Genomic DNA, 110,662 nt, shown 5'->3' with positions numbered 1-110,662 from the left:
GAACGTGCCGGCCGCACAAGCGACAGCTTGTCCAGTACCTCCAGCGCGCTCTGGTGTTCGTTGAACGTGTACAGGTGGAGGCCGGGCGCTCCGGCATCCAGGGCGGCGTTGGCCAGGTCCACGGTGGCGCTGACACCGATGCGGAGCCGGTCGGCGTCGGAGTCCGCCGCCGCCAGCCGCTCGATGAGCTCCGGTGCCGGTTCGACGCCGGTCAGCTCGCCGAGGCGCTTGAGCCTGCGGAGGCTCGTGAGCGGCATGACCCCGGGGATGATCGGAATGGTGACGCCGGCACGGCGTGCCCTGGTGATCAGGTCCGCGTACTGCTCGGTGCGGAAGAACACCTGGGTGATGGCGAAGTCCGCGCCGGAGCGCTGCTTGGCCAGCAGGACCTCGACGTCGTGGGCCTCACTCGGCGACTCCGGGTGCCGTGTGGGGTAGGCGGCCACGCCGACCGCGACCTTGCCGGCGCAGAGCAGTGCCGAACGCCGCTGCTCCACCCGCCGGATGAGCTCGATCAGGTCCTGGGCGTAGCGCAGCGAACCGCTGACGGGCTCTCCGCTGTCCTTGGGCTGGTCTCCGCGGAGGGCCAGGATGCCGCGCACCCCCGCGTCCAAGAGCTCACCGATGATTTCGGCCAGCTCGGTCGGGGTGTTGCCCACGCACGTCAGGTGGGCCAGCGGACGGAGGGTGGTCTCCAGCACCAGGCGGTTGATGAGCTCGACGGCGGTGTCCCGGTTGGAGCCGCTGGCACCATACGTGACGGACACGTAGTCAGGGTCAGTGCTCTCCAGCTCGCGGATCGTGGTCCAGAGCGTCTCGGCGGCCGCAGGCGAACGCGGCGGGAAGAGCTCATAGGACAGCGCCACGGGTGCGGTGTCGGAAAGATTTGGATGGGTGTCAATAAGGCTGGGTGGTGACATTTGCGTCCTTGGCTATGGGCCATTGAAGGCTATGCTGCCGTGGCGGTAGCCCGTGCAGTATGCGGTCAATGAATTGAGTTTGGGGAACACGGAACGAACTTCGGCAGGGCGCAGCCGCGACTGTTACGCCTGAAAAGAAGTTGTCCGTGAGCAAATGTCAGGCCCACATGGGGGCACCCACACCCTCCTTGGCTGCCGCATGACGGCACATCCGCAGCGGAGGATCGCTGACACGTTACCTCGGTAACTTGTATAGAACTCTAGGAGCCGCCCAGGGTGCGTTCAAGTCGGCCATCGAATTAAGACGCATTCTTACGCGTGCCGGATTGCACTTTCTGAATAATATTCGCCCCGCTGCCTCACACGGCTACCCTCTCGCGGCGGTTGCCCTTTTCAAACGGACAAATTTAGTCCATCATTTGTGCACGTCGTATCCGGATTTGGCAACGGTCTCAAATTAAGGAGGCCATCTGGACGTTCCTCGGTGATCCGCCCCGAGAGACCCTATCCCGCGCCTGTCAACCGGGCGGCGTCGCATCGTCCCCTTTGCCAAGGCGCGGTTTCACCAGCGCCGTACTGGGGCTGCTCTCCGCACTGGAGGGCGGCGCCGTGCCGTTGCTGGAAGTCATCTGATTCCAACGGCGAAAGGCCACGGATATGTTCCAGCCCCACAACCGATCAACGGTGATCGGCTCCGTTTTTGTGTTCCTACTGGCGCTGACGACAGTGACGTCGTGTGCGCCGCCGCAAAGCACCACCCCGCCGGCCACAACCAGTGCGACGGCGGGTTCAGCATCACCGACGGAGACGACAGCGACGTCGGGCTCCGCATCGCCGACAGCCACGGGGACGGCTGATGCCGGAGAGCTCTGCGGCCCGGGGTCCGCCATAAATTATGACCCCGCCGAATTCCAAGAGTCACCGAAAGTGGACAATAAGTGGTTTCCCCTGAAACCAGGGTCGCAGTACACAACAACCGGCGACGTCAAGAGTGCCGAAGGGACCACCAAGCGGACGGTCACGCACACTGTGACCGGGCTGACCAAGGTGATAGACGGCGTGAAGACGCTCGTCATGTGGGACCGTGACTACGCTGACGGCGAGCTGGTGGAATCGGAACTGGCCTTCTTTGCCCAGACCGAGAGCGGAATAGTCTGGCTCTTCGGGGAGTACCCGGAAGAGTTCGAAAACGGCAAGTTCACAGGGGCCCCCAGCACGTTCATTAACTCGATTGATGAGGCCCAGGCGGGCATCGCAATGCAGGCTGAGCCGCGGACCGGAACCGCAGAATATGTTCAGGCGCATGCCCCCAAGGTGGACTTCCTGGATTGCGGAAAGGTCTTCCAGGAGAACCAACGGGTCTGCGTTCCCACGGGATGCTACGACGATGTGCTGGTGATTGATGAACACAACCCTCTGGAACCCGCCGTTGGCCACCAGCGTAAGTTCTACTCAGCCGGCACAGGCCTGGTCAAGGTGACGGCCGAAGGCGGCGAGAACCAGGAGACCCTTGACCTCGTCAAGGTGGAACAGCTCTCAGACGCCAAGCTGAAAGAAGCCAACCAGGAGGCCATGAAGCTCGACCAGCACGCGTACACGGTCAGCAAGAACGTCTACGCAAAAACGGCCAAGGCCGAAGTCACAACCGAGACCACGAGCGGCTACTAAGGGGGCAGATCCCAACCCGTCCAGCGGAGCGAAGATCAGCTGCTCCCCGCAAGGACGCGGGTGTACCCCAGCGGTTCTGACCGCTGGGGTACACCTTCCCCCCGGCGAAAGAACGGGTCTATCCTGATGCAATGACCCAGCTACCAGCCAGTTACGAGCAATACCTTGTCGGCAAGGACCCGCGCTTTGTCGACACGGTCCGCCCGGTCCTCCTCCAGTCAGCAGCGGACCAACTGCACGGCGTCCGGGTGCTGTTCATTCCCAAGGGCCACCAGGCACATCTCGACGACACGATTCCCTACGGGACCATCGTCGAAGACATCGACTAACGCCTTAGCCCTCCAGTAGCAACCGCTGGGCGCGCGGCGCGAGAGTGTGCTCCAGGACAAGGCAGGCGGCGCCAATGGCGCCCACGTCCTCCCCCACGCCTGTGCCCACCACTTCGATGGCGTGGATGTTTCCCGCATCGCTGTTCTGCTGGATCAGGTCCGGGACCAGCTCCAGGTAGCGCCGCGACAGGGAGCCCCAGAACGGGCCGCCGAACACGACGCGGTCTACGTCGAGCGTATTGGCCACGACCGAAGCCGCCCTGGCCACCAGCACCGCTGACTTGTCAATGATTGCCATAGCTGCGCTGTTGCCGGCATCCGCGGCCTCGCAAAGCTGGGCGAACCGTTCCTGCACTACGGAGCCGCCGGTCAGGGGACCTTCGTCCGATAGGATTCCTGCCGCCTGGGCCTCAGCCACCAGGACCTGGGGGATGCAGGAGGACTTCACGCAACCGCGCAGGCCACAGTCACAGGGCGGGCCGTCCGGGTCGACGATGATGTGGCCGATTTCGCCGGCATTTCCTGATGTGCCGCGGACCACCTCGTCGTTAAGGACAATGCCGCAGCCGATGCCCGTGCCCATGTACATGAAGACGAAACTGCCGGCGCCGCTGGGGCCGCCCGCCCAGGTTTCCGCCACGGCCGCGCTGGTCACGTCCTTGTCCATGAGTACGGAAAGGCCTGTTGCATCGGCCAGAGCATCACGCAGCAGAACTCGGTCCCAGCCGTCAAGAAGCGGCGGTTCCACCACTGCTCCATTGTCGTGGTCGATCGGACCGGGGGCGGCGATGCCCAGGCCGGCGATCTTCTCCCGGTCCACGCCCGATGCTTCGACGAGCTTTTCGATCTCGGCGGCGATGGCGGCGATGACCGCCTCCGGGTTGCCGCTGTCCGGGGTCTTGACCCGCGAATGCTGCACCACGGCGCCCACTAGGTCCAGGACGACAAATGTTGTCACGGCGGGATCCAAATGCACGCCCACGGCATACATTCCCGCAGGATTCAGCCGGAGGATGGTCCTCGGTTTCCCTGGCCCGCTCCCCTCCTTGCCGGCCTCCACGATGAGGCTCTGGTCCAGGAGCCGGCGGGAGATGTTCGAGATGGTCTGGGGGGACAGCCCGACAATCTGGGCCAGTTCGACACGGCTGAGGCCCCCGGATGACCGCCGGACGGCGTCCAGGATGACAGTCAGGTTGAAGTCACCCATGCGGGGCAGGTTAGTTCCGCGCCGCGGTGTGGGCTGGCGGATCTCAGTCAAGGATTCCCCTAAGCATCTTCGGTTTGCCAGTATCGATGTCTGAATCGTACGTTACGTCCCGGTATACGGGTACGTCCCACGCGCGGGCGGAATCGCGGACGGTCCGGTGAATCCGCTGCCGCTCATCGTCCGTGCCGTTTGACGCTGACGGACACGGTGAACTTGGGGTTCCGTCCCCTCACGGAGGTGGGCCCGACCAGCCTTTCCAGCGCCGGCAGGTAGTGAAGATGGCTGTTGAACACCGTCCAGAGCTCACCGCCGGGGACAAGGACGCGGGCCGCTGCCTCGAACATCTTGATCCCGGCACCGGCATGGACGCTGGCCCCCAGATGAAATGGAGGATTCAGCAGGATGAGCCCGGCGCTTCCGGCAGGAAGGGAGCCCATGGCATCGTCCTGGAGTACCGTGATCTGCCGGTCCAGGCCATTGGCCGTCGCTGTGGCCCGCGCTGAAGCAACGGCCGCCGCCGACTGGTCCGTTGCGATGACCGCCGAATCGGGGTGGCGGCGCGCATACATGGCAGCCAGGATCCCGGTGCCGCAGCCCAGGTCCACCGAGGTGCCTGCTGCGGGGATCTCGGGGAGGAATTCCAGCAGGTAGCGCGTTCCGATGTCCAGTTTGGTGCCGGCAAAAACGGCGCCGTGCGCGCACACCTGCAGATCGAGCTCGGCGTTGTGCTCCGTCACCGGATATGGCGGGACGGGTTCGACGGTTTTTGGCCCCGAGGCCAGGAGAACCCGCGATTTCCTCCGGGCCAGCTGGGGCTGGACCGTTTCGAAGTATCGCCCGAGCACCTCGTTCATGCCCAGGGACATGTGCTTGACGCGTCCGCCGGCAAGCAACACGGCGCCCTTCGGCGCGTGGCGCGCAACGGCGTCGGAAATTTCCTCGAGTTCGGCGAGCGTCTTGGGCAGCTGCAGCAGAACGATGTCCGCGTCCGCCAGCAGTTCCGCCCCCAGCGGCAGCTGCTTAAAGCCGCCGGCCACGCCGAGTGCAGCCGCATTGTGCCGGAGGGCCCGCTCGCCGGTGATGAGGTCCTGGTACACGCGGACCTGCGGCGCCGTTCCCGCGCCTCCGAGGAGTCCCAGCGTCAGCGCCCCGTAGCGGTCTCCGATCACGGCAACCCTGCTCGCCGGCGTGAGGAGGTCCGCTGCGGTGTCCAGCAGAAGTGTGTCGGTGGCGTCCCACGCCTGCAGGTTGGCGGCCTCGACGTCCGGGTACCTCCGCAGTCTGCCCAGAAGATGCCCAAGACTGTTCTCTGCCACGTGTTGCCGCCGCCTCTTCCCTGCTGATTGTTTGTGTAAATTTGCCTGTCGCCGGCCGGGCAGGCTCCTGTGCAAACTTACCGTGAATCCCGTTCAGGCGGGCTGCGCCGCCAGGAGCTTCAGGAGTTCAGCGACGGCGGCCCGGCCCGCGCGGTTGGCGCCGATGGTCGAGGATGACGGCCCGTAGCCCACGAGGTGCACGCGCGGTTCCGCCGCCACCCGGGTGCCGTCCATGGCGATGCCGCCGCCCGGCCCGCGCAGGTGCAGCTGGGCCAGGTGTTCCAGCTCGGCCCGGAAGCCTGTGGCCCAGAGGATCACGTCCGCGGCGAGCAGGCTGCCGTCTGCCAGCCGGACGCCGTCGGGCTCTATGCCGGTGAACATGCGGCGGCGTTCCAGTACGCCGCGCGCGGCTGCTGCCCGGAGCGCCGGGGTCCAGATGAGACCGGTGGCGGCGACGACGCTCTGCGGCGGCAGCCCCCGCCGCACGCGGTCCTCCACGAGGGCGACGGCGTCATGGCCCGCCTGCCGGTCAAACGCCGCCTCCCGCCATACCGGCTCGCGGCGCGTGAACCAGCTGGTGGACGTCACCTTTGAGATCTCGTCCAGCAGCCCGACGGCGGAGATGCCGCCGCCCACCACGATGACGTGCAGTCCGCGGAACTCCTCGGCGGAGACGTAGTCCGCGACGTGGAGCTGGCGCCCCTTGAACGTGAACTGTCCGGGGTAGATCGGCCAGAACGGCCTGGTCCAGGTTCCCGTGGCGTTGATGACAGCGCGCGCCGACCATCCGCCGTCGGACGTGGTGATCCTCAGCCGTCCGGCGGGATCGGCGTCCTCGCGCTCGACCGCGAGCGCCTTGACGGGCCGTTCGACGGCGATGCCGAGTTCACGCTCATAGCCGGCAAAGTACCGGGTCAGGAATGCCGAGCTGGGTTCCGCCGGGTCAACGTCCGGCTGCGGGATGCCGGGGAGGTCGCTGATTCCGTTGACCGTGGCCATCCGCAGGCTCTTCCAGCGGTGCCGCCAGGCGCCGCCCGGGCCGTCCTCGGCGTCCAGCACCGCGTAGGTTCGCCGGGATTGGCTGTCCGGGCCGGCGTAGGTGGCGGGGCGTTGAGCGGCTATGAAGCCGCGGCGGGCAAGGTGGTAGGCGGCGGACAGGCCGGCTTGGCCCGCGCCGATGACCATGACGTCGGCAGCCCTCACGGAATTTTCCACGCCGGTTCCCGCAACCCGTCCCTAGACCTTCTTCACAACGCTTGATTTGAGCTGCATGGGGCCCACGCCGTCCACCTTGCAGTCGATGTCGTGGTCCCCCACGCCGTCCAGGAGGCGGATGCCGCGCACTTTGATGCCCACTTTGATGACGCTGGAGCTTCCCTTGATTTTGAGGTCCTTGACGACGGTGACGGTGTCGCCGTCGGCCAGCACGTTGCCCACCGCGTCCTTGATGACACGTTCTCCCGGTTCGTCTGATTCGACCGGGGCGGACGACCATTCGTGGCCGCATTCGGGACAGACCAGGAGGGCGCCCATCTCGTACGTGTACTCGCTGGAGCATTCGGGGCAGGGAGGAAGCGTATCGTTCACGTCCCCATGTTAGTCGGCGCAGCGTGGCGGCGCCCGTCCCTCCCCGGACAGTCACAGGCGATCTTGATCCGAACATTTGGGAAAGCTTCCTCCGTCTTGAGGTCCCCGCGAGAACGTGTGTCATGGAGCCGCGCAGCAAGGGGCGCGGCGGGCTGATGGATGGGCGCGAAGATGGAGCAGGCAGCAGCAGGCGGTGTGGCGTGACGGGCGGGGACGACGTTCCGGTGCTGGACAGCGGGCCGCTGCAGACTCTCGCTAATGAGGTGGGGCCCGCTTTTGCGCAGGCCTTTATCGACGACTTCCTGCAGATGCTGCCCGGCCGGGCGGCGAAGATCCTTCACGGCCTCGCCGGCGGGGATTTGCGGGCGGCCCGTGATGCCGTGGTGAGCCTGAGGGCTACCTCGGCGATGGCGGGCGCCCTGCGGCTGGAACGCTGCTGCCAGGAACTTGAATTGAGGATCCGGCGCGGGCAGAGGCTGGACCCGCTGGCCGTCAAAGCGGTGCTGTACGCGAACATCCGGCTCCTGGTCCGTGAGGCCGCGCGCCAAGGACACATCCAGCAGTCCCGGGCGCAGGGACGCGCCCCGGAGTGAGAGCCGGGGTCTAGAACCTCACCGTGCTCGCGGGTCCGCAGTCAGGTGCTGATTGTGCTGCTCGATGAGTTTGTGAAGGTAGCGGGTCAGGACCAGCTTCTCCACGAGCCGCCCCGTCGGGCCGAACGGCGCCTCGAACTCGATCCGGTCAACCATCACGGTTCCATCCGAGTCCTCGCTGAACTCATGGGCGTGGCGGAAACGCCGGAACGGACCCTTGGCTTGCTCATCAACGAAGAAGACGGGCGCCTCCATTTCGGTGATCCGGCTGGTCATCCGAAGTGGCACACCGAAGTGCCACGCACGCCAGGTCACTTCCTGGCCCAAGGAGATGAGGCCGGACGTGACCCCGGCAACGGCTTCTTCCCGGGAACGTGCCATCGAGTCTTTGTGGGCATCGACGCTGCGAGCCAGGTCGAACAGCTTTTCCCTGGGCATGCTTGTCCGCGTTATGCATTCGAAGGAGGCAGCCATGAACTACTTGTCTCCACCAGGATGCTGCGTTGCCTTCAGCTCACGGATCCAAAGGCGCAGAAAGACGACGACCAGCACCAAGGCGTACACGGCGAGGACTGCTATGACCGCCGTCACGACGAAGTAGAGAACCCCCAAAAGCTCGAACGAAACCACGACAAACTCCCCCAAACTATCTGTGCAGCAGGCGCATGCACAGGCTTCAGACTACAAGCAAGGAACACCAGGCCGGGAGCCGCGCAGAGGACCGCATCTGGGAGCAGTTTGTGAGCCCTCCTTGTCAGCGGATTCCTGCGGACTACGATGGCCGCATGGTGGCATATGAGGATTCATCGCCGCGGCGATATGTGCGCCCGCACTTGCCTGAGACCACGCATCACTCCCGCGATGGAGTGCTCATCCCCTATACGGCTGCGGGCCGTCCCTGCCGCCTGGCTTCCCTGGCCGCCGCGTGAGGACCGTTGAGGCCAAGGACAACAGAAGGAGAGCAAGCGATGACTCCCGCGGCATCCGGCAGCGGCCACAACTGGCGCAGGAGAATCCGCAACCTGGGTCTCGTGGCTGTCATGGTTGCGGGGCTCGTCCTCTGCTCGACGACGGCCAACCTGGTGATCGAGAACGCCGAGCGCTCCTCAATCGCTCCGTACGGGCAGCGGGTTCAAATCAGCCACGGCGAGCTCAATGTCTACCGCGCCTCGGCGCCACGGGCACACCTGAGACGATCGTGCTGCTGAGCGGACTGGGCACGCCGGCGCCGGCGCTCGATTTTGGGCCGCTCATCCGCGAACTTCCCGACTATCAGGTCGTGGTCGTTGAAGGGTTCGGCTACGGATACAGCGACGTGACACCCGTGGAGCGCACCGTCGAAAACATCACGGCCGAACTTCATGAAGCGCTCACGAAACTGAACGTCGACCGCCCCTACATCCTCGCGGGCCACTCCATAGCGGGCTTTTACACCCTCGACTACGCCAACCGGTACCGCGAGGAAGTGTCGGCCGTCGTCGGAATTGACCCCACGGTGCCAGCAGCCGGGACTGGCCCGACTGACGCGTCCCAGCGCCCGGCAGGAATCAACTGGGGCCGGATGCTTTCGACCACGGGTGTGGTCCGCTGGGTCACGGCGATCGCACCCGGTCTGGCCGAACCGGAAGGCGCAGGGCACACAGCAAGCGAGAGCCGATTACGAAACGTCCGGCATCACGAGATCCAGGTGCTCCCCGGTGGGCACTACCTGCACTGGACACAATCCCCCGCCATGGCCAATAAAATCAACGCCTTCCTCAAGCAGGCCGAAGTTGACTCGCTACCTAGGTAGTGTCACTATCTGCCTATGACGTTCGACTGGAACCAGGAGCTGATCCGCGCGGCGCTCCCGCAGGCAGTGCTCGCCGTGCTCAGCAACGGTGAAAGTCACGGTTACGCCATGGCCGAGGAGCTCAGGGCGCACGGCTTCGAGCGAATCAAAGGCGGGACGCTCTACCCACTGCTCAAGAGGCTGGAGGAGCAGGGCCTGGTTGAGCACAGATGGCAGCATGACCAGGCAGGGCCGGGACGCAAGCAATTCACGCTCACCGAGCACGGCCGCACCGAACTCGAGCGGGCCGTCTCTGCCTGGCAGCAGATGGACAACGCCTTGACCACCCTTCGATCCACCCGACAGGAACAGCCATGAGCTACGAACGAAACCTGACCTTCAACCTCCGAATTCGTGGAGTGTCCGAGGATGAGATCGCAGAAACTCTCGACGAGGTGCGCGCGCATGAGGCCGCTGCGGGGACTCCGGCTGAGGCTGAATTCGGCAAGGCGGAGGAGTACGCGAAGCAGTTTCCCAAAACGAAGATGCGAACGCGGGGAACGGTCATCACGATGATCGGTGTGGCGCTGTCGATCGCTTACGTCCTCGTTGCGGTCCTCCTTTTGTTCCTGTACAAGGTCGACGTCCGGGAGTTCGTGGGCCCGATGACGCTCCTTCCCGCCCTCATCCTTGCCCTGTCCAGCGTCCTCGCTGGATTCCTGACCGACTATTTTCGCCCGGCGCCCCGCTCGCGTGCATCCCGCTGAGGCCTGTGGGCCCGCCCCTTCGCGGCCGGCCCACAGGCAAACGACGACGGCGCCCACCACCGCGAGGCGCCCACCACCGCGAGGTGACGGGCGCCGTCGTTCTTGTCTTTGTCTTAGCTGTCGGTTAACACGTCCCGCAGGTCCTTCAGGATGAGCTGTGCGCCTGTGGGGCCGAGGCCGAGGAACCAAACGTCGTCGTTGACGGCCTTTGCCTGGCCGCCCTTGACGGCGTTGAGCCGCGGCCAGACCGCGCCTTCGACCACCGAGGTCTCGCCCGTGGCGGCGGGATCCCCGTAGCTGCTGTAGAAGATCCAGTCCGAATCGGCCTGTTCGATGTTTTCGGCTGACACTTCCGCTGCCAGCTCATCGATGTCCTGGTTCTCAGGGCGGCTCAGGCCCGCGTCCTTGAGGATGACACCGATCAGCGATTTGTTGGCATAGAGGCGGATCTTGCCAGGGAGGAACCTGACCAGGGAGATCTTCGGATCGCCGGTGACGTCCTTCTTGAGCGCGTCAGCCTGGGCCTGGTAGTCGTTGAGGACCTTGACGGCCTGGGGCTCCTCGCCGAGGGAATCGCCCACCAGAAGGAAGTTCTCCTTCCACGGGAAGCCGGGGCGGATGCTGAAGACGGTCGGCGCAATGGCAGAAAGCTGCGGGTAGAGTTTGTCCGCCCGGAGCTGGCTGCCCAGGATCAGGTCCGGCTTGAGCGCGGCGATCGCTTCCAGGTTAAGGCTCTGGATGGTGCCAACGGTGGCAACGTCCTTGACCTTATCGGCCAGGTAGCTGGGAATGGAGTTCTTGCCGTCCGTCGTCGGGATGCCCACAGGGGTGATGCCGAGCGACAGCACGTCGTCCAGCTCCCCGGTGTCCAGGACCACGACGCGGCTGGGTTTCTTCTCCAGCTTGGTTACGCCGCTTGCGTGTTTGATGACGCGCGGGAATTCGCCGGGTGCAGCGTCTGTACCGAGCTTGGCGGTTTCCTGGTCGGCGGTGGTGAACTTGGACCCTCCGGTGGCAACATCCGTGTTGCCTGCCGAGGAGCCAGCGCCTGCCGCAGTGCCGCAGCCGGCCACCAGACCGAGAACGAGGACGGAACCGGCAAGCCGGGCCATCAGATGCCGCGGGCGGGAGGTGCGCCGCGGTTGAGTTGTTGAATCGTCATTTTTCACCAGGTAAGGCTAACCTAATACAGGTCTGTTTCATCAAATGGTGACTCAACCGCAACCGTTGCCCACCGACCGTTGACTTCCCGATTCCGTTCGACCTTGCCTCTGCCCCCAGCCTTTCGGAGATTTGATCCGTTGTGTCCCAACTGACGCCGCCGGCGTGCCAGCGCGCACCCGTAAACGCCGAGCTCATTGCTGATGGAGCTGTTCTTGCCCGGGGCCCCGCCGGTGGTCTTCGAGGCAGGCTGCCATGGCGGCTCCTTGTCCTGCTGTGCGCCGTCGGCGCATTACTCGCCGCCACACTGTTGAGCCTGGGCGTCGGCGCAAAGTTCATCCCCGCGGGAACCGTCCTGGAAGCCTTCACTGACTTTCAGGACACGGCCGATCACGCGATCATCCTCCAGAACCGGCTGCCCCGAACCCTTTTGGGCATTTGCGTTGGCATGGCGCTCGGGGCGGCAGGGGCATTGATCCAGGGAATCACGCGCAACCCACTGGCCGACCCCGGCATTTTGGGGGTCAATGCAGGAGCATCCTTCGCCATTGTCATTGCCATCGGCGCCTTCGGCGTCACCACACTTAGCGGCTACATCTGGGCCGCGTTCGCCGGTGCCATCCTGACGACGATCGCCGTGTACCTGATCAGCACCTCGGGCCGGAACGTGGTGAACCCTATCCGCCTGACCCTGGCGGGGGTCGCGCTGGGAGCCGTGCTGACCGGCGTCAGCTCAGGGCTGACGCTCCTGAATCCGAAGGCCTTTGACCACCTGCGCTCGTGGAGCGTCGGATCGTTGGACAGCCGCACGATGGACACCGTTTTCGCTGTTGCGCCGTTTATGGCCGCAGGGCTAGTAGTGGCCCTGTTTACGGCGCGCGGTATGAACGCCGTCGCCTTGGGCGACGACCTGGCCACGGCACTTGGCAGCAACGTCAACCGCACCCGGATCTTCGGCGTTGTGGCCATCACGCTGCTTAGTGGCTCGGCCACCGCCGCGGCCGGTGCCATTGGCTTTGTCGGGCTGATGGTCCCGCATGTGGCGCGGTGGATTGCCGGACCGGACCAGCGCTGGATCCTCACCCTGACCCTCGTACTCTCACCCATCCTGTTGCTCGCCTCCGACGTCGTCGGCAGGGTAGCAGTGCCGGGCGAGCTCCAGGTGGGCGTCGTGACGGCGTTTATCGGCGCCCCTGTGCTCATAGCGCTGGTACGCCGCAGGAAAGTGAGCGGACTATGACGACCACGGGCAAGGGGACCCGCCCGCGCATCGACTTCGGACGGCCCACCTTGCTGCTGCGCACTCGCGGACCGGGCATCAGCCTGATGCTGGACGTCCGCACACTCGTAGTCGGCATTTCGCTGATCCTGGCGGGTCTCGCCGTCGGACTTTTTTCGTTGGCCACTGGGGACTTCGCCCTCAGCGTTCCCCAGGTGGTGCGGGCGTTTGAAGGCGACGCCGATGCCCTCACGCGGACCGTCGTCATGGACTGGCGGCTCCCGCGGGTGCTCTCGGCGCTGCTCTTCGGGGCGGCGTTGGGCATGAGCGGCGGCATCTTCCAATCCCTGACGCGCAACCCGCTGGGCAGCCCCGACATCATCGGCTTTAACGCCGGCGCTTACACGGGCGCGCTGCTGGTGATCCTGACCGTTGGAGGAAGCTACCTCCAGATCGCCTCTGGCGCCCTCATCGGCGGAGTGCTGACCGCCCTTGCCGTCTACGTGCTGGCCTTCCGCCGCGGCTCCCAGGGCTTCCGGCTGATCATCGTCGGCATCGGCATCAGTGCGATGCTGGCGTCCCTGAACCATTGGCTGATCCTCCGCGCCGAACTGGAGGTCTCCATGGCGGCGGCCGTGTGGGGTGCAGGCTCCCTCAACGGAATCACCTGGCAGCAGGCAGGGCCGGCTGCCGCCGTCGTGGTTGTTGTGGCCGTGGCGGCGCTCGCCGTGTCCCGCCGGATGCGGATGCTGGAGATGGGCGACGACGCTGCCCGCGCCTTGGGCGTCCGGGCCGAACCCACGCGGGTCCTGCTGATGGTGCTTGGCGTGGCGTTGACGGCCGCCGTCACCGCGGTCGCGGGTCCAATTGCTTTCGTGGCCTTGGCGGCCCCTCAGCTTGCCCGCCGGGTCACCAAGAGTGCGGGGATCGCGCTGCTGCCGTCCGCCCTGATGGGAGCTGTTCTGCTGTCAGCCAGCGACCTGGCCGCCCAGCGCCAGTTCGCCCCGATCCAGCTGCCGGTAGGCGTTGTCACTGTGTGCATCGGCGGGATCTACCTAGTCTGGCTGCTGGCCAGGGAAGCAAGGAAGTCATGATCAGCACTACAACCATCGCGCCCCTGCTGTCCGCCGAAGGCCTTACCGTCGGTTACGAGCAGCGGATCATTTCCGAGAACCTGAACGTGCGCATCCCCGATGGGTCCTTCACTGTGATCGTCGGACCGAATGCCTGCGGCAAGTCCACCCTACTGCGGGCGCTGGCGAGGTTGGTCAGGCCACGATCCGGGCAAGTGCTGCTGGACGGCAAATCCGTGGCGAGCCTGCCCGCGAAGGAGCTGGCTCGCCGGCTGGGTTTACTGCCGCAGTCCTCCATTGCCCCGGATGGGATCACGGTTGCCGACCTGGTTGCCCGGGGCCGCTACCCCCATCAGAAGCTGCTCCGCCAGTGGTCCGCACAGGACGAGGCCGCCGTCGCGGACGCCATGCAGGCCACCGGCATCACCCCGCTCTCGGGACGGCTGGTGGATGAACTGTCCGGCGGCCAGCGTCAACGCGTCTGGGTGGCAATGGTCCTGGCGCAACAGACTCCCTTGCTCCTCCTCGACGAGCCCACGACCTTCCTTGACATCGCACACCAGATCGAACTGCTGGAGCTGTGCCGGGACCTCAACCGGGACAAGGGGCATACGCTCGTTGCGGTCCTCCACGACCTGAACCATGCAAGCCGCTACGCCAACAACATCATCGCCATGACGGATGGGGCGGTAGTGGCCGAGGGCGCGCCATCCGACGTGATTACCGAGGCACTGGTGGAGGATGTCTTCGGCCTTCCCTGCCGGATCATCGAGGACCCGGTGTCAGGCACCCCGCTGGTGGTACCGCTGGGCCGGCCGCACTCCATGGACTCCAGGACCCGATGATTTAGTAGCAGGGGAGCCTTGACCCGCGGTCACCGGCGGAGGATTCTCAGTGCAGGCCCACCGCCAGGCCGGGCCGTCAAGGCCCTGTGATCATCGTGCTCGGCCTTGAACCCCCCACTTTCAGGAGAGCGCCATGAGCCCCACACCATTCAACGAACTGCTGGCCCGCCAGGTAGGCAACGAGTTCGCAGCGTCCCAGCAGTACATCGCCATTGCCGCATGGTTTGACGGGCAGGACTTGCCGCGGCTTGCCAAGCACTTTTACCGCCAGTCCCTGGAGGAACGCAACCACGCCATGATGATGGTCCGGTACATCCTGGACCGCGGGATCAAAATCACCATCCCCGGAATCGAGCCCGTCCGGAACGATTTCACGACGGCGGAGGAACCTCTCGTCCTGGCCCTCGCCCAGGAGATTGAAGTCACCGACCGCATCAAGGAGCTCTTCGCCGCCGCGCGGGAGGAAAACGATCCCCTGGGCGAACAGTTCATGCTCTGGTTCCTGAAGGAGCAGGTGGAAGAGGTCGCTTCCATGTCCACGCTCCTGAACGTCGCGCGCAGGGCGGACAACCTGTTCGACGTCGAAATGTTCCTGGCCCGCGAACGGGTCGGTGACCACGGCGGCGGTCATGGCGGACACCACGGACACCACGGCGGCGGTCACGGCGGCGCTCATGGCGGCGGGCACGGCGGCGGGACACACGATTCCGGCACACCGGAAGCCGCCGGCGGATCACTCTGATCGCAGCCACCACCACGGCTGCCCCAAAGCACTCACCTGTGCCAGGTGGTCGCTGGATGGTGCGGAACCTCGGCTGGGACGCGGGCGGGCATCATCCCGGGATGTGTCCTGCGCCACACCAAATAGAAGTAGGCTGTGCATGTCAGGCCAAGGGGGGTGAGCGACAGCCGCATACGCGCGGAGTCGCACCTGATGAGGATCCCAGAGGCCAGGCGACAAGACACTTCTTCAGCCGATGGGACCAAACAAGCATGCAATCAGTCCAGGACGCCCCTGCGGCGGCCAACGTTTCCGTAGACCTCATTAGCGAAGGAGTCGTCCGGATTGCCCTGAAGCCCGGCGCGCGAATGACAGCTGGCGACGGAGCCCTCGCCAGGGAGAATCTCCTGGCCCTCACTGGAGGCGAACCGTCCGTGGTATTGCTTCAGATCACGGGAGTCGGCTCCGTCAGCAGGGAGGCCATCAGCGTCTACAGTGAGGCCGCCACCGTGAGAGCATTCGCCGTCCTGGGTTCCACTCCGGTGGACCGGGTCATCGCCCATGGACTCCTCAGGCTCCCCCGCCCGCAGTGCCCGACCCAATACTTCACGGACGCGCAAGAAGCCATGCAGTGGCTGTCCGGTTTCCGCAACAGCTGACGGAGCGACACCTACGCGCCGGAACGACTGGATACTGCGCTCGTCGCGTCACTGTCCCGCCGCAGGAAGGTCCTGCTGAACATCAGCACCGGCCATTCCTTGAATCCACAGGAATGCCAGACAGGACTGCCCATGGCGTCGATGCAGGGTTGAAGGTTCCTAGTCGGCCTCAGTGGTCCGGCGGGCGGTTCCGCGATTGAGCGCCAGATGCCCGCCCAGGAATCCGGCACCTGCCAGGATCACGTTTCCTGCGAGGCAGAGCCTCATGCCGAGGGCGTAGCGGCCCCGCCTCCGCGCGATCAGGGAGCCGAGGAGAAGGAAGACGGCGACGTCGGTGCCCAGTGCGTGCACCGCGCCGATCCGGCGTTCGGTGCCGGTCATTTCCGCCCAGTCACCGGCGCCGGCGATAGCGGTGGGTCCAGCCGCGGCCAGCCCGACTCCGACCAAGAGCATTGCGCTGCTACGTGCCTGAGCTCCTCCGACGACATCGAGGATGGATGCTCCAATCCAGCACCCGAGCGTCAAGTCGGTGAGTGGCGGGTGCGCCGAGTGACCGAGGGCGCTGGTATGAAACGGGCTGCGCCGTGCCCAGTCGATAACCGGCCCGTAGACGAACTCCTGGGCGACAGCAACCCGCTCCGAGACGGGGCTCTCACCCACTGCTCGGCCCACACGTTGCGGTAGTGATAGTTCGCTCACGCTCATTTACGGTACGCCGGCGCGGCGCGGCTGTATAGAGAACTCCGCAGTTCCCCTCCCCCATCAGCTGGCGGACGAGCCGGACCTTAGTGTCGATCGTCTCCGGCTTGGGCGGCTGCCGCCCGAACTTCACACCGCGGGCTTTGGCAGCAATCTTCGCGGACGCGCAGCCGACCAGGCCGACCCGGTAGGTGGTGTTCATTCTGACTCCAATGCTCCGGGGTTGTGTCCCAGAACATGCGGAGACGGATACGTGACAGCGGTGAGGACCGGTCAGGCAGGCCCAGTTCAGTCGTAGCGAGAACCGTGTGTCGAGATGGTCAGCGCCGTCCTGCTCCACCGCGGGGCGTCAGGTGACAGAATGCCAGCGGCGTGAACTGGTTCGTTGCAGAGTCGTTCTGGCGGTGACTGTGCCGTGACCCGTAGGATCTGCCTGCGCCGCCCGGGGTTGGCCAAACGCGGTCCGACCGGATTGGGCCCGAAGGAGCCGGAGCCGTCGCCGGAACGGCTCCCCGCGGTGCCCTGAGGACATGTCCCGGATGAGGCCGGTCCCGGCAACCTCCCTAATGAGACCTATGCCGGCCGCCGCCTGACGCTTCGTCGGAAAGGACTCTGACACGGCCAGGAGTTCGCCGGACGGCCCCCGGAGCCGAGCGCGGAATCCTCCATCAGGGGCATCGATAATTTCGAAGTACCCGGACATGTTGCGCCTCCGTTTCTGCTGTTTGGAGAGGACGGGCGGGGGTCTGCTGTCCGCTCTCGGCCATAATAGATCCGGGTTCAGGCAGCAACAATGCGGCCTGGTCGGCAGCCACTCGCCAGGCAATCTCCATTTCCTGACGTTTGCTCGTCCAGTACTCCGGACATACATGAAGGAAGGGCACCATTGCGGCTGCCCTTCCTTCTGTTCTTGGACTAGACCTTCTCACCGGTCCTGTCGGGAGCCTTCTCGGGTTCCTGGACGGTGAACTCCCTGCGGCGCCATGGGAAGGCCCAGAACCTGAAGTCCTTCGCCTCCACCCGGCGCTCCGGGCGCTTGTCAGTTTCCCGCGTGGCGTCTTTCCCGGCGTCGCGACGGAACTCCTTGCCGTACGAACCGCACATCACTGACCTCCTAAAGCAGTGCACTTTAATCGTCCTCCGATCCAGTCGGCGCGTCGAGAGGCGAGAGGGTGGAGTGGACGCATTTTCGAGTTGGTGTCTTCCCTGCGACGCATCGGCGCGGACCAGGCCCCTACGCCGCGCCGGGAGGCTGGTCATGCCCTGGCCCTCGTGCCTCAGGACGGCGCGGAGCCGGGTGGAGCGGAGCCGATCCGGTTGGTCTGGCCGGCCTGGTGCTTGCCTCAGCCGCCAGGCTCAACTCGGAAGCAACCACTCCGCCAGGACGCCGCCCTCAACCAACTCGAGCGCCGTCGCCGAGGCGGGGGCGCTCTATGAGGCCTTCGTCGCCACTGGCCTGTGGCCACCAACGGAACTGAACACGGTGCCGCGAACCATCTTTGACTCGGACCACTACCCGCTGTGGTGGAATTCGGGGTCGCAACGAAGCCGCCTGAGTTAGGTCTAGGAACCATGGGATGAGCCAGTGCCCGCCGTTTGCAGCCGCTTTTCCATCATGACGGCCATGTCCCGTGCAATGTCCTGCGCCTCGGATTGCGGAAGCCCGGAGATGTTGAACGAGATTGTCACTTCTCCTACTGCCACTGCTACCCCCGCCCCGGTCCTGGAATCTTCCGCCCCGGTGATTTTCCTGAAGGTGACACCAAGTCCATGCCGGACCCCTGGGTCAAAGGCGGTGAAGTGGCTGCACTTCCCAAGTCGCGTCACGGTTTCCTGAATCACACGCCGCGCTTCTTCAGAAGACTGGCGCTGCACAAGGTGCCAGGCATAAGGGTAAAGGGGAGAACCCTCCGCCCATCCGGCCATCCTGAAGCCGCGGGACGCAGGTAAGGAGTTGGATTCTGGAGTGCCGAAATACGCTTCATAACAGTCCTGAAATAGCCCGGGATTTGGGGCGGCAGTGGGAGCTCGGCCGAGGTCTATGGGTTCCGGTTCACCGAGAGTCACTTCCTGACCGACGGCAGTGTTGATTTCCGCCGTGGTCGGAAAGAGGTCCTGCAGCTGCTGGTCGCTGTACCCTGCAAACGACACTTCCGGGGTCGAACACGCCGTCGTTGCCATTAAGAAGGCGCCAAGAACTGAGGCGGCAGCGAGGCGGACGGCTGCGCCAAGAGATGTCGTTGTTCCCATGGAGTCCCCCAAGGAATTCGGCGCCAACAATCGGCAAGACCCCTGTGAACAATCCTATTCGCTAGTGCCGTCTGCGGCCGGTCAGTCTTTGCACGATGATGGCGTCCCCAGGGAATACCCTGCTGAAACAGCCCCGAGGGCATCCAAGCGTTGCCCACAGTCCTGCCCGGCAAGGGGCGGTCCCAGTACCTCGTTCGCGTCCATACCGGTGGGACCCCCAGCCAGGTCCAGACCGGTCGGTGCCGACCCGTCGTCGAGCAGGTTGAGACTGCCCGGGCTGCCGGAAACTGTCTCCCAGTGCGGCCTTGACCGGGACAAGCATCGGGGAGGATATGGACACCCACGAAGGGGTCTCCTTCGATATGGTCCCCGAACCTCGGCAGCGGCGGCGGGACAACCGAAGGAGAAACGCATGCGCATCAAGCCTGCCCTGATCGCATTGCCCGCCGCGATGCTGTGCGGCTGCTGCGACGAGTAGGCGGTGAGCTGCCTGTACGTCTCCGTACACACCCCAACGCTGCAAAGGCCACAGCGGTACACGATCTCGACGCTTCCCGCCGCGCCGCACAGGCTCCCTTCTTTTCCGACCCCTTCTGATCCCCAGGCGGCCGCCGGCCGGCGACACACCCACTTGCTCTCCGCCTGATTGTCGGTGCTCAGTGCCACCATCAAGATATGAGCGTTCCAACGGTGGAAGCAGCGATCAACGAGCTCATGGACTGGGAGTGGCACGCAGTCGAGGAGTTGCTCGCGAAACGTGGTCTCTTGGGCGACGGACTCGTCGTTGAGGATTACACGGGCATGATGTCCTGGCTTGAAAGAGCGACCCGGTACACGGTGGTGCACTCCTGCTCGGTGGCCGTTCTGTTCGTCGAAACTACCCCGGTCGACGCCATCCCTTTTCATCGCGACCTTCTCGGTTCGGACGACCCGACGGTGTTCTTCAACCTCGAGCGACGGAATTAATTACTCAATTGCCACTAGGGTGTGAAACCACCGACGAATTCTTTGGGGGAAGAGTCAGCGATGAGCAAAGGCAATGTTGAGACCGTCTACGAAGACCTGATGTGGAAGGCCAGACGCGAAGGATCATTCGCCTCGTTCCTCGTGAGCCAAGAGCCGGGTGAAGCGGTGGACGCCGGCCGGGCCATGGCAATGAAGGATCGGGTCGATCACATCATCCACGACCTCGACGGCGCCATTGTTGAACGCAACAGCTACCAGGACGGCCCCAAGCTCCTCCTCTCACCGGATGACAGATACTTCCAGCAGGCCCGCCGGAGCTAGAAGAGGAAAATGCTGCGTGGAAGTTTCGCGACAGGGCATCTGGTTGAAGGTCACGCACCGCGATGTCCTGGACGTCGTGTGTGCCGCCGTCATCGGCCGGCAGGACCGGCCATCCGCCATTGTCGCCGAGCCTCCCATGCACGGGAGGCTCTGGATCGTTGGTCGGTCCACCCCGCTGGGCGCGACCGCCTCAAAGGCCCTCGCGGCTTATGTGCATGTTCCCCGCGCCGACCACCCCTGGCCGGAGGACAAGGAGCCAATCCACCTGACCATGGTGGAACCGCGCGTCGTGGAAGTCTCCGCGGCAGCTGCCGGAGCATCCGACGCGGGTAGACGCCGAGACGCGTTGTCTCCAGGTCGCGTCATAGTTCTTGCGCCCAGCTTGGTCGTCGCCAAGGCACGAACCTGCCGATACTGCAGGCCAACCATGGCGGATCCGTTTGCGCAATCACATAGTTCCAGTCCTCACCTTTTCAGCCTGCCTGGGACTCACGGCCTGTGGCTCAGCAACAGCGGGGGCCTTCCTTCAAATGTGGGTCGTTAAGCTACTCGCCGTGGGTGAGGGACGTGCGCGCTGCCTCGAGCGCGAGGGGTCTTTCTAAGAGTCAGCAGTTGTTCTACCGTTGCGGCTATGAGGCTGCACGTGACCTACCAAGGTGGAGACAAGGACAGTAAGTCTGAGCTTCGAGAATTATCGGAGTTCCCGATAGAACTTCCTGGGGGCAGGTACGACTTGACCTTCAGACACGCGAGTCAAGAACCCGACCCAACTGAGGCCGCAGCTAAATGGGTGTCGCAAGAGCAGCCGCAGTGACTGGCCGGCTGCTACGGCTTCGATTCGATGAACTCCATCAGCTGTCAATCCCATCGATCTTGTTCGCTACCCGGCCAGTTCCAGGCGGCGGTAGCGCAGTTCCCGTATGGCGCGGTTCAGGGGTGAGCCGGTGAACGGCAAGGATTCCAGGTCTACGGCCGCGGCGGCCTTGAGGGCGAGGGCATTCGCTGATTCAGCCGCCTTCCGAGGCAGGCCGATCTCCGCCGCGAACTCAGCCCAGTGCCGGGCCCGCAAGCCCTTCGCTTTACCGGCAACCTGCAGGGCCATGGTCTCGTCTTCGTACACCAGCGTGCAGGGCACGTCGTAGACGGGCGCGACGACGTACCCGGTGTGCCGGCCGCCTAGGACGGAAAGGTTCTTCGCGTGCAGGTCTCCGTTGCCGGTCAGCCAGGCGAACATGAACTGGAGGTACAGGTTCCGGGCGGCCACGACGGGCGCCTTGGAAACCCCGGCCAGCGCGGCAACAACGTCCTCGGCGCTCACGTTGTACTTTGACGCCGGCGGCAGGCCCCACACCTGCGCCCCGTCCTCCATCGGCAGGTGCCGCCACAAGCCATTGTCGCTGACACGGTCGAAGCGTGTGACGAGCAGGCCGGGCAGCCCGTTCTTGTCATGGACGACAGCGGCGGCCGAGACGGGGATCTTCAGCATCTTGGCGGCGGCAAGGTGCGCCGCCTCGTTGCGAACGAGGTGCGGGTGGTTCGGCGGATCCAGCTTGAGGATGTACCGGCCGCCACCCATGGCCAGCGGCGGAGAGCATGGAGGCGCTGGCCTTGGGCTGGACTCCAGGCAACCCGTGCAGATCGACAGCCTCGGCCAGGACACTGAAGTCCAGAGTCCCTGGATCCGTTGTGTCAGCCAGAGGTTCAGGCTCGGCAGGCGTTTCGCCGGCCGGGACGACCTGCACGTCACCGGGGACATCTGCGCCGACGGCCATGAGGAGTGTCAGTTCGTCGTCAAGGCTCGCCTTGACCGCGTTCTTCAGCACGTTCAGCCGGTGACCTTCCGGCAGCAGGCCTGCGAAGAACGCGGGCAGGCCGCCGCCGGGGGTAAGAATGGAGCCTTCCGCGGGCGGTAGGGTGGTTGCGACGCCGGGTAGCCCTGCGGCCAGGTAGTCCGTGACGTAGGTGAATTCGGTGCCGCCGGTATCGGTCCTGGCCAGGCTGCCGGCCAGGGTTCCCTGTTTGTAGACGTCGGCGGCGGGCAGGAACCTCAGGCGCTGCAGGTCCCCGGCCATCAGGTGGCCGCCACGCGCAGGCCGAGGACGTTCGCGACAGACACGACGGCGGCAAGGGTCGGGTTGCCGCTGCCGGTCTCGATGGCCCGGACTGTCCGCTCTGACACTCCGGCCAGATCGGCCAGGTCGCTCTGCTTTAGGCCGGCCTCTTTGCGCGCAGATCGCAAGGACGCCCCGATGGTGTCCACGTCACTCATAGCCACTCTCCAATCGGCATCATATTGCCGGTTTCTATGTACCTAGCCCACACTCTGCCCCAATTGGGCGGAAACGGCAACATATTGCCGCTCTTGCCTGCGACGGACCCTGAGCCACCCAACGATTGGGTCAACCGGCAGCATCTTGCCGATAGTGCGGACTTGGAGAGCGGGCACCGCAGGTTCGACTAACGGATGACTTCCGGTGTGGCTCCCGGTATTAGGCGGGACCTCATCAGAGGATGAAACCATGGCCCTGTCAGACGAACCCCGCAAGGAAGCCCTTGGAGCGCGAACGGACCTTCATGATCGTTGATTTCATCCTCCTGCTCATCGACGCGCTGCTCACCTTCCTGGAGCACCTCTTCCACAGCGGCGGGTTCAGGAGCAGGCGCCGGGTCCGCAAAAGCCTGGAACGCCGGCGAGCAGGGCGATCCGAAGGCCCGGCCTCATAGCCTTGGGGTCCGCGCCGCACGCAAGAGGGCATGACCGATTCCAGCAACCGTCAGCCCAAAAGGCATCCCGGCCGGCGGCCAGTTCGCCGCTACTGCTGGTGTTCATGCCGTCAAAACACGGGCAAAACACGGAGTTGTGTCGAGTTTGGGCAAAGAAAAACCGCTAGAACCGGGACGTAGCCCTGAGTTCTAGCGGTTTCTTGGTGGAGCTGAGGGGACTCGAACCCCTGACCCCCTGCATGCCATGCAGGTGCGCTACCAGCTGCGCCACAGCCCCAAACCGTTTCCGCCGAGAGTATTTGCGTTTCCCGGAAGCAACCTGACTAGCGTAATCCACAATTGGTCCGGAAGCATAATCGGCGGACTGTGGCGTACGCCACGAGTGTCATGGCGGCAGTGCCGGCACGAGAAATCGACGGTGCTGAGAGAACGCTGGGCCCGTTGCGAGGACTGTTTTTGCTCGGTCTCCTACACGCCCTGGCGCCCGCTGTTGTAGCGCGCAAGTTAGGACGATAATAGGAATTGATGACCGGGGCTGGGCCGGCGGCGGTGCCGCCTGTCTGAGACCCGGGCGGCTCCCCCAGCCGCCGCCGTCCCTTTTTCAGCGGACGGCCTCTCCGGCGATACTCGGCGACTCCCGAGCGCATTTGCCAGACCGTCCATGCAGTGCTAAAACGGCTTTATGGGCAGGCTTTCTCACCACTTGTAGTCCGCCCAGCAGGATGAACAGGAGATCAGGAGAGTCGGCACAGATCGCCTCATGGACCGGAAGGGATACCGGGACACGCTAAGGCTGCCTATTGGGCGGTGGGCTTGTACAGAACGCCAAGGCGCATTGTCGCGCAACTGCAGCAGACAGCGCACGGATTGTCCCTCCCGCAAAAGGTCCCCGGTCGCAGAAACGGCCGGGGACCACTTACGTCACGCCGCTTCACGTCCTCGGCCTGCGGCGCCCTGGACGGGCCTCAAAAGGCATCAGAGTTGCGGTTGATGCTGACGACCCGGATGACGACTGCGGCCAGGACCAGGAGGACACCAACGGCGATGAGGCCCCACGTCGGAATTGAAGCGGATTCGATGTTCCTATAACACTCCGCCGCGGCCTTGGAGCCGCGCCGGAGGGAGTCGAAGATTTCAGCCGGGCGGCTTTGTGGCAGCAGCGGGCTGCCGCAAAGCGGTCCGGTCTTCTGCAGACCGACGATGATCCCGATGACCAGCACGGAGAATCCCGCGACGATCAACCAGATCCAGCCGCGCCGCGTCCTGAGGTCCGGCCGTCCGGCAACGCCCATGTCTCCCCCTTTGAAAACACACCTGATGCAGGGAAATCATATCGGCAGCGGGGCGCTGTGCTAACCGGCCCAGGCATGAGGCAAAAGAAAAACCGCTGGAACAGACCTAAGTCGTGTTCCAGCGGTTTCCTGGTGGAGCTGAGGGGACTCGAACCCCTGACCCCCTGCATGCCATGCAGGTGCGCTACCAGCTGCGCCACAGCCCCTTATTTTCGCCGCTTCGGCGCCTTCGACTTTCTTCGTAGGGCCCGTTCTTTCGTCCGGATCTCTCCGAAGCAACTCAAATATCTTAGAACAGCGATTCCGAAAATTCCAAATCGGGCATATTCACGCCGTTCGCTTTTGTCCTACTCCTGCTCAGACGAGACGGCAGCCTTCGCCGACGTGTCATCGCCGAGTTGCAGGTCCACCACGGGGCAGTCCTTCCAGAGCCGCTCGAGGGCGTAGAAGACGCGGTCTTCCTCGTGCTGGACATGGATGACGACGTCAGAGTAATCAAGCAGGACCCAGCGGCCGGCCGAACGGCCTTCACGGCGTACGGGGCGAAGGTCCTGCTTGATGAGCTCCTCTTCGATGCCGTCAACGATGGCGTTGACCTGGCGTTCGCTCGGTGCGGAGGCAATCAGGAAGACGTCTGCCAAGGCAAGGCGTTCGCTGACATCTAGGGCGACGATGTCCTGGGCGATCTTCTCGGCCGCCGCCTTCGCTGCGTGTCGGGCTGTGGCGATGGATGAATCAGATGCAGTCACGGGACTCCTTGTAGTGATGTAAAAACCTGTGGTGGAACTTTGCTGAAGTCAGCGCGAGAGCCCGCTGATGATCATGATGACGCCGGCGATAAGGGCGATGACCCCCAGGGCCAGCACGCTGACCTGCAGGAGCCTGAGCCGGTGGGCACGGCCGAGGCCGGCCGTGGAAGCATCCAGGGGATCCAGGCCGTATGCGGACTTCGCGGCCACGGGCGGGAGGACGGTGACGTCCTCGCCGGCCTCCGCGTCCCATGGTGCGTTCTCTGGAGCAGTTCCATGGGTTCCGGCTGCGGCCCGCGCGGCGGCCTCGGCACGGGCAATGACCCGTGACCTGCCGGTTGACGGTGCGCTGCCGGCCGAGCGGGCTGCTTTGGACGGTCGTTTGCCACGAATCGGCACACGCGTTCCGGGGTTGGTCGCCACCGGAACGTACGAGGTGGCCGGCCGCTTCATGACCGGACGGTCGACGCCCGGCACCTGGACAAACTCCAGGGGCGTCACCATGGCGAGGTTGCTGGCGGTGGACGGGCCGTTGTGCGGCGACTGTCCCGTGCTGTTTTGTGCCGGGGTGTTCTGTTCGGCCAGTTTCTGCTTGGCCATGGCCCGCTTGTTGAGCACGGCCGCCCGTTCAGCGAGGGCAATCTGCTCGGCCAGGATCTCCGGGTCCACGGCTTCGGGATCCGTGGCCGCGATGTGCTCCATCTTGGCGAGCTGGTTCTTGGCCTGCTCGGCGATGAGCGCACGAGCCACGAGGGCCTGCTCGACAGTCATGCCGTCGGGCAGTTCTCCATCTGCAGGCCCGGCCTGCTCGGCCGCAGGATCGGCGGCGAATGCGGGCTTGGCGGCGGGCGCGGGCTTGCCGGCGGAGGCCTGTTCAGGCTGCTGGACAGCATCGCCACCGGACGCCGGAGCTTTCCTTGGTGCCACGCCAGGCTGGGCAGGCGCCGCATTGGGACCGCCTGCTGCAGGCGGGACCACGGCCATGGCCGAGGTGACTGTCTGTTCCTTGAGCTGCATCAGCCGGAGCTGGCGGCGCGTGGGCGGCCCGCCTCCGGAAAGCTGCTCTTCCTTTTCCGCCAGCTCCTTGATGGTTCGCAGGGCAGCACGGTCACGGGCCCTGATCTGGGAGGAACGCTCGGCAGCGGAGCCGGCCGGTACGGAATCCACGGGGCCGGGAGCCACCCGGCGGACACGCCCGGTGACATTGCCACGGTTGGCGGTGCCAGGGTTGGATGTGCTGCCAGTGCGTGAGGTCTCGCCGGTGCGCGGAGCATCGGCCTTGGCGGTCTTGGCCGGCTGTTTCGAGGCAGGCACTACCCCGCCGGCACCCGGGGTGCCGGCGTCCTGGTTCTTGCCCAGGGCTTCATCTCTGGCCTTCCGTAGTTCACGGCGGCTGCGGACGGGTGGCTGTTCCTGACTCATCTAAAACTCATTCAGTGCTGGCTGGATCGTCTGTCTCGGTAAGCGCGGATTTGCTGTTCTGGGCCGGCGGAGCGGCGTAGAGTCCATATTTCGCGATGTACTGGACCACCCCATCCGGCACGAGGTACCAGACGGGATTGTGGGCGGCCACGCGGGCGCGGCAGTCCGTTGATGAGATCGCCATGGCCGGCACCTCGAGGAGGCTGACGTCCTTCCGGCCCATGCCGTCCAGCTCGTGGCCCGGCCGGGTGACTCCAACGAAATGGGCCAGGGACCAGAGCTCGTCGATGTCTTTCCACGACAGGATCTGCGCCAGCGCGTCCGCGCCGGTGATAAAGAACAGATCGGCATCGGGCCGCTGGGTGCGCAGGTCACGCAGCGTGTCTATCGTGTACGTGGGACCTGGGCGGTCGACGTCGACCCTGCTGACCGTGAACCGCGGGTTCGACGCCGTGGCAATCACCGTCATGAGATAGCGGTGCTCAGGTTCGCTGACCTTCTTGCTCGACTTCTGCCATGGCTGGCCCGTGGGAACGAACACCACCTCGTCCAGTGCGAACTTCGCGGCCACCTCGCTGGCGGCAACGAGGTGACCGTGATGAATGGGGTCGAAGGTCCCACCCATCACGCCCAGCCGCAGCCGGCGCTCCGAACCGTGGTGGCGCAATGCGGCGGGAATGTTAGTGGCCCTGGCCGTGATCGTGCTTGTTGGGGTGCTGGCGGTGCGGGTCCGAATGCTCGTCAACCGGTGAGTGGCGGTTGCCCATGTTCGTGTAGGACAGTGTGATGAACATGAGGACCAGCAGGATGGCAAAGATCGACAGGCCAAAGACCCAAGGCTCGGCCCAGAGCGGAGCCCTTTCTTCGTGTTCGGCAACGGACGCAGCAATCTGCTGGAGCAGCATTTTCTCCCCTAGGATAAAAAAGGATGACGACGGCGGAAATGCCCGCCGTTCAGGACTTCTGTTCTATGTTACCGCGTTGTCAGACGCGGACCTGGCCCTCGCCCTGCACGATCCACTTGGTGGTGGTCAGTTCGGTCAGGCCCATCGGTCCGCGGGCGTGCAGCTTTTGCGTGGAGATGCCGACTTCCGCACCCAGTCCCAATTCGCCGCCGTCGGTAAAGCGCGTGGACGCGTTCACGATGACTGCGGCGGAGTCGATTTCGGCTATGAAGCGCTCAGCGTTCCGGAGGTCGTTGGTCAGGATCGCCTCGGTGTGGCCCGTTGACCAGGTCCGGATGTGCTTCACGGCCTCATCCAGGCTGTCCACCATGGCGACGGCGAGGTCCAGATCCATGTACTCAGTGGCCCAGTCCTCGTCCGTGGCGGGCACGGACTCCACTGATGCGGGAAGGGCCGCGCGGATCCGGTCATCGGCGTGCAGCCGGACGCCGGCCTTGCTGAGGGCAGCGGCCACGGCCGGCAGGACAGTGGAACCGGAGTGGACCAGCAGCGTTTCTACGGTGTTGCAGACGCTGGGCCGCTGGGTCTTGGCGTTGAGGAGGATCTCCACGGCCATGTCTTCGCTGGCGGATTCGTCGATAAAGATGTGGACATTGCCCTCACCCGTTTCGATAACCGGCACCGAAGAGTTGTTCACGACCGTCTGGATCAGCTCCCGGCCGCCACGGGGAATCAGCACGTCCACGCGCCCACGGGCGCGCATGATGACGTTGGCCCCTTCGCGGCCGTACTGGTCCACCGTCTGCACGGCGTCGGCGGGCAGCCCGACAGATTCAAGGGCCTCGCGAAGCACCTCGATCAGCGCCTCGTTGGTGGCAGCCGCGGCCGTGCCGCCGCGGAGGATCACCGCGTTGCCGCTCTTCAGCGCCAGGCCGGCGATGTCCACGGTCACGTTGGGGCGGGCTTCATAAATGGCGGCCACGACTCCCATGGGAACGTTGACCTGCCGCAGGCGCAGGCCGTTGGGCAGGGTCTGGCCGCGGACCACGTTGCCCACGGGATCCGGCAGGCCAGCAAGGTTCTCGAGGGCTCCGGCGAGGGCCACGATCCGGGCGTCATTCAGGGTCAGGCGGTCCAGGAGGGCCGCCGAGGTTCCGTTCGCGCGGCCGGCCTCAACGTCCTTGGCGTTGGCGGCAAGGATCTGATCCCTGCGTTCCAGCAAGGCTGCCCCGATGGCGCGGAGCCCCCGGTCCTTCAAAGCGCGGTTTGCGCGGCCCATGCTGCGGGCAGCGTGGCGGGACCGGTCGGCGATCGCGTAGACGGCTGCCTCGACCTCAGCGGGTGACGGCTGGGTGTTTTCCGGCATGGAAGGTACCTGCGTGGCGTCGTTAGATGTCTCAGCTGCTTGGTTCATCAGTGCCTCAGTCATCATTCAAGTCTAGGCGAGTCAGCCCGCTAGACCAGCACCAGGTCGTCAACGTGAACAACTTCACGGTCGAAGCCCCGCCCCAGCGACTCCCCCAGCTCCACGGTGGAACGGCCCAGCATCTGCGGCAGTTCCGCCGACGAATAGTTCACCAGGCCGCGGGCAATAACGGTTCCCGCCGCGGAAACCATTTCGACGGCGTCGCCGGCTTCAAAGGTGCCCTCAACGGCCGTGATCCCCGCCGGGAGGAGCGAGGTGCGGTTGTCCCGAACAGCCCGCACGGCGCCGTCGTCAAGAATGAGCCGGCCCTGCACGTGCGCGAGGTGGGCGAGCCACATCATGCGCACTGACTTGCGTCCGCTGTTGACGGAGAACCAGGTTCCCACGTCTTCGCCGGCAAGGGCCGCGGCGGCGTTCGACGTGGACGTGACCAGGGCCGGGATGCCGGAATCTGCAGCCATCGTGGCCGCTTCCACCTTTGTCTGCATGCCGCCTGTTCCCACCCCGGCCTTGCCGGGGCTGCCGATGGTCACCCCCTCAAGGTCCTGCGGGCCGTCAACCTGCGGGATCCGTTTGGCGCCCTTCGAAGGCGGCCCGTCATAAAGGGAGTCGACGTCGGACAGCAGCACCAGCGCATCGGCGCGAACCAGGTGGGCAACGAGGGCCGAGAGCCGGTCGTTGTCCCCGAAGCGGATCTTGTGGGTCGCGACGGTGTCGTTCTCATTGACCACGGGCACAACGCCGAGGTTCAGCAGACGGTTCAGTGCGCGGAACGCGTTCTGGTGATGGCTTCGACGCATGAGGTCATCTGCGGTCAGAAGCACCTGGCTCACGGTCACGCCGTGGGCACCGAAGGCCTGGGTGTAGCGGGCCATGAGCAGGCCCTGGCCCACGCTGGCGGCTGCCTGCTGGGTGGCAAGGTCGCGAGGACGCTTTGCCAGGCCCAGGGGCGCCAGTCCTGCCGAGATGGCACCGGAAGAAACCAGGATGATTTCAGTTCCTTCGTTGCACTTGGCGGCCAGCGCGTCCGAGAGTTCGGTCAGCGCTTCCTCTGAGATTCCGCCCTTAATGCTCGTGAGAGACGACGATCCTACCTTGACGACGATGCGGCGCGCCCTGGCGAGCATGCGGCGGTCGTCGGTTCTGGGTTCCTCGATGACAATTGCGGAATTATCGGTCACGTGTGGGGGTTCACTCCTCATTTTCGGTGTTCAGTCCACTCTCCTTGAGCGGCCGTGCGGCGCGGCGCCCGCTGACTGACTCGGTCCAGATCCCGGCCTTGCGTTCGGCCTCCAGCTCGGCGCGTGCCGCGGCCTTGGCGTCGCGGCGTTCCTGCTGTTCGTCGCGCTTCTGTCCACGCGTGGGACGGTCGCCGATGTCTGCGAAGCGGACATCGGTGCCGCGCGGTGAAGCGAGCAGCTCGGCACCTGCCATCATGGTCGGCTCCCAGTCGAACACGACGCCGTCGTCCTCGCCGATCACCACGGTGTCGCCGGGCTTGGCGCCCTGCTTGAACAGCTCGTTTTCCACGCCAAGCTTGGCGAGGCGGTCGGCGAGGTAGCCGATGGCTTCCTCGTTGGTGAAGTCGGTCTGCTTGACCCAGCGCACGGGCTTCTCGCCCAGAACGCGGAACAGCGGCTCCAGGTTCTTTTCCTCGCGGCGGATCCTGAATCCGGCCGCGTTCACCGCACGGGGGCGGAGGATCGGAGCATGGACCTTGGGCGGTGTGGCGGCCACCGTGTCGCGGGCAGCCTTGACGATTTCGGCCATGGCGAAACCAAGCTGGCGGAGGCCCTCATGGCTGGTGGCTGAGACTTCGAAAACGCGGTATCCCCGGGATTCCAGCTCAGGTCGGACAAATTCAGCCATGTCCTTGCCGTCCGGCAGATCGACCTTGTTCAGGGCGACCAGCCGCGGCCGGTGGTTAAGGGGAACAACTTCGCCGTCAGTGCCGGCATAGCTCATGTCAACGGCGTATTTTTCGAGCTCAGCTTCAATAATTGCGAGGTCGGAGAGCGGGTCGCGGTCAGATTCCAGCGTACCGCAGTCCAAAACGTGCACCAACGCGGCGCAGCGCTCCACGTGGCGGAGGAAGTTGTGGCCCAGGCCCTTGCCTTCGCTGGCACCCTCGATGAGTCCGGGAACGTCGGCGATGGTGAACCGGACTTCGCCGGCCTGAACCACGCCGAGGTTGGGGATGAGGGTGGTGAAGGGGTAGTCCGCGATCTTGGGACGGGCGGCGGACATTGCCGCGATGAGGCTCGACTTGCCGGCGGACGGGAACCCGACCAGGGCGATGTCGGCGATGGACTTGAGCTCCAGCACGATGTCGCTGGAGTCGCCCTCGATGCCCAGGAGGGCGAATCCGGGCGCCCGCCGCTTCTGCGAGGACAGCGAGGCGTTGCCCAGACCGCCCTGGCCGCCGGCGGCCGCAATGAATTCGGTGCCTTCGCCCACGAGGTCGGCAAGGACCTGGCCGTCCTTGGTCTTCACGACGGTGCCGTCGGGAACGGGAAGGATGAGCGTCTCGCCGTTCTTGCCGCCCCGCCAGTCACCCATGCCGGGGCCGCCGTTGGTGGCATGCCGGTGGGGGGCGTGGTGGTAGTCCAGCAGCGTGGTGGTCTGGAAGTCAACCCGGAGGATGACGTCGCCGCCGTCGCCGCCGTTGCCGCCGTCGGGGCCGCCCAGCGGCTTGAACTTCTCACGGTGGACGGAGACACAGCCGTGGCCGCCGGTACCGCCGGATACGTGCAGTACTACCCGGTCTACAAAGCTCGCCACGGTAAATCTCCTCTGTGCTTAACCTGGCTGTCTTGGACACCCAAATTGATTGTAATGCGGTTAAAAGAACAGTGGAGCGGGCCATCATGGCCCGCTCCACCGGTTCAGATCTTGTTGTTACTCTGCAGCTGCAGCAGCAACGATGTTCACGACTCGACGGCCGCGGCGGGTGCCGAATTCGACAGCGCCGGCCTGCAGTGCGAACAGGGTGTCGTCGCCGCCACGGCCAACGCCTGCACCGGGGTGGAAGTGGGTGCCGCGCTGGCGGACGATGATCTCGCCTGCGGAAACTACCTGGCCGCCGAAGCGCTTCACGCCGAGGTACTGGGCGTTGGAGTCACGACCGTTGCGAGTGGAGCTCGCGCCTTTTTTATGTGCCATTTGGAATGCCTGCCTTTAAATTCTGGGGAATCTGCTGAAAACCTGAACAGTAACCGGTGGTTACTTGATTCCGGTGATCTTGACCTTGGTCAGTTCCTGACGGTGACCCTGGCGCTTCTTGTAACCGGTCTTGTTCTTGAACTTCTGGATGACGATCTTCGGACCACGAAGGTCCTGAAGGATCTCAGCCGTAACAGTTACCTTGGCCAGGTCCGCAGCTGCGGAGGTGACCTTGTCACCGTCCACCAGGAGCAGTGCGGGCAGCTCAATGGTGCTGCCAGCTCCACCGGCGACGCGGTTCAGGGTAACGAAGTCTCCAACGGAAACCTTCTCTTGGCGGCCGCCTGCGCGGACAATCGCGTACACCACTTGGGAACTCACTTCTCTCGACGTTTATTACTAAATTTGCGTGCGGAACCCGGGTCAAATTGTTTGGCCTGGCTCTCGCTGTGCCTCAACGCCGTGGATTCCCAGAGGGGACCCGTGAGCTATCCCAAGAACTATTCCGATTGGACGGTTCCCGGGGTCATAACCCAAGTGTTGGCGTAAGCACCGAAGATCTAGAATACGCTAATTTTGCCTTCGGCCGCAAACGAGGCTGGTTTCGGCGGGTTGTCCGTGATAGGCGCCACAAGGACTGCCGCACCGACTTGCCGTAACCGTGCGCGACTATCCTACCGGGTCGGGATCCCGTTCGCGGTCAGCTATGGAGGCGCGGCGCGTCGAAGAATTCCACCTCGTAGCGGCAGGACTGCCGGAAGGCGGTCACCATGGCCTCCCGCTCCGCCGGTGACCCGGCGAGGCCGGCCGCGTCGGTGATGCCGATGGCCTTTCTCGTGGCGGCGGCGAACTCCTCGTCGGCGTAGGTCCGCAGCCATTCGGCGTACGGGTGCCCGGCAGGCGCGCCGGCTGCAACGTATTGCGCGTGCAGGGTCTCCCCGACGTCGGCGTAGAGCCAGAAGCAGGGCAGGACCGCGGCCACAAGGACTGCGTAGCTGCCGGACGCCGAGGCAGCCAGCAGATGGTCCACGTAGGCCTTCGTGACGGGGCCCAGTTCCGCCTGCACCGTCCGGGTGCTGAGCCAGCTGCGGTGGAGCTCTGATTCGACTTCGAGGCACTGCTGCGCCGACCGGGCCCAGAACAGCTGTTCGGATTCAGTGGGGGCCAGGGCGCTGGCCCGTGCCAGGACGCGCGAGTAGCCGTTGAGGTAAATGGCGTCCTGGGCAAGGTAGTAGGCGAACTCCTTCTCCGGAAGCGTGCCGTCCGTCAGCCCCTTGATGAAGCCCAGGCGGAAGATTGCTTCGAGCTCGGCAGCCGCTACGGCGCGGAGCAGCTCCGCGAAGTCGCCCTCCCGCCGCAGCGCGGCCGTCGTCGAGCCGCTCGGCGTCAGGCCGCCGGACGTAAGTCCACCGGACGGCAGGTGGTGGAAATGATTCACCGGTCCGTTGCCGCTGCCCACCTCCAGCTGCCCGGACGTGCGGAGGGCCTCGGCAAGCCACGGTTTGACGGCCCGCAGGGAAGCTTCCCAGTCCCCCAGCCGCGCCTGAACCGTTGCCATGGCCGACGACAGCGAACATCCCGTGCCGTGGCTGTTGCGCGTTTGAATGCGCTGGCCGTCGACCACCACGACGTCGGCGGACAGCAGGCCCCCGGTGTTGATCAGGGCATCGGGGCAGTCATCGCCGTCGAGGTGTCCGCCCTTGACCAGGACGGTGGCCCCGGTTCCGGCCGCGAGCCGCTTGCCCTGCTCCAGTGCCTCGGACCAGCTGACGGCTTCAGGCTCGCCGAGCAGCATGCCCAGCTCCGCCAGGTTGGGGGTGATGAGGTCAGCCAGCGGGAGGAGCGCGCGGAGGGCCGCCTCGGCGGACTCCCGCAGCAGGCGGTCGCCGCTCGTGGCCACCATGACCGGATCAAGGACCACGACGCCGGGACGGACCTTCTCCAGCCAGCTGCGGACCGCGGTGATCACCTGCTCGTCACCGAGCATCCCGATTTTCACGGCGTCAACGCTGATGTCGTCGCTGACGGCGTTCAGCTGCGCGGTCAGGAACGGCGCCGGCGGAACATGGACGCCGCTCACCCCCCTGGTGTTCTGGGCGGTCAGGGCCGTGATGGCGGCCATTCCGTATCCGCCGCTGGCTGCGATGCTTTTCAGGTCCGCCTGGATGCCGGCGCCGCCCGACGGATCCGAGCCGGCGATGGCCAGGACGCGGGGAACGTTCCGGGTCGAGGCCGCGGTGGTGCCGACGTCGCTGACGGCAGAAGCGAAGGCGGGCGCGGGCAGGACAGATGCTTTAGACAAAGGAGACATCCCTTCGCCGGTGCTAACCGGACAGGTTCAACGGGTTTGGATCTCAGCCGGCACCTCGCGCGGCACCCCGTGTCAGTCCCCCAGCCTAGCCGCTAACTCCGATGCCGACACTGCGTTTCGGATTACGACAGCCGCCGCATAAAGCGAACCGGGCTTTAACCAACCGGGGCCGGTGCTGCAGCTGCAGCACCGGCCCCCGTCATGACAGGTCAGCTCAGAGCTCTGAGGCGGGTACGCCCACTCCGAGAATGATCGGTTCGCTGGCCGGCTTGGCGGCCGCCACCTTTTCCGCTTCAGGAGCCTTGGCCTCGTGTGAGTGCCCGGCGGCTGTTGCCGGGGCCGTCTCATGGTGCTCCACCGACGTTTCGTTGGCTGCGCCCTGGGCACGGCTGGCGCTACGGTTGCGGCGCGGGCGGCGGGCCCGCGGCTGCAGGGCTGAGTGGTCCTCATAACGGTCACCGTCCGAAGACGAAGCTGCCGTGGCGGGACGTTCCGTTGCCGGAGCAGCGGAGGCCGCAGCACTGGCAGTGGCCGCCTCAGCAGCTGCCGGGGCGTTGTCCCCGGCCGAAGCCGCCGGCTCGCCGAGGTGGGCGAACGCTTCCTCCAGCCGGTCCAGGGTCAGTGCCGGGGATTCCTTGGCGGGCTCGTCGGCGTGCTCAACAAACGGCAGCACCACTTTCTCGCCGCCAAAGGTCAGCACGGCACCCGGGCGGCCGGAAGCGCTCTCCGTCTCGGGGGCACGGTGTACAACGGGGCTTTCCGGGGCGGCCGCGGCGGGCACGTCCCGACGGGCGGCGTCGCCGGCGGCGCTATGGGCGGCATCCTCATGCAGGTGCGCGGCGTGGGCTGCGGCTGCAATGTTGGCGAGGGCCGCCCTGGTGGCCTCGGCCTTGGCGTGGCGCTCCGCCTCGGTGGGCTCCGGGTGGACAGCAGCCGGAGCCGCCGTGGCGCCGTCAGGAGAAACCTGCCCGCCCTTACCGCGGCGGCGCTTCCGGTCGGTCCGTACCGGCGGCTGGGTTTCTGCACGGTGCACGTGGTGTTCGGCTGCCACGATGTTGGCCCGGCGGTGCTCAACGGGCTCGTCGTGGGTGACGACGCCACGGCCGGCGCACGTCTCGCACTGCTCCCCGAAGACCTCCAGCAGCCCGGTACCCATCCGCTTGCGGGTCATCTGGACGAGACCCAGCGAGGTCACTTCGGCAACCTGGTGCTTGGTCCGGTCCCGGCCGAGGCACTCGACCATGCGCCGAAGCACGAGGTCGCGGTTCGATTCCAGCACCATGTCGATGAAGTCGATCACGATGATGCCGCCGATGTCGCGCAGGCGCAGCTGGCGGACCACTTCCTCGGCGGCCTCCAGGTTGTTCTTGGTGACGGTCTCCTCGAGGTTGCCGCCGCTGCCGGTGAACTTTCCCGTGTTGACGTCCACCACGGTCATTGCCTCGGTGCGGTCAATCACCAGCGAGCCGCCCGAGGGCAGGAACACCTTGCGGTCCAGGGCCTTGTGGATCTGCTCGTCGATGCGCCAAGCTGAGAAGATGTCCTCGTCCTTGGTCCACTTCTCGAGCCGGCCAACCAGGTCCGGAGCAACGTAGGTGACGTAGGCCTCGATGGTGTCCCAGGCTTCATCGCCGGAGACGATGAGCTTGGAGAAGTCCTCGTTGAAGACGTCGCGGACCACCTTGATGGTCAGGTCCGGTTCGCCGTAGAGAACCTCGGGGGCGAGCACCTTGGTGGACTTGGCTTGGCTGTCGATGCCCTCCCACTGGGCACGGAGGCGGTTGATGTCGTGCGTGAGTTCTTCCTCGGAGGCACCTTCGGCCGCGGTGCGGACGATGACGCCGGCGTTCTCCGGCAGGCGGTCCTTGAGGATCCGCTTCAGGCGGTTGCGTTCGACGTCGGGAAGCTTGCGGGAGATGCCAGTCATGGAACCGCCGGGCACGTAGACGAGGTAGCGGCCGGGCAGCGAAATCTGGCTGGTGAGGCGGGCGCCCTTGTGGCCAACCGGGTCCTTGGTGACCTGGACCAGGACGGAGTCGCCGGACTTCAGCGCGTTCTCGATCCGGCGCTGCTTGCCCTCGAGATTAACGGCTTCCCAGTTCACTTCGCCGGCGTAGAGGACGGCGTTGCGTCCGCGGCCGATGTCAACGAAGGCCGCTTCCATCGACGGCAGCACGTTCTGGACCTTGCCCAGGTACACGTTGCCGATCAGGGAGTCCTGCTGCGTCTTGGATACAAAGTGCTCGGCCAGCACGCCGTCCTCTAGGACACCGATCTGGATTCTGTCGTCGCGCTGGCGCACGATCATTTGCCGGTCCACGGATTCGCGGCGGGCGAGGAACTCGGCCTCGGTGATGACGGTGCGGCGGCGGCCGGTGTCGCGGGATTCGCGGCGGCGCTGCTTCTTGGCTTCGAGCCTGGTGGAGCCCTTGACGGACGTGACGCGGTTGTTGACCGGTGCCTCGCTGACGGCGCGGGGGGCACGGACGCGGGTCACGGTGTTGGGCGGGTCGTCGTCTCCCCCGCCGGTGAGTTCAAGGTCCTGGTCGCCGCGGCGGCGGCGGCGACGGCGACGGGACGTCACGCCGTCGTCGGCCTGGCCGGCGGTCTCTTCGTCGGCGTCCTCGGCAGCATCGGCGCCTCCCGCGTCGACTTCGGAGTCGTCGCGGTCCGTGATGTCGCGGTCAGCGCGGTTCCGGCCGCGGCGTCCGCGGCTGCGGCGGCGGCGGCGTCCGCCGTCGTCCTCCTGCTCGTCCTCGCCGCCTTCGGCGTCGCTGTCCTCCGCTGCGGCCGGAACGGCAGCCGGGCGGATCACTTTGTTCAGGTCGGGAGCCTGGAAGATGATCGACGTGACTGACGCCGGTTCCAGGAAGAGGGATCCCACGGGCGCCTCTTCTTCAGGCGCCTCTTCCGGGGCTTCCTCCTCGGCGCCTGCGGGCGCGGCGGCAGCCGTTGCCTCGGCCTGGATCTCCGCGACGGTGGTCTCTTCAACCCGCGTCTGTGCTGCCGGGGTTTCGACGGCAGCGGCCGGAGCTTCCTCCGGAGCGGGCGTTTCCGCGGCGGCGGCTTCGGTTGCCGCTACGGTTTTGGGCTTGGCCACGCGGCGGCGGCGCACCGGCTTAGTCTCGGCCTCGGGCTCGGCGGCGGCTTCGACGGCGGACGGGGCTGCTACGGTCTCGACGGCGGCGGGTTCAGCGGGAGCGGCAACGACGTCTTCCGTCGTGACCGCCTCAGCACCGGCTTCGCCGGCGAAAGCGGGCAGCGGCTCCTCCGCCACCTTCTTCCGCGAGCGGGTTCGGCGCACGGGAGCCTTGGGCTCGGCGGCCGGAGCCTCCTGCCCGCTCTCCGCCTGCTCGGCCGGCACGGGCTCGGTGGCGGCGGGCTGCTGGAGTTCCGGAAGCATCGGCGCGGAGTCGGTGTCCGCTGCCTTTGCCTTGGGCGCTGCCTTGCGCCGGGTCCGGGTGGCCCTCCTGGGGGCCTCGGCGGCTGCCGCTTCCTCGTTGGCAGCCTGTTCTTCGTTAACGGCTATTACCTGGTCATTATCCATATGTGGCGACACTCCTGCCCCTGACATGCCGCCACATCCGGCACCCATTGGGGCACATATTGTCAAAACCCGCGGGCGTTGACAGAAGTCAATTGGATACCCTCAGGTTCGCACCGGCAGTGGGGTGCGGCAGCCCTGAAAGGCCGGCGGGGATGTTACTGGAACCCGTTGTTTCTGCAATCCACAACCAGGTGCCGTCCAATGGAATGCGGGAGGCCGGATCTAGGAATCCGGAGCCTTCACTGCTCCTCATTGGCGGTCTTGGGAACAAGCCACCGGACCGGAGTTCGAATGTGGTTCGCGCTCCAGCCACGTTTATTCTCTCACACCGCCGTTCAAAAACGCTGTAAGTGCGTGACAAAGGCGGTCAATGGAGGCGTCCGCTGCCGGGAGCACAAGGATGCTCCCAGTTGGCGGCGATACAATCTCGGCAGGAGCACCCAAGACAAAGGACGCCATCCCCATGCCCAGCACTTCGCCTTCCGCCGGCACGGATTCCGGAACCGCTTACATCGACGAATCCGATCGCACCCCCGCCACGGCGGGGGCCGCCCTCCCTGCCATGACCCGCGACCGGCCCTTCGGCTGGCTGCTGGTCATCACCGGGGTTGTGGGGTGGCTTGCATCGGGCATCCTGGTGCTGGAAAAGCTGGAAGTACTCAAGGATCCCAACCACACCACGGTCTGCGATGTGAATCCGTGGATCTCGTGCGGCCAGGTCATGCAGACACCGCAGAGCTCGGTCTTCGGCTTCCCCAACATGTTCATCGGGATCGTCGCCTTTGCCGTCATTATCACCACCGGAATGGCGCTGCTGTCCGGCGCAAAGTTCGCCCGCTGGTACTGGATGGGGCTGCAGACGGGCGTGACCCTGGGCTTCGCGTTCGTGGTGTGGCTGTGGTTCCAGGCACTCTACGAGATCCGCATCCTGTGCCCGTTCTGCATGGTGGTGTGGGCCGTCATGATTCCCCTGTTCGTCTGGGTGACAGTGCGCAACACCGTCCATGGCGTCATCCCGGCTCCGGCCGGAGTGGTCCGGATCGCGGGAGATTCCGGCTGGATCATCACGGCGCTGCTGTACGTCGCCGTAATCGCCACCATCTTCTTCGCCTTCATCCAGGTGTTCATCGGCACGTCCGGTTTCTAAGCCAAAGAAAAAGCGCGAACTGGCAGTTAACGCCCTCAAAATCAGCTTTTGAGGGCGTTAGCTGCCAGTTCGCGCTTTTACCGGCGGGCGGGACCTAGAACCAGATCTTGATTTCGCGCTCGGCCGAGTCCACGGAGTCCGAGCCGTGGACGAGGTTCTGCTGGACCTTCAGGCCCCAGTCGCGGCCGAAGTCGCCGCGAATGGTTCCCGGCGCCGCCGTCGTGGGGTCGGTGGTGCCGGCCAGGACGCGGAAGCCCTCGATGACGCGGTGGCCCTCGAAGATCGCGGCGACGACCGGGCCGCTGCGCATGAATTCAACCAGCGGCTCATAGAACGGCTTGCCCACGTGCTCTTCATAGTGCTGCTCCAGCAGCTCACGGCTGGCGTGGACCTTCTTGAGTTCGGCCAGGGTGTAGCCCTTGGATTCGATCCTGCTGAGGATCTCGCCGGTCAGGTTGCGGGTGACGCCGTCGGGCTTGATCAGGACGAGGGTGCGCTCAATGCTCACAGCTGCTCCAATGCGGTTGGTTGTGGGTTTCCGGGTAAGTCTACGGGTTCTGGCCGGTGCCTTCATTGCCGGCGCCGGCCGGATGCGCGGCGTCCCATTCGGCCTGTTCGCGCGCCCGCTTGGCAGCCTCAGCATCGATCCGGATGCCGGTCCGGATGCCGTACCACCAGGCGAGGGCGAACAGCGCACCCACGAGGAACATCACGGGCTCGACGAAGCCGAGGAGGATCAGCACCAGCTGGAGGATCCAGCCCAGCCCCACGCCCCACGGCTTCGACAGGACGGCGCACGCCAGGATCAGGACCACACTCAGCCCGATGCCAACCGAAAGAATCAGCACCGGGGAAATCTCGCTGCGGCGCAGTCCGAACACTGCCAAGGTGGCGAAGAAAGCCACGAACGCTTCCAGCAGCAGAACGGTGGACGCGAACATGATCTTGGTGGAACGCCGCTTTTTGGGCATGCCCGGCCGCCACTCGCGCTGGGCCTTGGTGAGCCGCGCCATCAGGCGTCCGACTTTCCGAGCAGTATGCGGGCATCAGCGACGAGGGTGATCGAGCCCGTGACCAGCACACCTCCGGCAAGGTCGTCGTTGGCTTCGGCGCGCTCCACGGCCCACTCCAGGGCGTCGTCGAGCTTCTCGGCGATGTGGATGTTTTCCTCGCCGAAGCCAAGGTCGACGGCGGTCTCCGCAAGTTCCGCGGCGGGTACCGCCCGCGGTGAATTCGACTGGGTGAAGCAGTATTCCTGGGCAAGGTCGCCCAAAGATTCCTTGAGCTGGCGCAGGATCTCCTCGGCGTCCTTTTCCTTGAGGACTCCCACAACCACCACGAGCTTGCTGAAGCTGAAGGCTTCTTTGATGGCCTCGGCCGAAACACGGATGCCGGCCGGGTTGTGGGCGGCATCCACGATGATGGTGGGCGCGGTGCGCACCACCTCAAGCCGTCCGGGCGAGGTGACAGTGGCGAACGCCTCCTGCAGCACCTCGGCGTCGAGCTCCTTGTCGCCGCCGCCCAGGAAGGCCTCGAGCGCGGCGATGGCCACGGCCGCGTTCTCCGCCTGGTGGGCGCCGTGCAGCGGAACCATCAGCTCCGGATAGCGTCCGGCGATGCCCTGGATGGTCACCACCTGCCCGCCGACGGCGACCTGCCGGGACTCGACGCCGAATTCCACCCCTTCGAAGCGGAACGGCGCCTGGACCTCCTTGGCCTTTTCCAGCAGCACCTGGGCGGCGTCAACGGGCTGGGCGGCGCTGATGAGGAAGCCGCCGGGCTTGATGATGCCGGCCTTCTCGTAGGCGATGTCCTCGGTGGTGTCGCCAAGGAGCTCCGTGTGGTCCAGCGAGATAGGCGTCACCACGGCTACCTGGCCGTCGCCCACGTTGGTGGCGTCGGTGATGCCGCCCAGGCCGACCTCCATGACCGCCACGTTGACCGGCTGGTCGGCGAAGACGGCGAACGCGAGGATGGTCAGGCATTCAAAGTACGTCAGCTTTGGCTGTTCCTCGGCGAGCAGTTCGTTGTCCACGATCTCGAGGTACGGGCGGATCTCGTCCCAGATCCGGACGAACGTCTCATCCGAGACCGGCGCACCATCGATGCTGATCCGCTCCGTGACCTTGGACAGGTGCGGGCTCGTGTAGCGGCCGGTGCTGAGGCCGTGGGCCCGGAGGCCCGCCTCGATCATCCGTGCCGTGGATGTTTTGCCGTTGGTGCCGGTCACGTGGATGATCGGAAACGCCTTGTTGGGCTCCCCCAGCACATCCATGGCGCGGAACAGCGGTGCGAGCCGCGGCTCCATCTTGTTTTCCGGCGCCCGGCCCAGCAGCTCGGCGTAGACGCTCTCCACGGAGAATTCGTCGGTCATGTGTTTTAGGCCTCTGCTTTTTCGACGGTGATGCGGGGTTCCCCGGAGTCGGCTGGAACGGTGTCCAGTTCCAGTGTCAGGGTTTCGGTCTTGACCAGTTCGGCGTTCGCCAGGAGCGCGTCCAGCACGTTCTGCGCGGCCGTGACCGTGGTCCGGATCCGGTCGCTGACGTTCAGCCCGGCGTCCTTGCGTGCCTGCTGGATGGCGCGGACCATGTCCCGGGCCAGCCCTTCAGCCTCAAGCTCCGGGGTCACCTCGGTGTTGAGCACCACGAAGCCGCCGCCGGGCAATACTGCGACAGCAGAAGATGCAGTCGCAGAACCGCTCTCGGACCCCGCCACAACCGTTTCCAGCGTGTATTCCTGCGGCTCCAGTTCGAGCCCGCCCGCGGTCACCACGCCGGCATCCGACACGGACCAGTCACCGGACTTGGAGCCCTTGATGGCCAGCTGGACGTTCTTGCCCAGGCGCGGCCCGGCGGCCCGGGCGTTGACCACGAGCTTCTGTTCGATGCCGAATTCCTCCGGGGAGGCGCTGGCGGCGTCCAGCATGCGCACCCTCCGCAGGTTCAGCTCGTCGGCGACGACGGCGGCGAACCCTTCCAGCGCATCCGCACCGGGTGCCACCACAGTGAGTTCCTGCAGCGGCAGGCGGACACGGAGGTTCGCGGCCTTGCGCAGCGAGGAGCCGGTGGAGCAGATCTGCTGGACCCGGTCCATCGCCTCCACGAGGGCGGGGTTGGCCGGGAACAGCCCGGCGTCCGGCCAGTCGGCCAGGTGCACGGAGCGGCCGCCGGTGAGTCCGCGCCAGATCTCCTCCGAAACGAGCGGCAGCAATGAGGCGGACACGCGGCTGACGGCCTCCAGCGCCGTGTACAGCGCATCGAAGGCGTCAACGTTCTCGTCGAAGAAGCGCTGGCGGCTGCGGCGGACGTACCAGTTGGTCAGCATGTCCAGGTAGCTGCGCAGTTCGTCGCAGGCGCCGGAGATGTCGTAGCTGTCCAGCTGCGCGGTCATGTTCCGGACCAGGTCCCCGGTGTTGGCCAGCAGGTACTGGTCGAGGGTGTCGGAGTAGCCGTCGTAGCGCAGCTGCGCGTCGTAGCCGTCACCGCCCTTGGCCGCGTTGGTGTACAGCGTGAAGAAGCTGTACACGTTCCACAGCGGCAGGATGACCTGGCGGACGCCGTCGCGGATTCCCTGTTCGGTGACCACCAGGTTGCCGCCGCGCAGGATGGGGCTGGACATCAGGAACCAGCGCATGGCGTCGGAGCCGTCGCGGTCCAGGACCTCGGAGACGTCCGGGTAGTTGCGCAGGCTCTTGGACATCTTCTGCCCGTCCGAGCCCAGCACGATGCCGTGGCTGATCACGTTGCGGAAGGCCGGCCGGTCGAACAAAGCGGTGGACAGGATGTGCAGCATGTAGAACCAGCCGCGGGTCTGACCGATGTACTCCACGATGAAGTCGGCGGGGTTGTGGGTGTCGAACCACGCCTCGTTCTGGAACGGGTAGTGGACCTGCCCGTAGGGCATGGAGCCGGAGTCGAACCAGACGTCCAGGACGTCCTCGACGCGGCGCATGACGGACTGGCCCTCCTCGGGGGTGCGGGGGTCGTCCGGGTTGGGGCGGGTCAGCTCGTCGATGAACGGACGGTGCAGGTCAACCTGGCCGTCCTTGTTCAGCGGCAGGCGGCCGAAGTCGGCTTCGATCTCGGCCAGGGAACCGTAGACGTCGGTCCGCGGGTATTCGGGGTCGGTGGACTGCCAGACGGGGATGGGACTGCCCCAGTAGCGGTTGCGGCTGATGGACCAGTCGCGGGCGTTGGCGAGCCACTTGCCGAACTGGCCGTCTTTGACGTTCCCGGGGATCCAGTTGATCTCCTGGTTCAGCTCGGACATGCGGTCCCGGAACTTGGTGACCTCCACGTACCAGGAGGACACGGCGCGGTAGATCAGCGGGTTGCGGCAGCGCCAGCAGTGCGGGTAGCTGTGCTCATAGCTGGCCTGGCGGACCAGCCGGCCCTGGGCGCGCAGCACCTGGGTGATGGGCTTGTTGGCCTCGAAAACGTGCAGCCCGGCGATGTCGTGCAGGTCGCCGTGCGCGAACAGGTGCAGGAACTTGGCGCCTTCGTCCACGGACAGGATCACCGGGATGCCGGCTTCCTCGCAGACCTTCTGGTCGTCCTCACCGTAGGCGGGTGCCTGGTGGACGATGCCGGTGCCGTCGGTGGTGGTGACGTAGTCGGCCACGAGGATCCGCCAGGCGTTCTCGGTGCCGAACTTTTCGGTGTCGCTGAAGTCATGCCAGAGCGGCTCGTACCGGAGTCCGTCGAGCTCGGCACCCGTGTGGGTGGAGGTGACCGCGGCGGCCGCGGCAGCGCCGTCGTCGTACCCCAGATCCTTCGCGTACGTGTCCAGCAGGTCGGCCGCGAGCAGGAAGCTGCCGGTCACCGGCGTTTCCGGCGAGGCGGCCTTGATGCCGCTGGGTCCGGCGGGCAGCACGGCGTAGGTGATGTCAGGCCCGACGGCGAGCGCCAGGTTGGTGGGCAGGGTCCACGGGGTGGTGGTCCAGGCGAGCGCCTGGACCCCTGCCAGCTGCCGGGAGAGCCCGGACTCCCCTGCCGCGATGGGGAACGTCACTGTGACGGTCTGGTCCTGGCGGTTCTTGTAGACGTCGTCGTCCATGCGCAGCTCATGGTTGGACAGCGGCGTCTCGTCCTTCCAGCAGTACGGCAGCACGCGGTAGCCGTTGTAGGTCAGGCCCTTCTCATGCAGCTGCTTGAAGGCCCAGAGCACGGACTCCATGTACTCGACGTTGAGCGTCTTGTAGTCGTTGTCGAAGTCCACCCAGCGGGCCTGGCGGGTGACGTACGCCTTCCACTCGTTGGCGTACTTCATGACGGAGGCACGGCAGGCGTCGTTGAACTTGTCGATGCCCATGGCCTCGATCTGGGTCTTGTCCGTCATGCCCAGCTGCTTCATGGCTTCCAGCTCGGCGGGCAGGCCGTGGGTGTCCCAGCCGAAGCGGCGCTCCACGCGTTTGCCGCGCTGGGTCTGGTAGCGGCCCACAAGGTCCTTGGCGTAGCCGGTCAGCAGGTGTCCGTAGTGCGGTAGGCCGTTGGCGAAGGGAGGGCCGTCGTAGAAGACGAATTCGTTGCTGCCGGGGGCGCCGCCGGGAAGGTCGGCAGGGCGTTGGTCGATGCTTGCCTGGAACGTGCCGTCCTGGTCCCAGTATTTGAGGATGCGTTCTTCGATCTCCGGGAACCTCACGGAGGCGGACACGCCTGAGGTTTTGGCGCCTGCACCGGACGGTGCGGCTGAGGCCTTGGGGTAATAGGTCATCTCGACATCCTGGGTTGAGCTGTGAACAAGTGGATTCATTCAGGATGCGAGGACGGCCCGTGCGCTAGTGTCCAACAGCGTTGGACAATGCAACCCGGTACCGCGGTACCACCTCACTTACCGGCACCGGTCCCCCAACAGGAGTTCCGGCGTCGGCCGCTCATTGCTGCTGTGACGGGCTTACCCGTCCGGTTCTACTGGCCTGGTGCGCCTTGCGGCACGCCGGGCGTTCTTCCGGAAGCTCACCGGTGATGGCCGGGTCAAAGCTGATGCCACCAGTCTAACGGCTGTGCTGGCGGACTCCATAACCGGTGAGCCGCCGTAAAACGCCGCATGGCGAACCGCTCGTGCCTAGACTCGATCCCATGACCGACGCCGACAGGAACCCTCCCGAACGCTCTCCGGCTCCTGCGGCCCGCGCCTCTTCAGGTTCGAGACGCGCCGCTTCCGGTTCGAAGCGCCGAAGGTCCGTTGTCTGGCAGTTGCTGGCGTTCGCCGTGCTCCTGCCTGTGGCGTCCCTGTCGATCTTCCGGGCCGTCCCCGCGGAGTGGCCGACGCCCGTGGTCCAGCTGCTGTCCTTCACGCCGTGGATGGTGATTCCGGCCATCGCGGCCCTGGCGCTTGCCCTGCTGAGCCGCCGCGTCCTGGTCATGGCCGCTGCCGCCGTCATGCTGGCGGCACAGCTGTTCTGGCTCTGGCCGCCCGACGCCGGCCGGGCTGACGCCGGGGCCTCTTCCCCGGGCCCTGCCGGCCCGACCGTCCAGCTGACGGCCATGACCATCAATTCCCGGTTCGGCAAGGCGGACGCGGCCGAAATCGTCCGGCTGGTCCGGGAGAACGGCGTGGGCCTGCTGACCGTCCAGGAGCACACCCAGGCCCTTGAGAACCGGCTGGCGGCCGAGGGGCTGGGTGGCCTCCTGCCGCACAAAATCAGCAGCCCCACGGATAACGGCGCCGGCAGCGCGACGTATTCCAAGTACCCGATGCAGGCCGTAGGCCTCGTGCCGGACACTCCCTTCCAGATCCGCACGGTTCGGCTCCAGCTGCAGGACGCCGGACACGCGGCCACCCTCGACGTGACGAACGTTCATGCGCTGCCGCCGGTGGACGTCCGGGTCGGCCAGTGGCGGAGCGACCTTGCGGCGTTGGGCGAGCTCATCGGCCGGACTCGGTCTGATGTTGCCGGGCCCACTGGGCCCGGCAACATGCTGCTGATCGGGGATTTCAACGCCACGTACGACCACGCCGAGTTCCGGAGCGTTCTGGACGGCGGTCCGGGCGGACGGAAGATGGTTGACGTGGGGACGGCGTCCGGCGGCAGGCTCATCCCCACCTGGCCGATGGAACCCACCTGGCCCCTGCAGGGATTCCCGCTGCCCGGCATCGCCATCGACCACCTGGTGACTAGCCCGCATATCGGTAGCTCCGGCTACGCGGTGCACCGCGTTCCCGGAACCGACCATGCCGCCGTGATGGCCACGCTGGGCATCCCGGCAGCCGGCTAGGCCGGGGCGCTCCCGTTAGTGTCCGGGAACAGGCTGGAAGCTCTGCGGGAGCTTCATGCCGGACTCACCCATGACCTCGCGGAGTCGGTCCGGGTAGTCGGTGATGATTCCGTCAACGCCGGTTGCGATCAGGGCGCGCATGGTGGGCTTGTCGTCCACGGTCCAGGGGATGACCTGCATCCCGGCCGCGTGGGCGCGCTTGACCATGTCCGGGGTGACGTACGGAACGTAGCTGGCGTCCAGCACGGTGCCGTTCTGCGGGGTGCCGTGCACCGGTGAGATCGCGTCGAATCCGAGGTGGTGGGCCGAGGCCACGAGGTCCCCGCCGAAGTCGTCGGAGTCGATGCCGCCGAGCCAGGGCGAGCTTCCGGGCTGGCCCGCCTGGAGGAAGTCCTTGTTGGTCAGGGCAACGGTGCGGATCTGCGGATCCTGTTGCTGCACGAGGCGCAGCGCGCCCCAGTCGAAGCTCTGGACGGACACACGGTGCTGCATGTTCGCGGCTTTGATCTCCCGCAGGGCAACGTCCACGAACTGCTGACGGGGTGCTGTCTGTTCCGGCGCGCCGGCCTCGACCTTCGTTTCGATGTTGAACCTCACCTGGCTGGCGCGGTACGAATCCACGAGGGCAAACACCTCCGCCAGGGTGGGCATTTTCTCGCCCGGAGCGGCCTGCTGGCCGGGGAACTGCGGCAGCGTCTGCGTGCCGCAGTCGAGGCTGCGGACCTGGCCGAACGTGAGGTCCTTGACGTACTTGCCGACGTACGGGAACTGCGGATCCGCCGGCGTCACGGGGGCGGTGTCGGCACACTTCTTGTCGCTGATCTTGCGGTCGTGCGTGATGACTTCGCGCCCGTCCCTGGTGATCTGGAGATCAAGCTCAAGCGTGCTGACGCCGGTTTCCAGCGCCTTGGCGAAGGCAGGAAGGGTGGACTCGACCGTGAGCCCCAGCCCGCCCCGGTGGGCCTGGAGGTCGAAGTGGTTGTCGCCGCCCTGGGGGTTGGTGTCCGCAGCCAGTGCGTGGGACGGGACGGCGAGGAGCAGGGCTGCGCTGAGTACGGCAGCGCCAAGCGTCGTCGGGGTGTGCATGTGGTGTTCTCCACTCTGGTGGTGTGCAGGTGCACGTGCCACCGTGGTGGCCGGTTGCCAACAGCCGGCCACCACTTCCCGACATCCGCACGAATCCCGGGTGAACGTCCGGTGCCGTTATGCCTGCTTGCGGATCAGCTTGTAGTTGGACGCCTGCGCCACGGGCCGGATCACGATCTGATCCAGGTTGACATGGTGCGGCGCACACACCGCGTACCGCACCACATCCGCAACGTCCTCGGCCGTCAGCGGTTTTTCCACGCCCTGGTAGACCTTGCTGGCGGCGGCGGGGTCGCCCAGCCTGTTGAGGGCGAACTCCTCGGTATGGACCAGGCCGGGGGCGACCTCGATCACGCGGACGTTGTTTTCGGCCTCCTCCAGCCGGAGGGCTCCGGTCACGGCGTGCTGGGCGAACTTGGCGGCGTTGTAGCCGGCGCCGCCCTCGTAGGCCGCGAGCCCGGCCGTGGACGTCAGGTTCAGCACCGTGCCCTCGCCGTGTTCCCGAAGCATGGGCAGGAACGCTCGGGTGAGTTTCATGGTGCCAATGACGTTGACGCGGTACATCCACTCCCAGTCGTCCGTCTGCGCCTGTCCTACGGGATCGGCCCCGCGGGCGCCGCCGGCGATGTTGATCAGGGTGTCGATCCCGCCGGCCGCGGTCACTTCGGCCAGGAGTTTGGCGACGTCCGCGTCTTCGGCGATGTCGGCCGGAATGCCGACGGCGCCCGTCTCGGCTTCCAGCGCGGCCAGCCGGTCCTGGCGCCGGGCCACCGCATAGACAGTCCACCCTTCGGCCCTCAGCGCCCGGACAGTCGCTTCCCCGATGCCGGTGCTCGCACCGGTAACTACAGCTGCTTTTTTGTTCGAAACCTCAGTCATGGCACCACCCTAACGCCATCCAGCGGCAGGGTTCAGCGACGGTCCACTCCTAGGAACTCCTCAATGTTCATTGGCGGATGCGTCTGAGCGTGGCGTCGTCTGTGGTGCTCCCCCATGAGAGCGCTGTCCGTGGCCTGACGGAGACAACTTCCCAGCCATCCTTGGCCAGCTTTTTTAGCTCCTTGGCTTGCCGCCGGGGGCGGCGGTCCACGACGACTGTCTTGTACTCATATTCGTTATTCATGGCGTTGCCTCTCGGCGGGCGGCACTGAGGTGCGGCGCCCGGTATGGAAAGTTATTGGCCCGGCCGTGGACTTACGCTGGGCCTTGTCTTTGTCATGAGCCCTCCGCGGCTTCGCACGGGAGCGGCCCGCAAGGACCTGGCCTGTGTGTTAGCTGTGCGGACCGGTGGACGGGGTTGCGGGTCGGGTCCGGTTTGGCGTGTTCTGGTGATCGAGGCCTGCCGGGTGGCTCTCCGTTCCCTTGGCCGGTGTGGTCTCCGGAGGTGAACCTGGGGTGACCGTTGGCAGGTTGTCGTGGCCGGAGTTCCCTGCCCCGGTGGCGGGTGAGGCGATTTCCTTCCCGGAGCGCCCCGGCACGTTCGGGGCAGGTGTCGGATGGTCGGGGGCATGGCCTGGTGCCTCCGGTGAAGCGGGGGCGGGTGTCGTCCGTCCGGAGTGGCCGCGGGTGAGGGTGTCGATCACTGTGGTGATGGTTTCCTGGGCTTTCTCCCGGAAGCCGGGGTCGGCTGCAGCCACGGTGGCGGCGCCGATCCCCATGGATGCGGCCACCGCCAGGGCAGTGACGGCCGTACGGCGGTGTCTGCGCTGCCGCTGGGCATCCAGGTCGGCGGCCGGTCCGGTTTCCATGAGCTCGGCCAGCTTCGCAGATGGTTCGACGGGTGGGCCGGCCGCGAAGGAGCGCAGCTCCAGCAGCGCTGCTTTCAGGTCAGTCGTGTCATCCGCTTCTGCTTCAAGCAGGAATAGGTCGACGACGTGCTCGTCGTGAACTGTGTATCCGGTGGTCATGGCGCCACCCCGTCCTTTGCCATCTGTTGATTCCGCAAGCTCTTCAGTGCCCTGTACTGCAGCTGGGCTATGGCCCCTGGGGACTTATGCATGATGTCCGCGACCTCGGTCACGGACAACTCCGCGATGATGCGCAGCCGAAGCACTTCCCGGTGATCCTCGCTCAGGCCTTCGAGCATCGCCAGGGCGTTGGCCTCAGGGCTGCCATCGAGGGCATCATCTTCGGCGGATGTGGCCCGGCGGCGGTCGCGGTCCGGGTCGTATTCGACCAGGGCAGGTCTGCTGTGGCGGCGGCGGTGGTGGTCCACGGAACGGGCATGGGCGATGGAGAAGATCAAAGTCCTCAGGCCCTGGGCCCCGCCGTGGACCGACCTCAGCCTCGGGTACAGCGCCAGGAACACGTCGTGGGTCACCCCTTCCGGATCGTCCACCCCGCCTGCCCTCAGGTAACCGGCGACTACCGGGGAGTAGGTCCGGTAGACGGCGGCGAAGAACGATGCATCGTCCCCGTGGCCGGAGGCCACAAGATCGTCATTGATCGGGTCCGTCCCCCGCCGCCCGGGCATTACCTGGCCGCCGGGCTTAGGGTTTTCCGGCCGTGGCAGGCTTGTGGGACAGCCCGCGCTAGGCGTGGGCCGGCGGATGCGCCTTGGCCTTCCCATCCTCAGCCTTTCCTGAGTTCCCAGGTGTCTCGGGCCGGTGCCCGGCTGATTCACCAGGCGTTGCCACGGTCTTGCAGTACCCGGCGATGCCGGCACCGCCGGCCGCCGCGGCCAAGGATTTGTAAGCGGTTGAGGTTGAATCCAGTCCTCCCTTGGTGAACGCCCTGCACAATCCGAACCCGGCCGGACCGGTGGCGTCGGGGCCGGCCGGCGTTGCGCTGGGGTTCGGCGAGGGGGCGTCAGAAGGCCGGGCGTCCTTCCCATGAGAGTCGGCGCCAGCCGTGTGATCCGCTGCCTGGGAAGGGTGGGCAGCGGCGGGGGCGCCGATGAGCTCATGGGCACTTTGCTGCAGCGGGGCAGGCAGTGTCCCGGTGTAGGCTCCCGCGGCTGTTCCTCCTGCGGCCAGGGTGCCGCCTGCTAGCACCCCTGCCGCGATTTTACTGGTCACCAATGCGGTAAAGAACGACATGAAATCCTCCTTTGTCAGAAAACTTGAAGACAAATCATGGACGTCGGTCCACATCGGAGTAATCGCAGCTCCGCCTCGAATATCACGCCGGAGCCTCAAGATTCACGCGTTTTATCGCAAAGAATTGATCAAGGTGATCTCCGCGCAGGAAAGCGTGACAGTGCCTGCCATGTCGACATGTCACCGAGGAAGCCACCCACGGTCGCTACAACCCGCAGCTGCGTCACCATCCAAGTGCAGCACCCGCCGTCCACTCCTAGGAACTCCTCTGCTGCAGGAACTCCAGCAGCACCCGGGCGTGATTCACTTCCGGATCCTTGGCCGCGTACAGCAGCGTCACCCTCTTGTGCCGCGCCGCCAGGTCCAGCAGCTGCTCCACCGCGGGATTGTCCTCCAGTTCGTCCTCATACTGCGCCCGGAAATCCGCGAAACGCTCCTGCATGTGGGCGAATTCCTGCCGCAGGGGCGGCGACGGCGCGATTTCCTTGAGCCAGAGCTCAAGGCCGGCCCGCTCCTTGGTGACGCCGCGCGGCCAGAGCCTGTCCACCAGAACCCGGCAGCCGTCGTCGTCCGCGGGATCGTCATAGATGCGCTTAATCTGGAATGAACCGCCTGCATTCGCCATAGGCGGCATGCTACTGCAGTACTGTCAGGAGGCCCCGCTGCAGGCTCCCGCTGCGGGGCATGAAACAATTGGCCCATGGCTGAATCAATGCAGGGTACAGACACGCCCGCCACCGCCCCCATCAACGTTCCCGACAAGCCGGCCCTTGAAGGCCTTGAGGCTGCCCTGACGCAGCGCTGGCTGGACGAAGGAACCTACAAATTCAACCCGGACACCACCCGGGAGCAGGTCTACTCGATTGACACTCCCCCGCCGACGGCGTCAGGCTCCCTCCACGTGGGCCACATGTTCTCCTTCACGCACACGGACGTCCAGGCCCGCTACATGCGCATGACCGGCAAGAACGTGTTCTACCCGATGGGCTGGGACGACAACGGCCTGCCCACCGAGCGCCGCGTGCAGAACTACTACGGTGTCCGCTGCGATCCGGCCATCCCCTACGACGCCGCCTACCGGCCGCCGGCACAGCCGGCCAAGAACCAGCGCGACTTCGACGTCGTCTCACGGCAGAACTTCATCGACCTCTGTGAGGAACTCGCCGTTGAGGACGAGAAGGTGTTCGAGAACCTGTTCCAGACCCTCGGGCTGTCCGTCGACTGGGACCTGACCTACCGGACGATCGATGACACCTCCCGTGCGGTGTCCCAGCGCGCCTTCCTCGCGAACCTGGCAGCCGGCGACGCGTACATGGCCGAAGCCCCCACGCTGTGGGATGTCACGTTCCGCACCGCAGTGGCCCAGGCCGAGCTCGAGGACCGCGAAGTGCCGGGCGCGTACTACCGCTACCCGTTCTTCACCGCCAACGGCGAGAAGATCTACGTCGAGACCACCCGTCCCGAACTGCTTGCGGCCTGCGCCGCGCTGGTGGCAAACCCCGACGACGAGCGCTACCAGCCGCTGTTCGGCAAGACCGTGAAGTCCCCCCTCTTCGACGTCGAACTGGAGGTCAAGGCGCACCCGCTGGCCAAGGCGGACAAGGGCTCCGGCATTGCCATGGTCTGCACCTTCGGCGACCTGACGGACGTCACCTGGTGGCGTGAACTGCAGCTTCCCACCCGTGCGATTGTGGGCCGCGACGGCCGCATCCTGGCCGACACCCCGGAGTGGATCACCACCGACGCCGGCCGTGAAGCGTACGCCGCCATCGCCGGCAAGACCGTTTTCTCGGCCAAGGAGGCCGTGGTGGAGCTCCTCACCGAGGCCGGTCTGCTGGACGGCGAGCCCAAGAAGATCACCCACCCGGTGAACTTCTTCGAAAAGGGCGACAAGCCGCTCGAGGTCGTCACGTCCCGCCAGTGGTACATCCGCAACGGCGGCCGCGACGAGGACCGCCGCGAACGCCTGATCGGCCGCGGCCAGGAAATCAACTTCCACCCGTCCTTCATGCGCTCCCGCTACGAGAACTGGATCGCCGGTCTTAACGGCGACTGGCTCGTCTCCCGCCAGCGTTTCTTCGGCGTGCCGATCCCGGTCTGGTACCCGCTGGACGCCCAGGGCAACCCGGACTACGACCACCCGGTACTGCCGTCCGACGAGTCCCTGCCCGTCGATCCCGCCGCGGACGCCGCGCCCGGCTTCGACGAGTCCCAGCGCGACCAGCCCAACGGCTTCACGGGCGACGCCGACGTCCTGGACACCTGGGCCACGTCCTCGCTGACCCCGCAGATCGTCGGCGGCTGGAGCCGGGACGAGGACCTGTTCGGCAAGGTCTACCCGTTCGACCTCCGGCCGCAGGGGCACGACATCATCCGCACGTGGCTGTTCTCCTCCGCCGTCCGCGCGGACGCCCTCCAGAACGGCGCGCCGTGGAAGCACGCCGCCATCTCCGGCTGGATCCTGGACCCGGACCGCAAGAAGATGTCCAAGTCCAAGGGCAACGTGGTGGTGCCGACGGACGTCCTGAACGAATTCGGCTCCGACGCCGTCCGCTACTGGGCCGCCTCCGCCAAGCTCGGCGCCGACACCGCGTACGAGATCGCGCAGATGAAGATTGGCCGCCGCCTGGCCATCAAGCTGCTCAACGCCTCCAAGTTCGTGCTGAACCTGGGTGCGACGGAGAACTCGGTGGTCTCCACGGACCTGTCCGTGCTGACCAACCCCCTGGACCGCGCAGTGCTGGCCCAGCTCTCCGACGTGGTTGCCCAGGCCACCAAGGCGTTCGACAACTACGACTACGCCCGGGCCCTGCAGATCACCGAGTCGTTCTTCTGGCAGTTCACCGACGATTACGTCGAGCTGATCAAGGACCGCGCCTACGGTGCCGCCGGCGAGACCGAGCAGGCCTCCGTGCTGGCCGCGCTGGCCACCACGCTGGACTCGCTGCTGCGGCTCTTCGCCCCGTTCCTGCCCTTCGCCACGGAAGAGGTCTGGAGCTGGTGGCGGACGGGCTCCGTGCACCGCGCCGCATGGCCGGCTGCGCCGGAGATCAGCGGTGGCGACACAACCATGCTCGGCACTGTGGGGATTGCCCTGAGCGGCATCCGGAAGGCGAAGTCCGAGGCCAAGGTCAAGCAGCGCACCGAAGTGCTCGCCGCGACCATTACGGCCAATGCATCTCTCGTTGCCCAGCTCCAGGCCGGGCTCGGCGACCTCAAGGCTGCAGCAAACGCTCAGGAGATCACACTGGAGACCGGCGACGGCGAACTGACGGTAAGCGGCGTGGAACTGGCCCCGGCCGAGGAGCCCGCCCAGGCCTGACGCCTGTCCGGAGGGCTGATGTTGTGAGTCCAACCCCCGGAGCGTGACGAGGGCGCCGTGCCAGGAAACCTGGCCGGCGCCCTTGCTCGTCTCCGGGGTCACCCGCCCGGGTCAGGGGCCGGCCGGATCAGGGGCGTGCCGCCGCCCGGTCCTCGGCTTCGCTGATCGCCCAGGCCGCATTGATGAGGCCGATGTGGCTGAATGCCTGCGGGAAGTTACCCAGGAGCTCGCTGCTGTCCGAAGCGACCTCTTCGGCCATCAGGCCCAGGTCCGTGGCGAACGCGGCCGCCCGCTCGAAGACGGCACGGGCGCGTTGGGTGCGTCCGGCGAGGGCGAGGGCGTGTGCCAGCCAGAAGGTGCACAGCAGGAACGTGCCCTCCTCTCCTGCCATGCCGTCGTCGGCCAGGTAGCGGTACACGAGGCCGCGAGGGTCCGTGAGGCGCTCCTCGATCGCCTCAATCGTGGCGACAATGCCCGGATCATCTGCCGGCAGGAATCCGACGATCGAGAGCATCAGGGCCGAAGCATCAAGGTCATCAGAACCGTAAGCCTGTGTGTAGGCGTTCGCTGCCTCGCTCCACCCCTCGGCGCGGATGGACGCCGCAATCGCGTCCCGCGCTTCCGTCCAGCGCGGGACCCTTTCGGTTGACTGCAGGATTCCGGCGAGGGAGATGGCGCGGTCCACGGCCACCCAGCACATGAGCTTGGAGTGTAGGTAGTGGCGCGGCTCCCCGCGGACTTCCCAGATGCCGTGATCGGCGGACCGCCAGCCCGCGGCGGCCGTGTCCGCGGCGTCGGCAAGGAACTTCCGTGTTTCCGGTGCCAGCTCCGCGAGATACTGCGGCAAGGTGGCGGCGGCGTCCAGAAGCTCGCCATAGACGTCGAGCTGGCGCTGGTTCCAGGCGCCGTTGCCCACCCGGACCGGAGCGCTGGCGCGCCAGCCCGGCAGGTGTGCGAGTTCGCGTTCGGGGAGCTCCCGTTCACCGCCGATGCCGAACATGATCTGCAGTTCCTCGCCGCCGGCCAGTTGGCCGGCGGCCGCTGTCGCCAGGAACTGGAAGAACTTCCCGGCCTCGTCCGGACAGGCCGCCACCCACAGGGCCTGCAGGGTCATGCTGGCGTCCCGGATCCAGCTGTAGCGGTAGTCCCAGTTGCGCGTGCCGCCTACCACCTCCGGCAGCGACGTGGTGGGGGCTGCCACGATGGCGCCGCTTGGGTAGTAGGTCAGCGCCTGCAGAATCCGTCCGCTGCCGGCCACAAGCTCTTGCCACGTGCCGCGGTAGTTCTGGTGCATCCCGGACCAGCTGGTCCAGCCTTCCACGGTGTCCTCGAGCCTGCGTGCGATGTCATCCTGGCTCCAGAACGCCGGGGTCCGGCTCCCGCGGGCCGCTGTTGCGGAGGGCGAAGAGTGGAGGGCAAAGCCGACAACGTCTCCGGCGCGGAGGGCGAGGCGTGCCTGCGCAGTGCCGGTGTCGGGGTCTGTATTGAGCTGGAAGGCCGCCGGGGTCGAGATCGACAACACCGCATCTCCCGCGCGGAGCAGGAGGCCGCCGTCGGCTGGGCTGAGCTGGGGTCGGGCGAGGCCATAGTCGGGTCGAGCGCAAAGGACGACGTCGACGTCAACGGAGCCCTGCGTGCATGACACCTGTCGCAGTAAGCTGCCCGGAGAGTCCGCACCGAGCTCGTGGCCCCGCCGACCGTCACCGAGGGCGAGGGCATCCGTGACGGTCACGCATCCCTCGGCGGTAGTGTGGGTGGTTTCCAGGACCAGCGTGGGTCCGAGGTAGCGCCGGGTTGAGGAGTGGGCACCGGCGGGCCGGATCGACCAGAATCCCGCCTCGGGGCCGAGGATACGGCCGAACACCGAGGGGCTGTCGAAACGGGGGAAGCAGAGCCAGTCCACGGAGCCGGCCGTAGTCACCAGCGCACCGGAGCAGCAGTCGGACAGGAGGGCGTAGTCCGCGATTGGTGCACTGCTCATGGACACACCTGACCGGGCAGTTCGGGCAAGCTCTGGGGGCAACGTGTTTTGGGTCAACGTGTTTTGGACAAAGGGGAAGCCCCATCAGCGTTTTGCGGTTGGTGGGGCTTCGACTTTTCGGCTGTCCGGTGACATCTTTGACAGTCTGGCAAGATCCTCGGAAATTTCAGGTCTTCCTACCTTGTCACTGGTAGCCATCATCTGACTTTGCCGAAGGCTGCGTCGGATGAGTGTCACTGAATCTTTGGTTCTTGCGTCCCTCTTCTTTCGAAGTGGGTAAGAACTATTGTTGTCCCCCTAGATTGGATGCGCAAGAGCCCCGGCAGAACTACTCTGATGTAGTTCTACGGGGCTCTTGGCGCATCAACGCTGGTCGTAGAGGCCGTAGGGCTTAGCCGAAGGCCGGGCTCTCGGTCCTGCTCCGCTTGATCTCGAAGAAGTGCGGGTAGGACGCGAGGGTGACCGTGGCGTCCCACAGCCGGCCGGCCTCCTCGCCGCGGGGAATGCGGGTCAGCACGGGGCCAAAGAACGCGGTGCCGTTGAAGGCCACCACGGGCGTCCCGACATCCTGGCCCACTAGGGAGATGCCCTGCTCGTGGCTGGCTCGCAGCTGGACGTCGAATGCGTCGGACTCTGCGGCCGCGGCCAGTTCCGCCGGCAGACCGCACTCGGCGAGTGCCTTGCTGATGACGATCGAGAAGTCTTTCTGGCCGCCGTCGTGGATCTGCGATCCCATGGCGTCGTAGAGCGCCTTGACCACGTGGTCGCCGTGCTGTTCCTGGGCGGCGATGATCACCCGGACCGGCCCCCAAGCCTTGTCCATGGCTTCGCGGTACTTGGGATCCAGGTCCCGGCCCTCGTTCAGCACGGAAAGGCTCATCACGTGCCACTCGGTGGCGATGTCACGGACGCCTTCCACCTCGCCGATCCAGCGGGAAGTGATCCATGCGAAGGGGCAGAGCGGATCGAACCAGAAGTCGGCCTTGTTGGAAGTGGTTTCAGTCATGGGTGTTTCCTTCTCTGGTCGTGGTGGGCACGCCGCGCAAAGAGAACGGGCGGCGGCGCGCAGATGCATCGCGCAGGTGCATCACGTGGAGGTCAGCGTGGAATGGTGTACCGCAGGCACACCATCAGCGACAGCGACGAACTAGGCGGATTTATTCCGCCGTTTGGCCACGACGTCGTGGGCGATCATGGTGGGCTGCGCCTTCTTGGCTACGACGTCGGCCGTGATCACCACGCTGGCGATGTCGTCCCTGCTGGGCAGGTCGAACATCACCGGCAGGAGGACTTCCTCCATGATGGCGCGGAGCCCGCGGGCGCCGGTTCCCCGCTCCAGGGCCTGGTCGGCGATGAGGTCCAGCGCGGCGTCGTCGAACACGAGTTCAACGCCGTCCAGCTGGAACATCTTCTGGTACTGCTTCACCAGGGCGTTCTTGGGAGTGGAAAGAATCTGGATCAGCGCGGGACGGTCCAGGTTTGACACGGTCGTGATGACCGGCAGGCGGCCGATGAACTCCGGAATGAGTCCGAATTTGAGCAGGTCCTCCGGCATCACTTCGCCGTAGGAGTCGGTGTTGTTCTTGACCTCGTTCAGCGGCGCTCCGAAACCGATGCCCTTGCGTCCGGACCGCGAACCAATGATGTCCTCCAGGCCTGCGAAGGCACCAGCGACGATGAAGAGGACATTGGTGGTGTCGATCTGGATGAATTCCTGGTGCGGGTGCTTGCGCCCGCCCTGCGGCGGAACCGACGCGACGGTGCCCTCGAGGATCTTGAGGAGGGCCTGCTGGACGCCCTCCCCGGAGACATCACGGGTGATCGAGGGGTTCTCGCTCTTCCGTGAGATCTTGTCGATCTCGTCGATGTAAATGATGCCCTGTTCGGCCTTCTTGACGTCGTAGTCCGCGGCCTGGATGAGCTTGAGCAGAATGTTTTCGACGTCCTCGCCAACGTAGCCGGCCTCGGTGAGGGCCGTGGCGTCGGCAACGGCGAACGGCACGTTCAGCCGGCGCGCCAAGGTCTGCGCCAGGTAGGTCTTGCCACAGCCGGTAGGGCCGATCAGGAGGATGTTGGACTTTGCGATTTCGACGTCGTCGTGATGGACGCCGTCCGCAAGGCTGCCGCTCTTGGGGGCGTGGCCGGCCTGGATCCTCTTGTAGTGGTTGTAGACGGCGACGGCGAGGGACCGCTTGGCGGGTTCCTGGCCGATGACGTATTCCTGCAGGAAGTCGAAGATCTCCCGGGGCTTGGGCAGTTCGAAACTGCCCAGATCGGCTACTTCCGCGAGCTCTTCTTCAATGATCTCGTTGCAGAGCTCAATGCACTCGTCGCAGATATAGACGCCGGGCCCGGCAATGAGCTTGCGCACCTGCTTCTGGCTCTTTCCGCAGAAAGAGCACTTGAGCAGATCCGTGCTCTCGCCAATCCGAGCCATATGTGAACCCCTTAGTATCTTGCTGCGAGCTGCAGCTGTGCACCGGTTGCTTGAATCACGGACATCTCCTCCCGGATCGGGCCGTGATTACATCCACTCTAGGTCACATTCGGCCCGAGGGGTGGAAACCGAACGCCGGTGCGGCCCAAAAATCTGAACCTCACCGGCGCCGGGAACAGCCTCTTACCTGACAATCGCCTGCGGCTTGATCTTGCGCGAATCCAGAACCTGGTCAATCAGGCCGTAATTCATGGCCTCGGCAGCGGTAAGGATCTTGTCGCGCTCGATGTCGTTGTTGACCTGCTCCGGCGTCCGGCCGGAGTGCTTGGCCAGGGTGTCCTCGAGCCAAGAGCGCATCCGCATGACCTCGGCTGCTTGGATCTCAAGGTCGGAAGCCTGACCACCCTGGCCGCCGGACAGCGAAGGCTGGTGGATCAGCACGCGGGCGTTGGGCAGGGCAAGCCGCTTGCCGGGTGTTCCCGCAGCGAGCAGGACGGCAGCAGCGCTGGCGGCCTGGCCCAGGCAGACGGTCTGGATTTCCGGGCGGATGTACGTCATCGTGTCGTAGATTGCGGTCATGGCGGTGAACGAGCCGCCCGGCGAGTTGATGTACAGGGTGATATCGCGGTCCGGGTCCGTGGACTCCAGAACCAGCAGCTGTGCCATGACGTCGTCCGCCGAGGCGTCGTCCACCTGCACGCCGAGGAAGATGATGCGGTCTTCGAAGAGTTTGGTGTAGGGGTCCTGGCGCTTGAAGCCGTACGGCGTGCGCTCCTCGAACTGGGGCAGCACGTAACGGCTGGTCGGCAGGTTGCCGGCAGTCGAGCCGAAGTTGTAGTTCATGTTGTTTACTCCTGGATTCAGTTCGCTCTACGTGCCGGTTAGTTCTGCGCGGTTCCGCCGCCGCCGGCTACCGAGCCGGCATGCGCGGAGATCTTGTCAAAGAAGCCGTACTCCAGTGCTTCGGTGGCGGTGAACCACTTGTCACGGTCGTTGTCCTTGAGGATTGTCTCCACCGTCTGACCGGTCTGATCGGCCGTCAGTTCCGCCATGACTTTCTTCATGTGCAGGATGAGCTCGGCCTGGATCTTGATGTCCGAGGCGGTGCCGCCGATGCCGCCGGACGGCTGGTGCATCAGGATGCGGGCGTTCGGAGTGGCGTACCGCTTGCCCTTGGTGCCGGACGACAGCAGGAACTGGCCCATGGAGGCGGCGAGGCCGGTGGCGACGGTGACGACGTCGTTGGAGATGAACTGCATGGTGTCATAGATGGCCATGCCAGCCGTCACGGAGCCGCCGGGAGAGTTGATGTAGAGGTAGATGTCCTTGTTGGGATCCTCTGCGGAAAGGAGCAGCAGCTGCGAGCAGATCGCGTTGGCGTTTTCATCGCGGACCTCGGACCCAAGCCAGATGATGCGCTCTTTCAGCAGGCGGTTGTAGATGTAGTTGTCCTGGGCTGCCGGATCGACAGTTGCCATGCGGGGCGCCCCTGCTTGCTGTGACATGTGTACTTACCTCTCGCTGGTGACGGTGACATCACTGAACTTCTCTACTTGGACACTAACCGCTTTCGCTGCGGTTTTGTTCTCCGGAATCGCGCTGTTCGCTGACGGCGCACGATTGCCGCAGACCGCATCGTCCGCGTAAATTCCGGGTTCCCCCGGTTGCCGGGGCTTAAAGGGACAAGCCCCCGGATCCAGGGATCGGGGGGCTTGTCCGCAGCTGCCAGTTACTGGAACTTCACTGCTGAAATATCTGAGCTACTAGAACTTCGCCGCAGCGGGATCGTCGCTCGGGGCGACCGCGGCTGCAGCCGCTTCTGCCGCCTCGCCTTCGGCGGCAGCAGCCTCTTCGCCGCCGGGGCGGACGAAGTCGCTCAGGTCAACCTTGTTGCCCTCGGAGTCCGTGACCTCAGCCTGGCCGAGAACGACGGCCAGCGCCTTGCGGCGGCGGACCTCGGAGACCATCATGGGGACCTGGCCGCTCTGGTCGATGATCTGAGCGAACTGGTTCGGGTCCATGCCGTACTGGCTGGCGGTGGTGACGATGTAGTCGATCAGCTCGTTCTGGCTGACGCCCACTTCTTCCTTCTCGGCGATGGCGTCGAGGATGATTTCGTTCTGGAAGGCACGCTCGGTGTTGGCCTTGACCTCGGCGCGGTGCTCTTCGGTGTCGTGCTCGCCTTCACCGTGGGAGTTCTCGGCCTTGAAGTGGGTTTCCAGCTGCTCTTCGACAACGGATTCCGGAACGGGCACCGCAACGAGCTCGACGAGCTTGTCCAGGACCTTGTCGCGGGCCTCGACGCCCTGCTCGACGATCTTGGAGTCGGCAGCCTGCTTGGCGAGGTCTTCGCGCAGTTCGGCCAGCGTGTCGAATTCGGAAGCCAACTGGGCGAAGTCGTCGTTGGCCTCAGGCAGCTCGCGCTCCTTGACGGACTTGACTACGACCTTGACCTGCGCGGCTTCGCCGGCGTGGTCGCCGCCCACGAGGGTGGTGGCGAAGATGGCGTCTTCATCGGCGCTCAGGCCGGTGACTGCCTCGTCCATGCCTTCGAGCATGGTGCCGGCGCCCACCTGGTAGGACAGGCCCGAAGCCGAGTCAACCTCGGCGCCGTCGATGGTTGCCGTGATGTCAATGGTGAGGAAGTCACCGTCGGCAGCGGGGCGGTCCACGGACTTCAGCGTGCCGAAACGGCCGCGCAGTTCGTCCAGTGCCTTGTCGACGTCGGCTTCGGAAGACTCCGCAGCGGCAACTTCAACCTTGATGCCGGCGTAGTCGGGAAGTTCGATCTCCGGGCGGACGTCAACCTCGGCGTGGAACTTGAGCTCGCCGTCGGTTGCGGACGGATCCGGAACCTCGGTGATCTCAACCTCGGGACGGCTCAGGGGGCGGATGCCCGATTCCTGAACGGCAGCCTGGTACCAGCCATTGAGGCCCTCGTTGATGGCGGTCTCCAGCACGTAGCCGCGGCCGACGCGCTGGTCGATCAGTTTGGAGGGGACCTTGCCCTTCCGGAAGCCAGGGACCTGGATCTGGGAAGCAACAGTCTTGTATGCCTCTTCGATGCTGGGCTTCAATTCCTCAAAGGGGACCTCAACATTGAGCTTGACCCGCGTGGGGGTGAGGTTCTCGACAGCGCTCTTCACAGTCTAAGTACTCCTGGTTTTGTTGGATGGGGTTCTGCAAACGCGTAATTCTGCCCGGGCCATCGGCCCGGGCCGCAGAGTCGGGGTGACAGGATTTGAACCTGCGACTTCCTGCTCCCAAAGCAGGTGCTCTAGCCAAGCTGAGCTACACCCCGTAATGCACAGGACAGTCTACGTTCATACCTGCCGGCTTTGCACATTTGACACGTGGGGCATGAATTAGGTTTAGTTATATCCGGCTTCAACAGCCAGTCCGAAAGATGAGTGAAGGCCAACCGGCCGGAACGCTTTCTTACGGGGACGTAGCTTAATGGTAAAGCCTCAGTCTTCCAAACTGATTACGCGGGTTCGATTCCCGTCGTCCCCTCCAGCAAAGGGCCCCTCCCAGAGGGGCCCTTTTTCGTTGCCTACTTTGACTTTTTCGTTGCATCGGCTGTGCCTTCCTCGCGTCAGGCGTGGCCGCCTGCGTTGACCGGGCCAAGAGTCAGGCGGGATTCGGACTCGAGAAACGCCCCGATGCGTTCCGCCTGGAATGCCAGCTCGTCGAGCTGCGCCGGCCGCAGCCTGCCGAAGGGCTCGGCCGTGATTTCGACCGCGCGACCCGCGCGACGCAGGTGCCAGACGCCTCCGACCACGCCGTCCGCGAGCAAGACGGGAAAGTTCCCTGCCTGTCCCCTGGCCAGGGCCCGCTTGCTTGCCTCGCCGGGGAACAGCAGGCTGCGGGGGTGGCCGCCCACGACGTAAGCGTCGAAGTACGGGAGCAGCCGAATGCCGGAAGGCTTCGCCGTGGCTTTCCGGGTGTCGCCGCGCGCCACCCACGCGGGCGCCTCCTCGACCCTGGCCGGAGCCAGTTCCCCGGCCAGGGAGTCGAAGACTTCGGCGGCCCATGGACGGGACGCACCCAGCCACTGCGCGAAGTGTGCGGGCGTTGCAGGTCCGTAGGCGCGCAGGTAGCTGCGGACCAGCCAGGCCAAGGCAGTGGCGGCATCGGCGGGCCGGAACCCAGGCACTATGCTGGCCGGGCTACGGTAGGTCACCATGCGGCCCCTGTTAGGCCCGAAGCACAGCACACCGCGGGATCCCGCCGTCGCCAGTGCTGCCCGCCAGCGCGGCCACATCCCCTGGAACGCGGGCATCACAAGTTCACCCGCCCAGGCCCCCGGGCTCGCCCGATGACGGCTTCACCGAGTTCATCAACGCTCAGCTCGCCGTCCCCGAGGCCCTCGGCGATGGCCTCGACCACTTCGTCGGCCTGGGCGGCGGTCAGGAATCCCCCGCTGGGTGCCGCCGCTGGAGGAATGGCTCCGAGCGCCCCCGTCCACAGGGAAAGATCGTCCGCCGGCAGCAGGTGTACCGTGCGGCGCGGTCCAAACGCCTTGACCAGGGTTGCGTCGTCCCACAACGCGCGGCGCACCTCGGCCAGGGACGGGCCGGAAGTGCGTATGCCCACGGACAGCTCGGCGGCGGTGATGACCTGGGCGTGTGCCCCACACATGGCACGGACGATATCGGCCGGCCTGCCGTTTTCGGAGGGTGCAGCGAGCCAGTGCCGCTCAAGCCGCCTGGCACAAACCTGGGCCCAGGAGAATTCCGGCCCGGAGGAGGCATTCACTGCCGAGAGGCCAGGCTCAGGCCGGACGCTGGCATGACGGGCACCAGTAAAGTTTGCGGGCAGCGTGCTCAGCCAGGGCCACGGCAGTGCCGCAGATGCGGCAGGGCTGCCCGTGGCGTCGGTAGACGAAATGCGCGTCGTCGGCCGGCGGCAACGGATCCGATCCGCTCCAGAAAACTGCTGTCGTGGTGATGATCCTGCCGTTGCGGACGCCGTCGGCCATCACCGCGGCCGTGTCATCCCACAGGAGGCCCGCCGCCTCCGCCGTCAGCGAGCGGCCGGGAAGCCAGGGGTCCAGCCGCCGGCGGAACAGCACTTCTGCCCGATAAACATTCCCGACGCCGGCAATCACCTTCTGATCCATCAGCAGGGACGCCAGCGGCGTCCGGCGCGCCAGCACACGCCGGATAAAGTCCTCCCGACCGCCGCTCCCGCTATGCAGCGAATCCGCCGCCCGCACCGGGTTCGGTTGGTGCAGCGAAGCTGGTCCGTGCAGCGGGTCGGGGCCGAGCCGGGCAAGCACCGCCTCCGCTTCCGCCTCGGTGATCGCCGCGCAGGTGGTGGCTCCGCGCAGGTCGGCCCAGCCGTGGCTGCCGATCAGCCGGACGCGCACGGCGCCGACGGGCGCGGGCGGGCCGGCGTAGCCTGATGTGTCGCCTTCGGCCCCGGCGTCGTCGGGAACTTCCCGCTCCCCCACCTTCCGCGGCGCGCCGATGCTGGACGCGCCCCGGAACTCGCTGTCCCCGCCGAAGTCCCACGCACCGTAGAGTCCGAGATGGACGTGCAGGACCATTCCGTGGTCGAAGTGCAGGAAAAGGTGCTTCCCGTGCGCGTCCGAACGCAGCAGCGTGCGCCCGTCCAGGTGCGCCGCCCCGGCGGCGAAACGGCCCTGGGGGCTGGTCACGGCAAGCGGCTGGCCGGCGAAGACATCACCGAACTGGCGGGCGAGCCGGTGGATGGAGTGCCCTTCAGGCACTACTCGACGACCTCGCCGGTGGTTTCATAGGCTGCGATCTTGCCGATCCGGCGGATGTGGCGCTCATCGTTGCTGAACGGCTCCTGCAGGAATGCCTCGATCAGCGCAGTTGCTTCCTCGACGCTGTGCTGGCGGCCGCCGACGGCCACGACGTTGGCGTCATTGTGCTGGCGCGCCAGGACGGCGGTGGAGTGGTTCCAGGCCAGCGCCGCGCGGACACCCTTGACCTTGTTGGCGGCGATCTGTTCGCCGTTCCCGGAGCCGCCAAGCACGATGCCGAGGGCATGGACGCCGGCCGACTGGTCCGCCACGACCGCGAGCGCCGCATTGATGCAGAAGGCCGGGTAATCGTCCAGGGCGTCATATTCCGTCGGTCCGTGGTCCACCACGTCATAGCCCTTTGCGGACAGGTGGCTCACCAGGTGGGCGCTCAGCTCCATGCCGGCGTGGTCGGTGGCGATGTGGACCCGCGGGAATGCAGGAGTAGTGGTCACGGTAGCTTCCGTTCAGTCATGAGCACCGGGGCGCGGCCGGGCTGGTACAGGTCAGATCAACGGATCCAAGAGTACTAGCTGCGTCTCCATGGGCTGCAGGAAGCTACGCGCCCCCGTCGCCCTGGGAAGGAGGGCGGCCTTCGCCGCGGGCCCGGGCAGCCACGCGCGTGAGGACCTCGGCGAGGCGGGCCGCCGAGTCGGAGTTTCCGCCGCTTACCGCCAGGCGGTGTCCGTCTGTTTTCCGGACGACGACGGCGGGGCCGCTGCTCACGAGCACGGCAGCTGTTTCGCCGTGGTGGCGGTAGCCCCACCCCCCGTAGTCGGCGGCGCGCACGTCCGCCGGGTCGGCGGCCGAAATGGCCGCCGCGGGAACGTCCACGACGCGGAGGATCCCGGCGACGAACACCCTCAGTCCGCTGCGGTCGGCCGTGATCCTCGCAAAGAGGAACGCGGCGCCGATGATTGCCGCCGCAACCAGCAGGGCGCCCAGCCAGGGCACGGCGATAACTATAAGTGCGGCCGGGAACAGGCTGGCGATGCCGATCATGACAAAAACGGAGCTCCGGGCGTGGACCCAGAGCCGGATGGAATCCGTGGCGAGTTCGGGGTCGAGCTCCTGCTCGAGGGCACGCTGCAGCGCCCGGTCATCCTCCGGCGTCCACTGCTCGTCCGCTTTGAAGACGAACCCGATGATGACGCCCAGGGCGAGCGCGGCGCCGCTTCCCAGCGCCAGCACTGTGACGTCCACGCTGGACTCACGGGCATCGGCGACCCCGGCCTGTCCCACCAGTCCCGCTGCCAGCACGCTGGTGACAAACAGGCTCACAGTCAGCCCGGCGCCCATCATGATGCGGCGCATCACGGTGGGCCGTGACACGGGCACAGCCTGCAGCAGCACCAGCCAGCCGGCCACGACGATCAGGGCGGCCCCGACCCCCACATAGGCGGGGAACGGCGCAAAAGCCGTTCCGCCGTCGTCGTTCCATCTGACCGCCAACGGCTCCGGCAGATCGGGGCGCAGGAGGACGGCACAGACTGCGAAGCCAGTAGCCAACAACAGGGGGAAACCGATGGCGAACCGCAGTGCCTTGGTGTCCACAGCATCGACGAACTTTCCCATGCCTTAACGCTACCCCTGAGCCTGCGCCGGCGCGGAGAAAGTGATCCGGGCAACTTGCCAACGGTGCGGTGAATGAAACAATGACTTCACAGTGACGAACTGACCGGCAGGCTGGGGCTTGTCCGGCAACCAACACCTCTGGAGGCACAACCTTGCCAGGCATGAACCTGACGCGCGCCGAAGCACGCGAGCGCGCCGACCTGATCACCGTCGAGTCCTACGATGTCAGCCTGGACCTGACCACGGGCGAGAAAGTCTTCGGCTCGACCACCACGGTGAAGTTCACGGCAGCGCCAGGGTCCTCGACGTTCATCGACGCCGTGACGCAGACCGTCCACAGCGTGACCCTGAACGGGCGTGAACTCGACCCTGCCGAGGTGTCCGACGGCGTCCGGATCCAGCTGCCGGACCTTGCCGAACAGAATGAACTCACCGTGGTGGCTGATGCCCCCTACATGAATACCGGCGAGGGCCTGCACCGCTTCGTTGATCCGGTGGACGGCGAGGTGTACCTGTACACCCAGTTCGAGGTGCCTGACTCCCGCCGCATGTTTGCCGTCTTTGAACAGCCAGACCTAAAGGCCACCTTCAGGTTCAGCGTGACAGCGCCTTCGCACTGGGACGTCATCTCCAACTCCCCCACCCCCGCTCCCGTGGCGACCTCCCCCGGGGCGGACGGCGGTGCCCGCTCGGTCTGGGAGTTCAGCCCCACGCCGCGGCTGTCCTCCTACATCACCGCGCTGATCGCCGGCCCCTACCAGTCCGTGCGCAGCGACGTCACCAGCACCGACGGCCGGGTGGTCCCGCTGGGTGTGTTCGCCCGGAAGTCCCTCATGCAGTACCTCGATGCCGACAACATTTTCGAGCTCACGCGGCAGGGGTTCGAGTTCTTCGAAGCGCAGTTCGGCTGCCCCTACCCCTTCGAAAAGTACGACCAGCTTTTCGTCCCTGAATTCAACGCCGGAGCCATGGAAAACGCCGGGGCCGTGACCATCCTCGAAGGCTACGTCTTCCGGGGCAAGGTTCCGGAGGCCCAGGTGGAACGCCGCACCATCACCGTCCTGCACGAACTGGCCCACATGTGGTTCGGGGACCTGGTGACCATGCGCTGGTGGAACGACCTCTGGCTCAACGAGTCCTTTGCCGAGTACATGTCCCACCTCGCCGCGGTGGAGAACACGAAGTTCCAGAGCGCCTGGACCACCTTCGCCTCCGTGGAGAAGTCCTGGGCCTACCGCCAGGACCAGCTCCCCACCACCCATCCCATCTTTGCCGAGATCAACGACCTCCAGGATGTGGAGGTCAATTTCGACGGCATCACCTACGCCAAGGGCGCGTCCGTGCTGCGCCAGCTCGTGGCCTGGGTGGGTCCGGAGCAGTTCATGGCCGGCGTCCGCGAATACTTCGCCAAGCACTCCTGGAAGAACACCGAGCTGGGCGACCTGATGATCGAGCTGGAAAAGGCCAGCGGGCGCGACCTGGACCAGTGGGGCCGTCTCTGGCTCGAAACCGCCGGCGTGAATTCGCTCAAGCCGGAGCTGACAGTCGACGCCGACGGCACCATCACGTCCTTCGCCATCCTGCAGTCCGCTGTGGAAGACCAGCCCACCATCCGCCCGCACCGGCTGGCCGTGGGGTTCTACGACGTCACCGACGACGGAAAGCTGGAGCGCGTCCACCGCGAGGAGCTGGACGTCGACGGCGAACGGACGGACGTGCCGGAACTCGCCGGCCTCCGCCGGCCTGACCTGGTGCTCCTCAACGACGACGACCTCGCCTATGCCAAAGTCCGGCTGGATGAAAAGTCCCTGGCAACCGCCAAGTCGCACCTGAAGGACTTCCGCGAGAGCCTGCCGCGCACCCTCGTGTGGGGCTCTGCCTGGGACGCCGCCCGCGACGGCGAGAGCCCGGCCCGCGGCTACGTGGATCTGATCCTGGCCAATATCGCCTCCGAGAGTGACTCGTCGGTGATCCTGGTCCAGCTGCGGCAGCTGGCAACCACGCTCACCTTCTATGTGGCGGAGGAGCACCGCGAAGCCACGTCGGTGGCCGCCGGAGACCGGCTCTGGGAGCTTGCCTCGACAGCTCCCGGCGGCTCGGACGCGCAGCTGCAGTTCATCAAGTCCTACGCCTTGCTGGCCCGAAGCGGTGCGCAGCTGGACAACGTGGCGGGGCTGCTGGACGGCTCGGTCACCCTGGCCGGGCTAACGGTCGACCAGGACCTGCGCTGGGAACTGGTGGCGTCGCTCGTGGTGGGTGGCCGGATGGGCCAGGAACAGATCGACGAAGAACTGGAGCGGGACAACACCTCCAGCGGTCAGAACGCGGCGGCCCTTGCGACGGCCGCCATCCCCACGGCAGAGGCCAAGGCGGCAGCGTGGGAGTCGATCGTGGTCAAGGGCGAGGTCTCCAACGCCATCCAGGGCTCTGCCGTCACCGGCTTTACCCGGGTGCTGGACACCGCACTGCTGGAGCCGTACGCGGAGAAGTACTTCGCCGCCGTCCCCGGCATCGTGGCGGAGCGGACGTTTGCACTGGCGCAGCAGATCGTCGTCGGGCTTTACCCGGCGCAGCTGACCACGCAGGCCACCGTGGACCGCACCGACGAGTTCCTCGCGTCCCTCCCGGAGGAAAGCGCGGCGCTGCGCCGCATGATGCTGGAAAACCGCGACGGCGTTGCCCGCGCGCTGCGGGCGCGCGCGGCCGACGTCTGAGCCGGGCATGTCTGAACGGCTCATGCCTGAAGGGCGGGCACCCGAACAGCGGGCGTTCTAAACTAACGGCATGGGCCTTGATGAGCACCACTATTCGCTGACTGTCCGCTGGACCGGCAACCTTGGAAGCGGCACGTCGTCCTACCGGGAATATTCCCGGGACCACGACGTCGAAATTCCGGGGCTGCCGGTCCTCAAGGGCTCGGCCGACCCCACGTTCCGCGGCGACCGGGCCCGGTACAACCCGGAGCAGCTGCTGCTCACGGCTCTCGCGCAGTGCCACATGCTGTCCTTCCTGCATGTGGCGGTCAGGCACGGCGTCGTCGTCCTGTCCTATGAGGACAACGCGACCGGCATGATGCGGCTCAACCGCGACGGCAGCGGGCAGTTCGAAAATGTGACCCTCCGGCCGCAGGTGACAGTGGCCGACCCCGCCCACATTGCGCTGGCCAAGGAAATGCACCGCCAGGCCAACGCCCTGTGCTTCATCGCCCGCAGCGTAAATTTTCCCGTCCTGCACTCTCCCGTTACCACAGCGGCCGGAAGTTAGCCAGCGCCATACACCGCTACGCTTAAAAGCGACCAGAGAGCAGGCCGCCGCCGGAAGACCGGCGGATACCCCCGGCCGCCGTCGGACAGCAGCAAGGAGCATCCCCACAGATGTACAGCATGTTTACAACGCCTTCGGCCTCGCTGGAACCCACGGGGTTCGACGTCGCCGGCATAGCGATCAGCCTCGGCGCAGGCATCATCCTGTGGCTGCTGGCGAGCTTCATGATCTCCCGGATCACCAAGAGTGTCGCCAGCGGAACATCGCTGTTCAAGAAGCCGCACTTCAGGTGGGTCGCTCCCGCCCTGCGCGCCCTCGACCACGAGCGGCGGGTCCAGCGCGCCAACACCATCGGGTCGCTGCTGAACAGCGTGGTGGGCGTGGTCATCGCCGTCATCACGAGCATCTATGTACTTAAGAACCTTGACGTGGACGTCGCACCGCTGCTGACAAGCGTCGGTATCCTGGGTATCGCCATCGGTTTTGGCGCCCAGCAGCTGATCCGCGACTTCCTGGCCGGGATCTTCATCACCATCGAGGACCAGTACGGCATCGGCGACGTCATCGAGACCAGCGAAGTGGTGGGCGTCGTGGAGTCGATTGGCCTGCGGATCACCCGAGTCCGTGACGACAACGGGGCCATCTGGTACCTGCGCAACGGTGAAATCCTCCGCGTGGGCAACCGGTCGCAGGGCAACTACGTGGCTCCGGCCGATGAGCCAGGCGACGGGCCGCTCGAGGCAGAAGCCCAGCACGGGCCGCAGCAGAAGTCCGGAGAATAGCCATGACAATCCCCACCCCCTCCGAGCCCAACGCACCCCGGCAGCTGATGCGCAATGACCCGTTCAGCCAGCCCGGCTACACGGACAACTTTTACGATGCGGTGGGCGGCCACGAGACGTTCGTGAAGCTCATTGACGTGTTTTACGACGGCGTCGCAACCGATCCGGTTCTACGCCCGATGTATCCGGAAGAGGACTTGGCTCCGGCCAAGCGGCGTTTCCTGATGTTCCTTGAGCAGTACTGGGGCGGGCCCACGACCTACGGCGAAGAGCGCGGCCATCCACGGCTGCGGATGCGCCACATCCCGTTCCAGGTCACGCCCGAGGCCAAGGACCGCTGGCTGCACCACATGCGCACGGCCGTTGACTCGCTCGAGCTGCCGCCGCTGTACGAGGGCACGCTGTGGGACTACATGGAGCGGGCGGCACTGTCCATGGTGAACAGCCCGTCTGAGGCCTAGGCCCGGCTAAGGCAGACCGGCGCCGGTCCTGGCCAGGACATGCCCGCGGCTGCCGCTGAGACGGAACCAGCGGCCGGCCCGGTAGAGGCGCTGTTCGTCGGAGCCGAGGAATCCGAGTGCAAGCGCGGCGAAGGCTGCGCCGGCGGGAAGGCCGGACAGTCCCTCCAGCCCGCGACCCCAGACCGCGGCGCGGGCGTTGTTGACAATCAGGGCGCCCGGCTTGTCCGGCACGATTCCGGCCACCTCGGCGATGCCCGCTTCCGCGGCTTTCCTGAGGACGTCGTCCGGGACCGAACCGATCAGCTCCCAACCGCCGCGCGGTGCTCCGACGCCGGCCCATGACTCGGTGACTGTCGACGGCGGGACCGCGAGTTCGGCGTCGTTCTCTCCTGCCCGCGCGAGCCGGTCAAGGACCGCCGCGAGCGGGACGGTGACGTCCGTGGTGGACGGTTCTGCCAGCGCCATGGTCCGCAGGCCGAGGATGGTGGGGGTGGACTCCCCCAGCAGGCGGGGCCGGAGCACGCAGACGTAGGCGGCCAGGACAGGGCCCGCTGCCTGGAGGCGGATGGCGCCGTCGTCGATGGCCTTGGCGCGCGTGGCGTAGGTCCTGAGATCGGCGAGGTCGCGGGGATCGGCAAAGCGGAAGGACTGGGTGAGGAGATCAGACACATTAAGAACACTACCGGCTGAGCCTCGGTTGAGCGGTGCCGGGGCGACGTCTAGAGTCAAACCATGACTGAAGCGGACGCCGGATTGCAGGCATTGCCCTTGAACGACCCCACCACCTCACTGATCGAACTGCTGGACCTTGGCGAGCTTGAGGGCGCCCGGACGGACGAGGATATCTTCATGGGTCCGTCGCAGCGGCAGCCGCACCAGCGCGTTTTCGGGGGCCAGGTTCTGGCACAGTCCCTGATCGCCGGGATGCGAACCGTGGATCCGGTCCGCACCGTACACTCCATGCACGCCTACTTCCTCCGGCCAGGCGACGCGAACAAGCCCATCACCTTCGGCGTGCAGCGGCTGCGGGACGGCCGGTCCTTCTCGGCGCGCCGGGTGCACGCGTATCAGGACGGCACGCCGATCCTGTCCATGATCGCCTCGTTCCAGGCCGAGGACGACGGCATTGAGCACCAGTCGGAGATGCCGGAGGGGATTCCTGATCCGGAGTCACTTCCGAGCACCGCGGACCTCCTGGGCAAGTTCGACCACCCCGTGGCCCGGCACTGGTCGTATGAGCGGCCCTTCGACATCCGCCACGTCGATCCGGCCCTGTATGTCGCGGCCACCGGCAAGAAGGAAGCCCGCAACGCCGTGTGGATGAAGACCTTCAGCGCCATGCCGGACGACGCCAACACCCACCGCGCCGCGCTGGCGTACGCGAGCGACTACACGCTGCTCGAATCCATTCTGCGCAAGCACGGACTGAGCTGGATCACGCCGGGCATGAGCGTGGCCAGCCTGGACCACGCCATGTGGTGGCACCGGCCCGTGCGGGTGGATGAGTGGCTGCTGTACGTCCAGGAAAGCCCCAGCGCCCAGGGAGCCCGGGGGCTGGCCACCGGAAAGATCTTCAACCGCGAGGGCCTGCATGTGGCATCCGTGGCCCAGGAAGGGATGGTCCGGGTGCCGACGGACCTGAAAAGCAAGGTGGCGGGGGCCTTCCAGTCGAAGGTCCTCCAGCACCAGATGCGCAGGGCGGAGCGGGACTAACCCGGCCGCGGCACCAGCCGCCGGGAGGCGAAAGCCGCCGGGCATGCGAAAGGCCGGTTCCCTTCGGGGAACCGGCCTTTGCTGTGGAACTAGTCGCGGGTCAGGCGGCGGTGCGTGACGCGGTGCGGCTTGGCGGCGTCGGGACCGAGGCGCTCCACCTTGTTCTCCTCGTAGGATTCGAAGTTGCCTTCGAACCAGTACCACTTCGACGGGTTCTCGTCGTCACCTTCGTAGGCGAGGATGTGGGTGGCCACCCGGTCCAGGAACCAGCGGTCGTGCGAGACCACCACGGCGCAGCCCGGGAACTCGAGCAGCGCGTTTTCGAGGCTGCTGAGGGTCTCGACGTCGAGGTCGTTGGTGGGTTCGTCGAGGAGCAGCAGGTTTCCGCCCTGTTTGAGGGTCAGGGCGAGGTTCAGGCGGTTGCGCTCACCGCCGGAGAGCACGCCTGCCTTCTTCTGCTGGTCCGGCCCCTTGAAGCCGAAGGCTGCGACGTAGGCGCGGGACGGCATTTCAACGTGGCCCACCTGGATGAAGTCGAGGCCGTCCGAGACGACCTCCCACAGGGTCTTGTTGGGATCGATGCCGCCGCGGCTCTGGTCCGCGTAGGAGATCTTGACCGAGTCACCGATCTTCAGCTCGCCGCCGTCGAGGGGCTCGAGCCCCACGATGGTCTTGAACAGGGTGGACTTGCCGACGCCGTTGGGGCCGATGACTCCGACGATGCCGTTGCGGGGAAGGGAGAAGGACAGGCCGTCGATCAGGGTGCGGTCGTCGAAGCCCTTCTGCAGGTTCTTGGCCTCGAGGACCAGTCCGCCCAGGCGGGGTCCCGGCGGGATCTGGATTTCTTCGAAGTCCAGCTTGCGTGTCCGGTCAGCTTCGGCTGCCATCTCCTCATAGCGTGCCAGACGCGCCTTGGACTTGGTCTGCCGGCCCTTGGCGTTGGAGCGCACCCATTCCAGTTCTTCGGAGAGCCGCTTGGCCTGCTTGGCGTCCTTCTTGCCCTGGATTTCCAGGCGGGCCCGCTTCTTCTCCAGGTACGTGGAGTAGTTGCCTTCATAGGGGTACAGGTGGCCGCGGTCCACTTCCGCGATCCATTCCGCGACGTGGTCAAGGAAGTACCGGTCGTGGGTGACAGCCAGCACGGCGCCTGCGTAGTTGGACAGGTGCTGCTCCAGCCACAGCACGCTCTCCGCGTCGAGGTGGTTGGTGGGCTCGTCGAGCAGGAGCAGGTCCGGCTTCTGGAGCAGGAGCTTGCAGAGTGCGACGCGCCGGCGCTCACCGCCGGAAAGGAGGGTGACGTCGGCATCGGCCGGCGGGCACCGGAGGGCGTCCATGGCCTGCTCAAGCTGGGAATCGAGGTCCCAGGCGTCGGCGGCGTCGATGGCTTCCTGCAGCTGGCCCATTTCCTCCAGGAGGGAGTCGTAGTCAGCGTCCGGGCTGGCCATCTCTTCGGAGATCTCGTTGAAGCGCTGGATCTTGCCGTAGATCTCGCCAACGCCTTCCTGGACGTTGCCCAGGACAGTCTTTTCCTCGTTGAGCGGCGGCTCCTGGAGCAGGATCCCCACGGTGTAGCCGGGGCTCAGCCGGGCTTCGCCGTTGGAGGGCGTGTCCAGGCCTGCCATGATCTTCAGAATGGTGGACTTACCGGCACCGTTGGGGCCAACAACGCCGATCTTGGCGCCCGGGAAGAAGGACATGCTTACGTCGTCGAGAATAAGTTTTTCGCCAACAGCCTTACGGGCCTTGGTCATTGTGTAGATAAATTCCGCCATGGTTCCAAATCTAGTGGGTTGGCGGGCATAACTCACATTCGCGTCAGGCGGGAGCTCCCACGAAGCACTTCCCGTTCGACAGCACCGGCAGCACGGTCACGGTGACTTTGCCGTCGCGGATCTGCCCGACCACGCAGTCCTTGCCCCGAACTGCCGCGGCCTCGATGGAATCCACGTCCAGGCCGGTGGGCGTGCGGCCCGCCGAGACCTCGAGGGTGCGGGCGGGAACACCGGCGGCAGTCAGTGCCGCCGTGATCTGTTCCGTTCCCGGCTTCGGGTTGCCTGCTGTGAGGCTTCCGAGGGCGTCGGTCATGGTCCGCTGCAGCCGGGCGGTCGCGGTTGCAGCCGTCGCCTGCGCCGCGGCGGAGGACGCGGCAGCCGGGGCTGAGGCGGAGGACCCGGCCGAAGATGCCCCGCCCGAGGCGGCAGATTCCGGTCCGGGCCGCTGGCCGGCGCCGGAACTGCACGCTGCTAGCGACGTCAGCAGCAGCACGGCGAGCGCGAACTGGGCGGACACCCTGCCGGCATAGCCCTTGGATCCGGATTTTGTCTGAGGTGTCATCGCTCGCGTCACGCTGCCATTCTGCCATGCGGCACCGCGGGGGTTACGGTGCCGCATGCCACCGCCGGTCAGGCTGCCGCCCCAGTGAGCTCTCCGGTTTCGGAGTCCAACTCCAGGGTGTCACCTGTGGCGTCGATGAAGATGTCTGATGCCTCTGAGTCCTCATCCTCCTCCCCGTCCTCCTCCTGGCCGCGCCCGGACGGATCGGATTCGTGTCCCTCGGCATCCCCGGCCGTTCCGTCTGCGGCCGCGGCCGGCTGGGGGCTGTTGCCGGCTGTCCGGGTGAAGTTGGCGGAGCCCCACATGAGGTCATGGCCCACGGACTCCGCATCGATTTCGGCCACATGGTAGATCCGGCCGTCCTTTTCCCAGCTGCGCATCTTCAGCCGCCCGACGATGATGACGCGCTGGCCCTTCTTGATGCTGCAGCCAATGTTCCCGGCAAGCTGCCGGTATCCCTGAACGGTGAACCAGTTCGTGTTTCCATCCACCCACGTGTTGGAGGCACGGTCGTACCGCCGGTCGGTCGACCCGAGGCGGAAAGAGGCGGTGGCAACACCGCCGGGAGTGGTGGAGCTTCGGATCTCCGAGGCAACGAAGCCGCGGACGGTGATGTTGTCAGTCATCTTGGTGTCCTGTCTCGAATTGTCTTGCCCTAGCAGGCACTCCAAGCTTCGACCGGCCACGAGCGAATGGGGAGGGCCAACGTGACCTATGTGCAAAACCCAGTCAGGGGACGCCGTGTGGAGGACTGGTGAAACGATCTAGGCCCGTGACGCCGTCCGGGGTCAAGTCAATGTAGACTTTTTTAGGCGCCCGGAACCTGCCGGGCAGCCACTGCCCCAGTAGCTCAGGGGATAGAGCAGCGGCCTTCTAATCCGCCGGTCGGGGGTTCGATTCCCTCCTGGGGCACCGTTGTGGTGAGTCGAGACATCCTTTACGGGTGTGTCGGGTCATCGTTGACACCCCGGTCTTCGGACCGGGGTGTCTTTCGTTGTCCCGGCGTGCAGTGCCACCGACCGTTCCCGCCCCGCCCGACACGCGACCCCAATAATGCAAAGCATGCTTACCATGGGCCCGAAGCGTGCTTATGATCGGAGTGGGCGCCGGCACAGTGATGTGGCGCCGGCGCCCACACCACCACGCCGCGCGGACCATCGGAAAGGATTCACCGGCATGCCGCAGAATCGATCTGAGCACGAACCGTCCGATCAGCAACAACCGCCGCCGGCGCAGGCCTCCGGGCCGAGCGTGCCTCTGCCAGCGGAAGGCCGGAGGCCTGCCACCGGTGAGGGCCAAAGCCGGCCCGGCACCGCTTCCCTTCCCGGCTACGACGGAGGCACCACTCCGGCGGCCAGGAACGAACCAAAACGCCCGGTCACCCGGGCCGGCATGATCTGGGCCGCGGTCGCGTCGGCCCTGGTGGTCCTTGTGCTGCTGATCGTCTTCATCCTGCAAAATCAGGAACTCGTCCAAGTTAAGTTTTTCGGGCTGCAAGGTGCCGTGGCCCTCGGTATCGCACTCTTCATCGCTGCGGTCGGCGGCGGCGTGCTCGTGGCAATGGCCGGCGCCGCGAGGATCATCCAGCTCCGTGCCGCTGAACACCGCCGGCGCGTATCGGCAACACGCCGGCGCTGAAAGAAGCCGGCCGCCAGTACGCCGGCGCTGGGCGGCCTGGCACGGGAACCTCCGGCCGCTCCGCCGAGTCAGCGCTCCAGATACTCCTTGAGGTTGCCGAGCACCATATCCCAGAGCTTGGTTGATTCGTCCGCTTCGGATTCGCTCCTGTTGTTGCCCTGCGTGATGCTGACTTCCGTGCCGTCGGCCCGCGGGTCCAGGCGGTACTCCACTGTGTGGTAGTTCTCGGGCAGGTCGGGAAGGCCGGTCAGCGGGCTGTAGTGCGTGATCCGCAGAAGTTCGTTGGGCCTGTTCGCGAGGACAACTCCCTTGTCTTCGTAGCTTTTGCCCTTCCATTCCCCGGCAAAGGTCACGGGGTCGCCCTCACGCCAGGTTGACGTGACGTTCGTGCCCAGGAAATACTCCCTGACGTCGTCGGGATCCGTGAGGGCCTCCCAGACCCTCTCCGCCGGAGCTGCAACAACTATTGACGCCACAGCGTCCCTGATCTGATCATTCATCAGCGTGCCTCCTCGGCCTCACCCTACCCGCGGACGGCAGTCCTGTTAAGGCCGTCCGCGGCGAAGGCGGGCTGGCGACTTTCAAGCGAAGGGCAGCACGAGCTCCGCGTACCGTTCCTTCATCGCCGCGAGGACGGTGTCGCCGTCGGCGTCCCAGATGTCCCGGTTGAAGATTTCCACCTCGATGTCGCCCGTGTAGCCGGCGTCCCGGACCCAGGTGCCGATCGTGGCGAAGTCGATGACGCCGTCGCCCATCATGCCCCGGGACAGCAAGGCATCAGCCGCGATGGGCAGGTTGAAGTCGCACACCTGGTAGGAGGCAAGCCGGTCCTCCCGGCCGGCACGTTCAACCTGCGCCTTGAGGTCGGGGTCCCACCAGACGTGGAAAGTGTCGACGGCGACGCCGACTGCCTGCGCGTCGTACGGTGCCGCCAGGTCCAGGGCCTGTCCCAGGGTGGAGATCAGGGCGCGGTCCGCGGCGTACATCGGGTGCAGCGGCTCCAGGACCAGCCTGATTCCGTGCTCGACGGCGAACGGCACCAGGTCTTCGAGCCGGTCGGCGACGCGCCGGCGGGCCGCCACGACGTCCTTTTCCCCCGGCGCCAGCCCGCCGACCACCAAGAACAGTTCCCGGGTGTCCAGCGCCACGGCTTCCAGGATGGCGGCCCGGTTGTCGGCGAGCGCGGCCGCCTGCCCCTCGGCGTCGGCTGCCGTCAGGAAGCCGCCGCGGCACAGCGAGGATACCCGCAGGCCGGCGTCCTTGATCAGCTTGGCGGCCTTGTCGAGCCCGGCTTCGTGCACGCGGTCGCGCCACGGGCCGATCGCGGGGATGCCGGCCCGGACGCAGCCGTCGACGGCCTCGGCCAGGGTCCACTTCTTGGTGGTGGCGCTGTTCAGGGACAGCCGCGAAAAGTCGCTCATACTCCCACTCCGTTGATGCGAAGGAAATCGGACATCCGGAACGCCGCCAGCGCGGGGTCCCTGAACAGCCCCGCCCGGTCTGCCAGCTCAAAGGTTCTGGCCAGGTGCACCACGGAGCGGCCGGAGTGCAGTCCGCCCACCATCTGGAAGCCGGGCTGCTTGCCGTTGAGCCAGGACATGAAGGCGATGCCGGTCTTGTAGTAGAAGGTCGGGGCGCTGAAGATGTGCTTGCCCAGTTCCCGGGTGGAGTCCAGGATGGCGCGGGCCCTGACGGCGTCGCCGGCGTCGTAGCTCTGCAGCGCTGCCGATGCTGCCGGGTAGATGGCGGCGAAGATGCCCAGCAGGGCGTCCGAGTGGTGCGTGCCGTCGCCGTCGATCAGTTCCGGGTAGTTGAAGTCGTCGCCGGTGTACAGGCGCACGCCTTCCGGGAGTGCCGCCCGCAGCGCGACTTCGTGGCTGGCATCGAGGAGGGAAACCTTGACGCCGTCCACCTTGTCCGCATGCTCGCGGATCAGGGACAGGAACGTGCCGGTGGCCGTGGAGACGTCGTCGGAGCCCCAGTAGCCCGCCAAAGCAGGATCGAACATGGTGCCGAGCCAGTGCAGGATGACCGGCTGGTCCGCTTCCTGCAGCAGCGTCGAGTAGACGTGCAGGTAGTCGTCCGGCCCGGTGGCCACCTTGGCCAGTGCGCGCGAGGCCATCAGGATGACCTTGGGCCCGGCCTCGGACACGACGTCGATCTGCTCGCGGTAGGCAGCCAGGACGGCCTGGACTCCGGCTTTCCCGGAAGGCAGCGAGGTCATGTCCAGTTGGTCGGTGCCGGCGCCGCACGAGACGAGGTCGCGGACGGATTTCCCGGCAGTGGCGGCGCTGCCCGCGGAAACAAGCGAGGCTGCTTCGACTCCCGTTCGCTTGATTAGCTGCTGGGTGGCCGCCCAGTCCAGGCCCATGCCGCGCTGGGCGGTGTCCATTGCGTCGGCCACTCCCAGGCCGAAGGACCAGAGCTCATGGCGGTAGGCAAGCGTGGCGTCCCAGTCGAGCCGGGCAGGGGCACCGGGAGTGTTGTCCGCGGTCACCTCCGGGATGACGTGGGCGGCGGCGTAGGCGCGCCGGGATGTCAGCGGCGCGGCGGGCCTAGCCCACGGGGTGGCGGAGTTGAGGCGGTACTCACGCGTGCCGCCGTCGGGGGTGGGAAGAATGAGCGAGGTCATCAGAGCGTAATCTCCGGGATGTCGATGGTGCGGCGCTCGTCGTTGGACCGCAGGCCGAACTCGGCGAGCTGCACGCCGCGGGCTGCGGACAGCAGTCCGAAGCGGTGCTCACGGCCGGCCACGACGTCGCGCAGGAATTCCTCCCACTGCAGCTTGAAGCCGTTGTCCAGCTCGGCGTTGGCCGGGACATCCTGCCACTGGCTCCGGAAGGACTCGGTGACCGGAAGGTCGGGGTTCCACACCGGCTTGGGCGTGTGCGCACGCTGCTGGGCGACGCACTTGTTCAGGCCGGCGACGGCGGAACCGTGCGTGCCGTCGATCTGGAACTCCACGAGTTCGTCGCGATAGACACGGACGGCCCAGGAGGAGTTGATCTGGCCGATGACCGGCTCGCCCGCCGGGGTTTCGAGCTCGAAGATGCCGTAGGAGGCGTCGTCGGCGGTGGCCCTGTATTCCTTGCCGGCCTCGTCCCAGCGGGCGGGGATGTGGGTGGCGGTCTTGGCGTTGACGCTCTTGACCTGGCCGATGATGCCTTCCAGGACGTAGTTCCAGTGGCAGAACATATCCGTGGTCATGCCGCCGCCGTCTTCCTTGCGGTAGTTCCAGGACGGGCGCTGGGCCGCCTGGACGTCTCCTTCGAAGACCCAGTAGCCGAACTCGCCGCGGATGGACAGGATGCGGCCGAAGAAGCCTTCGTCAACCAGGCGGCGCAGCTTGACGAGGCCGGGCAGGTAGAGCTTGTCGTGGACGACGCCGGCGGTGACGCCGGCTTCCTTGCCGATGCGGGCCAGCTCAATCGCCTCTTCCAGCGTCTCCGCCGTCGGCTTCTCGGTAAAGATGTTCTTGCCGGCGGACATGGCCTTCTTCAGCGTGGCCGCCCGGAGGCTGGTCATGGACGCATCGAAGACGACGTCGACTGTGGGGTCGTTGATCACCGCGTCCAGGTCGGTGCTCCATTCGGAGACCTTATGCTGCTCGGCGAGCTCGCGGATCTTGGCCTCGTTGCGTCCTACGAGGATCGGTTCGACCTGCACCCTGGTGCCGTCCTCGAGGGTGAAGCCGCCTGCGTCGCGGATGGGGAGGATGGAGCGCAGCAGGTGCTGGCGGTAACCCATCCGCCCGGTGATGCCGTTCATGGCGATGCGGATCGTCTTTGTTTCGAAGCCCATGTGTCCTCTTCATAGTCAGTGAAGCTTCAGATAGCCAGAAACCTCGGAGAAATCGGGAAAGCGCATTCCCGCCGCTCTCAATGATGCCCATTTCCGGCGCGCTTGGCAAGCGCTTTCCCTGGTTCTCCCGCAACTGCCATAATGTGAACATCGCCGCAGCGGACCGAAGCTGAGGCTGTTGAAGAGGAGTTGTTTGTGGCTGCAAGCACGCTGACCGAGGTGGCCCGCCTGGCCGGGGTCTCCCCCGCCACCGCATCGCGCGTCCTCAACGGCTCCGCGCGGACGCCCGGGCCGGACATCGCGGAGCGCGTGCGGAAGGCTGCCGAATCTCTCGGCTACATTCCCAACGCCCAGGCCCAAGGGCTCGCGAAATCCAGCTCGGGGCTCCTCGGACTGATCGTGCACGACATCGCCGACCCGTACTTCTCCGCCATCGCCCGCGGCGTGCAGGACGCCGCCCGCGAACAGGGCAAGATGGTCTTGCTGGCCACCACCGGCGGCACCCCTGCCGACGAACGGGCGGCTGTTGCCGCGTTCGCCGCGCGCAGGGCCGACGCGATAGTGATCGCCGGGTCCCGGTCCAACCGCCCAGCGGACCAAGACGGCAACGCCGGGCTTGCGGCAGAATTGGACCGGTACTGCCGCAACGGCGGCCGTGTGGGCGTCGTGGGACATCCTGTCGTCGGGGCCTCAGCCTCCGAGGGCTACCACGTGGTTGCCGTTCCGAACGAGGAACTCGCTGCGGAACTGGCCCGTGAGCTCGCCGCGAACCACTCCGGGGAGTTCGTGATCATAGCCGGGCCAGAGGGACTCCTGACGTCCGACGACCGAGTTCGCGGCTTCCAGAACGGCCTGGCGGTTGCCGGACGGCCGCCTGCCGAGGTCATGCACAGCGGCTTTGACCGCGCCGGAGGCTATGAGGCCGGCCAGCTGCTGGCTGCCCGGATCAAGGCCAGGCAGACGTCGGATTCGGCGGCCTCGCGGCTCTGCATCTTCGCGGTCAACGACGTCATGGCCATCGGCGCCGCCGCGGCACTGCGCTCGGAGGGGCTGCGGATCCCGCGCGACGCCTCGGTCGCCGGATTCGACGACATCGAGACCCTGCGCGACTTCCGCCCGGAACTGTCCACCGTGCGGCTTCCGCTGGAGGAGATCGGCCGGCTGGCGGCTATGGGCACCGCCGGGGACTCAACGGCCGACGGCGGGGCTGCTGCCGCGGTGACCGGCCAGGTGACGCTTCGACGGAGCACCGAGACGGATCCGAGGGGCTGATCTAGGCTGGTGCCATGACACAGCCGGACAAGGACGCCGCAGGCGGCATCGCCACCGCGGCGGCCGGGTGGCCCGACGTCGAGCAGCTGTTCGGCGTCCGGGGCGAACCGTCACGTTGCTGGTGCCGGTTCTTCGCCCTGGCCGGGACCGACTTTGCGGCGACGCCGCCTGCCGACCGTAAAGCCATGCTGAAAAACAGGTTCGACGGCGGCGCGCCGGCTCCCGGCGTCCTCGCTTACCGGGATGGCACTCCGGTGGGCTGGTGTGCCGTTGAGCCACGGCAGTGCTATCCGCGGATCTTGCGTTCGCAGGTCCTCAAGGCCGCCGGCCCGGACATAGCCGGCCCTGCCATTGCCAGCCATGCCTCCCACGAAGAGTCCCCCGGAGCGCCCAGTGTGTGGTCCGTCAGCTGCTTCGTCGTCTCCCCCGCCCACCGCCGCAGCGGAGTCGCTGCCGCGCTCCTGCGCGCCGCCGTCGGGCATGCAAAAGCCCACGGAGCGACAGTGGTGGAGGGCTATCCCGTGGACGCCGCAAAACGGCCCAAGGCCGGTGCCCCGGATCTGTACCACGGGACGCTCGGGCTCTTCTTGGACGCCGGCTTCGAGCTGGTCAGCGGCGCCGTTCCCGGCCGCGCAGTGGTGCGGCTCCGGGTCGGACCACCAAGCTCCGGCTGACCGCTGGCACCGCTAACGGCCTAGGGCGCGAATCGTCCAGCCTGCCTCATGCGACGAGCCGGGAAGCAGCTCCACCACATCCGTTCTCGAGTTGAACGCGTCGGGCGGACAGGTCATCGGCTCCACCGCCAGCCCGAGCCGGTCCGGCCCCACGGGCTTGTCCGCCGTATGGATCTGCACCCACGGGCACCGCTCGTCCCATTCGAGTTCCACTCCCGTGCCCGAGGGGTCAAAGACACGCACGGCCGCCAGTCCGTCGGCGTTGCGGCTGACGCCCGTGAAGGCGTGGTCAATCCGGACGGCACCAAGGCCCCGCTCGATCCGGAAATCGAACTCGTGCCCCACGACGGTCCTGAGTTGTCGCGGCAGCAGCCGGTCCGGCGTGACCTCGAGAAATTCACCGGCGGGGACTTCCAGCGTCCATTCATCCAGCGGGGCGGGGCCCGCGACGAGGTACGGATGGGGGCAAACTCCGTACGGGGCCGGCGTCTCTCCGACGTTGGCGGCGGTGACAGCGCAGTGCAGGCCGTCGGCCAGCAGCTCATAGGACGCCGTCACCGTAAGCACGCCCGGATAGGCGGGTCCGGCGCCGACATGGCAACGGAGCGTGACCGAGGAATCCGTCCGCTTCACCAGCGTCCACGGCGCATCCAGCACGAGGCCGTGGAGTGCCGTGTTCCGCTCGGGCTCGTTGATGACTGCCTGGAATGTTCTGCCGCCATGGGTGTAGCGGCCCCCGGCCACGCGGTTGGGCCACGGAGCGCAGACCACGCCCCGGTAATCCGGGATGGGGCCGTCCGCACCAAAGCCGACCACCAGGTCACGCCCGCCGTACGTCAGTTCACGCAGGGCTCCGCTGCGCTCGGTGATGATGGCCGAATAGGGGCCGAACCTGATGGAGTGCTCCGTGAGCGGCATGGGGTTCCTGTCTACTTTGTTAGCGCTAACTATCATCATCACCAGCAAGAATAGCGCAGTCAGGCCAGCGTCAGCGCAGGATCAGGGCAGGGTCAGGACCACCGGGCCGTCCGCGGTGATGGCCACGGTGTGTTCGCTGTGGGCTGCCCTGCGGCCGTTTGCGGACCGCAGCGTCCATTCGTCGTCGTCGTGGTAGTAATCGCCCTTGCCGCCGAGAATGAGCATCGGCTCAATGGCGATGACCAGCCCCTCAGCCAGCTTGATCCCCCGCCCGGGCCGGCCGTCGTTGGGGACCGGAGGCTCGGCGTGCATGGTGCGGCCGATACCGTGCCCGCCGTGGTCAGCCAACAGCCCGTAGCCCGCGCGGCGGGCAGCGCCACCGATCGCGTACGCGAGGTCGCCCATTTTGTTGCCCACCCGCGCGGCGTCAATGCCCCTGGCCAGCGCAGCCTCGGTCGCGTCGATGAGCGCCTGGTCCACCGGATCCGCCGTGCCCACGATGAAGCTGACGGCGGCATCCCCGCACCAGCCCTCGAGGAACGCGCCGCAGTCCACGCTCAGCAGGTCTCCGTCCTGCAGCCGGTATCCGTTGGGGATGCCGTGCACCACGGCGTCATTGACGCTGGTGCAGATCACGCCCGGAAACGGAACGGATGCCCAGCGCGGCCGGTAGTCGAGGAACGCCGGCGTGGCTCCGGCGTCGGAAATCGAGGCGGCGGCAACGTCGTCGAGTTCCTTCAGGGAAACACCGACGGCGGCAGCCTGGCGGACCGCCGCCAGCGTGTTGGCCACGACGCGTCCCGCTTCGCGCATCAAGGCAATTTCCTCGGGAGTCTTGATCATGGACATGTGGGGGCCTCCAGGATTTCTTGGGCGCGGCAGGCGGATCCGTGCCGGCTGTGCCTCGTGCCTGCCTACTCTGTACCTGCCTACTCTAGGACCACGCGGGCCGCTCCGGCAGCGGCTATCCACGCCGCGGGTTCCAAGGACCCGTTATCTTGGCAGCATGGCAAATGAAGAGGTGCTGGCCGCCATCCGCTCCGGACTGCGCGCCGCGGCGGACCCGGTCCGCGGCGCCGCCGCGCAGGCCTACATGAAGTCGTCAACGCCGTCCCTCGGCGTCCGCGTGCCGGACGTGAGAAAGACCGCCAAGGCCGCTGCGGTGGCCCATCCCTTTGCCTCCGCCGAGGAGTTGCGGTCCACGGCGCTTGCCCTGTGGCGGGAGGCCGACTACCGCGAAGAGCGCTACGCGGCGATCGACCTGACCGGGCTGCGGCTGGTGGCCCGGGACCTCCGGATGCTTCCGGTGTATGAGGAAATCATCCGCACTGGCGCGTCCTGGGATTATGTCGACGGAGTCGCCCACCGGATCTGTGCCCTGCTCCAGGCCCACCGGGAGGAACTCACCCCCGTGTTGCTCCGCTGGAGCGCGGACCAGGACCTCTGGATCCGGCGCGCCTCCATCACGGCCCACCTGGGAGCGAAGTCCCGCACGGACATGGCGCTGCTCGAGAGCGTCATCGAGGCGAACATGGCCGACCGGGAGTTCTTTATCCGCAAGGCCATCGGGTGGGTGCTGCGTGAGTACGCCAAAACCGAACGTGGCTGGGTCCTGGAATTTGTGGCCCGGAACGGCCCGTCCCTCAGCCCGCTCTCGCGCAGGGAAGCCCTGAAAAACGTCCCGGTCAGATGACGGGTCGCGTCGTGACCGGCTGGTCCGGCTTGCTGAAGAGCTGCTTGGTGCTCCGGTCCAGGAAGATCAGGTAAAGCGCAAACAGCAGGGCGATGATGGCGGCGGCGTTGCGGGCCAGCGCCAAGGCCAGGCCAAGGTCCTCGGTCTGCAGATACGGAAAGACTTCCAGCTGGTCTGAAATCGCATAGACCATGAAGAAGGACACGATGAAGTACAGGGCCTTGACCTGCCAGTCATCGCGGATGCCGGTCACGGCAAACAGCGGGATCAGCCAGACCACGTACCAGGACTGGATCATGGGGGCGAGCACCACCACGGCGGCGAACGCCAGCGTTAGGCGGCGCATGAGGCGGTCGTGGTCTCCCTTGAAGATCTGCCAGGCGACGATTCCCACGGCAAGCACCTTGCCGGCGTCGTAAACCAGTTTGGCGAGCCCCCACCCGTCCAGGCTGAACGCGTTGGCGATGGAGGCGACCACGAGGCCCAGCAGGCCCACCGGGGCGTACCAGATCCACACGCTGCCTGGCGCGGACAGGCCGTTGATCCACCCGAAGCCGAAACCGTTCACCAAGCTCATGAGGTAAAGCAGGGCAAAGCTGATTCCCGCGGTCAGGCCCCAGAAAACAAACTTCCGCGGCCAGCGGGCTCCCTTGCCCGCCCAGAGCAGCCCGATGAAGGGCAGGAAGACCACGGTGATGGGCTTCACTGCAATGGAGGCCGTCACCAGGACAATTCCGAAGATGACGCGCCGGGTGGCTGAGTAATATAGCCCGGCGAGGGCGAGGCCGATCATCAGCGAGTCGTTGTGGACGCTTGCGATGAAGTTGGTGAGGAAAAGCGGATTCGCGGCCGTAAGCCAGAGGGCTCGGTGGGGATTGACGCCGTGGAGTTCGGCGAGTTTGGGGACGTAGATAATGCAGAGCGCCACCCCGGCCAGCGCCGCGAGGCGGAACAGCATGATGCTGGCCTCGGGGTGGACGTTGGTGGACCAGACCACGAACTGCTCGATCCAAAGGAACAGCTGCCCGTAGGGCACCGGGGCTTCCGTCCACATCTTGTCAGCGCCCAGCTGGAAGTAGTTGGACAGCGCCGAGATGCCGTTCTCGTAGGGATTGAATCCCTCCACCATCAGGCGGCCCTGGCCGATGTAGGCATAGACATCCCGGCTGAACAGCGGGACCGTGAACATCATGGGCAGGCCCCACGCCGCAATGGCCTGGAGGGTGGCTTTGCGGGCCGTCTTCCCCCAGACGTGGATGTGCTGGCCGAGCATCAACCAGGCCCTGACCAGCAGCATGCCGCCGACGGCCAGCAGCACGATGGACAACGCCACGCCGAAGGCCTCGGTGCGCATCCAGATGAACAGCGGCATCCGCCGCAGTTCCGACGCCGGAGCCAGCCACCCGACGCCGAGGGACCCGATGACCATGAACACAGAACCAATGAAACCGGCGAGGATGGGCGAGCGAGGGTTGTCCACCTCTGCCGTGGCCGGGTCTGTGGAAGTGCCGGTGGCCTTTTCCCCAATCGCAGGCACGGGCGCCGTCATCTCAGGATCGTCCAATCTGTTGTGGGCATGCTGCCACCATCTGCCCCGTTATATCCGGCCAGAATGGATCGCGGCGGGCGCACAGGCACACCGCCACGTACCCGAAATCTTAGCATCGGACCGTAGCAGGACGGCGAAACGGTAGGCTGATCGGGTGCCTATAACTAACGAACGCATCGTCTGGATCGACTGCGAAATGACCGGCCTTGACACTGTTAACGACGCCCTGATCGAAGTGGCTGCCCTCGTGACGGACTCCGAACTCAACATCCTCGGGGACGGCGTGGACGTCGTTATCAAGCCCGACGACGCAGCACTCGCCCAGATGAACGACTTCGTGCGGGAGATGCACACCCGCTCGGGCCTCCTCGAAGAACTCCCCAACGGCAAGACCCTCGCCGAGGCCGAGGCCGCCGTCCTCGAGTACGTCCGCAAGTGGGTGCCGGATGCCCGCAAGGCACCGCTCGCCGGAAACTCGGTCGGCACGGACCGTGTCTTCCTGGCCCGCGACATGCCCTCGGTGGTGGAGCACCTGCACTACCGGATCGTAGACGTGAGCACCATCAAGGAGCTGGCGCGGCGCTGGTTCGCCCGCGCCTACTTCCAGGCCCCGGCCAAGCACGGCGGACACCGCGCGCTCGGCGACATCAAGGATTCGATCGATGAGCTCCGCTATTACCGGGAGGCGGTGTTCGTGCCCGCGCCGGGACCGGACAGCGCCACCGCCCTGCAGATCTCCAAGCGGATAGCCGGTCCGGCTGAACCCGTCGATCAGCTCGCTGCCGGGACCGTTTCGCCGGGGGCCGCGGTGGAGCCCGGAAAGTAATCTGCGCCACGTTTGAGGGAAATTTTGCCGAAATAGCCAAAAGTGGCAAAAGCACCCCCGAACAGCAGGTAAACTATTTGACGTTGCCTTTTCGGACGAACGGCTTGCCGGACAGTCTGGTGGGGCACATGGTGGGCGTAGCTCAGTTGGCAGAGCGCCTGGTTGTGGTCCAGGAGGTCGCGGGTTCAACCCCCGTCGCTCACCCTCACGAAGGACGGCATTGACTTGCCGGCCAATCACAAAGGCCGCATCGGTTATCCGGTGCGGCCTTTGTTCGTTTCACACCATTGCCGGCTGAAGTCCGCCCAGCACCAAAGGATCCATCTGACATGACCGTTCTGCCTATCACCATCTGGGGCGAGCCGGTGCTGCACCGCCGTGCGGCCGAAGTTGAAGTGTTCGACGACGAACTCCGCCAGCTGATTGCCGACATGTTTGAGACGAACGACAACGCCAACGGCGTGGGGCTGGCCGCACCCCAGGTGGGCGTGGGCAAACGGATCTTTGTGTACAAGTACGACAACGAGGACGGCGCACCGCCTTCCGGTGTCCTGGTCAACCCTGTTCTGACGCTGTCCAAGATCTCCGGCGCCCTGCCTGATCCGGACGAGGAGGTTGAGGGCTGCCTCTCGTTCCCGGGAGGCCAGTACCCCCTGAAGCGCGCGGACTGGGCGCGGGTCCAGGGCTTCGACGGATTCGGCAAGCCGGTGGACTTTGAGGCCACGGGCTGGTTCGCCCGCGTGATCCAGCATGAATACGACCACCTGGATGGCCGGCTCTACGTGAACCGCCTCATAGACAGGTACGCCCGCAAGGCGATGAAACAGGCCAAGAAGAGCGGCTGGGGCGTCCCCGGGCTGACGTGGATGCCGGGAGTGGATCCGGACCCCTTCGGGCACTGACCGCGCCGTTCACGGCCCGAGCTCACGGCTCCCGACTTCACCGGGCGGCAATGGTCTGCTGCTGCGGGCAGGAGTTCAGCACGCGGGCCATGGCATCCTTCTCCGGCTGGGTAACCCAGAGCCCGTAAGCCGCCTTCACCGAGATCTGCCGTGCGACGTAGTGGCACCTGAGGGCTTTGTTTTTCGGCAGCCAGCTGGCGGCGTCCGAGGCACTCTTCTCCTGGTTGGCCGGGCCGTCCGCCGCAATGAGGTTCACGGGATCATTGGCCAGGTTCTGCCGCTGCTTGGGCGTGAGCTGCTGGGCTCCTTTCTGCCAGGCGTCCCCCAGTGCAACCACGTGGTCGATCTGCACGTCCTTGCTGGTACCCGCGCCGCGCGTGAACGTCGCTATGCGTCCGAGGTACGGCTCGTGCATGATCCCGGAGGCAACCTTGCACTTGGAGCCCTTCGCAAACACAACCTCGCGGAGATCGCGGCGAAGGATGTCGTTGCGGGTATCGCACCCGTTGCGGTCGGCATCCTGCCAGGCCGGCCCGAACGCCGTGCGCTGGTAATTGTTCTTCGGCGCCCGGCCCTTGACGGCGAGGCCTTCAAGGGCAGCAGCCGCGCTGCCGCCGGGCACCGGCCGCGGCGGAAACACAGGCTTCATCCAGGCCGGGTCGAATACAGGAGCCTCACTCGGGCCCGAAACGGCCGGCTCCGCAACCACAAATTGCCCGGCGGAGAAGAACCAGATGATCGCAGCGACCAGGGCAACGGACAGTACCCCCAGCACGGCCCACGCCTGACGCGAGTGGCGGCGGGCACGTCGGTAGGCGGCCCAACTGACGCTCATGTGCTCCGGGACTTCGGGTCGGGTTTTCTGCTCACCCACAGAGCCTAGGCCGGACCACCGACATCAGGGCCGATATCCACAGTGTTGCGGAACGGTGCGCTGTGCAGGAACAGTCGAGGAAGGCTACTGCACGCTATTGCTCCCGCATCACGCGCCGAAGGTCCACGTTGGCGAGGTCGAGCAGGCGTTCCAGTTGGGCCACCCGGTCTTCGCCGACCTCCCGGGCCGCATGCGCAGCACGGGCATCGTCCAAAAGCTGTTGGGCTTTCTTTTGGTTGGCCCGCGCCACATCGAGGGCATGTTCCAGGGTTGTCTCGTGCTGGAGAGTCGCGTCGTGTTCCATGACACCAGTCTGGTCCCCTTTCCCGGCCGATTCCAGAGACTCAGCCGGGAAGTTCACGAGAAACAACGCAACCCGCTGCCGTGGCAGCGGGTTGCGGAGGGCGGGCCACAGAGAGCGGCCGCGCGGCAGGGGGTACTAAACCGGGCTGTTAGGCGGTGGCGGCGGCCAGCACGGGGGCTGCGTCCTTGACGGAGTCCTTCGCGGGGAAGGTCGGCGGGTTCACGCCGGCCATTTCCTCCATGACGCGGACCACCTGGCAGCTGTAGCCGAACTCGTTGTCATACCAGACGTAGAGCACCAGGTTCTTTTCGTTGGAGATGGTGGCCAGGCCGTCCACGATGCCTGCCCGGCGTGAGCCGACGAAATCCGTGGACACGACCTCCGGGGAGTCGATGTAGTCGATCTGCTTGCGCATGACCGAGTGCAGCGACATTTCCCGCAGGTAGTCGTTGACATCGTCCTTGGTGGTGCCGTGTTCCAGGCTCAGGTTCAGGATCGCCAGGGAAACGTCCGGGGTAGGGACGCGGATGGAGCTGCCGGTGAGCTTGCCCAGCAGTTCCGGCAGTGCCTTGGCCACGGCCTTGGCTGCCCCGGTCTCGGTGATCACCATGTTCAGCGCGGCCGAGCGGCCGCGGCGGTCGCCCTTGTGGAAGTTGTCGATCAGGTTCTGGTCGTTGGTGAAGGAGTGGACCGTCTCCACGTGGCCGTGGACCACGCCGTACTTGTCGTTGATGGCCTTCAGGACCGGCGTGATTGCGTTGGTGGTGCACGATGCCGCGGTGACGATCTTGTCCGAATCCAGGATGGTGCCGTGGTTGATGCCGTGGACGATGTTCTTCAGCTCACCCTTGCCCGGGGCCGTAAGCAGCACGCGCGAAACGCCCTTGCTCAGCAGGTGCTGGGACAGGCCCTCGGCGTCGCGCCAGCGGCCCGTGTTGTCCACGACCAGGGCGTCCTTGATGCCATAGGCCGTGTAGTCGATCGTGGCAGGGTTGTCCGAGTAGATGACCTGGATCTGGACACCGTTGGCCGTGATGGTGTTGGCGTCCTGGTCCACCCGGATGGTGCCTTCGAAGGATCCGTGGACCGAGTCGCGGCGCAGGAGGCTGGCACGCTTGGACAGGTCGTTGTCGGAACCCCGGCGCACCACGATGGCGCGCAGGCGCAGGCCGTGGCCCCCGCCTGCCTTTTCGATCAGGAGGCGCGCGAGCAGGCGGCCGATCCGGCCAAACCCGTACAGCACGACGTCGGTGCTGGTGCGGTCGTCTGCGCCGCGCTTGCCGACTACCTCTGCCAGTTCGGCACGGAGGAATTCCTCCAGAGTGGCGTCGCCGCCGTCGGACTTGAACTTCTGGTTCAGGCGCGCGATGTCAATGGCCGCTGCACCGAGCTCCAGCTTTGCGAGGGTGTCCAGCAGGGGTGCCGTTTCCTCGAGCAGGAGCTCGTCCTTGCTCATCCGGCGAGCAAAGCGGTGTGCCTTGAGGATGTTCATCGCGGACTTGTTGATCAGGCTGCGTCCGTGGATGGATGTCACCACGTTGTTTTCCCGGTACAGCCGGCCGATCACCGGAATCATGGCCTCGGCGAGTGCCTCGCGGCCCATCCACGTATCAAGACAAGAATCTGACGTCTGGCTCACAGAACTACCTTCCTTGGTTCAACCGGATACGTCCTCGTAAACCGGAGGGCGCCCGCCGGAAGTTATCCAGGGGCGCAGGCACCGGCAGGGTTTCGGTCCACCCCGGATGCCATTGGACGTTGCAAAGAAAAACGCCGGCTGCAAACGCAGATCCGGCGGAAGAACTTCTACGTTCACTGTCCATTCTAGGGCTGCCAGGATGCCCGGACCGCCGCGGAGTGCGTGAATTCACTCACACCGGGCCCCGGCCGGAAACGGCGGGCGTTATGTGGATGGGTTGACCGATACGCCGGGTTCTGTGCTCCCGTGCCGTTACCAGCGCGGGAGTAGCGGCCATCCATCTACGGACGCCGTTGCCGACGCCCTCCAGCGGCCTACCCGGACACTCGGGCGAGCAGCCCTCAAACGTGCCCTGTGTGGCCTTGCTCCGGGTGGGGTTTACCTAGCCTTCCCGGTCACCCGGGAAGCTGGTGGTCTCTTACACCACCGTTTCACCCTTACCTGCTTCGTGCCGCTTTCAAAACGGCGCGAGGCGGGCGGTCTGTTTTCTGTGGCACTGGCCTGCGGGTTACCCCGAGTGGGCGTTACCCACCACCCTGCTCTGCGGAGCCCGGACGTTCCTCGAGCCACTCTCGTGACGCGCGGCCGCCTGGTCAACCCATCCGTCGTCCAGTCTACGGGCTTCCCGGCCTGCCCCGCTCCGCGCCGGCCAGAGGGCGCGGTGAGACAATTAATATGCTCAAACTCTCGCAAAGGAGGGGATCCCCATGGACGCCACCACCATCGTTATTGTCGCCATCCTCGTTGTCCTGCTGCTGATAGTTGCGAGGATGTCCATCCGGATCGTTCGGCAGTATGAGCAGGGCGTGCTCTTCAGGCTGGGCCGGGTGGTCGGAGTCAGAATGCCGGGGCTGCGCTTCATCATTCCCGTCATCGACCGGCTTCACCTTGTCAGCCTGCGGATCGTGACCATGCCCATCCAGTCGCAGGGCATCATCACCCAGGACAACGTGAGTGTCGACATATCCGCGGTGGCGTACTACCGGGTGGTCGACGCCGTGAAGTCCGTGGTCGTGATCGAGAACGTCGCTGCCGCAATCAACCAGATCGCCCAGACCACGCTGCGTAAGGTGGTGGGCCGGCACAGCCTTGACCAGATACTGTCAGAGACTGAGAAGATCAACACCGACATCCGGGAGATCCTGGACGCCCTGACGCTCGAGTGGGGCGTGGCGGTCACGCTGGTGGAGCTGAAGGACATCCAACTGCCGGACGGCATGAAGCGTGCCATGGCACGCCAAGCGGAGGCCGAACGGGAGAAGCGCGCCAAGATCATCGCAGCGCAAGGCGAGGCCATCTCGGCGGCCGCCCTTGGCGACGCCTCGGACACCATGATGGCGCATCCGCTGGCACTGCAGCTCCGGAACCTGCAGTCGCTGGTCGAAATCGGCGTGGACAGGAACACCACGGTCGTTTTCCCGGCGCCGCTCATGAGCACCATCGGCGAGCTCTCGGCATTCCTCGCACGGGAGAGCCAGGCCGCGCAGGCGGCAGCACCGTCACCGGCGGCATCGTCACAGGCTGAATCGTCGAAGGCCGCGCCGTCCTCGGTGAAGGCGGCGTAACCAAGATCCGGCCGCTCGGCGGGAAGCCAAGGCGGCACGCACCTCCGAGGCTTATGATCGGGAAATGGACAACCGTCCCGTTGCCCGGCGTCGGCTGCTGCAGTGGACAGCATCCGGTGTTGGCGTCGCTGCGCTGACAGCCTGCACGGGCCCTCCGGACCCCAGGCCCGCTCCGGCCAGCACGACGGCGGCCGTAGCGCCATCGTCGAAATCCCCTGCCGGCCGTCCTCCGGTGGAAATGAACACGGGGTCCTTCGCCTCGAAATATCGGAAGGGGACGACAACCCACTGGACCGTCGCCACGCCGGTCCTCCCCGGGAGGAGGGCCACAGACTACCCGGTGGCCGTGTTCCTCCATGGCCTGGGGGGCAACAACAGGGGAATCTTCGATGGGCTTGGGGCGCACGCAGTCCTGGAGCGCCATCTCGCCGCGGGCGGAACTCCGATCGCCATTGCAGCGGTGGACGGTGGCGACACCTGGTGGCACGCCCGCGCCGACGGCAGCGACACCCAATCAATGCTGGTGAAGGAATTTGTTCCTTTCCTCGGAGCCCGGGGCTACGACCTCGGGCGCATCGGCCTGTTCGGCGTCTCCATGGGCGGCTTCGGCGCCCTGCTGTTGGCCTCGCAGGCCCGGCTGCCCGGCATCCGGGCCGTGGCGGCCATGAGTCCGGCGGTCTGGGACAGCTACGACGCACGCATCGACAGCGCCTTCGACAGCCCGGCTGACTTCGCGGCCCACGACGTATTCGCGCTCCGGCCAAAGCTCGCAGCGACGCCCAAACGGATCGACTGCGGAACCGAGGACGAGCTAATCGCCACGGTCAGGGAGTACGTCCGGGGACTCCCCTCCCCGGTCGAGGGCGGCTTCCAGCCGGGCGGCCACGACGAGGCCTACTGGCGGTCCGTCCTGCCGAACATCGTGTCTTTCCTGGGCTGGCACCTCGGCTGAGTGTGCTCGGCTAAGTGTGCGTCACGGGGGAACGGCCGGGCGGCGCGCACCGGTAAGATCGTACGGTGCTAATCCTGCTCCCCCCGTCCGAAGGCAAGACTCCGGCCGTCCGCGGCGACGCCATGGACTGGGCGTCCCTGAGCTTCCCTGAGCTCAATTCCTACCGGGCCAAGGTACTCGACGCCTTGGGAACTGTCAGTGCGCACGAGGACGCCCTAGCGTTACTGGGCGTCGGAGCGTCACTGAAGGACGACGTCGAACGCAACACCCGGCTGCACGCGGAACCGGCGGCGCCTGCCCACCAGGTCTATTCCGGGGTGCTCTACGATGCCCTGGGCTACAAGACGATGACGGCCGTCCAGCGCCGCAAAGCGGATGAATCGGTGCTGGTGATCTCCGCGCTCTGGGGTGCCATCCGGTTCGCGGACCCGGTCCCCGCCTACCGGCTGTCCATGTCGACTGCACTGCCCGACGTCGGACGCCTTGCGTCGTTCTGGAAACCGCAGCTCACGGACGCCCTCGCCGCCGTAGCCGACGGCGAGCTGCTGGTTGACTGCCGGTCGAGCACCTACGCCGCGGCGTGGACTCCCCCGGCGTTTAACACGGTGGCCGTCAACGTCTTCACTGAAGTCAAGGGCGTCCGCAAGGTGGTCAGCCACGTCGCGAAGCACACCAGGGGCGAACTGGCCCGGCACCTGCTGACCCGGCGGGGCAAGGCTCCGGAGACCCCGCAGCAGCTGCACAAAGCCGCCGGCGAAAAATGGACTTCGGAACTCGAACCCGGCACGGCCCGCAAGGCCCACGCGCTGAACATCATCCTGCCCGGCTGACACCCAAGTAGGTAGCAGCAGGCGCGGTTCTCAGCGCTGGGAACCGCGCCTGCTGTTACCCAGTTGGGTCAGACCCATTCGGCGGAGCGCACCAGGATGCAGCCGGAGTCGGGGCAGAAGACAATGTCGTCCTCGGCCGCAGCCTTAATTTCGGCGAGGTCGCCGGGGCTCAGCTGCATGCCGGAGCCTTCGGATGTTCCGTGGAAGAGCCTGGCAGCGCCAACTCCGCGCTTTGCCAGCGTTTTCTCGTACACGGCGAGCATTCCGCCATCCAGGCCCGCAGCGAATTCGGCGCGCCGGGCGGTCACCTCGGTGGCCTCTGAGGCGATTTCGGCAAGGGCGGCGTCGAGCTCCGCACGGATCACGCCAAACGAACCTTGGATGTCGTCAACGATGCGCTGCTGGGTTGCCTGCCGTTCGCGCAGGCCGTCCAGCCGCTCCAGCACCTCGAGTTCGACGTCTTCGAGATCTGAACGCCGCTTGTTGAGTGAGGCGATGTCCTTCTGCAGGGCAACGAGGTCCTTGGACAGGCCCGTGCCGCTGTTGAGCCGGGCTTCGTCCCGTTCGATGCGGCTGGCCACCTGCTCCACGTCGGCCTCGGCGCGCTTCAGTTCCGCCTCCGCGTCATGGACGGCCATCTTCGCGGCGCCGAGCTCGCCGTTGGCGATGCCGAGCGCGGCTTGGAGATCCGCGATCCGGGGATCAGTTTCAAGGCTGCGGCGGCGGTTGGACAGGGACCTGAGCCTGGCGTCCAGACCCTGGAGATCGAGCAACTTCAACTGTTCCGCCGGTGCTGCCTTGGCCACGATTACCTCCGCTTGTTCCATCCGGCGTGAGCCGGGCACCCCTACGGGGCTTTATAGACTCTAGTCCCCGCCGGGAGTCAGAATGAAGTCCCACGGATCGCTGTTGGTGGTGCTCACGCGGATCTCGACGTCGAGGCCCTGGTCCGCGAGGACGTTTCCGAGCGCGTCCGCGGCAGCCGGAAGCCACAGCCATTCGCTGGCGAAATGCGACACGTCGATAAGGTAAGGGCGGCCGTTGACCGCAGCCTCGCGCGCTTCTGACGCCGGATGGTGCCGGAGGTCGGCCGTGACGAACAGGTCCGCACTGCTGGCCCGGACTTCGTCAAAGAGCGAATCTCCCGCCCCGCCGCAGACGGCAATCCGGCGGACCAGGCCGTCCTTGTCCCCGGATACCCTGACGCCGCCCGCCACCGACGGCAGGATGCCGTAGACCCGGGCAGCGAAGTCGCCCAGGGTCATCGCCTCGGCGAGGTCGCCCACCCTGCCGATGCCTTCCTCCGGGAGTCCGTTGGCGGCAGGCGTCAACGGTGCGACGTCTTCCAGCCCCAGGGCGTCGGCCAGCACGTCCGAGACTCCTCCGACGGCGGAATCGCCGTTTGTATGGACGGTCAGCAGGGCCGTGCCCGACTCGATCAGGCGGTGGACTGCCCTGCCTTTGGCGGTATTCGCCGCGACCGTGGTGACGCCCTTGAGCAGCAGGGGATGGTGGGTGATGAGGAGCTCCGCGCCCCATTCGATGGCCTCGTCGATCACTTCGAGCGTGGGATCTACTGCGAACATGACCCGGGTAATTTCAGCGGACGGGTGACCCGCTACGAGGCCCACCTCGTCCCATTCCTCCGCCAGTGACTCGGGCCAGAGCTCTTCGACGGCCAGCATGAGCTGCCCGAGCGTGGCTGCATCAGATGATTCGGCGGCATCTGCCGCGTCCGGAGCTTCCTCCGGGTCTGCTGCAACGTCACTGTTCACAGGTTCCATACTCATATTTTTACCCTACAGTCGTGTCTGGCCGGTGGCCGCAATGTGCCCGTAGGGTTACTACGGGAATCATCCGCGTGCCTGAACCATTGAAGAGGACATGAAAACTTTTGTGCTTGGCGGAGGATGCTTCTGGTGCCTCGATGCCGTCTACCAGAAAACGAAGGGCGTCACGTCCGTGGTCTCGGGGTATACGGGCGGCCACGAACGCCACCCGGACTACTACTCCGTCTGCTCAGGCACCACCGGCCACGCGGAAGTCGTGGCAGTCACCTTCGACGATGAGGTTATCCCCGCCGAAGTCATCCTGGACATGTTCTTCGCCCTGCACGACCCCACCACGCTCAACCGCCAGGGGTACGACGTCGGCACGCAGTACCGTTCGTCCATGTTCTATGAGACAACTGAGGAGAAGATCCTCTTTGAGGAAGCGATCGAGCGGAACCAGGCCCTGTGGTCCCGGCCGATCGTGACCGAGGTCAGCCGGCTTCCTCACTTCTATCCCGCGGAAAATATCCACCAGAACTTTTACGCCAAGTTCCCCGAGGAGGGTTACTGCCAGGTCATCATCAACCCCAAGCTGGCCAAGGCCCGGAAATATTACTCTGCATGGCTTAATGCTTAGCAGGGTCGCTTGCGCCCTCGTTAGGCTGACCAAAGTATTCCCTCCTGAGAGATAGGCGTAAGTACATGGCACGGATCTACGACGATGTAACGCAGCTGGTAGGCGGCACCCCCCTGGTCAGGCTCAACCGGCTGACCGAAGGCCTGGATGCCCAGGTAGCCGTCAAGCTCGAGTTCTACAACCCGGCCAACAGCGTCAAGGACCGTATCGGCGTCGCCATCATCGATGCCGCTGAAAAGTCCGGCGCACTCAAGCCCGGCGGAACAATCGTTGAAGGCACGTCCGGCAACACCGGCATTGCGCTGGCCATGGTGGGCGCAGCCCGCGGCTACAAGGTCATCCTGACCATGCCGGAGACCATGTCCACCGAACGCCGTGTCATGCTGCGCGCCTTTGGTGCCGAGATCGTGCTGACCCCGGGCTCCGAAGGCATGCGCGGCGCCGTGGAGAAGGCCCAGGAAATCGTTGCCAACACGGAGAACTCCATCTGGGCCCAGCAGTTCGCCAACGAGGCCAACCCGGAGATCCACCGCAAGACCACCGCTGAGGAAATCTGGGAAGACACCGACGGCAAGGTTGACATTTTCGTCTCCGGCATCGGCACCGGCGGAACCATCACCGGCGTCGGCCAGGTCCTGAAGGAGCGCAAGCCCGAAGTCCAGATCGTGGCCGTCGAGCCCAAGGACTCCCCTATCCTCAACGGCGGCGCACCGGGGCCGCACAAGATCCAGGGCCTCGGCGCCAACTTCATTCCGGAGCTCCTGGACACCAACGTCTACGACGAGGTCCTGGACGCCACCCTTGAGGACTCCGTGGCCGTGGCCCGTGAACTCGGCGTCAAGGAAGGCATCCTCGGCGGCATCTCCTCCGGAGCCATCGTCTGGGGCGCCCTGGAGCTGGCCAAGCGCCCGGAAAACGCGGGCAAGCTGATTGTGGCTGTCGTCTGCGACTTCGGTGAGCGTTACATCTCCACCGTCCTCTATGACGACATCCGGGGCTAAGCCTTAACCAGCTGCTTTCCGTTTCCTGTAGAAAGATCTTTGTGGGCTTCTTCGCAAGACTTAAGGAAGACCTCGACGCCGCCCGGTCCCACGACCCGGCGGCTCGAGGTTCTTTTGAGAACTTTTTCGCCTATTCCGGGCTGCACGCCATTTGGGCGCACCGGCTGACGCACAAGCTGTGGCAGTACCCGGCACTTCGGTTTCCGGCGCGGCTCATTTCGCAGCTGGCCCGGTTCCTGACGGGAATCGAGATCCATCCGGGTGCCACGATCGGACGCCGGTTCTTCATCGACCACGGCATGGGCGTGGTGATCGGTGAGACCGCCGAAATCGGCGAAGACGTGATGATCTACCACGGTGTGACCCTGGGCGGCAGGTCCCTCGCGAAGGTGAAGCGCCACCCCACCATCGAGGACCGGGTCACGATCGGGGCCGGGGCGAAGATTCTCGGGCCCATCACGATCGGACGGGACAGCGCCGTGGGCGCCAACGCCGTCGTCGTCAAGGATGCGCCGCCCGAGTCCATCGTGACCGGCGTTCCGGCCAGCTGGCGCCACCGTGACGCCCAGCGCGAGACAAAACCGGCCGTGGATCCGGCCGAGTATTACATCGAGTACCGGATCTAATCAGTTACCGGAACTGACGCGGTGCGCTCAGTCCACGCAGAGGCAGAACGGATGGCTGGCGGGGTCGAGGAAGACGCGGAAGGTCGTGCCGGGCTGAGTGTCCGCTTTGGTGCCGCCCAGCGCGATCACCGCTTTCTCACCTTCGTCCAGGTCCTCCACAATGAGGTCGAGATGCATCTGCTGCGGCACGGTCTGACTCGGCCACTCCGGCGCCCGGTAGCCTTCGACCTGCTGAAACGAAATGCAGTTGCTGCCATCGTCAGGGCGGATCTCGGCCCAGGTGGGGTCGGCCTTCACCTCCCAGCCGAGCAGTGCACCGTAAAAGGTCGCGAGGGCCCCCGCGTCAGGGCAGTCAATAACGAGTCCTGGGAAGCGAGCGATAGCCATACCGGAATCCTACAACCGGCCCCGAATCAGGTCAGCGCGCGACGCGTTTGAGGACGGCCATGACCGCGGTGTCGTACACCCGGTCCGGCAGGATCCGCCGCAACGCCAGGATCGCGGCGGCGCCCCTGCCCACGGGATAGCGCGTCTTGGGGCGCGCCGAAGTGGCGGCGTGCAGGACCGCGTCGGCAACGATTTCCGGGTGCGTGGACGTGGCCGGCTTGTCGGTGGACGCCAGCACCGCGGCCATCTCCTTTGCCTGGTCCATGTACGGGCCGTGTCCGGAGCTGGCCAGCAGACCCTCAGCGGCGATGCGCCCCCACTCCGTCAGCGTGCTGGCGGGTTCGATGATTGAGACGCCGACGCCGTGCGGCTTCAGTTCCAGCCGCAGGGCATCGCTCAGGCCCTCGACCGCGAACTTTGTGGAGTGGTACCAGGTGCCGAGCGGTTCGTAGAACTTTCCGCCGATGGACGAGATGTTGATGATCCGCCCCTGTCCGGCGGCGCGCATGGCCGGCAGGACCAGCTGGGTCATCCGGGCCAGGCCAAAGACGTTGACATCGAACTGCCGCCTGCCTTCCGCTAGGTCCACTTCCTCCAGCGCACCGAAGGAACCGTAGCCGGCGTTGTTCACCAGGACGTCGATCCGCGCGTGAGCGTCCAGGACCGTGCCGACGGCGGTCCGCATCGACTCATCGTCCGTGACGTCCAGTGGCAGGACGGTGATTCCGTGGGCTTTGAGGGGTTCCATCCTGTCCACCCTCCGCGCCCCGGCGTAGACCGCGAACCCGCCGGAGGCGAGCTTTTTCGCTGATTCAAATCCGATGCCCGTGGATGCTCCGGTGACGAACGCTACTGGCTGGGACACGCGGGGCTCCTAGATTGGGGACGGTGCTCGGCGGGACAGCCGGCGCCGGACACACCAACGGCCGGCACCTCCCCAGAGTATCGGGGAAGTGCCGGCCGTAGGTGTCAGAGAAAATCCTGAGTTCAACCGGTGACTAGTGGGTGTCCACAGCCTCGATCTCGGACTTGTCCTCGCCCCACAGGGTGTGGAAGGTGCCCTCGGCGTCTACGCGGCCGTAGGTGTGCGCACCGAACAGGTCGCGCTGACCCTGGATCACGGCGGCCGGCAGGCGCTTGCGGCGCAGGCCGTCGTAGTAGGCCAGTGAGGAGGAGAACACCGGGACGGGGATACCCAGCTGCACAGCCGTGGCAACCACGCGGCGCCAGGCCGGGAGGACCTCGGCGATGGCCTTGGTGAACGCCGGGGCGAACAGCAGGTTGGCCGGCTTCTCGTCGGCGGCGTAGGCCTTGGTGATTTCCTTGAGCAGTTCCGCGCGGATGATGCAGCCGCCGCGCCACAGCGAGGCGATCTCGTCCAGCTTCAGGTCCCAGCCGTATTCCTTGGCCGCGGAGGTCAGCATGTCCAGGCCCTGGGCGTAGGAAACCAGCTTGGAGGCGTACAGGGCCTGGCGGACGTCCTCAACGAACGTCTCCGGGACCTCGACGGCGATTTCCTCGCCGGCGAGGAGTTCCTGGGCCAGCTTGCGCTGCTCGGCCTGCGAGGACAGGGCGCGGGCGAACACGGATTCGGCGATGCCCGACGTCGGGGACCCCAGTTCCAGCGCGGAGATGACCGTCCAGCGGCCGGTGCCCTTCTGGCCGGCTGCGTCCACGACCACGTCCACGAACGGCTTGCCGGTGCGGGTGTCCACGTGGCCCAGGACCTCGGCGGAGATCTCGATCAGGAAGGAGGCGAGCTCGCCCTTGTTCCACTCGGCGAAGATCTTGGACTGCTCGGCCGGTTCGATGCCCGCGCCGGAGCGGAGGAGGTCGAAGGCTTCGCCGATGACCTGCATGTCGGCGTATTCGATGCCGTTGTGGACCATCTTGACGAAGTGGCCGGCGCCGTCGGTGCCGATCCACGCGCAGCAGGGCTGGCCGTCAACGTTAGCGGCGATCTTTTCCAGCAGCGGACCGAGGGCGTCGTAGGACTCCTTGGAGCCGCCGGGCATGATGGACGGGCCGTTCAGGGCACCTTCCTCACCGCCGGAAACGCCGATGCCCACGAAGTGCAGGTCCTTCTTGGCCAGGGCGGCTTCGCGGCGGCGGGTGTCCTCGTAGTGCGAGTTGCCGGCGTCGATGATGATGTCGCCCGCCTCCAGCAGCGGCTCGAGCTGCTCGATCACGGAGTCAACCGGCTTGCCGGCCTTAACCATGATCAGGACGCGGCGCGGCTTCTCCAGCGAATTAACGAGCTCTTCAAGGCTTTCGGTACGGACGAAGTCGCCTTCGTGACCGTACTTTTCCAGCAGTGTGTCAGTCTTCTCGACCGACCTGTTGTGCAGGGCAACAGTGAAGCCGTTCCGGGCCAGGTTGCGGGCAAGGTTGGCACCCATCACCGCAAGGCCGGTGACACCGATGTGTGCTGACATCAAAACTCCAATTCATTTCTGTGCAACGTGTGCATTGGGTCCCGCACGTCCTGCGGAACACGCTTGAGGCAAAGTGGCTGTGAATAAACCATATGTATTGCGGGCCACATGGGGAAAGTGGCGCCCACGTAGTGGAAAGACGCGCGTCACAAACAGTCTATGATGTGCGGCGCCGCGCGCGCCCGCGGCCGGGGCTGCGCGCGAAACAAACCGGCGCCGCCCGATTATGCTTACGAATATGTCAACCAGCCTCCATCACCGTGCCATCGAGCACTTGGGAACCCGAATCGTCGGCGGCAGCCTCCCCACGGGCCACGTCATGCTGGCGGAGCAGCTGGAGGACGAGCTCAAAGTGTCACGCTCGGTGGTCCGCGAGGCCGTCCGGGTGCTCCAGTCGCTCGGCCTGGTGGAAACCACCAAGCGCGTGGGGATCAGGGTCCTCCCGCCCCACCGCTGGAACCCCTTCGACCCCCAGGTCATCCGCTGGCGGCTGGCCGGTGAAGGCCGCGGCGCCCAGCTAAGGTCGCTCGCGGAGCTGCGGTCCGCCGTCGAACCCGTTGCCGCGGAACTCGCAGCCATCAACGCTCCGGACGATCTCCGCAGGGAGCTGCTGGAGGTGGCCCTCGCAATGCGCGACGCCGGCCAGGCCGGCGACGTGCCCCGGTTCCTGGAACTGGACATCCAGTTCCACTCGCTGCTGCTCAGCGGGTCCGGCAACGAAATGTTCGCCAACCTCGTGGGCCAGGTGGCCGAAACGCTGACCGGCCGCACGGTGCACGGGCTGATGCCGGACCGCCCCCGCGACGTCGTCCTCCAGTGGCACCTGGACGTTGCCAAGGCCATTTTCACCGGCGACGCCGCGGAAGCCCGCGAGGCGTCCAGCATGATCATGCGCCAGACGATCTCGGAGATGGAGCCGGTATGGGTCGAGCAGCCGCGGGTGTTCGTCCCCGTGCCGCGCCGCTAGCGACCCGGCGCAAAGTCCAGCAGCACCTTCCCGGATTCGGCGGAGTTGCGGGCGACGCCGAAGGCTTCGAGCGCTTCTTCCACCGGGTACTCGTGGGTGATGACCGGTTCGATGTGGAGGGTGCCGTCGGCGAGGGCGGCGATGACGTCGTCGATTTCGTCGTTGAAGCGGAAGGAGCCCTTGAGGTCGAGTTCCCGGGTGATGGCCAGGGAGATCAGGACCGGCTGCGGGCCGGTGGGCAGCAGGCCCACCATCACCACGGTCCCGCCCCGGACAGCGCCCTGGATCGCGGAGGCCAGGCCGTGGTGGCTTCCGGAGGACTCGATCACCACGTCTGCCTCGACGGCGGCGATCGCCTCCGCGTCGCCGGCCGTCAGCACCTCATCCGCTCCTACCGCGGAAGCGATCTCGAGCGGTTTGGCGTGCATGTCGACGGCGACGATCCGGGCCGCCCCGGCCCGCTTCAGCACCGCCACGGCCAGCGCGCCGATGGGTCCGCTGCCGATCACCAGGGCGGTCTTGCCCGCGACGTCACCGGCCCGTGCCACGGCGTGCCAGGCCACACTGGCGGGTTCGATCAGCGCGGCCGTGCGCAGGTCAAGGTTCTCCGGCAGCGCCCGGAGCATCCGCACCGGCAGGTTCACGTACCGGCTGAAGGCGCCGTCGGTGTGCGGGAACCGGGCAGCACTGCCCAGGTAGGTGCAGCCGGGTGAGAGGTTGGGCCGGTCCGCCGGATACCGCGCCGCGCCCGGCCCCGGCGTCGCCGGGTGGACCGCGACGGCGGTCCCCGCGGCGGGACCGGTGCCGTCCGCCGCGGGCCGGACCACCCGCCCGGAAATCTCGTGCCCGAGCACCAGGGGCGCCCTCAGGACCGATTCCCCCGCCGCGCCGTGCAGCCAGTAATGCAGGTCCGAGCCGCAGATGCCGCCGTAACGGACCTCGACGACGGCCTCGTCCGGACCCGGCGCGGCCAGCGGGACCTCCTCGATCCGCAGGTCGCCCTTCGCGTGCGCGACCACCGCCGGGCCCGAGGCCGGCAGAACCGGTGAACCCTCCGTCACCGGTGCCATCAGACCACCACCGTCATTCCGCCGTCGATGAAGATCGTCTGGCCGTTGACGAAATCCGAGCCGCTCGAGGCCAGCCAGACCGCCGGGCCCGCCAGATCCTGCACGGTGCCCCACCGGTTCGCCGGCGTCCGGCCCAGGATCCAGGCATTGAACTCCGCATCATCCACCAGGTTCTGCGTCATCTCGGTATGGATGTACCCCGGCGCGATCCCGTTGATCTGCAGCCCCGAGGCCGCCCATTCGGCGGTCATCGCACGGGTCAGGTTCCGCAGCCCGCCCTTCGCCGCAATGTACGGGGCGATCGTGGGGCGGGCCAGGTCGGTCTGCACGGAGCAGATATTGATGATCTTCCCCCGGCCCCGGGGAATCATGTGCCGGGCCGCCTCCCGGCCCACCAGGAACGCACTGGTCAGGTCCGTGGAAATCACCCGCTCCCAGTCCTTCACATCCAGCTCCAGCATCGGCACCCGGTGCTGGATCCCGGCGTTGTTCACCAGGATCTCCAGCGGACCCACGTTCTCCTCCACCCACGCGATGCCCCGCGCGGCCTCGACATCGCTGGTGACATCGAACGCGCAGCTGTGCACCCGGCCAGGCGCATAGCCGGCCGCCATCACAGCCTCGGCATCCTTGAGCCGCTCCGGATTAAGCCCGTTCAGCACCACGGTCGCGCCGGCATCAGCCAAGGCCCGCGCCAGGGCATTGCCGATCCCCCGGCTCGAACCCGTCACCAGGGCAATGCGCCCGGTCAGGTCAAAAAGTGCACTCATTCTGGAAGGGTCCCTCTCTTCGCGGCGTCCGCGGTTGTCCTGCTGAGATTGGAAATGGTCTGCCTTACGACGGCGAGGTCCTGGTCCCCCAGCCCCTGCCGCTTGAGTTCTGCGTAGAGTTCGACGCCGGCCCTCGCCATGGGGACTGCGGCCCCTGCCGCTTCGGCCGACTCAACGACGAAGGAAAGGTCCTTGTGCATGAACTTGGCCGGCCCGGTGGGCGTGTAGTCCTTGTGCACGAGCCGCGGGCCCACGATGTCCAGGACCCGGCTTCCGGCGAGTCCGCCGGCCAGGACCTCGTACAGGGCCTCGACTTCCAAACCGGAGCGCTCGGCGAGCTCAGCCGCCTCGGCGAGCGCCGCCGTCGTGGTTCCCACGATCAGCTGGTTGCAGGCCTTCGCCAGGGATCCGGCACCGAGCGGGCCCAGTAGCCGCACCGTGGTCCCCATGGCCTCGAACAGCGGCAGCAGCCTGCGGAAGTCCGCTTCGTCGTCGGCTCCGGCCATGATGGCCAGGGTTCCCTCTGTGGCGCCCTTGGTGCCCCCGCTGACTGGCGCGTCCACGACCACGGCGTTGCCTGCGCTGGCTTCCCGGACGCGGCGGCCGAATTCGCGGACGCCCTCGGGGGAAACACTGCTCATGACCACCAGGGCGGTGCCGGGTGCCGGAGGGGTGTCCGCCCAGCTGGCCAGCAGGCCCGCCGCCGCCTCCTCGATGTACCGCAGGTCCGGCAGCATGAAAACGGTCACGGGCTCGTCGCGGAGCGCAGCCACGTCACCCGCCACCCCGCCGCCGCTCTGCCTGAAATCCTCCAGCGCGGCGGGCGAGCGGTTCCAGGCGGTGACCGACCACCCGCTCCGGAGGAGGTTCGCCGCCATGGGCGCCCCCATCAGTCCCAGGCCGACGAAGCCCGCTCTCTGTATGTTCATATTCAGCGCACCCTCACATCTTCGTGGTTCATCTATGGAAATCTGTTCAGTATCCTAGCCCCTATTCAGTATGATGAACACTATGACGACTGAAACCACTGTCGCGATCGCCGTCCCGCTCGAAGCCGAGCTGGTGGAACGCATCCGCGCCGTAGACCCTTCCGTGACCGTTCTCCACGAACCCGAACTGCTGCCTCCGGAGCGTTTCCCCGCCGACCACGCCGGCGACCCCGTGTTCAAGCGCACCCCCGAGCAGGAGGAGCGCTACTGGGCGATGCTGGGCAAGGCCCAGATCCTGTATGGCTTTCCGAATGAAAGTCCTGCCGGACTGGCCCGGATAGCGCGGGAAAACCCGCGCCTGCAGTGGATCCACGCCATGGCCGCCGGGGCGGGCGGTGCCGTCAAGGCCTCGGGCCTCGACGCCGAGACGCTGGGCAAGTTCGAAGTGACCACCTCCGCGGGAGTCCACGCCCTGCCGCTGGCCGAGTTTGCCGCGCTGGGCATCCTCAACGGGTTCAAGCGGAGCGCCGAGCTTGCCCGGGACCAGGCCGCCAAGGTCTGGCCGGAGCTGCGGACTCCGACGCGGCTGGTCAACGGCTCATCGCTGGTTGTCACCGGGCTGGGTGAGATCGGCCTCGAAACGGCTCGGATTGCCCGCGCGCTCGGCATGAAGGTCAGCGGGACCAAGCGCAACGTGGAGCCGATCGACGGCATCGAAGAAGTGGCTGACAACGCCGGCCTGGCCGGCCTGCTGGCCTCGGCCGACGCCGTCGTGAACACCCTGCCCGGCACGCCCTACACGGAGAAGCTCTTCAACCGCGAGATTTTCGCGGCCATGAAACCCGGCACCGTGTTTGTGAACGTGGGACGCGGAACGGTGGTGGACGAGGATGCGCTGCTGGAGGCCCTGGAAAACGGCCAGGTCTCGTACGCCTGCCTCGACGTTTTCGCCGTGGAGCCGCTCCCCCAGGACAGTCCGCTGTGGAACCACCCCAAGGTGATGGTCTCGCCGCACACGTCAGCACTGAGTGCTGCTGAAAACCGCCTCATCACCGAGCGGTTCTGCAGCAACCTGCGGACCTTCCTCGACGGCGGCGAACTCCCCCACCTCGTGGACACGGTCCACTTCTACTAAACCCGGCGCTCAAGCAGGTCAATTAGCTGAGGGCGGCTACTCCGGAAGCGGAGGAGCCGCCCTTTGCGTGCGCCGCACCGCATGCGCGCCGCCAGACCGGATGCGCCGGGCCGAGCCTAGTGCACCTGCCGCGGGGACAAGGCCGCGGCCCCTTCCCGGATGGAAGGGGCCACGGTTCTGGAGCGCAGTACGGTGCTGGGCTGTGGTGCCAGCTGGCGTGGTGCTAGCTCGCGTCCTCCGTAAGCACGAGGTCACGGCCCACAGTCTCAGGAGTGAAGAAGGTGGTGGCAAAGGAGATCAGCGCAAGCACCAGCGAGTAGAACGCCAGCACCAGCCAGGAGTGGTCCGTTGCCGCCAGGAGGGATGCGCCCACCAGCGGAACCAGCCCGCCGGCCAGGACAGCCGAGAGCTCGCGGCTCATGGCCACACCGGTGAAGCGGTACTGGGAGCCGAAAAGCTCAGGCAGCAAGGGGCACTGCGGGCCGAGCATGGACTGGACGCCCAGGGCGATGCCCACCACCATGACCACCCACACGAGTGTGACGTTGCCCAGGGTGACCAAGTAGAACGCCGGGAGTGCGATGACGGCCTGGAACAGCGCGCCGTAGCGGTAGACCGGCACACGGCCGAACCTGTCCGACAGTGCTCCGAATGTGACCACCATGATGGCGGCGAAGCCTGCGGCGATCAGAAGTCCCACCGGCCCGATGAACTTGTCGCCGGGGAAGACGCCGTCCTTCGCCGCAAGGAATGCGATCAGGAGGGCGGAATAGATCGAAGAGTTGCCGTTCTCGCCCATGCGCAGGCCGATGCCGATGAGGACGTTCTTCTTCGAGTGCTTCCACAGCTGCCCGATGGGGTTCTTGACCACGTTCTTGTGCTTCTCCAGCTCCTGGAAGACCGGGGTTTCCTTGAGCCGCAGCCGGATAAAGATAGCCACCGCAATCAGGACCACGCTCGCCAGGAACGGAACGCGCCACAGCCAGCCTTCCAGGACGGCTTTGTCGGCCATGGCAATCAGCGCGAAGGTTCCGGCACCGAGGAGGGTGCCCAGCTGGATTCCGACGAACGGCAGGGAAGCGAAGAAACCACGACGGCGGCGCGGTGCGACTTCCGAAATAAGAGTGGTGGCGCCGGCCTGCTCGGCTCCGGCGCCGAGCCCCTGCAGGATGCGCAGCGTCACGAGGAGGACTGCGCCCAGCATGCCGGCCTGCTCAAAGGTGGGAAGCAGGCCGATCGCGAAGCTGGCGGTGCCCATCAGCCCGATCGTCAGGATGAGTACCATCTTGCGGCCGAACCTGTCGCCGATGTAGCCGAAGATCACGCCGCCAAACGGGCGCGCCGCGAACCCCACACCGTAGGTGGCGAACGACGCGATCAGGGCGCCGTCGTCGCCGAGCGGCTTGAAGAACAGCGGCCCGAAGATCAGGGCCGACGCGAGCCCGTAAATGTAGAAGTCGTAGTACTCCAGCGCGGAGCCCACGGAGCTGGCAAGAGTTGCCCTCCGCAGCTGTTCCGGTTCGACGACGGCGCCGTCCGCATCAGCCAGCGGTGAATCAGTACGAGTAGTCACAAGCACTCCCTCAAAGACACAACAGGCCCCCGTTGGCCTGGTGGGATAGCGGCAACACGCCATGGCGTCGGTCACTATGTTGAACAGAGTACAACATGATGAACGGCTCGCCAATACCCGATGTCGCCGCCCGCGCAAAGGCGCGAATGTAACGCGGCTCGCAGGCCCGTTCAGCCCATCGGATTACCCAAAGACCTCGCCAGCTCGTTGAGTTCCTTGACCATTTGGGCGCCCTGCTCCTCGGAGTACGTCGCCTTCAGTGCCGTCACGGAAAGCCCCAGGCTGGGCCCGTGAGCGCCGCGGGTTGGCACGGACACGGCGAGACAGACCACGCCGGTGGTGGATTCCTCATCTTCGAATGCATAGCCCTTCTCGCGGATCTCCCGGAGCTGGGCCTTGAGTTCTGCGCCCGTGCACAAGGACTTCGGGGTCAGCACCGGAAGCTCCGCATCATCGGCGAACATGGCGTCGATGTCATGGTCATGGAGCCGGGCAATGAGGGCCTTGCCCACGGCGCACAGCGAAACCGGCATCTTGTCGCCGATATTGGACGTCAGTCTGACTGCCGGATGGCCTTCATACCGCGCGAGATAGATGACGTTGGTGCCGTCCAGCATGGCAATCCGGACGGTTTCCCCGGACAGCGTGGGCGCCTGCTCGCAGAAACGGTAAAACTCCTGCACCTCGTCGAGCCTGCTCAGGTAGGCCGCACCGAGCTCAACAAGCTTTCGTCCCAGGGTGTATTCGGCTCCCTGCCGGCTGATCAGCCGAGCCTCTTCGAGGGCGAGCAGCAGGTTGGACGTCGACGACTTGGGTATGCCCAGCTCGCGGGCCAAGTCACTGAGGGTCAGCCTGCCCATCGCGGAACCCGCGAGGGCCTCCAGGACGGCCGCCGCCCTGGTGACGGCCGGCGCCGGCGAGGTGCTGCCCAATCCGTCGTTGGGCCGGGGGGCGCGGGAATCGACCATGATTCTCCTTCAATCGGTACGCGCTCGGAGAGCGCGGGCAGCTTCGGCGACCAGCCATGCCAAACACAGCGGAGGTCCGCATCTGTTCATTTGGCTGAACACTTACCATCATAATGGCTTTGGTCGTCAGTGGAATCAGCGTTGGGCGTCGAAGCTGAAGGCGTGATGCTGCCAATCGGGGGCCGTTAATGTCATTTGCCGACGGCACGGCGAAACAGTTTCGTGTTTCCAAATGTTCACGGTATATTCAAGTTAAGCCTTCCACCGCGGCATCCCCCAATAGTCGCGGTGGAAGGCTTATCCAATTTCAGGCCGCATCCGCAATGGCGCTCCGCAGCTTCCAGCCGCCGCCCAGGCCGTCGCGCATGATCTCCATGGTGGTCAGGGCCGACTCTTCGTTCCGGCCCAATCTCGCCTGAAGACGCCACACCTCCACGTCCACGCGACTTAGGCCCAGGGGCATTCTGCGCTCGGCCTCCCACCAGCTGACGCGTTCAAACCAGCGGACCGGCTCAGCCCCGACAGTCCACTCACGTCCGCCACGGATGACGGCGCCGGGCCGGCCATCGGTAGAGGTTCTCACCAGCACATGTTCCATGCCCGCAGACTATGGAGGGGCACTGACACTAATGGGTCAGGCATTTCAGGGTCGGGCATTTCAGGGCCCGGCGTGTCCGCGGAAGGACATCCCCGCGAAACCCCAGGGAAACACAAAACCCCGCCCGGCAGGCTGACAGGCCTGCGGGGCGGGGTTTTCGTGGTGGGTCCTACCGGGATCGAACCGATGACATCCACGGTGTAAACGTGGCGCTCTACCAGCTGAGCTAAAGACCCATTCTGCCGGTTTTCGCACCGAAGCGCTCGAACCAACGAACATAGACTCTACCGGATCAGAGCCCTGAAACGCCAATCCGGGTCAGGGCGCCGGAAGTCCCGGCAGCTCCGCGGCCAGCCAGGCAAGGGTTTCACTGACCCCGGCCGCGAGCTTGATGGTTGCCAGGTCATCGCTGCGTGTCTCACCGCGGTTAATGATGACCACGGGCTTGCCCTGTTTCGCGGCATGCCGGACAAAGCGCAGCCCGCTCATGACACTGAGGGAAGAACCTGCGACCAGCAGCGCGCCGGCCTCGTCCACCATGGCGTAGGCACGTTCGACCCGCTCTTTCGGGACGTTTTCGCCGAAGTATACGAAGTCGGGCTTGAGGACACCGCCGCAGGCAGGGCACCGTGCAACCACGAAGCCGCCGATCAGTTGCGAGTCCTCGACCGTGGCGTCGGCGTCCGGCGCGATTTCACCCGCTCCGGATTCCAATGCCCGGCGCAGGAAGCCCGGATTCAGCTCCTCCAGCACGGCCGCGAGAAGTTGCCGGGAGTAAGTACGCTTGCAGTCGAGGCAGATCACCTGGTCAAAACGGCCGTGCAGGTCAACCACGTTCACGCTGCCGGCATCCTCATGCAGCCTGTCAACATTCTGCGTGATCAGCCCCGTGAGGAGTCCCCGCCGCTCCAGCGCGGTAACCGCGGCGTGGCCGGCATTGGGATCAGCCCGGCGGACGTGGGACCAGCCGATGTGGTTCCGCGCCCAGTACCGTTGCCGGTTCGCCGCGTCCCCCACGAACTCCTGGTAGGTCATGGGCGACCTCGGCGGCGAATCGGGCCCCCGATAGTCTGGGATCCCCGAATCCGTGCTCAGCCCGGCTCCCGTCAGGAGCGCCATGCGCAGCCCGGACAGGAGGGCCTTGATGCCGCCCAGAACTTCAAGATCACCGGCAGACGGCTGGGCCCGTGGCACGGGCGGCAGGCTGGCAAACCCTGTCAGGCCTATGCCGGTCCGCCGCTGATCCATGGCTCGGACCTAAGCCAGACCTGCCAGCACCCGGCGGTATTCGCCGAGGTCACGCGCCTGTCCCCGAGGGTTGACCACGACGTACCGGACTGTGCCGCCGCCGTCGATGATGAAGGTCCCCCGGCGCGCCATTCCGCTTTCAGCGTCAAAGACGCCGTACTTTTCAGCCACAGCGCCATGCGGCCAGAAGTCAGCCAGCAGGCTGAAGCCGTAGCCCTCTTGCTCGGCGTACGCCCGCAGGGCGAACTTGCTGTCCACCGAGACTGCCAGCACTTCGGCGTCGGAATGTTCGAACACGGCCAGGTTGTCCCGGATCTCGCACAACTCGCCGGTACAGATGCCGGAGAATGCGAACGGATAGAAGACCAGGACCACGTTGCGCCCACGGAAGTCCGCCAGCCGGACTGGCTCGCCAAACTGGTTCACCAACGTGAAATCCGGAGCCTGCTCGCCTACCGCGGGCACGCCAACGACTTCCGTTGTAGCAACGGAACCAGGTGCCGTCACTTGTTCTTCCTGGTGACCAGGCGCGTGGCGCTCCAGTCCTTGGACACACCCGCTGACGTAGTCAGGTGAAGCCCCGCTGTGGGTGCAGCTTCCTGGATCTCCCCCGGGGACACGTAACCGGGCCTCCCCGACTTCGGCGTCAGCACCCAGACCACACCGTTCTCGCTAAGCGTGGTCAGTGAATCCACGAGCGTGTCAACCAGGTCCCCGTCGCCGTCCCGCCACCAGAAAATGACGGCATCAACAACGTCATGGTCGTCTTCGTCCAGGAGCTCGGACCCGGTGAGATCCTCTATGTCGTCACGCAAGTCGAAGTCGACGTCGTCGTCGTAACCGAACTCCTGAATCAGATCCCCGTTCTTGAAACCCAATTTTTCCGCCACATTTACCGAAGTGGCGGCGTCGGCCTCGCTCACGTGTTCCTCCTATGAATGGTGATATCGATTACTCCAAGCCAACACCCTTTGGGCGTGTGCTTCAAGCTAGTGCGGCCGCGGTGCGGCTTATTCTGCGTCACACAACCAGTATGACGGTCAAATACGGCAGGGGCGTCAGGCGCGGCTACGCATCGGCAAGCCGTCAGAGCTAGAGTGACTGTTGACATCTATGCCTGCGGGGCGACCGCCCTGGATGAATAAGCAGTCGTAGACGAGATAGAACCCTGCCCGGCGCACATGACCGGGCTGTTGTAACCGATATGTCGCACACGTCGCGTTCACGCCGGGCAGCTACCCTGCCGGACCTGAGGGCGCCGATGCATGCGCGCAAAGAGAGGTTGGACGTGGCTGCAGGAGAAGATACC

The 110,662-nt window shown here is 65.9% G+C and carries 115 protein-coding genes, 7 tRNA genes, 1 other RNA gene and 1 riboswitch (1 of these 124 cut by a window edge); of the genes, 41 read left to right on the top strand and 82 right to left on the bottom strand.

Translation table 11 applies throughout. The features are described from left to right. A protein-coding gene (locus J7I89_RS05205) for a methylenetetrahydrofolate reductase (protein ID WP_214967950.1) crosses the window boundary here: on the bottom strand, window positions 1–920 show its 5' portion. Its footprint begins 46 nt before the window's first position; the window shows 920 of its 966 coding nt (coding positions 1–920); the start codon lies at window positions 918–920; its stop codon lies beyond the left edge, outside the window. Between the two features lie 734 nt (window positions 921–1,654). On the opposite strand from J7I89_RS05205, the gene J7I89_RS25565 reads away from it, so the two are divergent. The 3 genes from J7I89_RS25565 (at window position 1,655) to J7I89_RS05195 (ending at window position 2,917) form a co-directional block, all read left to right on the top strand. Beyond that, window positions 1,655–1,777, top strand: coding sequence for a hypothetical protein (locus J7I89_RS25565; protein WP_285290185.1), 123 nt, complete (start codon window positions 1,655–1,657; stop codon window positions 1,775–1,777). A 70-nt stretch (window positions 1,778–1,847) separates the two neighbouring features. Next, complete coding sequence (locus J7I89_RS05200; protein WP_308159807.1) at window positions 1,848–2,588, top strand: hypothetical protein; 741 nt, start codon at window positions 1,848–1,850, stop codon at window positions 2,586–2,588. Between the two features lie 131 nt (window positions 2,589–2,719). Then, the gene (locus tag J7I89_RS05195; RefSeq protein WP_214967948.1) at window positions 2,720–2,917 is read left to right on the top strand and encodes a hypothetical protein; all 198 of its coding nucleotides are present in this window, start codon (window positions 2,720–2,722) and stop codon (window positions 2,915–2,917) included. Between the two features lie 4 nt (window positions 2,918–2,921). On the opposite strand, the gene J7I89_RS05190 is transcribed toward J7I89_RS05195, so the two are convergent. From J7I89_RS05190 to J7I89_RS05175, 4 genes are all read right to left on the bottom strand, one after another. After that, window positions 2,922–4,124, bottom strand: coding sequence for an ROK family protein (locus J7I89_RS05190; RefSeq protein ID WP_214967946.1), 1,203 nt, complete (start codon window positions 4,122–4,124; stop codon window positions 2,922–2,924). A 173-nt stretch (window positions 4,125–4,297) separates the two neighbouring features. Further along, window positions 4,298–5,440, bottom strand: a complete 1,143-nt coding sequence (locus J7I89_RS05185) for a class I SAM-dependent methyltransferase (RefSeq protein WP_214967945.1) — start codon at window positions 5,438–5,440, stop codon at window positions 4,298–4,300. Window positions 5,441–5,533: 93 nt separating this feature from the next. Further along, on the bottom strand, window positions 5,534–6,625 hold the full coding sequence (locus J7I89_RS05180; protein WP_214967996.1) for an NAD(P)-binding domain-containing protein: 1,092 nt from the start codon (window positions 6,623–6,625) through the stop codon (window positions 5,534–5,536). A 51-nt stretch (window positions 6,626–6,676) separates the two neighbouring features. Next, window positions 6,677–7,027 (bottom strand): zinc ribbon domain-containing protein YjdM, encoded by a 351-nt coding sequence (locus tag J7I89_RS05175; RefSeq protein WP_214967942.1) that lies wholly within the window; start codon window positions 7,025–7,027, stop codon window positions 6,677–6,679. Window positions 7,028–7,149: 122 nt separating this feature from the next. On the opposite strand from J7I89_RS05175, the gene J7I89_RS05170 reads away from it, so the two are divergent. After that, a complete protein-coding gene (locus J7I89_RS05170; protein ID WP_214967940.1) occupies window positions 7,150–7,620 on the top strand; it encodes an Hpt domain-containing protein in 471 nt (156 codons plus the stop codon). Window positions 7,621–7,638: 18 nt separating this feature from the next. On the opposite strand, the gene J7I89_RS05165 is transcribed toward J7I89_RS05170, so the two are convergent. Both J7I89_RS05165 and J7I89_RS05160 read right to left on the bottom strand, forming a co-directional pair. After that, window positions 7,639–8,058 carry an SRPBCC family protein gene (locus J7I89_RS05165; RefSeq protein ID WP_251044943.1) on the bottom strand — a complete coding sequence of 140 codons (420 nt, stop codon included), beginning with the start codon at window positions 8,056–8,058 and terminating at the stop codon, window positions 7,639–7,641. Window positions 8,059–8,097: 39 nt separating this feature from the next. Then, window positions 8,098–8,250, bottom strand: a complete 153-nt coding sequence (locus J7I89_RS05160) for a hypothetical protein (protein WP_214967924.1) — start codon at window positions 8,248–8,250, stop codon at window positions 8,098–8,100. Between the two features lie 338 nt (window positions 8,251–8,588). Between J7I89_RS05160 and J7I89_RS25025 the strand changes: the two genes are divergently transcribed. From J7I89_RS25025 to J7I89_RS05145, 4 genes are read left to right on the top strand one after another with little or no spacing between them, the layout of a single operon-like run. Next, window positions 8,589–8,828, top strand: a complete 240-nt coding sequence (locus J7I89_RS25025; protein WP_251044942.1) for a hypothetical protein — start codon at window positions 8,589–8,591, stop codon at window positions 8,826–8,828. Then, a complete protein-coding gene (locus J7I89_RS05155) occupies window positions 8,819–9,412 on the top strand; it encodes an alpha/beta hydrolase (RefSeq protein WP_308159806.1) in 594 nt (197 codons plus the stop codon). The genes J7I89_RS25025 and J7I89_RS05155 overlap by 10 nt, the downstream gene beginning before the upstream one ends. A gap of 15 nt (window positions 9,413–9,427) precedes the next feature. After that, complete coding sequence (locus J7I89_RS05150) at window positions 9,428–9,769, top strand: PadR family transcriptional regulator (protein ID WP_214967922.1); 342 nt, start codon at window positions 9,428–9,430, stop codon at window positions 9,767–9,769. After that, window positions 9,766–10,158: a hypothetical protein gene (locus J7I89_RS05145; RefSeq protein WP_214967919.1), complete on the top strand. Its 393-nt coding sequence runs from the start codon at window positions 9,766–9,768 to the stop codon at window positions 10,156–10,158. Before J7I89_RS05150 ends, J7I89_RS05145 begins: the two co-directional genes overlap by 4 nt. A gap of 113 nt (window positions 10,159–10,271) precedes the next feature. Here the strand turns inward: J7I89_RS05145 and J7I89_RS05140 are convergent, their stop codons facing one another. Further along, window positions 10,272–11,270, bottom strand: a complete 999-nt coding sequence (locus J7I89_RS05140; protein WP_214967994.1) for an ABC transporter substrate-binding protein — start codon at window positions 11,268–11,270, stop codon at window positions 10,272–10,274. Window positions 11,271–11,515: 245 nt separating this feature from the next. On the opposite strand from J7I89_RS05140, the gene J7I89_RS05135 reads away from it, so the two are divergent. The 5 genes from J7I89_RS05135 (at window position 11,516) to J7I89_RS05115 (ending at window position 15,836) form a co-directional block, all read left to right on the top strand. Further along, a complete protein-coding gene (locus J7I89_RS05135) occupies window positions 11,516–12,559 on the top strand; it encodes an iron chelate uptake ABC transporter family permease subunit (protein WP_374102000.1) in 1,044 nt (347 codons plus the stop codon). Continuing rightward, window positions 12,556–13,632: an iron-enterobactin ABC transporter permease gene (gene fepG / locus J7I89_RS05130; protein WP_214967914.1), complete on the top strand. Its 1,077-nt coding sequence runs from the start codon at window positions 12,556–12,558 to the stop codon at window positions 13,630–13,632. Before J7I89_RS05135 ends, fepG begins: the two co-directional genes overlap by 4 nt. After that, window positions 13,632–14,456, top strand: a complete 825-nt coding sequence (locus J7I89_RS05125; RefSeq protein WP_374101999.1) for an ABC transporter ATP-binding protein — start codon at window positions 13,632–13,634, stop codon at window positions 14,454–14,456. Before fepG ends, J7I89_RS05125 begins: the two co-directional genes overlap by 1 nt. Window positions 14,457–14,589: 133 nt before the next feature. Then, on the top strand, window positions 14,590–15,198 hold the full coding sequence (locus tag J7I89_RS05120) for a ferritin (protein ID WP_214967910.1): 609 nt from the start codon (window positions 14,590–14,592) through the stop codon (window positions 15,196–15,198). A 251-nt stretch (window positions 15,199–15,449) separates the two neighbouring features. Beyond that, window positions 15,450–15,836, top strand: a complete 387-nt coding sequence (locus J7I89_RS05115; RefSeq protein ID WP_214967909.1) for a hypothetical protein — start codon at window positions 15,450–15,452, stop codon at window positions 15,834–15,836. Between the two features lie 159 nt (window positions 15,837–15,995). On the opposite strand, the gene J7I89_RS25745 is transcribed toward J7I89_RS05115, so the two are convergent. The 4 genes from J7I89_RS25745 to J7I89_RS05095 all read right to left on the bottom strand — a co-directional run bounded on the left by J7I89_RS25745 (window position 15,996) and on the right by J7I89_RS05095 (window position 18,785). Next, the gene (locus J7I89_RS25745; RefSeq protein WP_308159805.1) at window positions 15,996–16,541 is read right to left on the bottom strand and encodes a DUF2231 domain-containing protein; all 546 of its coding nucleotides are present in this window, start codon (window positions 16,539–16,541) and stop codon (window positions 15,996–15,998) included. A 343-nt stretch (window positions 16,542–16,884) separates the two neighbouring features. Continuing rightward, complete coding sequence (locus J7I89_RS25740; RefSeq protein WP_214967905.1) at window positions 16,885–17,238, bottom strand: DUF1508 domain-containing protein; 354 nt, start codon at window positions 17,236–17,238, stop codon at window positions 16,885–16,887. Window positions 17,239–17,450: 212 nt separating this feature from the next. Next, complete coding sequence (locus J7I89_RS05100; protein ID WP_214967903.1) at window positions 17,451–17,639, bottom strand: hypothetical protein; 189 nt, start codon at window positions 17,637–17,639, stop codon at window positions 17,451–17,453. A 459-nt stretch (window positions 17,640–18,098) separates the two neighbouring features. Further along, complete coding sequence (locus J7I89_RS05095) at window positions 18,099–18,785, bottom strand: hypothetical protein (RefSeq protein WP_214967901.1); 687 nt, start codon at window positions 18,783–18,785, stop codon at window positions 18,099–18,101. A gap of 675 nt (window positions 18,786–19,460) precedes the next feature. On the opposite strand from J7I89_RS05095, the gene J7I89_RS05090 reads away from it, so the two are divergent. Together J7I89_RS05090 and J7I89_RS05085 are read left to right on the top strand one after the other, a co-directional pair. Further along, complete coding sequence (locus tag J7I89_RS05090; RefSeq protein WP_214967899.1) at window positions 19,461–19,751, top strand: hypothetical protein; 291 nt, start codon at window positions 19,461–19,463, stop codon at window positions 19,749–19,751. 60 nt (window positions 19,752–19,811) lie between these two features. Continuing rightward, window positions 19,812–20,072, top strand: a complete 261-nt coding sequence (locus J7I89_RS05085; protein ID WP_214967897.1) for a DUF2188 domain-containing protein — start codon at window positions 19,812–19,814, stop codon at window positions 20,070–20,072. 880 nt (window positions 20,073–20,952) lie between these two features. On the opposite strand, the gene J7I89_RS25015 is transcribed toward J7I89_RS05085, so the two are convergent. The 3 genes from J7I89_RS25015 to J7I89_RS05075 are packed head-to-tail and all read right to left on the bottom strand — an operon-like array spanning window position 20,953 to window position 22,341. After that, complete coding sequence (locus J7I89_RS25015; protein WP_251044957.1) at window positions 20,953–21,621, bottom strand: type II toxin-antitoxin system HipA family toxin; 669 nt, start codon at window positions 21,619–21,621, stop codon at window positions 20,953–20,955. Then, window positions 21,518–22,144 carry a HipA N-terminal domain-containing protein gene (locus J7I89_RS25010; protein WP_251044941.1) on the bottom strand — a complete coding sequence of 209 codons (627 nt, stop codon included), beginning with the start codon at window positions 22,142–22,144 and terminating at the stop codon, window positions 21,518–21,520. The genes J7I89_RS25015 and J7I89_RS25010 overlap by 104 nt, the downstream gene beginning before the upstream one ends. Beyond that, window positions 22,144–22,341, bottom strand: coding sequence for a helix-turn-helix transcriptional regulator (locus J7I89_RS05075; protein WP_214967894.1), 198 nt, complete (start codon window positions 22,339–22,341; stop codon window positions 22,144–22,146). Before J7I89_RS05075 ends, J7I89_RS25010 begins: the two co-directional genes overlap by 1 nt. A 284-nt stretch (window positions 22,342–22,625) precedes the next feature. On the opposite strand from J7I89_RS05075, the gene J7I89_RS05070 reads away from it, so the two are divergent. Further along, on the top strand, window positions 22,626–22,796 hold the full coding sequence (locus J7I89_RS05070) for a hypothetical protein (RefSeq protein ID WP_214967893.1): 171 nt from the start codon (window positions 22,626–22,628) through the stop codon (window positions 22,794–22,796). 201 nt (window positions 22,797–22,997) lie between these two features. Here the strand turns inward: J7I89_RS05070 and J7I89_RS05065 are convergent. From J7I89_RS05065 to J7I89_RS05000, 14 genes are all read right to left on the bottom strand, one after another. Then, window positions 22,998–23,073: transfer RNA gene (locus J7I89_RS05065), tRNA-Ala, on the bottom strand. A 688-nt stretch (window positions 23,074–23,761) separates the two neighbouring features. After that, window positions 23,762–24,088 (bottom strand): hypothetical protein, encoded by a 327-nt coding sequence (locus J7I89_RS05060; protein WP_214967890.1) that lies wholly within the window; start codon window positions 24,086–24,088, stop codon window positions 23,762–23,764. Between the two features lie 130 nt (window positions 24,089–24,218). Beyond that, window positions 24,219–24,294, bottom strand: a tRNA-Ala gene (locus J7I89_RS05055). 141 nt (window positions 24,295–24,435) lie between these two features. Then, window positions 24,436–24,837, bottom strand: a complete 402-nt coding sequence (rsfS, locus tag J7I89_RS05050) for a ribosome silencing factor (RefSeq protein ID WP_214967887.1) — start codon at window positions 24,835–24,837, stop codon at window positions 24,436–24,438. Window positions 24,838–24,885: 48 nt separating this feature from the next. Continuing rightward, entirely contained in the window at window positions 24,886–26,259 is a 1,374-nt protein-coding gene (locus J7I89_RS05045) for a hypothetical protein (protein WP_214967884.1), read from the bottom strand. A 7-nt stretch (window positions 26,260–26,266) separates the two neighbouring features. Continuing rightward, complete coding sequence (gene nadD, locus J7I89_RS05040) at window positions 26,267–26,926, bottom strand: nicotinate-nucleotide adenylyltransferase (RefSeq protein ID WP_285290184.1); 660 nt, start codon at window positions 26,924–26,926, stop codon at window positions 26,267–26,269. 13 nt (window positions 26,927–26,939) lie between these two features. Continuing rightward, a complete protein-coding gene (locus tag J7I89_RS05035) occupies window positions 26,940–27,164 on the bottom strand; it encodes a hypothetical protein (protein ID WP_214967881.1) in 225 nt (74 codons plus the stop codon). A 79-nt stretch (window positions 27,165–27,243) separates the two neighbouring features. Beyond that, entirely contained in the window at window positions 27,244–28,593 is a 1,350-nt protein-coding gene (locus J7I89_RS05030) for a glutamate-5-semialdehyde dehydrogenase (RefSeq protein WP_214967877.1), read from the bottom strand. A gap of 26 nt (window positions 28,594–28,619) precedes the next feature. Continuing rightward, complete coding sequence (gene proB / locus J7I89_RS05025) at window positions 28,620–29,717, bottom strand: glutamate 5-kinase (protein WP_214967987.1); 1,098 nt, start codon at window positions 29,715–29,717, stop codon at window positions 28,620–28,622. A gap of 64 nt (window positions 29,718–29,781) precedes the next feature. Further along, window positions 29,782–31,371 carry a GTPase ObgE gene (obgE, locus tag J7I89_RS05020; RefSeq protein WP_214967874.1) on the bottom strand — a complete coding sequence of 530 codons (1,590 nt, stop codon included), beginning with the start codon at window positions 31,369–31,371 and terminating at the stop codon, window positions 29,782–29,784. Window positions 31,372–31,488: 117 nt separating this feature from the next. Continuing rightward, window positions 31,489–31,752, bottom strand: a complete 264-nt coding sequence (gene rpmA, locus J7I89_RS05015; protein WP_003803426.1) for a 50S ribosomal protein L27 — start codon at window positions 31,750–31,752, stop codon at window positions 31,489–31,491. A gap of 60 nt (window positions 31,753–31,812) precedes the next feature. Then, window positions 31,813–32,121, bottom strand: a complete 309-nt coding sequence (gene rplU, locus J7I89_RS05010) for a 50S ribosomal protein L21 (RefSeq protein ID WP_003803420.1) — start codon at window positions 32,119–32,121, stop codon at window positions 31,813–31,815. Window positions 32,122–32,452: 331 nt separating this feature from the next. Beyond that, window positions 32,453–34,063 carry a bifunctional hydroxymethylpyrimidine kinase/phosphomethylpyrimidine kinase gene (locus J7I89_RS05005; RefSeq protein ID WP_214967871.1) on the bottom strand — a complete coding sequence of 537 codons (1,611 nt, stop codon included), beginning with the start codon at window positions 34,061–34,063 and terminating at the stop codon, window positions 32,453–32,455. Continuing rightward, window positions 34,046–34,143: riboswitch (TPP riboswitch) on the bottom strand. (Overlaps the previous gene by 18 nt.) Window positions 34,144–34,277: 134 nt before the next feature. After that, window positions 34,278–37,610: an Rne/Rng family ribonuclease gene (locus J7I89_RS05000; protein WP_214967868.1), complete on the bottom strand. Its 3,333-nt coding sequence runs from the start codon at window positions 37,608–37,610 to the stop codon at window positions 34,278–34,280. A 463-nt stretch (window positions 37,611–38,073) separates the two neighbouring features. On the opposite strand from J7I89_RS05000, the gene J7I89_RS04995 reads away from it, so the two are divergent. Beyond that, window positions 38,074–38,757, top strand: coding sequence for a vitamin K epoxide reductase family protein (locus J7I89_RS04995; protein ID WP_214967867.1), 684 nt, complete (start codon window positions 38,074–38,076; stop codon window positions 38,755–38,757). 94 nt (window positions 38,758–38,851) lie between these two features. Here J7I89_RS04995 and ndk read toward each other — a convergent pair whose 3' ends face one another. Genes ndk through ileS form a run of 4 tightly spaced genes read right to left on the bottom strand, consistent with a single transcriptional unit; the run spans window position 38,852 to window position 44,469 of the window. After that, on the bottom strand, window positions 38,852–39,265 hold the full coding sequence (gene ndk / locus J7I89_RS04990) for a nucleoside-diphosphate kinase (RefSeq protein WP_214967864.1): 414 nt from the start codon (window positions 39,263–39,265) through the stop codon (window positions 38,852–38,854). A gap of 40 nt (window positions 39,266–39,305) precedes the next feature. Next, window positions 39,306–39,770 carry a DUF4233 domain-containing protein gene (locus tag J7I89_RS04985; protein WP_214967861.1) on the bottom strand — a complete coding sequence of 155 codons (465 nt, stop codon included), beginning with the start codon at window positions 39,768–39,770 and terminating at the stop codon, window positions 39,306–39,308. After that, window positions 39,770–41,131, bottom strand: coding sequence for a folylpolyglutamate synthase/dihydrofolate synthase family protein (locus J7I89_RS04980; RefSeq protein ID WP_214967858.1), 1,362 nt, complete (start codon window positions 41,129–41,131; stop codon window positions 39,770–39,772). Before J7I89_RS04980 ends, J7I89_RS04985 begins: the two co-directional genes overlap by 1 nt. Window positions 41,132–41,136: 5 nt before the next feature. Beyond that, window positions 41,137–44,469 carry an isoleucine--tRNA ligase gene (gene ileS, locus J7I89_RS04975; RefSeq protein ID WP_214967856.1) on the bottom strand — a complete coding sequence of 1,111 codons (3,333 nt, stop codon included), beginning with the start codon at window positions 44,467–44,469 and terminating at the stop codon, window positions 41,137–41,139. Window positions 44,470–44,834: 365 nt separating this feature from the next. Here ileS and J7I89_RS04970 point away from each other — a divergent pair, with 365 nt between their 5' ends. Next, window positions 44,835–45,974, top strand: a complete 1,140-nt coding sequence (locus tag J7I89_RS04970; protein ID WP_251044940.1) for an endonuclease/exonuclease/phosphatase family protein — start codon at window positions 44,835–44,837, stop codon at window positions 45,972–45,974. Window positions 45,975–45,989: 15 nt separating this feature from the next. Here the strand turns inward: J7I89_RS04970 and J7I89_RS04965 are convergent, their stop codons facing one another. From J7I89_RS04965 to J7I89_RS04935, 7 genes are all read right to left on the bottom strand, one after another. Beyond that, window positions 45,990–47,060 carry a glycerophosphodiester phosphodiesterase gene (locus tag J7I89_RS04965; protein WP_214967855.1) on the bottom strand — a complete coding sequence of 357 codons (1,071 nt, stop codon included), beginning with the start codon at window positions 47,058–47,060 and terminating at the stop codon, window positions 45,990–45,992. Between the two features lie 117 nt (window positions 47,061–47,177). Next, entirely contained in the window at window positions 47,178–47,939 is a 762-nt protein-coding gene (locus J7I89_RS04960) for an SDR family oxidoreductase (protein ID WP_214967853.1), read from the bottom strand. A 67-nt stretch (window positions 47,940–48,006) separates the two neighbouring features. Beyond that, the gene (locus J7I89_RS04955; protein WP_214967851.1) at window positions 48,007–48,183 is read right to left on the bottom strand and encodes a DUF4177 domain-containing protein; all 177 of its coding nucleotides are present in this window, start codon (window positions 48,181–48,183) and stop codon (window positions 48,007–48,009) included. A gap of 148 nt (window positions 48,184–48,331) precedes the next feature. Further along, window positions 48,332–48,967, bottom strand: coding sequence for a hypothetical protein (locus J7I89_RS04950; RefSeq protein ID WP_214967849.1), 636 nt, complete (start codon window positions 48,965–48,967; stop codon window positions 48,332–48,334). After that, the gene (locus J7I89_RS04945) at window positions 48,964–49,533 is read right to left on the bottom strand and encodes an RNA polymerase sigma factor (RefSeq protein ID WP_214967847.1); all 570 of its coding nucleotides are present in this window, start codon (window positions 49,531–49,533) and stop codon (window positions 48,964–48,966) included. The genes J7I89_RS04950 and J7I89_RS04945 overlap by 4 nt, the downstream gene beginning before the upstream one ends. Before the next feature lie 58 nt (window positions 49,534–49,591). Next, window positions 49,592–50,098, bottom strand: a complete 507-nt coding sequence (locus J7I89_RS04940; protein WP_214967846.1) for a hypothetical protein — start codon at window positions 50,096–50,098, stop codon at window positions 49,592–49,594. Window positions 50,099–50,354: 256 nt separating this feature from the next. Further along, entirely contained in the window at window positions 50,355–50,723 is a 369-nt protein-coding gene (locus J7I89_RS04935) for a DUF488 domain-containing protein (protein ID WP_214967844.1), read from the bottom strand. 75 nt (window positions 50,724–50,798) lie between these two features. Between J7I89_RS04935 and valS the strand changes: the two genes are divergently transcribed. Continuing rightward, window positions 50,799–53,420: a valine--tRNA ligase gene (gene valS, locus J7I89_RS04930; protein ID WP_214967841.1), complete on the top strand. Its 2,622-nt coding sequence runs from the start codon at window positions 50,799–50,801 to the stop codon at window positions 53,418–53,420. Between the two features lie 127 nt (window positions 53,421–53,547). On the opposite strand, the gene J7I89_RS04925 is transcribed toward valS, so the two are convergent. From J7I89_RS04925 to J7I89_RS04895, 7 genes are all read right to left on the bottom strand, one after another. Then, window positions 53,548–55,401, bottom strand: coding sequence for a glycoside hydrolase family 15 protein (locus J7I89_RS04925; RefSeq protein WP_214967839.1), 1,854 nt, complete (start codon window positions 55,399–55,401; stop codon window positions 53,548–53,550). Between the two features lie 391 nt (window positions 55,402–55,792). Further along, window positions 55,793–56,407, bottom strand: a complete 615-nt coding sequence (locus tag J7I89_RS04920) for a DsbA family protein (RefSeq protein ID WP_214967837.1) — start codon at window positions 56,405–56,407, stop codon at window positions 55,793–55,795. A gap of 141 nt (window positions 56,408–56,548) precedes the next feature. After that, entirely contained in the window at window positions 56,549–57,838 is a 1,290-nt protein-coding gene (clpX, locus tag J7I89_RS04915; protein ID WP_214967835.1) for an ATP-dependent Clp protease ATP-binding subunit ClpX, read from the bottom strand. 183 nt (window positions 57,839–58,021) lie between these two features. Further along, complete coding sequence (locus tag J7I89_RS04910) at window positions 58,022–58,681, bottom strand: ATP-dependent Clp protease proteolytic subunit (protein WP_056625188.1); 660 nt, start codon at window positions 58,679–58,681, stop codon at window positions 58,022–58,024. Between the two features lie 38 nt (window positions 58,682–58,719). After that, complete coding sequence (locus tag J7I89_RS04905) at window positions 58,720–59,316, bottom strand: ATP-dependent Clp protease proteolytic subunit (protein WP_214967981.1); 597 nt, start codon at window positions 59,314–59,316, stop codon at window positions 58,720–58,722. Between the two features lie 285 nt (window positions 59,317–59,601). Beyond that, a complete protein-coding gene (gene tig / locus J7I89_RS04900) occupies window positions 59,602–60,984 on the bottom strand; it encodes a trigger factor (protein ID WP_214967833.1) in 1,383 nt (460 codons plus the stop codon). Between the two features lie 80 nt (window positions 60,985–61,064). Next, window positions 61,065–61,139, bottom strand: a tRNA-Pro gene (locus tag J7I89_RS04895). 141 nt (window positions 61,140–61,280) lie between these two features. Here J7I89_RS04895 and J7I89_RS04890 point away from each other — a divergent pair. Continuing rightward, a tRNA-Gly gene (locus J7I89_RS04890) sits at window positions 61,281–61,354 on the top strand. Window positions 61,355–61,433: 79 nt separating this feature from the next. Here the strand turns inward: J7I89_RS04890 and J7I89_RS04885 are convergent. The 5 genes from J7I89_RS04885 to J7I89_RS04865 form a co-directional block, all read right to left on the bottom strand. Then, the gene (locus tag J7I89_RS04885) at window positions 61,434–62,102 is read right to left on the bottom strand and encodes a winged helix DNA-binding domain-containing protein (protein ID WP_251044953.1); all 669 of its coding nucleotides are present in this window, start codon (window positions 62,100–62,102) and stop codon (window positions 61,434–61,436) included. A 17-nt stretch (window positions 62,103–62,119) separates the two neighbouring features. Next, window positions 62,120–62,479 (bottom strand): DNA glycosylase AlkZ-like family protein, encoded by a 360-nt coding sequence (locus tag J7I89_RS04880; RefSeq protein ID WP_214967829.1) that lies wholly within the window; start codon window positions 62,477–62,479, stop codon window positions 62,120–62,122. A gap of 133 nt (window positions 62,480–62,612) precedes the next feature. Then, window positions 62,613–63,572 (bottom strand): Fpg/Nei family DNA glycosylase, encoded by a 960-nt coding sequence (locus J7I89_RS04875; protein WP_214967827.1) that lies wholly within the window; start codon window positions 63,570–63,572, stop codon window positions 62,613–62,615. Beyond that, window positions 63,572–64,066 (bottom strand): ribose-5-phosphate isomerase, encoded by a 495-nt coding sequence (locus tag J7I89_RS04870; RefSeq protein ID WP_214967825.1) that lies wholly within the window; start codon window positions 64,064–64,066, stop codon window positions 63,572–63,574. The genes J7I89_RS04875 and J7I89_RS04870 overlap by 1 nt, the downstream gene beginning before the upstream one ends. A 103-nt stretch (window positions 64,067–64,169) precedes the next feature. After that, the gene (locus J7I89_RS04865) at window positions 64,170–65,186 is read right to left on the bottom strand and encodes a hypothetical protein (protein ID WP_214967824.1); all 1,017 of its coding nucleotides are present in this window, start codon (window positions 65,184–65,186) and stop codon (window positions 64,170–64,172) included. Window positions 65,187–65,347: 161 nt separating this feature from the next. Here J7I89_RS04865 and pepN point away from each other — a divergent pair, with 161 nt between their 5' ends. The 4 genes from pepN to J7I89_RS04845 all read left to right on the top strand — a co-directional run bounded on the left by pepN (window position 65,348) and on the right by J7I89_RS04845 (window position 69,693). Then, window positions 65,348–67,900, top strand: a complete 2,553-nt coding sequence (pepN, locus tag J7I89_RS04860) for an aminopeptidase N (RefSeq protein ID WP_214967822.1) — start codon at window positions 65,348–65,350, stop codon at window positions 67,898–67,900. A 70-nt stretch (window positions 67,901–67,970) separates the two neighbouring features. Further along, a complete protein-coding gene (locus tag J7I89_RS04855; protein WP_214967820.1) occupies window positions 67,971–68,450 on the top strand; it encodes an OsmC family protein in 480 nt (159 codons plus the stop codon). A 110-nt stretch (window positions 68,451–68,560) separates the two neighbouring features. Beyond that, window positions 68,561–69,232, top strand: a complete 672-nt coding sequence (locus tag J7I89_RS04850) for a mechanosensitive ion channel family protein (protein ID WP_214967818.1) — start codon at window positions 68,561–68,563, stop codon at window positions 69,230–69,232. 2 nt (window positions 69,233–69,234) lie between these two features. Next, window positions 69,235–69,693, top strand: coding sequence for a globin (locus J7I89_RS04845; protein WP_285290183.1), 459 nt, complete (start codon window positions 69,235–69,237; stop codon window positions 69,691–69,693). Between the two features lie 6 nt (window positions 69,694–69,699). On the opposite strand, the gene J7I89_RS04840 is transcribed toward J7I89_RS04845, so the two are convergent. Continuing rightward, entirely contained in the window at window positions 69,700–70,362 is a 663-nt protein-coding gene (locus J7I89_RS04840) for a hypothetical protein (RefSeq protein WP_214967817.1), read from the bottom strand. 63 nt (window positions 70,363–70,425) lie between these two features. Here J7I89_RS04840 and J7I89_RS04835 point away from each other — a divergent pair, with 63 nt between their 5' ends. Continuing rightward, entirely contained in the window at window positions 70,426–71,406 is a 981-nt protein-coding gene (locus J7I89_RS04835) for an acyl-CoA thioesterase II (protein ID WP_214967815.1), read from the top strand. Between the two features lie 89 nt (window positions 71,407–71,495). On the opposite strand, the gene ettA is transcribed toward J7I89_RS04835, so the two are convergent. The 3 genes from ettA to J7I89_RS04820 all read right to left on the bottom strand — a co-directional run bounded on the left by ettA (window position 71,496) and on the right by J7I89_RS04820 (window position 74,366). Then, window positions 71,496–73,178, bottom strand: a complete 1,683-nt coding sequence (gene ettA / locus J7I89_RS04830) for an energy-dependent translational throttle protein EttA (RefSeq protein WP_056625218.1) — start codon at window positions 73,176–73,178, stop codon at window positions 71,496–71,498. A 43-nt stretch (window positions 73,179–73,221) separates the two neighbouring features. After that, a complete protein-coding gene (locus tag J7I89_RS25005) occupies window positions 73,222–73,740 on the bottom strand; it encodes a hypothetical protein (RefSeq protein WP_251044939.1) in 519 nt (172 codons plus the stop codon). 68 nt (window positions 73,741–73,808) lie between these two features. Then, a complete protein-coding gene (locus tag J7I89_RS04820) occupies window positions 73,809–74,366 on the bottom strand; it encodes a single-stranded DNA-binding protein (protein WP_214967812.1) in 558 nt (185 codons plus the stop codon). Window positions 74,367–74,579: 213 nt separating this feature from the next. Here J7I89_RS04820 and J7I89_RS04815 point away from each other — a divergent pair. Next, window positions 74,580–74,652, top strand: a tRNA-Arg gene (locus J7I89_RS04815). A gap of 264 nt (window positions 74,653–74,916) precedes the next feature. Beyond that, a complete protein-coding gene (locus tag J7I89_RS04810) occupies window positions 74,917–75,378 on the top strand; it encodes a lipopolysaccharide assembly LapA domain-containing protein (protein WP_214967810.1) in 462 nt (153 codons plus the stop codon). A gap of 68 nt (window positions 75,379–75,446) precedes the next feature. On the opposite strand, the gene J7I89_RS04805 is transcribed toward J7I89_RS04810, so the two are convergent. From J7I89_RS04805 to J7I89_RS04790, 4 genes are all read right to left on the bottom strand, one after another. Continuing rightward, complete coding sequence (locus J7I89_RS04805) at window positions 75,447–75,878, bottom strand: SRPBCC domain-containing protein (RefSeq protein ID WP_214967809.1); 432 nt, start codon at window positions 75,876–75,878, stop codon at window positions 75,447–75,449. 81 nt (window positions 75,879–75,959) lie between these two features. Continuing rightward, window positions 75,960–76,799: a sugar phosphate isomerase/epimerase gene (locus tag J7I89_RS04800; RefSeq protein WP_214967807.1), complete on the bottom strand. Its 840-nt coding sequence runs from the start codon at window positions 76,797–76,799 to the stop codon at window positions 75,960–75,962. Further along, a complete protein-coding gene (locus J7I89_RS04795) occupies window positions 76,796–78,010 on the bottom strand; it encodes a dihydrodipicolinate synthase family protein (protein WP_214967805.1) in 1,215 nt (404 codons plus the stop codon). Before J7I89_RS04795 ends, J7I89_RS04800 begins: the two co-directional genes overlap by 4 nt. After that, window positions 78,010–79,179, bottom strand: coding sequence for a Gfo/Idh/MocA family protein (locus J7I89_RS04790; RefSeq protein ID WP_214967804.1), 1,170 nt, complete (start codon window positions 79,177–79,179; stop codon window positions 78,010–78,012). The genes J7I89_RS04795 and J7I89_RS04790 overlap by 1 nt, the downstream gene beginning before the upstream one ends. A 195-nt stretch (window positions 79,180–79,374) precedes the next feature. On the opposite strand from J7I89_RS04790, the gene J7I89_RS04785 reads away from it, so the two are divergent. Next, window positions 79,375–80,451 (top strand): LacI family DNA-binding transcriptional regulator, encoded by a 1,077-nt coding sequence (locus J7I89_RS04785; protein ID WP_214967801.1) that lies wholly within the window; start codon window positions 79,375–79,377, stop codon window positions 80,449–80,451. Window positions 80,452–80,465: 14 nt separating this feature from the next. Further along, window positions 80,466–81,125: a GNAT family N-acetyltransferase gene (locus tag J7I89_RS04780; RefSeq protein WP_214967799.1), complete on the top strand. Its 660-nt coding sequence runs from the start codon at window positions 80,466–80,468 to the stop codon at window positions 81,123–81,125. 12 nt (window positions 81,126–81,137) lie between these two features. On the opposite strand, the gene J7I89_RS04775 is transcribed toward J7I89_RS04780, so the two are convergent. Continuing rightward, window positions 81,138–82,043 (bottom strand): aldose 1-epimerase family protein, encoded by a 906-nt coding sequence (locus tag J7I89_RS04775; RefSeq protein WP_214967797.1) that lies wholly within the window; start codon window positions 82,041–82,043, stop codon window positions 81,138–81,140. A gap of 81 nt (window positions 82,044–82,124) precedes the next feature. Next, window positions 82,125–82,892 (bottom strand): type I methionyl aminopeptidase, encoded by a 768-nt coding sequence (gene map, locus J7I89_RS04770; protein WP_214967795.1) that lies wholly within the window; start codon window positions 82,890–82,892, stop codon window positions 82,125–82,127. Between the two features lie 157 nt (window positions 82,893–83,049). Between map and J7I89_RS04765 the strand changes: the two genes are divergently transcribed. Next, window positions 83,050–83,736 carry a DNA alkylation repair protein gene (locus tag J7I89_RS04765; protein WP_214967792.1) on the top strand — a complete coding sequence of 229 codons (687 nt, stop codon included), beginning with the start codon at window positions 83,050–83,052 and terminating at the stop codon, window positions 83,734–83,736. Here the strand turns inward: J7I89_RS04765 and mptB are convergent. Continuing rightward, entirely contained in the window at window positions 83,729–85,285 is a 1,557-nt protein-coding gene (mptB, locus tag J7I89_RS04760; protein WP_214967789.1) for a polyprenol phosphomannose-dependent alpha 1,6 mannosyltransferase MptB, read from the bottom strand. The two genes, J7I89_RS04765 and mptB, sit on opposite strands and share 8 nt — an antisense overlap. 196 nt (window positions 85,286–85,481) lie before the next feature. Between mptB and orn the strand changes: the two genes are divergently transcribed. From orn to def, 3 genes are all read left to right on the top strand, one after another. Beyond that, window positions 85,482–86,111, top strand: coding sequence for an oligoribonuclease (gene orn, locus J7I89_RS04755; protein ID WP_251044950.1), 630 nt, complete (start codon window positions 85,482–85,484; stop codon window positions 86,109–86,111). A gap of 131 nt (window positions 86,112–86,242) precedes the next feature. Then, window positions 86,243–86,315: transfer RNA gene (locus tag J7I89_RS04750), tRNA-His, on the top strand. 125 nt (window positions 86,316–86,440) lie between these two features. Next, complete coding sequence (gene def, locus J7I89_RS04745; protein WP_214967784.1) at window positions 86,441–87,013, top strand: peptide deformylase; 573 nt, start codon at window positions 86,441–86,443, stop codon at window positions 87,011–87,013. Between the two features lie 37 nt (window positions 87,014–87,050). Here def and J7I89_RS04740 read toward each other — a convergent pair whose 3' ends face one another. The 4 genes from J7I89_RS04740 to rnpB all read right to left on the bottom strand — a co-directional run bounded on the left by J7I89_RS04740 (window position 87,051) and on the right by rnpB (window position 90,491). Further along, entirely contained in the window at window positions 87,051–87,848 is a 798-nt protein-coding gene (locus J7I89_RS04740) for an HNH endonuclease family protein (protein ID WP_214967972.1), read from the bottom strand. Between the two features lie 133 nt (window positions 87,849–87,981). Next, window positions 87,982–88,191: a hypothetical protein gene (locus J7I89_RS04735; protein ID WP_214967781.1), complete on the bottom strand. Its 210-nt coding sequence runs from the start codon at window positions 88,189–88,191 to the stop codon at window positions 87,982–87,984. A 148-nt stretch (window positions 88,192–88,339) separates the two neighbouring features. Beyond that, entirely contained in the window at window positions 88,340–89,830 is a 1,491-nt protein-coding gene (locus J7I89_RS04730; protein ID WP_214967779.1) for a glyceraldehyde-3-phosphate dehydrogenase, read from the bottom strand. Window positions 89,831–90,099: 269 nt separating this feature from the next. Beyond that, an RNA gene (gene rnpB / locus J7I89_RS04725) (RNase P RNA component class A) lies at window positions 90,100–90,491 on the bottom strand. 106 nt (window positions 90,492–90,597) lie between these two features. Here rnpB and J7I89_RS04720 point away from each other — a divergent pair. The 3 genes from J7I89_RS04720 (at window position 90,598) to J7I89_RS04710 (ending at window position 93,237) form a co-directional block, all read left to right on the top strand. Next, window positions 90,598–91,455 (top strand): slipin family protein, encoded by an 858-nt coding sequence (locus J7I89_RS04720; RefSeq protein WP_214967777.1) that lies wholly within the window; start codon window positions 90,598–90,600, stop codon window positions 91,453–91,455. Between the two features lie 64 nt (window positions 91,456–91,519). Next, window positions 91,520–92,407 (top strand): alpha/beta hydrolase family protein, encoded by an 888-nt coding sequence (locus J7I89_RS04715; protein ID WP_214967776.1) that lies wholly within the window; start codon window positions 91,520–91,522, stop codon window positions 92,405–92,407. Between the two features lie 65 nt (window positions 92,408–92,472). Next, a complete protein-coding gene (locus J7I89_RS04710) occupies window positions 92,473–93,237 on the top strand; it encodes a YaaA family protein (protein ID WP_214967774.1) in 765 nt (254 codons plus the stop codon). 68 nt (window positions 93,238–93,305) lie between these two features. On the opposite strand, the gene J7I89_RS04705 is transcribed toward J7I89_RS04710, so the two are convergent. Continuing rightward, on the bottom strand, window positions 93,306–94,043 hold the full coding sequence (locus J7I89_RS04705) for a zinc ribbon domain-containing protein (protein WP_214967772.1): 738 nt from the start codon (window positions 94,041–94,043) through the stop codon (window positions 93,306–93,308). A 60-nt stretch (window positions 94,044–94,103) separates the two neighbouring features. Further along, window positions 94,104–95,021, bottom strand: a complete 918-nt coding sequence (locus J7I89_RS04700; protein WP_214967970.1) for a Nif3-like dinuclear metal center hexameric protein — start codon at window positions 95,019–95,021, stop codon at window positions 94,104–94,106. Between the two features lie 100 nt (window positions 95,022–95,121). Between J7I89_RS04700 and msrA the strand changes: the two genes are divergently transcribed. The 3 genes from msrA (at window position 95,122) to epsC (ending at window position 97,273) form a co-directional block, all read left to right on the top strand. After that, window positions 95,122–95,646, top strand: a complete 525-nt coding sequence (gene msrA, locus J7I89_RS04695) for a peptide-methionine (S)-S-oxide reductase MsrA (protein WP_214967770.1) — start codon at window positions 95,122–95,124, stop codon at window positions 95,644–95,646. Window positions 95,647–95,711: 65 nt separating this feature from the next. Further along, on the top strand, window positions 95,712–96,647 hold the full coding sequence (gene cysK / locus J7I89_RS04690) for a cysteine synthase A (RefSeq protein WP_214967767.1): 936 nt from the start codon (window positions 95,712–95,714) through the stop codon (window positions 96,645–96,647). A 41-nt stretch (window positions 96,648–96,688) separates the two neighbouring features. Beyond that, complete coding sequence (gene epsC / locus J7I89_RS04685) at window positions 96,689–97,273, top strand: serine O-acetyltransferase EpsC (RefSeq protein WP_214967765.1); 585 nt, start codon at window positions 96,689–96,691, stop codon at window positions 97,271–97,273. A 27-nt stretch (window positions 97,274–97,300) separates the two neighbouring features. Here epsC and J7I89_RS04680 read toward each other — a convergent pair whose 3' ends face one another. From J7I89_RS04680 to gndA, 3 genes are all read right to left on the bottom strand, one after another. Next, a complete protein-coding gene (locus tag J7I89_RS04680; protein ID WP_214967762.1) occupies window positions 97,301–97,660 on the bottom strand; it encodes a VOC family protein in 360 nt (119 codons plus the stop codon). 31 nt (window positions 97,661–97,691) lie between these two features. Further along, the gene (locus J7I89_RS04675; RefSeq protein ID WP_214967760.1) at window positions 97,692–98,525 is read right to left on the bottom strand and encodes an oxidoreductase; all 834 of its coding nucleotides are present in this window, start codon (window positions 98,523–98,525) and stop codon (window positions 97,692–97,694) included. 133 nt (window positions 98,526–98,658) lie between these two features. After that, window positions 98,659–100,095, bottom strand: a complete 1,437-nt coding sequence (gene gndA, locus J7I89_RS04670; protein WP_214967757.1) for an NADP-dependent phosphogluconate dehydrogenase — start codon at window positions 100,093–100,095, stop codon at window positions 98,659–98,661. A 238-nt stretch (window positions 100,096–100,333) separates the two neighbouring features. Between gndA and J7I89_RS04665 the strand changes: the two genes are divergently transcribed. After that, window positions 100,334–101,062 carry a FadR/GntR family transcriptional regulator gene (locus tag J7I89_RS04665; RefSeq protein ID WP_214967754.1) on the top strand — a complete coding sequence of 243 codons (729 nt, stop codon included), beginning with the start codon at window positions 100,334–100,336 and terminating at the stop codon, window positions 101,060–101,062. Here the strand turns inward: J7I89_RS04665 and J7I89_RS04660 are convergent. The 3 genes from J7I89_RS04660 to J7I89_RS04650 are packed head-to-tail and all read right to left on the bottom strand — an operon-like array spanning window position 101,059 to window position 103,831. Next, window positions 101,059–102,132 (bottom strand): L-idonate 5-dehydrogenase, encoded by a 1,074-nt coding sequence (locus J7I89_RS04660; RefSeq protein ID WP_214967751.1) that lies wholly within the window; start codon window positions 102,130–102,132, stop codon window positions 101,059–101,061. The genes J7I89_RS04665 and J7I89_RS04660 overlap by 4 nt on opposite strands. Continuing rightward, window positions 102,132–102,902: an SDR family oxidoreductase gene (locus J7I89_RS04655; protein ID WP_214967748.1), complete on the bottom strand. Its 771-nt coding sequence runs from the start codon at window positions 102,900–102,902 to the stop codon at window positions 102,132–102,134. Before J7I89_RS04655 ends, J7I89_RS04660 begins: the two co-directional genes overlap by 1 nt. Next, window positions 102,899–103,831, bottom strand: a complete 933-nt coding sequence (locus J7I89_RS04650) for an NAD(P)-dependent oxidoreductase (protein WP_214967746.1) — start codon at window positions 103,829–103,831, stop codon at window positions 102,899–102,901. The genes J7I89_RS04655 and J7I89_RS04650 overlap by 4 nt, the downstream gene beginning before the upstream one ends. A gap of 70 nt (window positions 103,832–103,901) precedes the next feature. Here J7I89_RS04650 and J7I89_RS04645 point away from each other — a divergent pair, with 70 nt between their 5' ends. Continuing rightward, window positions 103,902–104,966: a D-2-hydroxyacid dehydrogenase gene (locus tag J7I89_RS04645; protein ID WP_214967744.1), complete on the top strand. Its 1,065-nt coding sequence runs from the start codon at window positions 103,902–103,904 to the stop codon at window positions 104,964–104,966. A gap of 223 nt (window positions 104,967–105,189) precedes the next feature. Here the strand turns inward: J7I89_RS04645 and J7I89_RS04640 are convergent, their stop codons facing one another. From J7I89_RS04640 to J7I89_RS04610, 7 genes are all read right to left on the bottom strand, one after another. Continuing rightward, complete coding sequence (locus J7I89_RS04640; RefSeq protein WP_214967742.1) at window positions 105,190–106,539, bottom strand: MFS transporter; 1,350 nt, start codon at window positions 106,537–106,539, stop codon at window positions 105,190–105,192. Window positions 106,540–106,709: 170 nt separating this feature from the next. Beyond that, window positions 106,710–107,507, bottom strand: coding sequence for an IclR family transcriptional regulator (locus tag J7I89_RS04635; protein ID WP_214967741.1), 798 nt, complete (start codon window positions 107,505–107,507; stop codon window positions 106,710–106,712). Window positions 107,508–107,814: 307 nt separating this feature from the next. Further along, on the bottom strand, window positions 107,815–108,105 hold the full coding sequence (locus J7I89_RS04630; RefSeq protein ID WP_214967739.1) for a hypothetical protein: 291 nt from the start codon (window positions 108,103–108,105) through the stop codon (window positions 107,815–107,817). Between the two features lie 160 nt (window positions 108,106–108,265). Continuing rightward, window positions 108,266–108,341: transfer RNA gene (locus tag J7I89_RS04625), tRNA-Val, on the bottom strand. Between the two features lie 82 nt (window positions 108,342–108,423). Beyond that, complete coding sequence (locus J7I89_RS04620; protein WP_214967737.1) at window positions 108,424–109,353, bottom strand: NAD-dependent protein deacetylase; 930 nt, start codon at window positions 109,351–109,353, stop codon at window positions 108,424–108,426. A 9-nt stretch (window positions 109,354–109,362) separates the two neighbouring features. Further along, complete coding sequence (locus tag J7I89_RS04615; protein ID WP_214967735.1) at window positions 109,363–109,860, bottom strand: peroxiredoxin; 498 nt, start codon at window positions 109,858–109,860, stop codon at window positions 109,363–109,365. After that, window positions 109,857–110,276 carry a DUF3052 domain-containing protein gene (locus J7I89_RS04610; protein ID WP_214967734.1) on the bottom strand — a complete coding sequence of 140 codons (420 nt, stop codon included), beginning with the start codon at window positions 110,274–110,276 and terminating at the stop codon, window positions 109,857–109,859. Before J7I89_RS04610 ends, J7I89_RS04615 begins: the two co-directional genes overlap by 4 nt. Window positions 110,277–110,662: the final 386 nt, after the last annotated feature.

It is taken from the genome of Arthrobacter sp. ISL-5, from assembly GCF_018613835.1.
In the GTDB taxonomy this organism is placed as follows: domain Bacteria; phylum Actinomycetota; class Actinomycetes; order Actinomycetales; family Micrococcaceae; genus Arthrobacter.
Note: the sequence above shows the minus strand (reverse complement) of the source record. Positions and strands in the feature narration are given on the sequence as shown.

Bases quoted from the DNA above. Each gene is read 5' to 3' on its own strand.
- J7I89_RS05120 (WP_214967910.1), top strand. From the start codon at position 14,590: ATGAGCCCCACACCATTCAACGAACTGCTGGCCCGCCAGGTAGGCAAC.
- J7I89_RS04905 (WP_214967981.1), bottom strand. From the start codon at position 59,316: ATGGCAACTGTCGATCCGGCAGCCCAGGACAACTACATCTACAACCGC.
- mptB (WP_214967789.1), bottom strand. From the start codon at position 85,285: ATGACGGCGCCCGTGCCTGCGATTGGGGAAAAGGCCACCGGCACTTCC.
- J7I89_RS04655 (WP_214967748.1), bottom strand. From the start codon at position 102,902: ATGAGTGCACTTTTTGACCTGACCGGGCGCATTGCCCTGGTGACGGGT.
- rpmA (WP_003803426.1), bottom strand. From the start codon at position 31,752: ATGGCACATAAAAAAGGCGCGAGCTCCACTCGCAACGGTCGTGACTCC.
- J7I89_RS04735 (WP_214967781.1), bottom strand. From the start codon at position 88,191: ATGGAACACGACGCGACTCTCCAGCACGAGACAACCCTGGAACATGCC.
- J7I89_RS05035 (WP_214967881.1), bottom strand. From the start codon at position 27,164: ATGCTGCTCCAGCAGATTGCTGCGTCCGTTGCCGAACACGAAGAAAGG.
- J7I89_RS04635 (WP_214967741.1), bottom strand. From the start codon at position 107,507: ATGGTCGATTCCCGCGCCCCCCGGCCCAACGACGGATTGGGCAGCACC.
- J7I89_RS05000 (WP_214967868.1), bottom strand. From the start codon at position 37,610: ATGGATAATGACCAGGTAATAGCCGTTAACGAAGAACAGGCTGCCAAC.
- J7I89_RS05145 (WP_214967919.1), top strand. From the start codon at position 9,766: ATGAGCTACGAACGAAACCTGACCTTCAACCTCCGAATTCGTGGAGTG.
- J7I89_RS04715 (WP_214967776.1), top strand. From the start codon at position 91,520: ATGGACAACCGTCCCGTTGCCCGGCGTCGGCTGCTGCAGTGGACAGCA.
- J7I89_RS04955 (WP_214967851.1), bottom strand. From the start codon at position 48,183: ATGAATAACGAATATGAGTACAAGACAGTCGTCGTGGACCGCCGCCCC.
- fepG (WP_214967914.1), top strand. From the start codon at position 12,556: ATGACGACCACGGGCAAGGGGACCCGCCCGCGCATCGACTTCGGACGG.
- J7I89_RS04810 (WP_214967810.1), top strand. From the start codon at position 74,917: ATGCCGCAGAATCGATCTGAGCACGAACCGTCCGATCAGCAACAACCG.
- J7I89_RS25025 (WP_251044942.1), top strand. From the start codon at position 8,589: ATGACTCCCGCGGCATCCGGCAGCGGCCACAACTGGCGCAGGAGAATC.
- J7I89_RS04765 (WP_214967792.1), top strand. From the start codon at position 83,050: ATGGCAAATGAAGAGGTGCTGGCCGCCATCCGCTCCGGACTGCGCGCC.
- J7I89_RS04855 (WP_214967820.1), top strand. From the start codon at position 67,971: ATGGGCCTTGATGAGCACCACTATTCGCTGACTGTCCGCTGGACCGGC.
- J7I89_RS04630 (WP_214967739.1), bottom strand. From the start codon at position 108,105: ATGGAACATGTGCTGGTGAGAACCTCTACCGATGGCCGGCCCGGCGCC.
- J7I89_RS04850 (WP_214967818.1), top strand. From the start codon at position 68,561: ATGTACAGCATGTTTACAACGCCTTCGGCCTCGCTGGAACCCACGGGG.
- J7I89_RS04935 (WP_214967844.1), bottom strand. From the start codon at position 50,723: ATGGCGAATGCAGGCGGTTCATTCCAGATTAAGCGCATCTATGACGAT.
- J7I89_RS05060 (WP_214967890.1), bottom strand. From the start codon at position 24,088: ATGGGCGTTGCCGGACGGCCGGACCTCAGGACGCGGCGCGGCTGGATC.
- J7I89_RS04940 (WP_214967846.1), bottom strand. From the start codon at position 50,098: ATGTCGTTCTTTACCGCATTGGTGACCAGTAAAATCGCGGCAGGGGTG.
- J7I89_RS04885 (WP_251044953.1), bottom strand. From the start codon at position 62,102: ATGTGGCCGCGCTGGCGGGCAGCACTGGCGACGGCGGGATCCCGCGGT.
- J7I89_RS05190 (WP_214967946.1), bottom strand. From the start codon at position 4,124: ATGGGTGACTTCAACCTGACTGTCATCCTGGACGCCGTCCGGCGGTCA.
- J7I89_RS05075 (WP_214967894.1), bottom strand. From the start codon at position 22,341: ATGAGTGACGTGGACACCATCGGGGCGTCCTTGCGATCTGCGCGCAAA.
- J7I89_RS04780 (WP_214967799.1), top strand. From the start codon at position 80,466: ATGACACAGCCGGACAAGGACGCCGCAGGCGGCATCGCCACCGCGGCG.
- J7I89_RS05030 (WP_214967877.1), bottom strand. From the start codon at position 28,593: ATGACTGAGGCACTGATGAACCAAGCAGCTGAGACATCTAACGACGCC.
- J7I89_RS05195 (WP_214967948.1), top strand. From the start codon at position 2,720: ATGACCCAGCTACCAGCCAGTTACGAGCAATACCTTGTCGGCAAGGAC.
- def (WP_214967784.1), top strand. From the start codon at position 86,441: ATGACCGTTCTGCCTATCACCATCTGGGGCGAGCCGGTGCTGCACCGC.
- J7I89_RS05100 (WP_214967903.1), bottom strand. From the start codon at position 17,639: ATGTGCGGTTCGTACGGCAAGGAGTTCCGTCGCGACGCCGGGAAAGAC.
- pepN (WP_214967822.1), top strand. From the start codon at position 65,348: ATGAACCTGACGCGCGCCGAAGCACGCGAGCGCGCCGACCTGATCACC.
- J7I89_RS04950 (WP_214967849.1), bottom strand. From the start codon at position 48,967: ATGACCACCGGATACACAGTTCACGACGAGCACGTCGTCGACCTATTC.
- J7I89_RS04985 (WP_214967861.1), bottom strand. From the start codon at position 39,770: ATGGCGCGGCTCACCAAGGCCCAGCGCGAGTGGCGGCCGGGCATGCCC.
- J7I89_RS04700 (WP_214967970.1), bottom strand. From the start codon at position 95,021: ATGGAACCTGTGAACAGTGACGTTGCAGCAGACCCGGAGGAAGCTCCG.
- J7I89_RS04880 (WP_214967829.1), bottom strand. From the start codon at position 62,479: ATGTGTGGGGCACACGCCCAGGTCATCACCGCCGCCGAGCTGTCCGTG.
- ettA (WP_056625218.1), bottom strand. From the start codon at position 73,178: ATGGCGGAATTTATCTACACAATGACCAAGGCCCGTAAGGCTGTTGGC.
- gndA (WP_214967757.1), bottom strand. From the start codon at position 100,095: ATGTCAGCACACATCGGTGTCACCGGCCTTGCGGTGATGGGTGCCAAC.
- J7I89_RS05085 (WP_214967897.1), top strand. From the start codon at position 19,812: ATGAGCAAAGGCAATGTTGAGACCGTCTACGAAGACCTGATGTGGAAG.
- J7I89_RS25005 (WP_251044939.1), bottom strand. From the start codon at position 73,740: ATGACACCTCAGACAAAATCCGGATCCAAGGGCTATGCCGGCAGGGTG.
- orn (WP_251044950.1), top strand. From the start codon at position 85,482: ATGACCGGCCTTGACACTGTTAACGACGCCCTGATCGAAGTGGCTGCC.
- proB (WP_214967987.1), bottom strand. From the start codon at position 29,717: ATGCTCGCCAGGGCGCGCCGCATCGTCGTCAAGGTAGGATCGTCGTCT.
- msrA (WP_214967770.1), top strand. From the start codon at position 95,122: ATGAAAACTTTTGTGCTTGGCGGAGGATGCTTCTGGTGCCTCGATGCC.
- J7I89_RS05005 (WP_214967871.1), bottom strand. From the start codon at position 34,063: ATGTCTCCTTTGTCTAAAGCATCTGTCCTGCCCGCGCCCGCCTTCGCT.
- J7I89_RS04660 (WP_214967751.1), bottom strand. From the start codon at position 102,132: ATGGCACCGGTGACGGAGGGTTCACCGGTTCTGCCGGCCTCGGGCCCG.
- J7I89_RS05090 (WP_214967899.1), top strand. From the start codon at position 19,461: ATGAGCGTTCCAACGGTGGAAGCAGCGATCAACGAGCTCATGGACTGG.
- cysK (WP_214967767.1), top strand. From the start codon at position 95,712: ATGGCACGGATCTACGACGATGTAACGCAGCTGGTAGGCGGCACCCCC.
- J7I89_RS04835 (WP_214967815.1), top strand. From the start codon at position 70,426: ATGACTGAAGCGGACGCCGGATTGCAGGCATTGCCCTTGAACGACCCC.
- map (WP_214967795.1), bottom strand. From the start codon at position 82,892: ATGTCCATGATCAAGACTCCCGAGGAAATTGCCTTGATGCGCGAAGCG.
- J7I89_RS04920 (WP_214967837.1), bottom strand. From the start codon at position 56,407: ATGACTGAAACCACTTCCAACAAGGCCGACTTCTGGTTCGATCCGCTC.
- J7I89_RS25740 (WP_214967905.1), bottom strand. From the start codon at position 17,238: ATGTCCGGGTACTTCGAAATTATCGATGCCCCTGATGGAGGATTCCGC.
- J7I89_RS04680 (WP_214967762.1), bottom strand. From the start codon at position 97,660: ATGGCTATCGCTCGCTTCCCAGGACTCGTTATTGACTGCCCTGACGCG.
- J7I89_RS05180 (WP_214967996.1), bottom strand. From the start codon at position 6,625: ATGGTCATCGGCGCGGGCCAAGCCGGCCTGTCCGCCGCCTACCACCTT.
- J7I89_RS04925 (WP_214967839.1), bottom strand. From the start codon at position 55,401: ATGAGCAGTGCACCAATCGCGGACTACGCCCTCCTGTCCGACTGCTGC.
- J7I89_RS25745 (WP_308159805.1), bottom strand. From the start codon at position 16,541: ATGAGCGTGAGCGAACTATCACTACCGCAACGTGTGGGCCGAGCAGTG.
- J7I89_RS04650 (WP_214967746.1), bottom strand. From the start codon at position 103,831: ATGAACATACAGAGAGCGGGCTTCGTCGGCCTGGGACTGATGGGGGCG.
- J7I89_RS04995 (WP_214967867.1), top strand. From the start codon at position 38,074: ATGCCCAGCACTTCGCCTTCCGCCGGCACGGATTCCGGAACCGCTTAC.
- J7I89_RS05115 (WP_214967909.1), top strand. From the start codon at position 15,450: ATGCAATCAGTCCAGGACGCCCCTGCGGCGGCCAACGTTTCCGTAGAC.
- clpX (WP_214967835.1), bottom strand. From the start codon at position 57,838: ATGGCTCGGATTGGCGAGAGCACGGATCTGCTCAAGTGCTCTTTCTGC.
- J7I89_RS04790 (WP_214967804.1), bottom strand. From the start codon at position 79,179: ATGGGCTTCGAAACAAAGACGATCCGCATCGCCATGAACGGCATCACC.
- J7I89_RS04820 (WP_214967812.1), bottom strand. From the start codon at position 74,366: ATGACTGACAACATCACCGTCCGCGGCTTCGTTGCCTCGGAGATCCGA.
- J7I89_RS04910 (WP_056625188.1), bottom strand. From the start codon at position 58,681: ATGAACTACAACTTCGGCTCGACTGCCGGCAACCTGCCGACCAGCCGT.
- J7I89_RS04740 (WP_214967972.1), bottom strand. From the start codon at position 87,848: ATGAGCGTCAGTTGGGCCGCCTACCGACGTGCCCGCCGCCACTCGCGT.
- J7I89_RS04665 (WP_214967754.1), top strand. From the start codon at position 100,334: ATGTCAACCAGCCTCCATCACCGTGCCATCGAGCACTTGGGAACCCGA.
- J7I89_RS05045 (WP_214967884.1), bottom strand. From the start codon at position 26,259: ATGAGTCAGGAACAGCCACCCGTCCGCAGCCGCCGTGAACTACGGAAG.
- J7I89_RS05170 (WP_214967940.1), top strand. From the start codon at position 7,150: ATGGAGCCGCGCAGCAAGGGGCGCGGCGGGCTGATGGATGGGCGCGAA.
- J7I89_RS04945 (WP_214967847.1), bottom strand. From the start codon at position 49,533: ATGCCCGGGCGGCGGGGGACGGACCCGATCAATGACGATCTTGTGGCC.
- J7I89_RS05140 (WP_214967994.1), bottom strand. From the start codon at position 11,270: ATGGCCCGGCTTGCCGGTTCCGTCCTCGTTCTCGGTCTGGTGGCCGGC.
- J7I89_RS04800 (WP_214967807.1), bottom strand. From the start codon at position 76,799: ATGAGCGACTTTTCGCGGCTGTCCCTGAACAGCGCCACCACCAAGAAG.
- J7I89_RS04775 (WP_214967797.1), bottom strand. From the start codon at position 82,043: ATGCCGCTCACGGAGCACTCCATCAGGTTCGGCCCCTATTCGGCCATC.
- J7I89_RS04805 (WP_214967809.1), bottom strand. From the start codon at position 75,878: ATGAATGATCAGATCAGGGACGCTGTGGCGTCAATAGTTGTTGCAGCT.
- J7I89_RS04965 (WP_214967855.1), bottom strand. From the start codon at position 47,060: ATGCACACCCCGACGACGCTTGGCGCTGCCGTACTCAGCGCAGCCCTG.
- valS (WP_214967841.1), top strand. From the start codon at position 50,799: ATGGCTGAATCAATGCAGGGTACAGACACGCCCGCCACCGCCCCCATC.
- J7I89_RS04795 (WP_214967805.1), bottom strand. From the start codon at position 78,010: ATGACCTCGCTCATTCTTCCCACCCCCGACGGCGGCACGCGTGAGTAC.
- J7I89_RS04720 (WP_214967777.1), top strand. From the start codon at position 90,598: ATGGACGCCACCACCATCGTTATTGTCGCCATCCTCGTTGTCCTGCTG.
- J7I89_RS04980 (WP_214967858.1), bottom strand. From the start codon at position 41,131: ATGACCGACGAATTCTCCGTGGAGAGCGTCTACGCCGAGCTGCTGGGC.
- J7I89_RS04645 (WP_214967744.1), top strand. From the start codon at position 103,902: ATGATGAACACTATGACGACTGAAACCACTGTCGCGATCGCCGTCCCG.
- J7I89_RS05095 (WP_214967901.1), bottom strand. From the start codon at position 18,785: ATGGGAACAACGACATCTCTTGGCGCAGCCGTCCGCCTCGCTGCCGCC.
- J7I89_RS05165 (WP_251044943.1), bottom strand. From the start codon at position 8,058: ATGCCCAGGGAAAAGCTGTTCGACCTGGCTCGCAGCGTCGATGCCCAC.
- ileS (WP_214967856.1), bottom strand. From the start codon at position 44,469: ATGACCTATTACCCCAAGGCCTCAGCCGCACCGTCCGGTGCAGGCGCC.
- J7I89_RS05150 (WP_214967922.1), top strand. From the start codon at position 9,428: ATGACGTTCGACTGGAACCAGGAGCTGATCCGCGCGGCGCTCCCGCAG.
- J7I89_RS04865 (WP_214967824.1), bottom strand. From the start codon at position 65,186: ATGGGAAAGTTCGTCGATGCTGTGGACACCAAGGCACTGCGGTTCGCC.
- J7I89_RS25010 (WP_251044941.1), bottom strand. From the start codon at position 22,144: ATGGCCGGGGACCTGCAGCGCCTGAGGTTCCTGCCCGCCGCCGACGTC.
- J7I89_RS04620 (WP_214967737.1), bottom strand. From the start codon at position 109,353: ATGGATCAGCGGCGGACCGGCATAGGCCTGACAGGGTTTGCCAGCCTG.
- J7I89_RS04970 (WP_251044940.1), top strand. From the start codon at position 44,835: ATGACCGACGCCGACAGGAACCCTCCCGAACGCTCTCCGGCTCCTGCG.
- J7I89_RS04960 (WP_214967853.1), bottom strand. From the start codon at position 47,939: ATGACTGAGGTTTCGAACAAAAAAGCAGCTGTAGTTACCGGTGCGAGC.
- J7I89_RS04845 (WP_285290183.1), top strand. From the start codon at position 69,235: ATGACAATCCCCACCCCCTCCGAGCCCAACGCACCCCGGCAGCTGATG.